The following is a 112643-nucleotide window of genomic DNA, read 5'->3' as shown; positions in this document are numbered from 1 at the left end:
CAGGGCGTCGATCAGCAGCAGGCGGCCGACCAGCGGCTCGCCGAAACCGACCAGCAACTTCAGCGCTTCCAGTGCCTGCAGGCTGCCGACCAGCCCCACCAGCGGACCGATCACACCGGCCTCGCTGCAGGTCAGCTCGGCCTCGCTGCCATGGCCATACAGGCAGTGGTAGCAGGGGCTGGTATCGCGGCGGGTGTCGAACACCGACAACTGGCCCTCGAGGCGGATCGCCGCGCCGCTGACCAACGGCTTGCCCGCAGCCACACAGGCGGCATTGACCGCCTCGCGGGTGCCGAAGTTGTCGGAGCAGTCGAGCACTACATCGACCGCCGCCACCGCGGCGGCCAGCGAATCCTCGTCCAGCGCCCGGCGATGGGCGACCAGGCTGATTTCCGGGTTGATCGCCCGCAGACGCTTGATGGCCGAATCGACCTTGCTCATGCCGACGCTGTCGCTGTCGTGGATCACCTGGCGTTGCAGGTTGGTCAGGTCGACGGTGTCGAAATCGGCCAGGTGCAGCTCACCGACACCCGCCGCGGCGAGGTACAGCGCCACCGGCGAGCCCAGCCCGCCCAGGCCTATCACCAGGGCCTTGCCGTGTTTCAGGCGCAACTGGCCGTCGATATCCACCTGCGACAGGAGGATCTGCCGGCTGTAGCGCAACAGCTCCTGGTCGCTCAGCATGGCAGGCGCCCCAGGCTGATGCGTTCGTGGCCGCCCAGGTCGACGCGGCTGGCGACGTCGATGAAGCCGGCCGCCGCCAGCAGGTCGCGTACGGCGGGCGCCTGGTCATAGCCGTGCTCGAGCAGCAGCCAACCTCCGGGCAGCAGGTGCGCCGGGGCCTGGGCGACGATCACCCGCAGGTCGTCCAGCCCGTCTTCGCCGGCCACCAGGGCACTGCTGGGTTCGAAGCGCACGTCACCGGCCACCAGGTGCGGATCAGCGGCGCGAATATAGGGCGGGTTGCTGAGGATCAGGTCAAATCGGTCACCCGAGAGAGCGTCGAACCAATGGCTGGCGCGCACCTGGACATTGCCCAGGCCCAGGCGCTGGCGGTTGCGCTCGGCCAAGGCCACGGCCTCGTCGATACGGTCCACCGCCGTGACCTGCCACCCCGGACGCTCACTGGCCAGGGCCATGGCGATAGCCCCGGTGCCGGTGCCCAGATCGAGTACTCGGGCAGGCATGGGTGGCACGAGCTCAAGGGCGGTTTCCACCAGCAGCTCGGTGTCCGGACGCGGAATCAGCGTGTGTGGCGCAACTTCCAGGTCCAGCTTCCAGAACCCCTGTTGGCCGAGGATATAGGCCACCGGCTCACCGGCGCGACGCCGTTCGAGGTAGCTGGCGAACACCTGCGCCGCCTCGCTGCTGACGATGCGCTCGGGCCAGGTGTGCAGGAAGCTGCGCGACTTGCCCAGGGCCGCGGCCAGGAGCAGCTCGGCGTCCAGCCGTTCGGTCGGCGAGTCCGGCAACTGCGCGTTGCGCAGCAGGCTGGCGATGATGGTCATTCAATCCCCCAGGGCGGCCAGCTGATCGGCCTGGTATTCGGCCAGCAACGGCTCGATCACCGCGTCCACACCGCCGGCGAGGATATCGTCGAGGGAGTAGAGGGTGAGGTTGATACGGTGGTCGGTGACCCGGCCCTGTGGATAGTTGTAGGTGCGGATGCGCTCGGAGCGATCGCCTGAACCCACCAGCAGTTTGCGCTCGCTGGCGATGGCGTTCTGCGCGGCGCTGGTCTGCATGTCGTTGAGCTTGGCCGACAGCCAGGACATGGCGCGGGCACGGTTCTTGTGCTGCGAGCGCTCTTCCTGGCACTCGACCACGATGCCGGTGGGCAAGTGGGTGATGCGGATCGCCGAGTCGGTCTTGTTGACGTGCTGGCCGCCGGCGCCGGAGGCGCGGTAGGTGTCCACGCGCAGGTCGGCCGGGTTGATCTCGATCGCCACCTGCTCGTCGGGCTCGGGCAATACCGCCACGGTGCAGGCCGAGGTGTGGATACGGCCTTGCGATTCGGTTTCCGGGACCCGCTGCACACGGTGCGCGCCGGACTCGAACTTCAGCTTGCCGTACACGCTGTCGCCTTCGACCCGGGCGATGATTTCCTTGTAGCCGCCGTGCTCGCCTTCGTTCTCGGAGAGGATCTCCAGGCGCCAGCCGCGTTTCTCGGCGTAGCGCGAGTACATGCGGAACAGGTCGCCGGAGAAGATCGCCGCCTCGTCACCGCCGGTGCCGGCGCGGATTTCCAGGAACACGTTGCGCCCGTCGTTGGGATCCTTGGGCAACAGCATGCGCTGCAGCTGCGACTCCAGGCCCACCAACTGCTCCTTGGCCTCGCGCACCTCCTCCACGGCCATCTCGCGCAGGTCGGGGTCGGCATCCTTGAGCAGCGCCTGGGCGCCCTCGAGATCGTCCTGGACCTTGCGCCAGTCTTTATAGGCGCCGATCACCGGCTCGACTTCGGCGTACTCGCGGGAGTAGGCGCGAAAGCGCGTCTGGTCGGAAATGACTTCGGCGTCACCAAGCAGCGCGGTGAGTTCCTCGAAGCGATCCTGGAGCGTGTCCAGTTTGTTCAGCAGCGACGCTTTCATTGCGGGGATTTGTCCGTCGAGCCCTCGTGGAGGGCGAAGAGTTCCTGGGCCATGGCCAGCGCATCGAGGCGGCCTTCGGCGGAGAGCTTTTTCAGCTGCACGCTGGGCGCGTGCAAGAGTTTGTTGGTCAGGCCCCGGGCCAGCTGCATGAGCACATCCTCGGGGTTGCCGCCGTTGCCGAGCAGGCGCAGGGCCTTTTGCAGTTCTTCGTCGCGCAGGCGCTCGCTCTGCTGGCGGTAGGCCTTGAGCACATCCACCGCCGCCAGTTCGCGCAGGCGCACCATGAAGTCGTCGGCGCCGGCCGAGACCAGCTCTTCGGCGGCCTGGGCCGCGCCCTGGCGGCTCTTGAGGTTTTCCGCGACCACGTCATGCAGGTCGTCGACGGTATAGAGGTAAACGTCGTCCAGCTCACCCACCTGCGGCTCGATGTCACGCGGCACGGCGATGTCGACCATGAAGATCGGCTTGTGCCGGCGCTGCTTCAGCGCGCTCTCCACCGCGCCCTTGCCGAGGATCGGCAGTTGGCTGGCGGTGGAGCTGATGACGATGTCGCTGTTGGCCAGTTCCTGCGGGATGTCCGAGAGCAGCACGGCATGGGCGCCGAACTGTTCGGCGAGGATGCTGGCACGCTCGAGGGTGCGGTTGGCCACGACGATGCGGCGCACGCCCTGCTCGTGCAGGTGGCGGGCGACCAGGGTGATGGTCTCGCCGGCACCGATCAGCAGCGCCTGGCTGCGGCCCAGGTCGGAGAAGATCTGCCTGGCCAGGCTGACCGCGGCAAACGCCACCGAGACCGGGTTCTCGCCGATGGCGGTGTCGGTGCGCACCTGCTTGGCGGCGCTGAAGGTGGCCTGGAACAGGCGCCCGAGCAGCGGCCCGACGGTGCCGGCCTCACGGGCCACGGCATAAGCTGACTTCATCTGGCCGAGGATCTGCGGCTCGCCGAGCACCAGCGAGTCGAGGCCGGAGGCCACGCGCATCATGTGCCGGACCGCGTCGTGTTCCTCGTGGACATAGGCGCTGGCGCGCAGTTCGTCGAGGCTCAGCTGGTGGTAGTCGGCCAGCCATTGCAGCACGGCGTCGGCGGCAAGGTGGTCCTGCTCTATATAAAGCTCGCTGCGGTTGCAGGTGGACAGGATCGCCGCCTCGCGGCTGGCGGTCAGTCGGCAGAGCTGCTGCAGGGCATCGACCAGCTGCTCGGGCGTAAACGCCACGCGCTCGCGTACGTCTACCGAGGCAGTCTTATGGTTGATACCAAGTGCAAGAAAGGCCATGCAAGGTCGCTGGTTGGGACGTGAAGCCGATAATTGTCCTACTTCGCAGGTTTTAGAACAACCACCGTTCGCTATTGTGGCGATGGTGCGTGCCTATCGCCCCGCACCATCACCTTCCCTTCCCTTCCCTTCCCTTCCCTTCCCTTCCCTTCCCTTCCCTTCCCTTCCCTTCCCTGCCGTTGCCGTTGCCGTTGCCGTTGCCGATCGAGAGTCTAGCGTCACACCCAGCTAGCGACAGCTGCGCCAGTCCAGGCGCCGCCCGTACCTTCGCGACTTCAGGAGGCCGAACGCAGGTCTTGCGAAGGGAGGTGACGGGCATGGATGCCCGTCAAGCGCTGGGGCCCAGGATGGGCCCTGCAGCGCGGTCCTCCCGGGAGCAAGGCCGGAGTGAGGGAACCCGGAGCGAAGCGGAGGGCCGGATGAATGGAGCGCAGCGTTTTTTGGTTACTTTTTGTCGCGTGTAGAGACCGGACACATGGTGGACACGTGTACGGAGACATGGTTGACACTTCCTGGCAGCCCCCTTTGCCAGGATTTTCGCCATGCCTTGGAACGTGAGAAACGCCATGAGCCTGAAAGAAGAGTTCGTATCCCTGGCGCGACAACCGGATGCCAATATTCGAGAGTTATGCCGACGCTTCAGCATCAGTCCTCAAACCGGATACAAGTGGCTGCGCCGTTTTGAACAAGGCGGTTCGGCCGCTCTACAAGAACGATCTCGGAGGCCGGCTAGTAGCCCTCGCTTGACCGAGGCTGCGTTGGAAGCAGAAGTCGTTGCACTTCGACAGGAGCACCCGGCCTGGGGCGGACGCACAATCAGCAGCCTGCTGAGCAAGCGTATTGCCCCCAGCACCGTCACCAACGTATTGCACCGCCATGAACTGATCCAGAGCCCTGAGAAGGCGCGAGAGGCGCGGCTTAGGTTTGAGCACGATGCACCCAACGATCTCTGGCAGATGGACTTCAAAGGGCACTTCGCCCTGCAGCAAGGCCGGTGTCATCCGCTGACCATTCTTGACGACCACTCCCGCTTCAATTTGGCTATTCACGCTTGCGATAACGAGCGAGGAACGACGGTCAAGGAGAAGATGACTGAGGTCTTCCAGCGCTACGGCCTACCGGTCCGAATCAACGTCGATAATGGTGCTCCCTGGGGCTCACCGCGTAATCCTGGAGAGGTTACAGAACTGAGTATCTGGTTGATTCGACTAGGGATACAGATAAGTTTCAGTCGCCCGTACCACCCTCAAACGAATGGCAAAATTGAGCGTTTCCACCGTTCCTTGAAGGCTGAAGTACTCGATGGGCGGCAGTTCTCGACCTTGGTGCAAGCCCAGACGGCGTTTGACCGATGGCGGGAAATTTACAACTTACAGCGCCCTCATCAGGCTTTGGGGTATCAAGTGCCGATGGCCAGATATCACCCCAGCCCGTGGGCCTACCCCAATCAGCTTGAGGAATTTGAATATGGGCCAGACGATACCCTGGCCAAGGTTTATCACAGTCGCTTCCGCTTCCAGAAACGCTATTTCAGCATCGCAAAAGGGTTGGTCGGGCAGACCATAGCGATACGCCCTGGGCGAGACGGTGGGGACATGTTCGATGTCTATTTCTGCCATCAACGCCTGCGCACCATCGACGTGAATAAACCTGATTACGGACCATAATGTGTCAACCATGTCTGCGCACATGTGTCAGCGATGTGTCCGGTCTCTACAGTCGCGTTTGACAAAAAGTGACTCGCCGTAAGGGCGAAAAGGTGACTATGCGTCGATATCGTAAATGAATGCGCTTGCACCTGCAGAAACCCACGCCGACCGATTTTGACTTTGACTTTGACTTTGACTTTCAGAGCGTGGGTTTTGAAAGTTATACGCTCATTCATTGGCGATGGCGACGCATAGTCACCTTTCCGCCCTTACGGCGGCCTACTTTTGTCTTGGCAAAAGTAGGCAAAACCGCCCCGCTCCGTTCATCCGGCCCCTACGCTTCGCTCCGGGGTCCCCTCACTCCGGTCTTGCTCCCGGGAGGACCGCGCTGAACGCCCCATCCTGGGGCGCAGCGCTTGACGGGCATCCATGCCCGTCACCTCCCTCCGCAAGACCTGCGTTCGGCCTCCTGAAGTCGCAATTGGTGTTGCCTGAACTACCGTGCGCTTAGAAGCAAAAGCAAAAACAACGGCAAGGGCAAGGGCAAGGGCAAGGGCAAGGGCAAGGGCAAGGGCAAGGGCAAGGGCAGGATGCCGTGAGTGGTTGCGAACCACCGCCCCGGCTCATTGTCCCTATACTCCGAAGCACCGCTTCACACCACGACCTTCGCAGGTGGGTTTGCCCTCACGCTTGTGTCATCATGCTCCGACCGCCGGTTTAGCCTCTTTAATAAGCCTCTATGAACAAATCCTACGCATTGCTACTTGCCCTCGCCCTGCTTCAAGGCTGCCAAAGCCTGGCCCCGAAGACGGACGCCCAGTCGCCCGCCGTCGACGCCGGCAAGAGCGCGGAAAAGCCCGTGGTGTACGGATCGTTCAAGCAGGACACCCTGTACAGCCTGCTGGTGGCGGAGCTGGCCGGCCAGCGCAACCGCTTTGACATCGCCCTGGCCAACTACGTCGACCAGGCCGAAAAGACCCAGGATCCGGCCGTCTCCGAGCGCGCCTATCGCATCGCCGAATACCTCGGCGCCGACGAGCCTGCCCTGGACACCGCGCTGATCTGGGCACGCAACGCCCCACAGAACCTCGACGCACAGCGCGCCGCGGCCATCCAGCTGGCCCGCGCCGGACGCTACGACGACTCCATGACCTATATGGAAAAGGTGCTGCAGGGCCAGGGCGACACCCACTTCGATTTCCTCGCCCTGGCGGCCGCCGAGACCGACCAGAGCACCCGTGACGGCCTGATGCAGAGCTTCGACCGCCTGCTGGTGAAATACCCCGACAACGGCCAGCTGGTGTTCGGCAAGGCCCTGCTGCTGAACCAGGACGACAAGCCGCAACAGGCCCTCGACCTGCTCGAGGCCCATCCGCCGAAGAACGGCGAAATCGCCCCGGTGCTGCTGCGCGCCCGTCTGCTGCAAGCCATGGACCGTGGCCCGGAGGCCCTGCCACTGCTGCGTGGGGCGATCCGCGACAACCCCGAGGACAAGCGCCTGCGCCTGACCTACGCCCGCACCCTGGTCGAGCAGGACCGCATCGACGACGCCAAGGCCGAGTTCGAAAGCCTGCTGCAGCAATACCCCGAAGACGACGAGATCCGCTACTCGCTGGCCCTGGTGTGCCTGGAAACCAAACACTGGGACGAAGCCGAAGGCTACCTGCAGGAGCTGGTCGAGCGTGACGCCAACGTCGACGCCGCCCACCTCAACCTGGGCCGCATCCGCGAGGAGCGCAGCCAGCCGGCCGCCGCCCTGCGCGAATACGCCCTGGTCGGCCCCGGCCCGGACTACCTGCCGGCGCAACTGCGCCAGGCCGATATCCTCATCGCCAACGGCCGCAGCGCCGAAGCCTCGCGGATACTCGCCGAAGCCCGCGAGGCGCAGCCGGACTACGCCATCCAGCTGTACCTGATCGAAGCCGAAAGCCTGGGCAACAACGGCAAGGAGGCCCAGGCCGGTCAGGTGCTGGCGCAGGCGATCAAGCGCTACCCGGACGACCTCAACCTGCTCTATACCCGCGCCATGCTCGCCGAGAAGCGCAACGACCTGACGCAGATGGAGAAAGACCTGCGCGCGATCCTTGCCCGCGAGCCGGAAAACGCCATGGCCCTCAACGCCCTGGGCTACACCCTGGCCGACCGCACCACCCGCTACAGCGAAGCCAAGACGTTGATCGACAAGGCCCACCAGCTCACTCCGGACGACCCGGCGGTGCTCGACAGCCTGGGCTGGGTGGCCTATCGCATGGGCAACCTCGAGGAAGCCGAGCGCCAGCTGCGCCTGGCCTTCGAACGCTTCCCCGACCATGAAGTCGCCGCCCACCTGGGCGAAGTCCTCTGGGCCAACGGCAAGCGCCGCGAAGCCCGCCAAGTCTGGGCCAAGGGCTTCGAAGCCCAGGCCGACAGCCCCATCCTGCGCAAGACCCTGCTGCGCCTGACCGGATCCGAGAGCCTGTAAACCATGTTCCTGCGTCATTGCATCACCTTCACCCTCATCGCCCTGCTCGCCGGCTGCGCCGGCTTCGGCAGCAAGGAAGCCGTACAAGGCCAAGGTAACCCGCAGCTGTGGCGCGAGCACAAACAGCAGCTGGGCAGCCTCGACGGCTGGCAGATCAACGGCAAGGTCGGCATCCGCGCCCCGCGCGACTCCGGCAGCGGCACCCTGTTCTGGCTGCAACGCCAGGACTACTACGACATCCGCCTGGCCGGTCCCCTGGGTCGTGGCGCGGCGCGCCTGACCGGACGCCCCGGCGGCGTGGTGCTGGAAGTGGCCAACCAGGGCCGCTACGAGGCCGCCAACCCCGAGGCACTGCTGGAAGAACAACTGGGCTGGCGCCTGCCGGTGTCGCACCTGGTCTGGTGGGTGCGCGGCCTGCCCGCCCCGGACAGCAAGAGCCAGCTGACCCTCGACGGCGACAGCCGCCTGGCCAGCCTTCACCAGGATGGCTGGCAGGTCGAGTACCTGAGCTACGTGGAGCAGAACGGCTACTGGCTGCCCGAGCGCCTCAAGCTGCACGGCGAGAACATCGACGTGACCCTGGTGGTCAAGGACTGGCAGCCACGCCAGCTGGGGCACTGAGACAATGCACAAGCTGACCCTGCCCGCCCCGGCCAAGCTCAACCTCTGGCTGCACATCACCGGCCGCCGCGCCGACGGCTACCACGAGCTGGAAACCGTGTTCCAGTTCCTCGAGCACGGCGACGAACTGAGCTTCGCCCTGCGCGAGGACGGCCAGATCCGCCTGCAGACCGAAATTGAAGGCGTGCCCCACGACAGCAACCTGATCGTCCGCGCCGCGCGCCTGCTGCAGGCACAATCCGCCACCCCGCTCGGCGCCGACATCTGGCTGCACAAGGTGCTGCCCATGGGCGGCGGCATCGGCGGCGGCAGCTCGGACGCGGCCACCACCCTGCTGGCGCTCGCTCACCTGTGGCAGCTGGACTGGGACCAAGACCGCCTGGCAAGCCTGGGCCTGTCGCTCGGCGCCGATGTGCCGGTGTTCGTCCGCGGCCACGCGGCCTTCGCCCAGGGTGTCGGCGAGCAGCTGACCCCGGTCGACCCCGAGGAACCCTGGTATGTCGTGCTGGTGCCGCAAGTGTCTGTCAGCACAGCGGAAATTTTTTCGCATCCGGAGTTGACACGTGATTCCCTCCCCCTTAAGATGCGCCCCGTTCCCGAGGGAAACAGTCGAAATGACTGCCAACCGGTAGTAGAGCAACGGTATCCTGAAGTTCGCAATGCGCTGATTTCACTGGGTAAATTCACCGAAGCCCGAATGACCGGAACTGGAAGTTGTGTGTTTGGGGCCTTCCCAAGCAAAGCCGAAGCTGATAGAGTTCTGGCCCTTCTTTCAGAGACCCAAACAGGGTTTGTGGCGAAAGGAAGCAATGTTTCGATGTTGCATCGCAAGCTGCAAGTTCTGATCAAGAAGTCGAGTTCATAAGAATTCGCAGCAACAGATACAGGGGCGTCGCCAAGCGGTAAGGCAGCAGGTTTTGATCCTGCCATGCGTTGGTTCGAATCCAGCCGCCCCTGCCATTTCTTATACTCATCCAGGTTACCCTCAGCCTTCAGGTACTGCGCGTGTCCAAGATGATGGTCTTCACGGGGAATGCCAACCCCGATCTGGCTCGGCGTGTCGTACGTCAGCTGCATATTCCACTGGGTGATGTTTCTGTCGGTAAATTCTCCGACGGCGAAATCAGTGCTGAAATCAATGAAAATGTCCGCGGTAAGGACGTCTTCATCATTCAGCCCACCTGTGCTCCAACCAACGACAATCTGATGGAACTGGTCGTGATGGCAGATGCCTTCCGCCGCTCCTCAGCGTCGCGAATCACCGCCGTGATTCCCTACTTCGGATACGCCCGCCAGGACCGCCGTCCGCGTTCGGCACGTGTAGCCATCAGCGCCAAAGTCGTCGCTGACATGCTCACTGTCGTGGGTATCGACCGTGTACTCACCGTCGACCTGCACGCTGACCAGATCCAGGGTTTCTTCGATATCCCCGTCGACAACATCTACGGCTCGCCCGTACTGGTCGACGACATCGAAGACCAGCGTTTCGAGAACCTGATGATCGTTTCCCCGGACATCGGTGGTGTGGTGCGTGCTCGCGCCGTTGCCAAGTCCCTGGGCGTCGATCTCGGGATCATCGACAAGCGCCGCGAAAAGGCTAACCACTCCGAGGTTATGCACATCATCGGCGACGTCGAAGGACGCACCTGCATCCTGGTAGACGACATGGTCGACACCGCCGGCACCCTGTGCCACGCGGCCAAGGCCCTGAAAGAACACGGTGCCGCCAAGGTCTACGCCTATTGCACGCACCCTGTGTTGTCGGGCCGTGCGATCGAGAACATCGAGAAGTCGGTACTGGACGAGTTGGTGGTGACCAACACCGTTCCGCTGTCCGCCGCTGCTCAGGCCTGTGACCGTATCCGCCAGCTGGATATCGCACCGGTTGTCGCTGAAGCGGTACGCCGCATCAGCAACGAAGAATCGATCAGCGCGATGTTCCGCTAAGCGGAACATGTGTTGATATGAAGCGCCCCGCCCCAGCATGTGTTGGGGCGGGGCTTTTTTGCCATCCCCGTCTGGCGCTGGTCGCAAACGCCCTCGGGGGGCTATTTTGGAGAAACAAAATGACTGATTTCATTCTGAACGCCCAAGCGCGTACTGACCTGGGGAAAGGTGCGAGCCGCCGCCTGCGTCACTCGCTGAACATCCCTGCCGTTGTCTACGGTGGCGATAAAGAAGCCCAATCCCTGACCATCGTGGCCAAGGAAATCGCCAAGCTGTTCGAAAACGAAGCTGCCTTCAGCCACGTGATCGAACTGAACGTCGACGGCGCCAAGCAGAACGTCGTGGTCAAGGCCATGCAGCGTCACCCGGCCAAAGGCTTCATCATGCACGCCGACTTCGTTCGCGTCGTTGCTGGCCAGAAGCTGACCGCCAAGGTTCCAGTTCACTTCGTCGGCGAAGAAGCCCCGATCAAGAAAGGCGGCGAGATCTCGCACGTCGTTTCCGAGATCGAAGTGTCCTGCGAAGCCAAGGACCTGCCTGAGTTCATCGAAGTCGACCTGGCCAAGGCCGAAGTCGGCACCATCATCCACCTGTCGGACCTGAAAGCTCCGAAAGGCGTAGAGTTCGTCGCTCTGGCCCACGGTGATGACAAAGCTGTTGCCAACGTCCACGCCCCGCGCGTTGCCGCTGAAGCTGCTGAAGGCGCTGCCGAGTAATCCACTCGCACGCCGGCGTTGATCGGGTTACAGTGCCGCGCGCACTGTAACCCACCAACTCCAAGGAAGAGCCCCTGACGTGACCGCCATCCAGTTGATCGTCGGCCTGGGTAACCCCGGCCCCGAATACGAACAGACCCGGCATAACGCAGGGGCTCTTTTCGTTGAACGCCTCGCCAGCGCCCAGCGCGTTTCGCTGTCCGCTGACAAAAAGTATTTCGGCCTGACGGCTAAATTCAGCCATCAGGGCAACGATGTTCGCCTGTTGATCCCCACCACCTACATGAACCGTAGCGGCCAGTCCGTGGCGGCTCTGGCCAATTTCTTCCGCATCAAGCCGGAAGCGATCCTGGTGGCCCACGACGAACTCGACCTGCCTCCCGGCGTCGCCAAGCTCAAGAGAGGCGGCGGCCACGGTGGGCACAACGGCCTGCGCGACATCATCGCGCAGCTCGGCAACCAGAACGACTTCCACCGCCTGCGGCTCGGCATCGGCCACCCGGGCGACGCCAAACTGGTCTCCAACTTCGTCCTGGGCCGGGCGCCACGCGCCGAGCAGGAGAAGCTCGACGCCAGCATCGATTTTGCCCTCGGCGTGATGCCCGACGTGCTGGCCGGCGACTTCGCCAAGGCCATGCGCGAACTGCACAGCCAGAAGGCCTGACACTTTACGAAAGGGGAATACCCATGGGTTTCAATTGCGGCATCGTCGGCCTGCCCAACGTCGGCAAGTCCACCCTGTTCAACGCCCTGACCAAGTCCGGCATCGCGGCGGAGAACTTCCCCTTCTGCACCATCGAGCCGAACAGCGGCATCGTGCCGATGCCCGATGCGCGCCTGGCGGCACTGGCCGAGATCGTCAAGCCGAACCGCATCCTGCCGACCACCATGGAATTCGTCGACATCGCCGGCCTGGTCGCCGGTGCTTCCAAGGGTGAAGGCCTGGGCAACAAGTTCCTCGCCAACATCCGCGAGACCGACGCCATCGCCCACGTGGTGCGCTGCTTCGAAGACGAGAACGTGATCCACGTTTCCAACAGCGTCGACCCCAAGCGCGACATCGAGATCATCGACCTCGAACTGATCTTCGCCGACCTCGACAGCTGTGAGAAGCAACTGCAGAAGGTCGCCCGCAACGCCAAGGGCGGTGACAAGGACGCCCTGGCACAGAAGGCCATCCTGGAAAAGCTGATCCCGCACTTCACCGAAGGCAAGCCGGCGCGCAGCCTGATGAAAAACATGGCTGACGACGAGAAGGCCGTGATTCGCGGCTTCCACCTGCTGACCAGCAAGCCGGTGATGTACATCGCCAACGTCGCCGAAGACGGCTTCGACAACAACCCGCACCTGGACGTGGTCAAGGCCATCGCCGAGGAAGAAGGCGCGGTGGTGGTACCGGTGTGCAACAAGATCGAAGCCGAGATCGCCGAGCTGGACGACGGCGAGGAGAAGGACATGTTCCTCGAGGCCCTGGGCCTGGAAGAGCCTGGCCTGAACCGCGTGATCCGTGCCGGTTACGAGCTGCTCAACCTGCAGACCTACTTCACCGCCGGCGTGCAGGAAGTGCGTGCCTGGACCGTGCGCGTGGGCGCCACCGCACCGCAAGCGGCCGGCGTGATCCACACCGACTTCGAGAAAGGCTTCATCCGCGCCGAAGTGGTGGCCTACGACGACTTCATCCAGTTCAAGGGTGAGGGCGGCGCCAAGGAAGCCGGCAAATGGCGCCTTGAAGGCAAAGACTACATCGTCAAGGACGGTGACGTGATGCACTTCCGCTTCAACGTCTGATGCACCGCTCCTGAAAAAACCCGCTTCGGCGGGTTTTTTTTCGCCCGCAGAAAAGCACTACAACCCGCGCCCGCACTGCGTGGGAACCTGCTTGCCCCGCGATCGCCGGCAAAGCCGATGCCAGAGCCCCACATCGCGGGGCAAGCCCGCAGGTGATGATGCCCTGCGCGACCTCCCAGCCCATAGAGTCCTGTTCAGCCTGAAAGAATCCAAGGCTTCATCGCCTGCGCACAACCGTCTACAATCCCTCCTGCTTGAACCGGGATAACCGAAGCACTGCCTCGAAACCCGATGGACCTGACCACTGCCGGTCAACCGTCGGGACAAATGGGTCCGGACCTTGGCCGGCCCGTTTATCGGAGGCAACACATGAGCCCGCGTATCTGGCTGCTGGCCCTGGCGACATTCGCCACGGGCATGGCGGAAAACATCACGGTCGGCATCCTGCCGGCCCTGGCCGATGGCCTGCAAGTCCCGCTCGGGATCGCCGGACAACTGACCACGGTCTTCTCCCTGAGCTTCGCCCTCGCCGCACCCTTCTCTCCCCTGCTGACCACCCGTTTCCCGTTGCGGCGACTGCTCTGCATCACCCTGGCCCTGTTCGCCATGTGCAACCTCGCCGCGGCCCTGGCGCCCGGCTACACCGCGCTGCTGCTCGCCCGCATCGGCATGGCCACGACCAGCGCCCTCACCTGCCTGACCTGCACCCTGATGGCCACGCGCCTGGTACCCGAGGCCCTGCGTGGCCGAGCCATCGGCGTGATATTCATGGGTATCTGCAGTTCACTCGTGCTGGGCGTGCCCGCCGGAATGCTGCTATGCGACGTGCTGGGCTGGCGCGGGGTGTTCACCGGCCTGAGCCTGCTGGCGATCGCAGTGCTGCTGATGGCCTGGCGCGGATTGCCGCAACTACAGAGCAGCGAACGCATCGCCCTGGGCAGCTACCTGCGGCATCTGCGTGACAGCCGCCTGGTGGCCGCCCAGGGCGTGTCGCTGTTGATGATCGCCGGGCACTTCACGGTGTTCGCCTACCTGGCGCCTTACGCCCGCCAAGTCGCCGACATCCCCGTGCAATGGCTGGCGGCCCTGTTCGCCGTCTTCGGTATCGCCGGCGTCTCGGGCGGCTATGTCGGCGGCTGGATGGCCGACCGGCTCGGTGCAGGTCGCTCCATCGCCCTGGCGCCACTGCTCTATCTCGCCAGCCTGCTGGTATTGCCCCTGAGCGTCGGCACGCCCTGGCTGTTCCTGCCGGCGATGATGCTCTGGGGCGGGCTGAGCTGGACCACCTCGCCGGTGGTGCAGAGCTACCTGGCGACCCGTGGCGCGGACACCTTCCCGGCCGGCATGAGCCTGAACATGTCGGCCATGCACCTGGGCGTCGGGCTCGGCTCGGCCATCGGCGGCGCGGTGATAACCGGGGCGACGCTGGCGGCCACCCCCTGGGCCGGCGCCGCGCTGACCGCGTTGGCGGCGGGCCTGGCGTTCTGGTCGGCGCGTCCACCTGCCGTGCCTGGCTTCAGCGAGCGCGAACCGGCGTAGCGGCCTGCTGCTCCTGCTCGAAGGCATCGGCCAGGTAGTCGATCAGCTTGCGCACCGCGGGCATCAACCCGCGACGGGAAGGGAACAGCGCCACCACCTCCCCTTCCCGGGGCGCCCAGTCGTCGAGGACATGCGCCAGCCGCCCGCTAGCCAGATCGTCGCGCACTGCCTCCTCGGGCAGCAGCACCACGCCCACGCTGGCCAGGGCGGCCTCGCGCAGCACCGCGAGGTCGTCCGACACCACACGGGGGCGATGGCGCACGGCAACCTCGGCGCCTGCGGGCCCGACCAGCATCCAGCTGGCGTCCTGCACATTGGCGCCCCAGTTCAGGCTCGGCAGGGCCTGAAGCCCTTCCGGCGACATGGGCCGCCCGTGTTCGGCCAACAGGCCCGGCGCGGCTACCAGGCACTGCCGGCTCGGGGCCAGGCGACGCATGATCAGCTCGCTGCTTTCCAGTGGCTGGTGCTGCACGCTCAGCACCAGGTCAAAACCCTCGCCGATCACATCCACCCGCCGGTTGTAGCTCTTGACCAGCAGCTCGACCACCGGGCATTGCGCCATGAAGCTCGCCAGCATCGGCGCCAGGCGCGAATCGAGCAGCGCGGTGCTGCTGGCCAGGCGCACGATGCCGCGAGGCTCGGCGCGGTTGCGCTCGACCGCATCCTCGGCGGCAACGGCCTGCTCGAGCATGCCCAGGCAATGGCGGTAATACTCCAGCCCCACCTCGGTCACCTGGAACTGCCGCGTGGAGCGCTGGATCAGGCGCACGCCCAAACGCTCTTCGAGCTTGGCCACGCGCCGGCTGAGGCGTGACTTGGGCAGGCCAAGGATACGCCCGGCGGGCGCGAAGCCGCCGTGCTCCACCACCTTGGCATAGAGATAAAGGTCGTTCAGGTCGAACATCGGCAACACTCGTCCACGGCTCACTGCTGCATCATCCGTCATTCTTCGAGGATCGTCACAGTGGCGGTGGTCCCGGCCCGCAAAGGAGGCGCCTCGGCAGCCTGGGGCTCCAGGCGCAGGCGTACCGGCACGCGCTGGGCCAGCTTGACCCAGGTGTAGTTCGGGTTGACGTTGGCCAGCAGACGGTTGCCCGGCTGGTTCTCACGGTCGGTGATGGCGTAGGCGATGCTCTCCACCGTGCCCTGCAACGCCTGGCCATTCATCAGCACGATGCGCGCCCGGCTGCCGACGGCGATGCGCGGCAGCTTGGTCTCTTCGAAGTAGCCACTGACATGGAACGAATCGCTGTCCACCAGCGCCAGCAACGCGGCACCCGGTTGCGCGAAGTCGCCTTGACGGGTCAGCAGGTTGGTGACATGACCATTGACCGGCGCCAGCACCTCGGTGCGCTGCAGGTCGAGCTGTGCCTGTTCCAGCGTGGCTTCGGCCAGTTGCACATTGGCTTGCGCCAGGCCGAGGCTGGACTGCTCGCGCAGCAGGTCGGCCTGGGCCACAGCCACATCAGTCTTGGACTTTTCCCACTCCTCGGCGGAAATGGCCGACAGTGACTGCAGCTTGCCGCGGCGCTGTTCCTCGCTACGCCGCTGCTTGAGCAACGCCTGGTTGGCAACGATGTTCGCCTGCGACTGCCCCAAGGCTGCCCGTGCCACCTCGACCGCGCGCCGGGCATGCAGCACGGCCAGTTCATAGCGCGCCGGGTCGATGCGCAACAGCAGGTCGCCCTTGTGCACGAACTGATTGTCCCGCACCGGCAGGGCGACGATCCGGCCGCTGACCTCCGCGGCCAGGGTGACCACATCGGCCCGCACTCGTGCGTCGCGGGTCCAGGGCGCCTGGGTATAGTGCGTCCAGGCCAACCAGCCCAGCACGATGGCAACGGCCAGCATGACCAGGGTCAGGCTGCGCGACAACAGTGGCTTGATCGACGACATCTACCTGCTCACTCCCATCCACAACAACAAGGCCGCGCAAATCGCGGTGTACAAGGCACCCTGGAACAGCGCCGGATGCCAGACGAATGCCAGCACGCCCACCCGGCGCAACAGGGCATCGACCAGCACAAACAACGGCAGCGCCAGCAGCAGCGCCTGGGCGATGGGCGGCAGGTAGACCCCGCCTACCTCGAAATCAATGGGCATTGGCCACCTCCGGCAACAGCCGCGATCGTTCAGCTTCCAGCACCTGGCGATAACGCGCCAGCAACTGCCCGGCCACCGCCAGTGCCACCCGCAGGATGAACAGTCGGCGCAAGGCGTCACGCCCCATCTGCCCTGGCGTGCCATGCAAGGCATCGAGCAACTGCGCCTGATCGTCCAGTTCCCGCAACAGCGGATCAAGGGCCACCGCGCCCTGGCCACCGACGAAGTCGGCGACGCCCTGCAGGCTTTCCCGCAAGCGTGTGCGGGTCGCCGACGGCAACGCCAGGTCACTGTTGCACAAGGCACGCGCCTGGCCCAGGGCGATGGCCAGCGCCGGGCATACCAGCGCGCACTCGACACGCTCGCGCGAGGTCATGTCCGCAGCGGCCGGCAACAGACCAATCAGCGCCGACAGGCGATCAAGCAGCAGGCTCTCGAAGGCGAACTGCCCGGCCAGCGAACCGCTCCCGAGCACCTGGCGGCGCACATCCTCACGGGTCTGGCGAAACAATCGGGCGATGCGTTTCTGCGCATTGAACGGAAAGACCAGCGCGAACACGGCCATCGCCAGCACCCCGGCCACCAGGTAGCCACCGGCGAACTCGAACCACTGGATATCGCTGTTGTGATAGGCCCCGACATTCTGCGGCCCGATCATCAGCAGGCTGATCAGACCGATGCCCATGCCGATCCCCGCGGTCATCGGGTTGGCCAGGCCGACCGCCGCCAGGTACAGCAACGGTGCCAGGCACAGGGCAAGCATCTCGAAGTCGGTGAACAGCGGCAGCAGGGCGAACTGATAAAGCGCGGACAAGCCCATGCCCACCAACAGCCCGCGGTTGTAGTTCTGGCTGGCCAGCAGCGGTCGGGGCAAGGTCGCCATCAGCGAACACATCACGCCCATCAGGATCACCGCCGAACGCGCGCCATCCCAGGCGCTCTCGATCCACAACCCGCCAATCAGCAACAGGGCCAGGCAGGCACGCACGGCGTTCATCGCCGCCAGCGGCCAGTCCAGGTGCAAGGCGCTGGCGCGCCCCTGCTGCTGGGGACAACTGGCCAGACGGCCCTGCTGGATCGCCTCGTTCAGCTCGATCAGCTCGTCCAGTTGCTGCAGCAGGCGCGCCTGCTCCCAGCGCAAGGCCCAGGCCAGGGCGCGCAGGTGCGGGGGCAGTGGCTCATTGAGAAACTCCGCACGGTCGGCGGCGTCATCGAAGCCCTTGTGCAGGGTGCGCAGGGCCTCGCGGTCCGCTGCCGAGAGCGCCATACCGTCACGTGCCAGCGCATCCAGGCTCGCCAGTTCGGCGTCGCGCAGCAGCTGGATATCCGCGGGCAGCGGCCCCTGCCAGTGCACCTTGATCAGTTCACGCTGCTGGCGCAGCACCAGCAGTCGCGAAACCAGCAGCACCAGCTGGTTGGCGAACAGTTGCACCAGTCCATCGCCGCTGCGCAGGTGCGGGGCATCGAAGTACAGGTGCCGACGCAACCCCTCCAGCGCGCTGACCTCGGCGATCAACCGGGCCTGACGCTGACCGAATGCGGCCTCGTCCTCTTCGGTGCGGATCACCTCGGCGGCATGCTGGGCGATCAGTTTCAGCAGGCTGTCGACTTTGGCGAAATAGCTGTTGGCCACCGCCTGCGGGCGGGCCGTCAGCAGGCTGACCACGGCCACGCAGGCCACCGCCAGCAAGGTCTCGGTAACCCGTGTAACGGCCAGCATGAAGGTGCCCTCGGGCTCGGGTACGGCCAGCATGGCCACCACCACCGCGGTAAAGCCGCTGAGCACGAAGGCATGGGAATCGGTATAGCGCAGCAAGGTGCCACCGGCGGTGCACAGCCCCAGCCACAGCGCCAGGCTGACCAGCAGGGTGTACGGCATCTGCGCGAACAACGCCATCAGCAGCACGGCCACCGCCGCGCCGACCACGGTGCCGAGCACCTGCGCGAGGCTGCGCTTGAGGGTCATGCCGGCCAGCGGCAGGCTGATGATGATCACTGTCATCAGCGCCCATTTCGGTTGTTCCAGGTCGAACAGGAACGCCAGGTAGAGACACAGCAGGCCCGCCACCACCGTGCGCAGCGCGAACAGCAGCACATCGCGTCCGGGGCGCAGGGCAAGCCTGAAATAGGCAATCAGTGGAGCCATCCATTACCTCGTAACCGACAAGGCGGGTCCGGGCCCCGGCACCGGGGCCCGGACACACCGTCACTTGGCCAGCTTGCTGTAGCTGGTCATCAGGTTACGGTAGTCGGGAATGTGGTTGGAGAACAACGTGCCCAAGCCTTCGATGTCGTTGCGCCAGTCACGGTGCAGCTCGCAGGCCACGCCGAACCAGGTCATCAGCTGCGCGCCGGCGGCCTCCATGCGACGCCAGGCCGAGTCGCGGGTCAGCTCGTTGAAGGTGCCGGAGGCGTCGGTCACCACGAACACATCGAAACCCTCCTCCAGCGCCGACAGCGCCGGGAAAGCCACGCACACCTCGGTGACCACGCCGGCGATGATCAGCTGCTTCTTGCCGGTGGCCTTCACCGCCTTGACGAAGTCCTCGTTGTCCCAGGCGTTGATGTTGCCGGGACGGGCGATGTAGGGCGCATCGGGGAACTGCTCCTTGAGCTCGGGCACCAGCGGGCCGTTGGGACCGGTCTCGAAGCTGGTGGTGAGGATGGTCGGCAGCTTGAAGTATTTGGCCAGGTCGGCCAGCGCCAGCACGTTGTTCTTGAACCGGTCCGGGTCGATATCGCGCACCAGCGACAGCAAACCGGTCTGGTGATCGACCAGCAGGACTGCGGCGTTGTTCTTGTCCAGACGCTTGTATTGGAATGCCATGGTGGATCTCCTTGCTTGGATAGGGAACAGCCAGGTTCAGTTGCGTTGCGAGTCTAGTTGCTCATGACCGGTGACGACGGCCTGGGCCTTGGTGTAGCTCTCGATCAGCAGTTGATAGTGCGGGAACACAGCGCTGTAGGCTTCGGCCCACTGGGCGGCGTCCGGACGGTTCCAGGTGCGTTGCACCTCGGAGCAGACGGCGGCGGTGTCCATCGGCACCACGCCGGCCTGGACCACCCGCGCCAGGGTCACTTCCTGGGCCATCTTGGAGTAGGTGCCTGACGCGTCGATGACAGCGAACACCTGGTAGCCAGCGGCCACCGCGCTGATGCTGGGAAAGGCCATGCACACGCTGGTGATGGTGCCGGCAATGATCAGTTGCTTGCGGCCGGTGGCCTTCACTGCGGCAACGAACTCGGGGTTGTCCCAGGCGTTGATCTCACCCTTGCGGGCCACGTATTGCGCATGTGGCGCGGCCTCGTGGATTTCCGGGATCAACGGGCCGTTGGGGCCCTGGGGTACCGAGGCGGTAGTGATGACCGGGATCTTCGCCAGGCTGGCGACCTTGGCCAGGGTGATGGCATTGGCCCGCAGCTCGGTCATGGGCATGTCCTTGACCGTCTGGAACAGGCCGCTCTGGTGGTCGATCAGCAACATGGTGGCGTTGTCGGGGTCGATGCGTGGCACCTGGCCTTCGAAGTTGGCGACTTGCGAGAAATTGCTCATCGTTCTCTCCTCTTGGTGTGAGAACAGGCCATCCTGGCCGCTGCGGTCGGGCCGCGCCCCACACATCCACAGTGGGGACTATGAGAGTAGGCAACACAGGCTGAACGAAGCGACCGTCAGTCGGCGGGCCGTGGGAGATGCCCGTGCGGCCTGGGGCCAGACGGGCGACAGGGCTAACGGTAGAGAGGAGAGACGCGGGCCGGTAGGCCCATGGGTGAACCCTCAGAGTTCTACCTGAAGAACAGTGAGGCGGGCGCCGCTATCGTGAGGTACGACGATATTGCTGCATCGGACTGCGCGGGGCTGCCGGATCGGTCATCTCGATCAGACCGGCCGCCAGCGCCGGTTTGAGGTAGTTCGCTCTGAAGGTATGCCGATGAGACAGCTCGAGGCGCTCCATCAGTTCATTGGCGCGCAGCGCGACACCCGGTTTCAGAACCTCCAGTAATCGTGCTACTTGGTCGGTTACTTGGTCGGTTACTTGGTCGGTCTCACTCGCCTCGGCCAATGCCTGCCGCAGTGCCTGGAGCATGAACTCGACAAAGGGCGTGGCCTCGCCAGCCTGATCCGCAGCCGCCAAGGCACCGTAGTACGCCTCCTGCTGGGCACAGATCACCGACTCCACCGGCAGGTAGGCGAGTACCGGGCGCCAGTGGCTCAGTATCAGCGTCTGCCACAGACGCCCCATCCGCCCGTTGCCATCGGCGAAAGGATGGATGAACTCGAATTCGTAATGAAAGACGCAGCTGCTGATCAACGGGTGCCAGTCACTGGCGCCCAGCCAACGCAGCAGGTCATGCATCAGCGGCTGCAAGCGACTGGCAGGCGGTGCCATGTGCAACAGGCGCTGGCCGCGATAGATGCCGACACCTCCTTGGCGAAACTGACCGGCGTCATCGATCAACCCCATCATCAGCAGCTTGTGGGCAGCCAGCAGATCAGACTGACGCTCGGGCAGCCAGCCGCTCATCGCTTCATAGGTGGCAAAGGCATTGCGCACCTCCTGGATTTCACGCGGCAGGCCGAGTACCCGCTTCCCTTCCAGAACCGCAGTGACCTGTTCGACGCTCAGTGTATTGTTTTCGATCGCCAGCGAGGCCTGGATGGTACGAATGCGGTTGCCCCGGCGCAGTTGCGGGGTAAGCGCCACTTCCCGATTAGCCGTAAGTGCACCCACCTGCTCGCTGATATCGACAACCAGCGCCAGCATGCGCGGTGTCACGGTTAGTGGCGGCAGATACTGGCTCATGGGGAATGTCCATCGGGTCTGAAAGCGTGGGAATGATCGTGAAGCTTGATGACGTCAAGGCTGTCGACACCTTAGCCAGTGGCAACACCCGGGTAAAGCACAGCACCCCATTGGTTCACGATTTCCTGAACTGATTATTTGCCCACAGCGATTTTTCCCCTCGCCCACCGCCACCAGAATCGCTTCACCAACAATCACAATAAACCGTGAGGCCACTCCCGTGGACCAGACACTCCAGGTACGGCAGGCCGCCGCCGACCTCGTCGCCGCCTTCGCCAGCAACGACAGCGCCCGCTACTTCGCCTGCTTCAGCGAAGACGCCACCTTTCTTTTCCACACCGTGCCGCAACCGCTGCTGTCACGCCGCGCCTATGAAGAACTCTGGGCCAGCTGGCAGGCAGACGGATTCGCCGTGCTCGGCTGTGAGTCCAGCAACGCGCAGGTGAGCCTGCAGGGCGACGTGGCGATCTTCATGCACGATGTAGCCACGCGCCTGCGCGTGGCCGGCGAAACCCTCGACCTGAACGAGCGCGAGACCATCGTCTTCCGCTTGCACGGGGAACGCTGGCTGGCCTGCCACGAGCACCTGTCGGTCATCTCGCCGGCCTGATTCCCTTAAGCGGCCCTGCCGCACTGCCATCGCACCCACAACAAGGCCGCCCGACGGCCGACAACATTCGCGCTGGAGCACCACCATGAGCCACTCGACCGGTATCGAGACCAATGGCGTCGAACAGATCCCCGACGATCAACGCGACGCCGCCCCGCTGGACCTGTTCCGCCTGATCTTCGGCGGCGCCAACACCTTCGCCACCGCCGTGCTGGGCAGCTTCCCGGTGCTGTTCGGGCTGTCATTCCAGGCCGGGGTCTGGGCGATTTTGCTCGGCGTCGGCGTGGGCGCGCTGATCCTCGCGCCGATGGGCCTGTTCGGCGCGCTCAACGGCACCAACAACGCGGTATCGTCCGGCGCGCACTTCGGCGTGCACGGGCGTATCGTCGGCTCGTTCCTGTCGTTGCTGACCGCCGTGGCGTTCTTCTCGCTGTCGGTGTGGAGCTCGGGCGATGCCCTGGTCGGCGGCGCCAAGCGCCTGGTCGGCCTGCCGGAAACCGACCTGACCCTGGGCCTGGCCTACGGCCTGTTCGCGGTGCTGGTGCTGGTGGTGTGCATCTTTGGTTTTCGCTTCATGCTGTGGGTCAACAAGATCGCGGTGTGGGCCTCGAGCCTGCTGTTCCTGCTGGGCATCTTCGCCTTCGCCGGGCCCTTTGACGCGGGCTACGCCGGCAGCGTCAACCTCGGCCAGGCCGGTTTCTGGGCGGCGTTCGTCGGCGCGGCGATCCTGGCCATGAGCAACCCGGTGTCGTTCGGCGCGTTCCTCGGCGACTGGTCGCGTTATATCCCGCGCGAAACCGCCAAGTCACGCATCATGCTGGCGGTGATCCTGGCCCAGGCCGCCACGCTGATCCCGTTCCTGTTCGGCCTGTGCACCGCCACCCTGGTGGCCAGCCAGGCGCCGGACTACATCGCCGCCAACAACTACGTCGGCGGCCTGCTGGCGATCTCGCCGGGCTGGTTCTTCCTGCCGGTGTGCCTGATCGCGGTGATCGGCGGCATGTCCACCGGCACCACGGCGCTGTATGGCACCGGCCTGGACATGTCCAGCGTGTTCCCGCGCCTGCTCAGCCGCGCCGCCGCCACCCTGCTGATCGGCGTGCTGGCCATCGGCTTCATCTTCGTCGGCCGCTTTACCTTCAACCTGGTGCAGAGCGTGTCGACCTTCGCCGTGCTGATCATCACCTGCACAAGCCCGTGGATGGTGATCATGATCCTCGGCCTGATCACCCGCCGCGGCTTCTACCACGCCGACGACCTGCAGGTGTTCACCCGTGGCCAGCAGGGCGGTCACTACTGGTTCGACCATGGCTGGAACTGGCGCGGCATGGGCGCGTGGGTCCCCAGCGCGGCCATCGGCCTGTGCTTCGTCAACCTGCCCGGGCAGTTCGTCGGCCCGCTGGGCGAACTGGCCGGCGGCATCGACCTGAGCCTGCCGGTGACCCTCGGCATCGCCGCCGTGCTGTACCTGATCCTGCTCAACCTGTTCCCTGAACCCGCTGGCGTGTACGGCCCCCGTGGCCCGCGCTGGGTGCGCTGCAAAAGTACGCCCGTAAAGCCCGTGACCACCGCCGAAATGGCCTGACTGGAATCCGACCATGACCACACCTCACTACATCGACGGCCGCTGGGTCGAAGGCCAGGGCAGCGACTGCATCGTTGTGCACAACCCGTCCGACGGTCAGCCGTTCGCCGAACTGATGGCCGCCAGCAGCGCCCAGGTCGACCAGGCCGTGGCCGCCGCGCGCCGTGCTCTGGCATCGTGGAAGACGGTCAGCGCCGCCGAGCGCGCCACCTACCTGCGCGGCTTCGCCGAACAGCTGGGTCAGCGCCGCGACGAACTGATCGCCCTGCAGATGCGCAACAACGGCAAGCCGCGCCATGAGGCCGAAATCGACCTGGACGACGCCATCGCCACCTTCGCCTATTACGCAGACCTCGCCGAGCAACTGCCGGCGAAGAACCGCGACGTGCCCCTGGCCGCGCCGGGCTTCACTGCCCGCACCCGTCTGGAACCGGTGGGCGTGGTCGGCCTGATCGTGCCGTGGAACTTCCCGCTGGTGACCAGTGCCTGGAAGCTCGCCCCGGCCCTGGCGGCCGGCTGCACCGTGGTGCTCAAACCTTCCGAGGTCACCCCGCTGATCGAGCAGGCCTACGGCCAGATCGCCGAGGTGCTGGGCCTGCCGGCCGGCGTGCTGAACATCGTGGGCGGCAAGGCCGAGACCGGCGCCGCCCTGAGTGGCCACAACGGCCTGGACAAGCTGTCGTTCACCGGCAGCAACGGCGTTGGCAGCCAGGTGATGCGCGCCGCCGCCGCCCAGTGCCGGCCGGTGACGCTGGAGCTGGGCGGCAAGTCGGCCATCGTGGTGTTCGACGATTGCGATGTCGACCAGGCGGTGGAGTGGATCGTCGCCGGCATCACCTGGAACGCCGGGCAGATGTGCTCGGCCACCTCGCGCCTGCTGGTGCAGGACGGCATCGCCGACGCCCTGCTGCCGCGCTTGCAGGCGGCGCTGGAAGCATTGCGCGTGGGCAACCCGCTGGCGGAAGAAGTGGACATGGGACCGCTGACCAGCCAGGCGCAGTGGCTCAAGGTCGCCGGCTATTTCGCCACCGCCCGCGAAGAGGGCCTGAAGTGCCTGGCCGGCGGCAAGGCGCTGGACCGCGACGGCTGGTTCGTCAGCCCGACGCTGTACGTGGATGTGCCCGAAAGCAGCCGTCTATGGAGTGAGGAAATCTTCGGCCCGGTGCTCTGCGCACGGCGCTTCAGCACCGAGGCCGAGGCCATCGCCCAGGCTAACGACAGCCGCTTCGGGCTAGTGGCCACCGTCTGCTCCGCCGACCTGGAACGCGCCGAGCGCGTCGCCGACGCGCTGGAGGTCGGGCATGTGTGGATCAACTCGGTGCAGGCGGTGTTCGTCGAGACCTCGTGGGGCGGGACCAAGGGCAGCGGCATTGGCCGAGAGCTTGGGCCTTGGGGGCTTTCGGGGTATCAGTCGGTGAAGCATGTGACGCGGTGTTTGGGGTGAGTAGCTGAGCCCTTTCACAGGGCGCGTGAGGCTGGCAGGTGTTCGACGGCAGCCTTGCAGCGCCTGCGAGATCGAGCGCCGCCCGCGCGGCGCATCGCGACGCAAGGCCGCTCCCACATTTGTTGCAACGTACCGAACCTGTCAGGCCATGGTTGCCCGCCTTGGTGCCTGTCTTGAGACAGGTGAGGCGCCAGTGGTGCCTACACTGAAACCGCGTCGTACCAACAAGGCGGACCCGGTAATGGCACAGGATTGACTGGCCCGAAACAGATGTAGGAGCGGCCTTGCGTCGCGATACGCCGCGCGGGCGGCGCTCGATCTCGTAAGCGCCTCAAAACAAACGTCGTACACCTGGGCGCCCGCACGCGACAGTCTTCAGTATCCTCGAAAGCCCAGCCCTCCATTCCCATCGAGGGTCAAGCCCGCTCCCACGACAACCCGCGCTACTTCTGCCCAGCCTCATTGATCCAGCGGGCAATGGCGCACTTGCGATCTGATCATTTGCATCACCTGCCACACTCAAATCCAACGCTTCGGCCTACTCATAAGGTTTTGAAGGCATTGGTTTTCCTTGAGCGGGTAATATTCGAGGTTGTCGATGAACGCTTCAAATGCCTCATCACCGACCACGAATGGCTGAGACTCCAATTCATCCACCTCCGAGACAGGATTGTTCGGCCTTTCGTCATACGCAAGATTCGTGTCTTTCAAAATCACCTCCTTGGAAGCAATGACCAGAACCACATCGCCAGGCCAATCATTCTGGCCAATCTCAGAGCGATAAAAACCCTGCCTGTGCAAATCAGCCTTGCCTGTCAGAGATTTCCGAACCTGAAACAAAGTGCTTCAAAGCAGAACAGCTTGGGAATTACCCTACGCACGCTGCCGACGCGTCTGAATTGTCGAGGACCATCAGCAGGACTAACTTCCCTAGGTCGTCTTACCGGCGACCAGGGGTGAGAGCCTGCCACCGTCGAAATGAAGTACGCAGCACTGCCATGGCGGCTGTGCGCGGGCAGGCCCAGGCCTGGCCGGCATTTGCTCATTTCGACCGGTCTCTCACCCCGCGTACGGCTGCCACCCTCATCCTGTGAGAGGGATCTGGAGGCGGCACCTTTCCAATCGAAATGAGTGCTTCCCATGAAAAAGATCGTTCCCGATCCACCCCCTGCCAAATCGCTCAACCGCCCCTTCTTCACCATCAACGACGATATGCCCACCACCGAGGCGCTGCTTCACGCCATCCAGCTGATGCGTGGTATCGAAGACACCATCGACGAGTACTGCTGCGCCCTGGCCGGCGAACCCGGACTGGGAATGCTGGTGAACGCCGCGCACAACATGCAGATGGGGCGGGCGTTGGCGGAACATGCGCTGAACCGCTGCTCTTGCGGCTGACGCCAGGAGACCTGCCCTGCGCGATCCCTGTAGGAGCGGCCTCGTGCCGCGAAAGGGGCGCGTAGCGGCCCCAGGGTCTGCGCCACGAGACAGATCGCCGGGGCCGCTTCGCAGCCCTTTCGTGGCACAAGGCCGCTCCTACACAGGCAGGTGTAAATCCCGAACACACGGCCCCGGCACCCCGTGACTTTTGCCCTGCCCTGCGAAGTCACACCTCCTGGTAGCCCCACAATCACAACACCAGGCCAGCCCACCCATGCATCCTCTTCGCACCGCCCTGCACAACGAACTGCACGCCCGCCCGTCGCTGTACTTCGACGACCCGGCGCATGTCTTCCACCTTGCCGTGCTCGGCGACGCCAGCGCCTGTCAGACCCTGTTGCAACGCTGCTGCCCCGAGGCCCCCGACACCCATGCGGCCCAGGGCATCACCCGGCTGGACGGCCACCCGTTCAAGTGGGAACGCCACACCGAATTCTTCACCCTGACCCTGGTGGTGCCCTGCACGACCCACGACAGCGACTGGCAATCCCTGCCCGCCGTGCTCGCCGAGGCCATCGCCCCGCAGGCGGCGCAGGTGATCAACGCCGTGCAGGTGCTGGTACGCGACGACCAGGACCTGGACCTCGCCCGCTATGGCTTCAAGGACCCCTGCGGTTCCAGCGTCGGCGGTGGCGATGCGGTGGTGTGGAGCGATTTCCGCCTGACCGGGGACGGCACCAACCGCTTCCTGTTCATCAACCGCCGGCTCAATGCCTATCGCCAGGGTCGCATGATCCGCCGCCTGCTGGAGATCGAGACCTACCGCATGATGGCCTCGCTGACCCTGGACACGGCCAAGGCCCTGAGCCAGGAACTGGACGATTTCGACGCCGTCCTGGTGAGCCTTTCCGAACGCGGCGCCAGCAGCGCGGCCCACGATTCCAAGGCCCTGCTCGAAGCCATCGCCCACCTGTCGCGCCAGGTGGTCGACCGCACGGTGCAGACCCGACACCGCTTCGGCGCCAGCCAGGCCTATGCGCAACTGGTGTTCGAACGCCTGGGCGAGCTGCGTGAGAGCCATGTCGCCGACTGCCAGCGCCTGGGGGTGTTCATCGAGCGGCGATTCAAGCCGACCCTGCGCTACTGCGTGGCCACCGAGCAGCGGCTGGAACAGCTGGCGAAGAACGTCGCCAACCTGGGCGACTTGTTGCAAGCCCGGGTACAGGTAGAGATGGAGGAGCAGAACGCCGAGATCCTGCGCAGCCTCAATGCCCGGGCCGACGCCCAGGTGAAGATCCAGCGGGCGGTGGAAGGCTTGTCGATCATTGCCATCACCTACTACCTGCTGAACCTGTTCAAGCTGCTGTATGGCGGGTTGAATGTGCTGGGGGCGGGATTGACGGCGCGGGAGGCGATGCTGGGGATGGCACCGGTGGCGGGGTTGGTGCTGCTGGTCATCCTGCTGCGGATTCGACGAGCCAAGCAGCATTGAAAACATCGCGAGGCCAACCCGCGTCATCAATTCTTGCACGATCCCTGTAGGAGCGGCCTTGCGCCGCGAAAGGGCCGCGTAGCGGCCCCAGATTTCAGTGTTGAGCAAAGATCGTCGGGGCCGCTTTGCGGCCCTTTCGCGGCACAAGGCCGCTCCTACAAGAGCCGAGATGGCCTCACGCCGGCTCGTCGGCCGGTCGCCCATTTTCCTGCACCAACACCATGCTCTGCGGCGACGACAGTGCAATGCCTTCGTCTCGCAAACGCCCGAGGATGGTGAACAGCAGGTCGCTGCGCGTGCCCGACACCTGCCGGGGCGACGCCACGTAACCGCTCACACCGATCACCATGCCGCTGCTGGTCAGGTCCTTGAAAGTCACCGACGTGGCCGGCGCATCAAGGATCGACTCATGCTCCTTGTACGCCGCCAGCAGCAGCTCGCGCACATGGTTGGCATCGGTTTCCAGCGGCAGTGTCAGGGTAACGCTGACCACCCCCAGGGCATTGGCCATGGTCACGTTGCGCACGTTCTGCGAGATGAACTGCGAGTTGGGCACGATCACCGTCGAGCGGTCGGACATCTGGATCTCGGTGGCGCGCACGTTGATCCGGCGAATGTCACCCTCGACACCGGCCAGGCTCACCCAGTCGCCCACCTTCACCGGGCGCTCGGTGAGCAGGATCAGGCCGGAGATGAAGTTCTGCACGATCTGCTGCAGGCCGAAACCGATACCCACCGACAGCGCACTGACCACCCAGGTCAGGCTGGTCAGGTTGATGTGCAGGGTGGACATCACCAGCATGGCCAGGAACAGGAAGCCCAGGTAGCCGACCAGGGTCACCAGCGAGGCGCGCATGCCGGCGTCCATGTCGGTTTCCGGCAGCAGGCGCTCGCTCAGCCAGCGCTTGACCACGCGGATGGCGAACCAGCCTCCGAGGAAGATCGCCACGGCCAGGAAGATGTCCTGGGGCACGATGTTCAGGTTGCCCAGCACCTTGCCGCCGGTGCCGTCCCAGTCCGCCAGGCTCAGCAGCAGCTCGCCCGGGCTGGTGCCCGAAGGCATGAACACCAGCAACGCGGCGGCGAACAGCAGCAGCGTGCGGCCGATGCCCGCCAGCACGGTGCTGGCCTGGGCCTGGTGGCGTTGCTGCAAGCCAAGCGCCGAGGCCAGCGCCAGGCCACCGGGCTGGCGAGGCGACAGCAAGGTCTCGCACAGGTCGCCGAACACCGTGACCAGCAGGTAGGCACAGACCACCACCACGCTGATCCACAGCAGCTTGGCGGTAAGGAAGTAGGCCAGCGTCAGGTAGCCGGCAAGCAGGGTCAGCAGGATCGCCAGCACCCACACCACGATCACGAACGGGATCAGCCCGGCCAGGCCCTTGGGCCGCTCCAGGTCATGCTGGCGGTGGGCACGGCGATAGCGCAGCAGGGCCACGACGAACAGCAACGACACCACCAGCGCGGTCAGGCCGTTGGTGGCCAGGGTCAGCGCCAGGCTGGTGCCGATCACGCTGTTGATGCGCTCCTGGGTCAGCAGCACCATCAGCGCCAGGGCCAGGACCTTGGGGAACCAGCCCAGGGCGCTGGCCACTTCGTCGGCGATCGGCGGCAGGCGCCAGGACGGGCGCTGCAGCATCAGCATGGCGCGGCCCAGGCCCGAAATGAAGGCACTGAAGATCACCAGGGCGAGGATATGGTTGGTCAGGCTGGCGAGGTCCGTGCCAAGGTCGGCGCTGCTCTCCAGGCCCCAGCGCAGCAGCGACACGGAGCCGGAGATGGTGCCCAGGGTCGCCAGGCTGACGCTCAGCGCCAGGGCGCTGCGGCGCAGGCGACCTTCGGGCAGCCAGCGGATCATGGCATCGGCCAGCAGGCGCTCCAGCACCCGGCGCACCAGGGTCCAGACCAGCACCGCCGCCACCAGCGCGGTGATGAACAGCCATCGGTGCTCGGCGCTAAAGGCGCTGGCCATGGCGTCCGACACCTCGCCACGCAGGTCGCGCAGGCGCGCCACGTCGTCGTCGGTGGGGCGGATCAGGCTCGACCAGAATGCCGGGCTCAGCGGGCTGGCGGCGCGGCTGGTGATCTGCGAGTTGAACAGGCTACGGCGCAGGTTGACGATCTGTGTCGACAGGTCACGGGCCGACTGGGTCAGCGTGGTGGCGTCCTTCTGCTCGGCGACCAGCTTGTTCTTTTCGTCGTTGAGCTGCTTGCGCTGGCGGGTCAGGCTCTCGGCCTCCTCCTCCAGCGGCGGGCCGAGCACGTTGAGCTGGTCGTCCAGGCGCTGCACGTCGGCGGTGCGCTGGGTGACCAGCACATCGGCCTGGCGCTGCACCTGCAAGGCCGACTGGCGCAACTGCGCGAGCAGGTCGTCGTTGGCGTTGCTGGTGACGCCCTGGCGGATCTGGTCGAGCCGTTCGCTCAACTCCTCCAGGCTGGCGTTCTCGTCCAGCACTTGCTGCTCGGCCACGGCCAGGCGCGATACCGGCGTGGCTGGCGCGGCCCAGGCCGGCACGGCCAGGCACAACAGCAGGGCGAAAATCCCCGCATAGAATCGGTCAAGGCTGACACGCCTCATCGAATGTTCCTCTACACAACTCGACAGGGCGTGAATTCTACGCGGTCTGGAGGCTCAGGAGAGTGCCGTCTCTCGGTCCAGCAACTGGCGCTTGCGTTCGATGCCCCAACGGTAGCCGCTGAGGTCGCCGTCGCGGCGCACCACCCGGTGGCAGGGAATGGCCACGGCGATCGCGTTGGCCGCGCAGGCCTGGGCCACTGCCCGCACGGCCTTGGGCGCGCCGATGCGCTCGGCGATATCGGTGTAGCTGACCGTGGTCCCGGCCGGCACCTCGCGCAGCGCCTGCCAGACCCGCTCCTGGAACGCCGTGCCCTGCACATCCAGGGGCAGCGCCAGGCCCAGGGCCGGGGCCTCGACGAAGCCGATCACCTCGGCCACCAGCCGCTCGAAGGCATCATCGCCGCCGATCAGCTGGGCCTTGGGGAACTTGTCCTGCAGGTCCTTGAGCAAGGGCTCAGGCTCGTCACCGAGCAGGATCGCGCAGATGCCCCGTTCGCTCTGGGCCACCAGGATCGCGCCGAGGGCGCATTGGGCCAGGGCAAAGCGGATGGTCGCGCCCTGGCCGCCGGCACGGTATTCCCTGGGGCGCATGCCCAGACGCTCGCCGGCGCTTTCGTAGAAGCGGCTGTTGGAGTTGTAGCCAGCGTCGAAGATGGCTTCGGTGACGCTGCCGGCGGCGTCCAGGCGCTCGCGCAGACGCTGGGCGCGGAAGGCCGAGGCGTAGGCCTTGGGGGTCAGGCCGGTCTCGGCCTTGAACAGGCGGTGCAGGTGAAACGGGCTGACGTTCAGTTCGCTGCCGAGCTGGTCGAGGTTGGGTGCGGTCTCGCTGGCCTCGATCAGGCGGCAGGCGCGGGCCACCAAGTCGGTGCGCCGGCTGCCCTGCCCGCCCTTGCAGCGCTTGCAGGGGCGGTAGCCGGCGGCCTCGGCCTGGGTGGCGTTGCCGAAGAACTCGACGTTCTCGCGCTTGGCCAGGCGCGACTTGCAGGCGGGCTGGCAATACACGCCGGTGGTGCGCACGGCGTAGACGAAATGGCCGGTGGCGGCGGTGTCGCGGGCCTGCACGGCGTGCCAGCGTTCGGCGTCGGTGGTGTAGGTGGTCGGGGCGGGCTTCATCAGGGGCCTCTCCTGGGATTCGATACCGTCAGCCTGGCAGGGTGGATGATGCGTGGAACTCCGATTCTTGCGGTGTTTTCACGGGCCCTATCGCGGGGCAAGCCCGCTCCCACGAGAGCGTGGTCCATCTTTGTGGGAGCGGGCTTGCCCCGCGATAGGGCCATGCAGGAAAGCTTCAAGCCCGCCACAGGTACCAGGCCGCCACAGTGCGATACGGGCTCCACGCCCCGCCCAATACCCGCATCTGCGCAGGCGTCGGCGCCTTGTCCAGCCCCTTCATGCGCCGATACCCCTCGCGCACGCCAAAATCATCCACCGGCAGGATATCCGATCGCTCCAGGCTGTAGATCAGCAGCATTTCCACGGTCCAGCGCCCCACCCCGCGCAACGCTACAAGACGCTCGACCAGTGCGGCATCCGACATATGCAGCGCCTCGTCCCGGCTGGGCACCACGCCCGCCACACGCGCCTGGGCGATCCCGTGAACCGTGGCGATCTTGCTCGCGGAAAGCCCACAGGCGCGCATCGCCTCCGGCGTCACCGTCAGCAACTGTTCGGGCGAGGGAAACGCTCCCTCCGGGAACAGCGCCAGCAATCGCCCGAGGATCGCCTCGGCCGCCCGCGCATGCAACTGCTGGTAGGCGATCGCCCGTACCAACGCCTCGTACGGCTCGCGTCCGGGCGTGGCACGGTGCAGGCAAGGCCCCACAGCGGCAATATGCCGCGCCCAGTCCGGGTCCTGCCCGGCCAGCCAGGCAGCGGCATCGTCAAAGGCCTGCGGGGAAAGGTCTGCAAGGATCATCAAGGGCATTCGCTCACGTCACGATCCTCCAGCCTAGCGCAACCGTTCATCGGTGAAACGCTCAATCTTGCTCATCGAATTACTGGCATACCATTGATCCGCCCGCAACGCCCCGCATAGAATTGAGAACTATTAACAATCACATTATCCGGGCAGGCTCTCCAGACGATGCAGATCGAAGACACGCTGAAACCGGCCGAGGTCGATCTGCTCTATCAGGCGCACCACCGCTGGCTGCGCGGCTGGCTCGGTGCCCGGGTCGGCTGCCGGGAGCACGCCGCGGACCTGGCCCAGGACACCTTCGTGCGCCTGCTCAAGGCGCGCCAGGTCTCGCCGCTCAAGGAGCCACGGGCCTACCTGAGCAGCATCGCCCGCGGCCTGATGATCGACCAGTTCCGCCGTCGTGCCCTGGAAAAAGCCTACCTCGAGAGCCTGGCCAGCTTGCCCGAGCTGGAAGCCCCCAGCGAGGAACAGCGCCTGCTGATCCTCGACACCCTCGAGCGTCTCGACCGCGCCCTGCAACGCCTCAAGCCACGAGTGCGCCAGGCGTTCCTGCTGGCCCAGCTCGACGGCCTCACCCTCACCCAGGTCGCGCAACGCCTGGACGTCTCCCGGGCCACGGTCGAGCGCGACCTGGCCAAGGCCCTGGGTGTCTGCTACCGGATCCGCTACGCCGATGCCTGACCAGAACCCGACCCAGGCCCAGGTCGACGAGGCCATCGAATGGCTGGTGAAACTGCGCTACGACAGCCCCGGCCCACGCAGCGAACAGCAGTTCCAGCGCTGGCTGGCCAGCCACCCGCAGCATGCCCAGGCCTGGCAGCGGGTCAGCAGCCTCGGTGACGAACTGGCCAGCCTGCCCGCCGAGTTGAGCCGCCAGACCCTGGCCGGCAGCGAACGCCGCCGAATGAGCCGGCGCGACCACCTCAAGCTGCTGTCGCTGCTGGCGCTCGGCGCCAGCGTCGGCTGGGCCGCGCGCGAGCCCCTGGGCCTGCCGGCGCTGATGGCCGACAGCCGCACCGCCACCGGCGAGCGCCGCGAGCTGCTGGGCAGTGACGGCAGCCTGATCCGCCTGAACACCGCCAGCGCCATCGACCTGCGCTACAGCGCCGAGCAGCGCCGGCTGACCCTGCTGCGCGGCGAGGTCAGCCTGGACGGCAACGCCAACGACAACCGCCCGTTCAGCATCGACACCCGCGTCGGCGCCCTGAGCACCCAGGGCGGCCAACTGCTGCTGCGGGAAAATGCCCAGGGCCTGCTGCTGGCCGTGCGCCGGGGCGAGGTGACGCTGTTCCCCGCCTCTGCCGCCGCGCATCGGGTCAAACCCGGCGAGGTGCTGCAGGTGTCCGCCCAGGGCGACTTCCAGCCCGCCACCCTGCACGGCGACCCCTGGGGCTGGACCGACGGCGTGCTCAGCGTGCAGCAGATGCCCCTGGGCGAGTTCATCGACGAACTGTCGCGCTACCGCCCCGGCCTGCTGCGCTGCGCGCCTGAAGTCGCCGGGCTCAAGGTTTCCGGCACCTTCCAGCTGGCCGACAGCGACCAGACCCTGCTGCTGGTAGCCCGTAGCCTGCCGGTGCGCGTCGACTACCGCACACGCTTCTGGGTGAGCATCGGCGCCGCCTGAAAACATAGCAAAAATAAATGAGGTGGAATCTCATTCTCGTCCGGCCTGAAGGAAACAAGCCCGAACAGTGGTCTGCCAACCTTCAGGAGCGCTTCATGATCCGCCCGTGTTCCCCCCGCAACGCCACCCTGCGCCATGCCATCCGCGCCGCCGCCCTGGGCCTGGGCGTGGCCTGTGCCGGCCTGCCGCCGACCCTCGCCCTTGCCGCGCCCGCCAGCCAGAGCCAGCAGCGCGACTGGAATATCCCGGCCGGCCCGCTGGCCGCCGCGCTGGACCAGCTGGCGCGCCAGGGCGGGCTGAACCTGTCGTTCGACGCCACCAGCCTGCGGGGCAAGACCACCCAGGGCGTGCAAGGCCGGCATGACAGTGCCCAGGCCCTGCAGATCCTGCTGCAAGGCAGCGACGTGCAGGTCCAGCAGGAAAGCGACAAGAGCTTCCTGCTGCTCCCGGCCCTGGACGTCGGCGACGCCCTGCAGCTGGGTGCCACCAGCATCTCCAGCAACCGCCTGGGCGAAACCACCGAGCATAGCGGCTCCTACACCACCGGGGCGGTGACCATCGGCAAGACCCCGCAAAGCATCCGCCACACCCCGCAGTCGGTGACCGTGGTTACCCGCCAACGGATCGACGACCAGAACATCACCAACCTCACCAACCTGCTCGAACAGACCCCCGGCGTGGTGGTCAACCTCACCGACAGCGAGCGGGTGCAGTACTACTCGCGCGGCTACCAGATCGACGCCATCCAGTACGACGGCGCCACCGTGGTGCAGAGCAGCGGCGGCGGCTCGTTCATCCAGAGCGACTCGGCGATCCTCGACCGCGCCGAGGTCCTGCGCGGCGCCACCGGCATGCTGCGCGGCGCCGGCAACCCCTCGGGCACCGTCAACCTGGTGCGCAAGCGCCCCACCTACGAGTTCCAGGGCGAAGGCAGCGTCACTCTCGGCACCTGGGACGCCCAGCGCTACGTCGCCGACCTCTCCGGGCCGCTGACCGAGACCGGCAACGTGCGTGGCCGGGTGATCGCGGTGCACGACGAGAAGGACCACTTCCAGCAATCGCGCCAGGAGCGCAAGGACGTGCTGTACGGGGTGATGGCCTTCGACCTCGACGACAGCACCACCCTGACCACCGGCCTGGAATGGACCCAGCTCGACGCCACCGGCGCCTGGGGCAACCTGCCAGCCGACTACGACGGCTCGCCGCTGCCGTTCGGTCGCAGCACCTACCTGGGCGCCGACTGGAACCGCTGGAACCGCAGCAACCTGCAGACCTTCGCCGAGCTCGAGCACCGTTTCGACAACGACTGGACGCTCAAGCTAATGGCCCAGCGCACCCACTTCGAGCTGGACGACAACGGCTTCAAGCAGACCTACTTCAGCCGCGCCACCGGCACCGCCAACCCGACCCGCAACCCTTACCTGATGAGCTACCAGGTGACCGAAGGCGATGGCGGCGAAAGTCTGCAGAACAACCTCAGCGCGACCCTCAATGGCCCGTTCGACCTGCTTGGCCGCACCCACGAGCTGATGCTGGGCGTCGAGCGCATCCGCAACGACTCCTACGCCTCGGCCACCAACAATGTGCAGTCGGGCGTGTTCGACATCCGCACCTGGGACCCGAAGACCAGCCTGGCCAATCCGCACATCGACATCACCGCCCACCCGGTGCGCACCCGCACTACCCAGGAAGGCGCCTACGCCACCTGGCGCATCTCCCTGGCCGAACCGCTGACCGCGATCATCGGCGCCCGCGCCAACTGGTACGACTACGAGCAGGAGAACAACACCAAGGCCAGCGGCAAGTTCAGCGTCGACAACGAGATCGTGCCGTACGCCGCGCTGATCTACGACCTCAACGAGAACTTCAGCACCTACGCCAGCTACACCGAGATCTTCAACCCGCAGACCAACACCGATGCCGCCGGCTCCGTGCTCGAGCCGGTCACCGGCGAAGCCTACGAGACGGGAATCAAGGGTGAGTTCTACGAGGGCCGGCTGAACACCTCGCTGGCGTTCTTCCGCATCTACCAGGTCGGCAATGCGCTGGACGATCTCAGCGGGCCGAACCCGTGCCTGCCCAACTACACCAGCGGCTACTGCAAGGTCGCCGCGGGCAAGAACCGCAGCCAGGGCTTCGAGCTGGAGATTTCCGGCGAAGTGCTGCCGGGCTGGAACGTGACCGGTGGCTACACCTACAACACCACCGAGTACCTCAAGGACACCACCGGCAACAACGGCAACCCGATCCGCACCACCGACCCCAAGCGCCTGCTGCGCCTGTTCACCAGCTATCGCCTGCCGGGCGAACTGCAGGCCTGGACCGTGGGCGGCGGCGTGCAGGCGCAGAGCGACATCTACAACCGCAGCGGCAGCGCCGAAGCCTCGCAGTCGGGGTATGCGGTGTACAACGCGATGGTCAACTACCGCTTCAATGACAACTATTCGCTGCAGTTGAACGCCAACAACCTGTTCGACAAGAAGTACTACCGCCAGGTGGCGCCGACGCCGACCGGTTACTACTGGGGCGATCCGCGCAATGTCTCGGTGACCCTGCGCGGCACCTTCTGAAGCGCATTGGCTGCCGCATCGGGAGCCAGCGCGGGTTTCAGACTGCGGCGCGCAACGCCCGCGCCGCCGCCACCATGTTCACCAGCGCCGCCTCGGTCTCCGGCCAGGCGCGGGTCTTCAGGCCGCAGTCCGGGTTGACCCACAGGCGCTCGGCCGGAATCCGCCGGGCCGCCTTGCGCAGCAGGTTGACCATCTCCTCCTTGCTCGGCACCCGCGGCGAGTGGATGTCGTACACCCCCGGGCCGATCTCGTTCGGGTAGTCGAAGCGCTCGAAGGCCTCCAGCAGTTCCATGTCCGAACGTGAGGTCTCGATGGTGATCACATCGGCATCCATCGCCGCGATCGACTCGATCACGTCGTTGAACTCGCTGTAGCACATGTGGGTGTGGATCTGCGTTTCGTCACGCACGCCCGAGGCGCACAGGCGGAAGGCCTCGGTGGCCCACTCCAGGTAGCGCGGCCAGGCACTGCGGCGCAGCGGCAGGCCTTCGCGGAAGGCGGCCTCGTCGATCTGCACGATCCTGATGCCGGCGGCTTCCAGGTCCACCACCTCGTCGCGGAGCGCCAGCGCCAGCTGGCGGGCCTGTACTTCGCGGCTCACATCCTCGCGCGGGAAGGACCACATCAGCATGGTCACAGGGCCCGTCAGCATGCCCTTCATCACCTTGCGGGTCAGGCCCTGGGCGTACTTGATCCAGTCCACGGTCATGGCCTTCGGGCGGCTCAAGTCGCCGAAGATCACCGCCGGTTTCACGCAACGCGAGCCATAGCTCTGCACCCAGCCGAAGCGGGTGAACACATAACCGTCCAGTTGCTCGGCGAAGTACTCGACCATGTCGTTGCGCTCGGCCTCGCCGTGGACCAGCACATCCAGGCCAAGGTTTTCCTGGATCTGCACCGCATGGCGGATCTCGCTGTGCATGGCCTCGACGTAGTCCGCCTCGGTCAGCTTGCCCTGCTTGAACGACTGGCGTGCCAGGCGGATCGCGGAGGTCTGCGGGAACGAACCGATGGTGGTGGTCGGGTAGGCTGGCAGGTTCAGCCCGGCACGCTGCTTGGCAATGCGCTGCTCAAAGGCGGTTGCACGCTGGCTGTCGGCGGGCTTGATCGCGGCGACGCGGGCCTGCACCGCCGGCTTGTGGATACGCGGCGAGGTGGCGCGGGCGTGCTGCACGGCGCGACTCTGCGCCAGTGCTTCGACGACATCGGCCGCCTCGGGCTGGTTGAGCGCCTTGGCCAGCAGCGCCACTTCCTGGCACTTCTGTACGGCGAAGGCCAGCCAACTCTTCAGCTCGTCATCGAGCTGGTCTTCACGCGCCAGGTCCACCGGGCTGTGCAGCAGCGAGCACGACGGCGCCACCCACAGGCGATCACCGAGGCGTTCGTGGGCATGGCGCAGCACGTCCAGTGCCTTGTCCAGGTCGCAGCGCCAGACGTTGCGGCCGTTGACCACGCCCAGCGACAGCACCTTGTAGGCCGGCAGGCGGTCGAGGATGGTCGGGTACTGGTCCGGGGCGCGCACCAGGTCGATGTGCAGGCCATCGACCGGCAGGTTGGCGGCCAGGCCCAGGTTGTCTTCCAGGCCGCCGAAGTAGGTGGCGATCAGCTTTTTCAGCGGTGCGCGCTGGAGGATGTTGTAGACGCGCTCGTAGGCGTTCTTCCAGTCCTGCGGCAGGTCGAGGGCGAGGATCGGCTCGTCGATCTGCACCCACTCCACACCCTGCACGGCCAGGCGGTTGAGGATCTGGTCATAGAGTGGCAGCAGGCGGTCGAGCAGCTCCAGCTTGTCGAAGTCGGCGCCCTTGGTCTTGCCCAGCCACAGGTAGGTCAGCGGGCCGATCAGCACCGGCTTGACGGCGTGGCCCAGGGCCTTGGCTTCCTCAACCTCTTCGAACAACTGCTCCCAGCTCAGGGCGAACTGCTGGTCGGCGGTGAATTCGGGGACCAGGTAGTGGTAGTTGGTGTCGAACCACTTGGTCATTTCCTGGGCGTGGGCGCCGCCGCAGCAGTTGTCGCTGCCCTTTGTTCCTACGGCACCACGGGCCATGGCGAACAGGGTCTGCAGGGTCGGCTTGGCACCGTCCTTGGCACGGAAGCGCTCGGGGATCACGCCGAAGGTCAGCGAGTGGGTGAGCACCTGGTCGTACCAGGCGAAGTCGCCCACCGGCAGCAGCTCGATGCCCGCGGCCTGCTGCACCTGCCAGTGCGCGGCGCGCAGGCCACGGCCCACGGCACGCAGGCCGGCTTCGTCCAGCTCGCCCTTCCAGAAGGCTTCCTGGGCTTTCTTCAGCTCGCGGTCGCGGCCAATGCGAGGAAACCCCAGGTTGTGTGCCAGTGCCATGTTGTCGTCCCTCGAGCCTTGAATGTGAATGAGGGGATTCTGGGCGCCGTAACAAGGTGAGACAAACTCATTAAATTTGAGATGAACTCAAGATTTGTTCATGATCGGTGATCTGCCTGTAGGAGCGGCCTTGTGCCGCGAAAGGGCCGCAACGCGGCCCCGGCGATCGTTGCATCAACACTGACATCCTGGGGCTGCTGCGCAGCCCTTTCGCGGCACAAGGCCGCTCCTACAGGGGGCTGGGTCGCCTAGGATGTCTCAATCAACACATTCCCCCGCGCAATCAGACATGCCCCACCCGCCAATCTGCCGCACACTGCCACCCTGCCCCAACCCGGTAGCCCGCACCCCATGAGCCTGCTGAAAACGACCCTGGACGCCAACGCCTTCGCCTGCATCCTGGAATTCGTCCCCAAGCCCGGCGCCGAGCGTTTCGCCACCCTCGAAACCCTCATGGCCCGCACCCGGCTGTGCGGCTGGCCCATGACCGTGGCCATCGGCGACCGCGTCGCCAGCGCCCTGGACATGTCGCCGCTGGACGCCTTCAGCAGTCTCTCGAACCCTGTCCCCGCCCTGCTGCACTTCTCCGGCAAGGACCGCGAACGCCGCGACCTGCTGGCCCAGCTGCAACGCATGGATGCCGCCGGCCTCGACCAGCTCCTGCTGCTGACCGGCGACCGCCTGCCCGGCCACAACCCGGGCGAACGGCCGGTACGCTACCTGGAATCCGTGGCCGCCTTGCAGATCGTCCGCCAGGCCCGCCCCCACTGGCTGCTGGCCGCCGCGCTCAACCCATTCAAGTACCAGGAGGCCGAAGGCGGCGCGCAGTACTGCAAGGCCGAAAAGAAACTCGCCGCCGGCGCCGACCTGTTCATCCTGCAGCTCGGTTTCGATATCGACAAACACCAGGAAGCCTTCGACTGGATGCAGCGCCAGCCCCGGCCCAAGCCACTGATGGCCTGCATCATGGCGCTGACCGAAGGCCGCGCCGGGATGCTCGATCACGTTGCCGGGGTAACCGTCACGCCGTCGATGCGCGCGCTGCTGGCCGCCGAAACGGCGGTGTCCAAGGCCTACGCCAGGGAACGCGCCAACCATCGCCTGGCCTTGCAGGTGATCGGCCTGAAACTGATGGGCTATGCCGGCGTGCACCTGTCCGGCATCCACGAGGTGGCTCAGTTCGAGGCCCTGGAGCAGGCCATCGACGCGCTGCAGCCGCAGTTCACCTCACTGCAGGACTGGGCCCCGGCCTGGGAAGCGGCCTGGCAGGCACCTGGCCTGGCGCCGGTCACCTTCCACCCACCCGGGCACGCCTGGTGCCTCGGGCAACGGCAGATCAATGCATCGAACAAGGAAAAGGCCCGCTATCACTTGCTCTCGGCGATGCACCATCAGCTGTTCAGCCGCACCACGGCCTTGAGCAAGGCCTTCGGCTGGGCCGTGACCCGGCCGCTGTGGGCCAACCCCACGGCGGCGCAGTGGCTGCATCAGCTGGAGCGGCATATCAAACGCCCGATGGTGGGGTGCGATACCTGCGGCAGCTGTCGGTTGGAGGACACGCTCTACATCTGCCCCGAGACCTGCCCCAAAGGGCTGGCGAACGGGCCGTGCGGAGGCACGAGCCTTGACCGTTGCGAGTTTGGCGACCGGGAGTGCGTGCACAGTGCCAAGTATCGGCTGGCGGTGAGCGTGGGCAGGACCGAGGTGTTGCGCGAGCGGTTGATTCACTGTGTGCAGGTGGAGAGCCGGCATCGCAGTTCGTGGCCGGTGTGGTTCGACACGAAGGCAGCCCCCTCACCCCAGGTAAACGCCACGCCCGAGTTCAACGAGTGAACGGGCACGGCCACGCTAGATCTTCAGGGACAACCACATGGCCGCTTCGAAGACACTCCTGTCGGGATGCTGGGTGTAATAGTCCACGGTGAATGCCTTGATCGCGGCAGGACCCGGCAGCACCTGCAACGGTATTTCAGGTCGAGGTTGCGTTGCATGCTGACGCCGCTCAGGCCATGGACAAGGTGACGGCCAGGCAGATGTTCCTTTTCATACTCGCTTCCAGTAATTCGTGCTCCGCGGATTCAGCGCTTGATGCACCGAGCCTGCGCGGGTTGCGCAGCATGCCGCGCCCGTAGCGCCAGGGCATCGAAATGACGGACTCGAAGGCACACGTTGGAATACAGGTACACAACGCGTATAACCCTATCCAACCTGGCTACGCGCCGTTTTTGTGAAGATAAGGAAGTCCGATGAAGAAGTTGCTCGCCGCTTCGATGCTGATGCTGCTGTCTGCCTGTGTCACCGTGCCTAAAGGTGACCCCATGGTGGATGCTCAGATGAAGCGCTTCGAGACCGTTCCAGGCATGACACGCGTCTACATCTATCGAAATGAAACGATGGGAGCCGCCATGAAGTACGACGTGCTGATCGACGGCCGCATGATCGGTGCAACAGCAGCCCACACCTACCTGGTGGCGGAAGTACCGCCTGGGCCGCACACCATTGCTTCCGATGGCGGCACCTTGAGGATGATCAAAGTCGAAGCCCAGCCAGGCAAGAACCTGTTCATATGGCAGGAGATGAAAATGGGCTTTGGCGCCGCCGATGCCAAGTTGCACGTGGTTTCCGAGGCCGTGGGCCGCAAAGGCGTGCTGGAGACGAAGTTGGTGGGCGGGCTTTGAGCATTGGTTGACATGCCCATCGGCAATCGCGTCGCCCCTCTTGCTCGATTGCCGGTCTTGCCTCACCGTACAGACAATTGTCATTACAAAGAGGCTGCAAGCATGGCGTCCATCAATGTGCGTATCGACGACGACCTCAAAGTGCGCGCCTACCGTGAGCTGGAAAAACTGGGTGTAACCCCTTCCGAGCTGATGCGCCAGGCACTGCAATACGTCGCTGAGCGTGGGCAACTGCCGTTCAAACCCGTGTTGCTGACCGAAGAGGATGAAGCATTGCTCGCCACGGTACGCGAACGCCTGGCCGCGCCGCAGAGGGTAAGGGTAACGCTGGATGACCTATAACCTCGACTTTAATGCGCGCGCGCTCAAGGAATGGCGAAAGCTCGGCGACACCATTCGCCAGCCGCTCAAGAAGAAGCGCTTTCTTTTGCCAGTATCAGCCTGAACTGCATCAATTCTTGATGGGCCTGCCCATAGCCTGCCTCCTGCACATGCGCCTGCAGGTCCTTGAGGCAGAGGATCAGACTGGAATAGCCCAGTACCGAGCAGGCACCGAGCAAGCGGTGGACACGATACAAGGCGGCCTCCTTGTCACGGTCCTGGATCGCCATATCCAGCGCGTCGGCATCCTCCCACAGCGACTGGGTGGCCGCTTCGAGGTTGCTGATCGACAACGAATCCTGCGCCGTCTCGATGATCGGCATGTTGGTCCAGAGCTGAAGCGTATCCCTGAGCTTGCCTAGCTGGATCGGCTTGCTCAGCACGCCGTTCATGCCGGCCTCGAAGCAGGCGATGGTGTGCTCAGGGCCGCTGCGCGCCGACACCGCCACGATGGGCGTCGGTGCAATGCCTCTCGCCACCTCGGTGTGTCGCCAGCAGCGAGCCACCTCGAATCCGGTGGTATCCGGCAGGTGCCAGTCGAGCAGGACGATGTCGTAGCGATGCTGTTCCAGCGCCCGCAGGGCATCAGCGCCGGTTTCCACCGCTGTCACCTGACAACCCAGGACCTCCAGTTGGGCCTGCAACACAATCCGACTCGCGGCCGTATCCTCGACCAGCAGAACCCCACAGGTCTGTTCAAGCGCACGCACCTGGAACGCACCCGGGCCTGGCACAGCCTCTGCTGAGCGCTCGGCATGCGGCCCCCGCACCTCACACGGAATCGACACAGTGGCCACGGTGCCTTTGCCCAGTTCGCTGTCCAGCGCGATCTCACCCCCCATCAGTTCGCACAGTTGTCGACAGATCAACAACCCCAGCCCCGAGCCGCCATTGCGCTGGGTATTTTCACCAGCCTGCCCATACGGTTTGAACAATTTCTCGAGGCTCTTCGGGTCAATGCCGATGCCGCTATCGATGACCTGGATCCGCAGCAGACCGACGCCCGATGCCGAGGCGTCTTCGTTCAGCCCGACACTCACCTTGACCCCACCGACCGCCGTGAACTTGATCGCATTGGTGATCAGGTTTTGCAGGATCTGCTCCATGCGCGCCTTGTCCAACATCAGCAACGACTCGACAGCAGACTCCGGCAGAAGCTCAAGCGTCAGCCCTTGTTCTTGAGCCTTGGCAGCGAACAGGTCGACCACCGAGACGACCAGTTGCGTGATATCCGTCGGCGCATAGTCGAGCTGCAACGCGCCTGCTTCCAGCTTGGACACATCCAGCACATCGTTGAGCAGGTACAGCAAGTTCTCGGAGCCGCTTCTGGCCAGGTCGAGCAGTCGACGCGACTCACCCGACAATTCGTTGCTGCGCCCCAACAACTCGATGGACGCGATGATCGCGTTCATGGGGGTACGTATTTCATGGCTCAGCACGGCGATGAACATCTGTTTCTCGTGCTCGCTGCGAACGGCCAGACGCCGTTCCTTTCGGGCATGCAAGGCAAAAAAGAGGATGAGCAGCACGCTGATCAGGGCCAGCCCGATAACCGCCCCGTAATGATCGAGCAACACCCTCAGGGTCGGTGCGCCATAGGTCGCGGAGCCGAAACTGCGCTCTTCGATTTCAAAGAAGCGATCAGCACTGATCGAGGCGAGCGCCTTGTCGATGATGCCATGCAAAATCAGCTGGTCACGTCGCACGCCCATGGTCAGTTCCACCGACAGGCTCGCGATACCCCCCGACATCTGCAGCAGTCCGTCATACTTTCGGCGCAGGTAAGGCAGCATCGTCTTCCCGACCCCCATCGCCACATCCGCCCGCCCTTCGACGACCGCGACCAGCGCGTCCTCGGAGGTCCTGGTTCGCAGGATGTTGAGCGTGGGATAAAGCGCCCGCACCTTGCTTTCGTACTCTCCCCAGCCCTTGATGGCGACCACCTTGCCTTCCAATTGCTTGATATCGAAGATCATCGAGTGGTCTTGATGCGCAAAAATGAAGGTGTTGGCGATGGAATAAGTGCGTGTCTCATAAACGAGATTTGCAAAAGCTGGCGGTGCAAAGCCACTCACCAGGGACGACACCATGTCCACTTCGTGCCGCTCGAGCATGCCGGCCACCGATGTCCAGCCAGTACCCGGCACCGGCTCGAAACGCAACCCGGTACTCTGCTCCACGATCGCCAGATATTCGGCAGCAAGCCCCTTCAGACTGCCGTTCTCCAGGTACTCGATCGGTGTCCAATCGGGCTCGACCGCGACCCTGACCACCGGATTCGCCTGGATCCAGGCGCGCTCTTCGTCGCTGAGCATGATCTGCTGGGCCAGTGCTGGCTGAAACGACGCCACCAGGGCTAGCAGACCAAGCAGTCGTAGCGCCATCAATAGACCCCAAAGTGATGCTTGAGCTTGAAAAACTCGGCATCAGAGGTGACGCCCAGCTTGCGGAAGGCCGCCCACTTCTGGGTGCTGATCGTCTTATCGCTGCGAGCGAATTTCCGGGCGATCTCACTGACCGTGAGGCCGGCGAGGAAACAACGGATGACCTCGCTTTCCTTGACCGACAGCCGCACGCCTTCGACCCTCAACGCATCGCACTCGGCCAAAGGCATCAATGTGGGGCGCAAGGTCGGGTTGACGTCGATCTCCACCAGGCGATAGGCCATGTCGGGATCGATAAAGACCTTGCCGCTGTTGACCTTGCGAATCGACGTGGCGACCAGGGCCAAGTCCTGGCTCTTGCCGACAAACCCACGTGCGCCCACCCGCAAGGCCAAACTGACGATCGCCGGATCGTAATGCGCTGAGAAGATCAGGATCCTGGAGGCGGGAAACTTGGCCACGAGCGCACGAATCAACGACACCCCGTCGACTTCGTCCGGGCTCAGGAAGTAATCGACCAACAGCACATCCGCCGGGGCATCGCGCAAGCCGACAATCATTTCGCGACTGGACCCGTAGCTACCCACCACCTGGATATCCGGCTCCGCACCAATGCAAGCCGCCACGCCAAAGCGCACCACGGCGTGATCGTCCAGCATCGCAACACGTATGACTCCAGATGGCTTACCCATGTTGCCTCCATCGAGATCCAGCGTTGTAGAACTCTCGATCAACTGGAAGACGGACTGCAATAGCCATCCGGCAGAGCGACGCTCTTAAGGACAGCTATTGAAGGCCGGCCGCCATCACCGCGTTCCCTTTCAGCGCAAAGCCAATTGGATAGGCTCAGCCCTGAACACGAGCCTAGAGGAGTGCAAACAGATATCAAGGTGTTCGATTAAACGAGCCGAACCGCATCACCACTGATAGCCGACACCGAGCGCAACCCCCATATCGCTGCGGGTGTTGGCCGTGCCCATGAAGTTCGATGACCAGCGACCGCTGTCCGAAACATACGAGACACCGACCGCCAGCGCGGACTCGCCGCGGTAGTTACCCACGCCCACCGAAGTCATGCTGCTGCCGGCGACTATCGAACGCGGAAGGTTGGCCATTGCCATGGCACCGGCGATACCCGCGCTAAGGGTGTTGTCCTGCTCTTTGAGCTCATGGTGAAGCTGCGTGAAGCGCCGATCGGTGTATGCGTTCGACCGCTCGACGGCAACCGTTGCCGTGTGTGCCAGCTGCGACACATTGACAGCATCGGTCCCCCGGGACCCAGCGGCGACGTGGGTGATCTGCCGCTCTGCGCCAGCACGCCCTACCGAAACCGAATCCTTGCGCTCGGCCACCGACTGGGCGCCCACGGCGACGCTGTTGTCGGCGAGTGCCTTGGCGTCGCTACCCACGGCACTGCTGTTGCTGCCCTCGGCGCGAGCCCGGGTGCCAACCGCCAGGCTGTTTTGCCCAACCGCCTGGGCACCACTGCCACCGGCCACAGCATCATTGCCAGAGGCCTGGGGCTGGGGCTGGCTGCTGCGGGCATTGACCTGGAAGGCACCGCCAGTACCCTTTTGCAGGCTGGCCACATCGGCCGCAACCTGGGTGGCCTTGTGTGCGGCCTGCGTCGCAACGCCCTCCACCGCCTTGACCGACTGGCTTACGGTGACAATGTTGGTATCGGTGTAGGCCTTGGCTTGCTCTATATCACTGGCGATGCCCGTGGCGGCTTCGCCGAGCAGCGTGCCCAAGTGGTCGACACGCGCGTTCGTGGACGACAGCTGGCTGCCATTGACCGCATCGGTGCTGGTGGCGGTCAGGGCGCCCGACTGGACATTGGTCAGACGAGCGGATTGGCCACCGGGGTTGAGGGTCAGTTGAGCCTTGTTGTTGACGTCGTCGTACTTGACTGCCGCCTGGGACGCCTGGACGGCCTCACCGACTTTTTTCGCCCCATCGAATAATACGGGCGTACTAGTTTTGAGTGTCTTAGCCAGTGCATCCATGGCAAACACAGAAGCTTCTGCCGCTTCACGCCTGGTGATTAAAGTATCATTACCCGGATCATTCAATCCGGCTTTAAAAGTTTCCAACAGCGTATCCGCAAACCCACTCGGCAATGAAAACAGTGGCAATGAAGTCTGTGGATTGGGGAAATTACCAAGCCCCTCCATGTTTCTTACAAGACTTTCGAAAACAGCAGTGAAACGGGCATTGTCCGCAGCCGTAGGGGCCGGCCCCTTGATCGCCTCTGCAGCCAGCGCCGTGTGCGAGCTGACGGCAGTCAACAGGAATGAGGCCAACACACCACTTACCCAACGCGTCCCTACAGGCGCGAAGTTAATATCAAATTTCGAAATCACGACCGAACACCACTCTATTGAACTCAATATTCAATGCAAGACCTGGAATGTCGATTCATTCGCACCCTCGCAAACAGACTCCACGGCGAAGACACGGACTGTCCGTCCGGAAACGTCAGTACCCGGGTTAATCAACGTAGTTTGTTTGCAGGCAAGCGAGGAGATGTCGAGATGCCGCTCAGTGAGTAGATATAGGTCGACAGGAGACTTTACAGTCTTCGCTGAAGAGGCACGTCCTTGTGCGTTTTCATATCCCTTCCTTTTCTACCCCCGCGGACTTCCATCACGCACCAGATAACTCTTGGTCTTGCGATTCGCTGCACATCGAGCCTGCCAGGTAGGCAGGCTTGCCAGGCATTCGCTCCAACACCCGTTGCGTTTGAGCGTGGGGCCATGGTCCAAGAATCCATCAGGTGAAAATATCGGATATCCCCTAAAAATCAGAAAACGCCTGTGGGTAAACGTGAGCGGAGTAAGATTTACCGCAAAGCGGCCAAGTGATTTCAGGCTGACTCAGCGACATCCAGAGACACGAACATTTCGCGCCCTTGCCATTCGCCCGCCAGCCCGGAAACGACCACCAGCCGATTGCCGGCCCCTGAAGCCGCCACGACACACCGCCCCTGCTCGTCCCAGAACGCGCTGCGCCCTGCCGCCGCCCAGCCGCCCGTGGTGCCGCCATGGTTGGCCATGAGCACGGCCATTGCATGCCGCTGTGCATGACCTTGCAGCAACGCGCTATCCGCCGGATACCCGCCCTCACCGATCAGCACACCCGTCGCGTATACCTGCGCGCCGCGCTGCGCCGCCTGGGCGGCATGCTCCGGATGGCTGAAATCGGCACACACCGACAAGGCCACGGACAGCCCGGCGACGGACAACAACTCGCCGCCGCTCCCGGCACTGAAGAATACGTCTTCACCGGTATGCAGATGCTGCTTGGTATAGACCGCAATCGAGCCATCCGGGTGGAGGATGCAGGCCGCAATCCGCGGCTTGTCCTGGCCCGGCACCTTGAGCGGCATCCCGACCACCGTGGTCATCCCCGCTTCCTGGGCCAACTGGCGCAGTGGCGCCAGCAGCGGCGTGTCCAGGCCCTGCGCCAGGGCACTGGACACGGCGGGCGCGTAGCCCGTGAGGGACAGTTCGGGGAAGAGCAACAGGTCCACGCCATGCTCATGGGCCTGGCGCATGAACGCCAGGTGCAAGGCCAGGTTGGCGGGGATATCGCCATCACCAATGGCGCATTGGGCGGCGGCGAACACGGCTGAGGGCATGGGCGTCTCCTGACAAGGTAGGTGGACTCTGCTCGGCTACTGTCCAGTAGACAACCTTTGCATCAGCCATGGAGGCAGCGTGGGAGCGGGCTTGCCCCGCGATGGCTCTCCCACTAGCCCCACAGCTTGGCTCCAGCCCTTGTGCAGAAAGACTATGATGCTCTCCTGCACGCAATCAGCCTGACAGGGGCCCATCATGAGTCTGAGTGTTCTCTACGCGTTGGTTGCAGCCGCACTGTTCGGCGCAAGCACACCGCTCGCCAAACTGCTGGGTGTCGATACCCCGCCCATCCTACTGGCCGGTCTGCTCTACCTGGGCAGCGGCGTCGGCCTGACCCTCGTCCGCCTGGTGCGCGATCGCGGCTGGCAGCGGCCCGGGCTGCCTGCCGGAGAATGGCCCTGGTTGCTGGGTGCGATCTTCTTCGGCGGCGTACTTGCACCTGTGGCGCTGATGTTCGGACTCACTCGCACAGCGGGGGCCACTGCATCGCTGATGCTCAACCTCGAGTCGGTCCTGACGGCGGTGCTGGCGTGGGTGGTGTTCAAGGAAAATGCCGACCGCCGGATCGTGATCGGCATGGTGGCCATCGTCCTGGGCGGTATCGTGCTGTCATGGCCACAAGAGACCGCAACCGCCCATGACTGGACCGGCCCGCTGGCGGTGGCGTTCGCCTGCCTTTGCTGGGCGATCGACAACAACCTGACCCGCAAGGTCTCCGCCTCGGACGCGATGTTCATCGCCGGCAGCAAAGGCCTGGCGGCGGGCGTGGTCAATGGCAGCCTGGCCTTGGCCATCGGCTCGCAACTGCCGGCCCTGGGCACACTGGGGTCGATCATGCTGGTTGGGTTTCTTGGGTATGGCGTCAGCCTGGTGCTGTTCGTCCTGGCCCTTCGCGGGCTGGGGAGTGCGCGCACCGGGGCATACTTTTCCACGGCACCGTTCCTGGGAGCTGCGGTCGCGGTCCTGATGCTGGGTGAGTCGGTGTCCGTGATGTTCCTGCTCGCTGCGGCGTTGATGGCCTTGGGTGTGTGGATTCACCTGATGGAGAACCATGTTCACGAGCATCAGCACGAGGCCCTCGATCATAGCCACCGGCATACGCACGATGAGCACCATCGGCATGAGCATGACTTCGAGTGGGACGGTACCGAGCCGCACAGCCACCCGCATGTGCATGCGCCGCTTCGACATAGCCATGCACATTTTCCGGATGTTCATCATCGGCATAGGCACTGAGCCAGTCAGGGTAAGGGGATAGATTTTTCTCATCCATCAGCGTTGGAGAAATTCGTCCCCTTTACCGTTCGATGATTTGTCATCTGTTAACCATATTTTTGATTTGTTAACCACTTAGGTTTACAGTGCAAAAAATGGCTTAAAACGGCACACTCTCGACATGGCTAACCCACACAAGGAAACCCAGCGCTACCTTGAGTCCGTCCTCGGTGTACCCACTCACCTGAAACCGGTATCTCCCAAGCTCCCCTACCATCTACTGGACACCTACACCTGCTTCGAACTCACCCTCCAGTTCAAGCCGTCGCCGCTGGTGGTGTTGCTGCTCTTCCCCTGCAATCCAATCTACCCAGGCGCAGTTACCCTTACCAAACACTTGGCTCAGATAAGCCAAGCTACCCCTGCCACACCCGTTTACGTCTGCCCTGCTTTGTCCGCTGCCGACCGCCGCAGCCTGATCAGCCACCAGCTCAATTTCATCCAGCCTGGCTATCAACTATTCATCCCCGAACTGGCCATGGACCTGCGCGAACGTGTCCGCCAACGCCGCGTGCAGACAGCCATCACCGCACTGCTCCCCGCCGCCCAGGCCATATTGCTGGCCCGCCTCTATCAAGGCGTGATCAACGAAACGCCATTCCCGGCCAGCGCACTCCTGGGTGACCTGAACTACAGCCGTGTGACCCTCTCGAAGGTCGTGGAGCAACTGCTTCATACCGGCCTGCTGATCGCCAGCCAATCCAAAGGTGCGGTGCAGGCCTATGCCTTCAGCACCAGCGTGCCCGAGCTGTTCAAACAGGCTCGGCCTTACCTGCGCTCCCCGGTGAAACGCAAAGTCGCAATTTCCGCCGAACCAGCTCTCGGCCATGGTGTTTTCCTGGCTGGTGAAACCGCCATGGCCAGCCAAACGCTCTTGGCCGCACCCGCGCAGCCCGTCTACGGCATGACCAAGCGGCGTTTTGATGCGCTGCTTGCCGATGGCTCGTTGCGCCTCAGCCAATCGGTGGACGACACCCGGGCGTGGGTGGAAATCTGGGCCTACGACACCCTCGATACATCCGGCAACCGTGCCGATGCAGCTTCCCTGTTCCTGAGCCTGGACAATGCCCAGGATGAGCGCGTCCAGATGGCGCTCGATGAACTGAGGGAGCGGGTGGAATGGTTGGGGTCAGGGGACTAACACTTTTCGGGCAGCACTTCAGTCGCTATCGCGATCAGTACGTGCTGATTGGCGGGGTGGCTTCATCACTTGTGATGGACGAGGCCGGCATCTCATTCAGGACTACCAAGGACCTCGATATCGTTCTGATCATCGAAGCGCTGGACAGCCAGTTCGTCGCGGCGTTCTGGGCATTCGTCCACAGCGGTGGCTACCAGATCCGCCAAGCCAGCACCGCACACCCAGTGTTCTATCGGTTCCAGAACCCCACGGACGAAAACTACCCTGCGCAGCTCGAACTGTTCTCGCGAACGCCCGACGAGCTCGACCACCCCGAGCACGCCACACTGACTCCAATCCCCACCGACGAATCCGTCTCAAGCCTCTTGGCAATCCTGCTCGATGAAGGCTATTACGCCTTTCTGCTCGAAGGTCGCCGGCAGAACGACACGCTCTCGTACATCGGCGCAGACCGCCTGATTCCTTTCAAGGCCAAGGCTTGGCTGGACCTCTCGGCGCGTAAGTCTGCGGGGGAGCAGGTCGACTCACGAAACATTCGTAAGCACCGCAATGACATCATGATGCTGACAGGCTTGCTGACAGGTGAATGGGGAAGTCTGCCGTCGGGGATTGCCAACGACATGGCACTGTTTCTGGAGCATTTGGCTGAAGAAGAGATGGATCTGAAAGCCATGGGTTTGAGAGGCACTCGGGAATCGATAATTGAGCGCCTGGCTAGGGTGTTTTGTATCAATCCTCCCGCCCAACACCGCCAGTGACACCCTGCCCACCACATTCAGCATCCCGCCCCAACTCGAACCCTGCGTTTTACCCAAGGTATACTCCCGCCCCGTCGCGCCCAGAGTGGCGCGTAGCCTTCATGCGCAGGATGCCCTATGTCAGTTCAGCAACACGTTGCCGCCGCCGATACCACCTTCACTGCCGCGCTCGAGCCGCTCAACCATGCCCTTGAGCAGGTACGCCAGGCTGAAATCCGGCTGCTGCAGCGCAGACGCCAGGTCACCCTGGCATTCATGTGCGTCCAGGCCGCCTACTGCGGCTACCTGATGCTCAAGTGGATCTGGCAGGGCCATTACATCGGCGGGCCGATCTATGCCGTGTTGCTCTGGTGCCTGTTGTGGCTGCTGTATTACCCGGTGTCGGTGCTGTGGTACCCGCGCCAGCGCGCACTGGACAAGGCATATCGCGCGCTCGATGCTGCACGGATGGAAGAAGGCAAGGCGTTCCTGGCCAGCAAGGCCTTGGGCGCGTATCGCTGGGTCTGCCGCGGTGGGCGCATGCTGGCGGTGTTCCCCGACAGCCGTATGCTGTATGTGCTGGCCCCGGAGGTTGGCGAGCGCCACGCACTGATGGATGCGCCACGGGTGGTCAAGCAAGTGCGCGTGGACGAGCAAGCTGTCACCCGCAGCACCACCCAGACCACCACCAAGCACGGCTGGCGCAACGTCTACGCGTTCAACAATCAGTTCGGCATGATCGGCGGCGGCAAGTCCCGCTCCACCTCGACCACCACCCACGACACCGTGCGCACCTTCACCCTGCACGTGCAGTTGCAGAGCGCCGGCCAGCATCCCTACTGGATTCAACTGCCCTTTGCCGCCGACTGGCAAGAGGCGCGCAACTGGCAGTTGCTCATCGAGCAAGCGACCGGGCGCTGAGCAGCGAGCAACACGGCCTGATCGAGCCTGGTTTCGAATGGACCCTCAACGCCTGGGCCAACGTGAACCAGGCCGGCCACAGCAACGCACTGCATGGCCACCCCGGGGCGTTCTGGTCCGGCGCTTACTGGGTGGACGCCGGTGGCCGAGAGGACGACCCCGCCGTTGGCGGCGACCTCGAGTTCATCGACCCACGCGGCATGGTCGCCTCCACCTACAACCCGGCGCTGCGCATGCGCGTCGGTGGGGTCTGGCGTGGTGAGCGTAGGGAAAAACGCCAAAACTCTTGACATGATTAGCAAGTCAGAGGCTAAAGTGTCCACGAATCATGGAATGTGGACGGCCCGGACTTTTACTCGAATGAAGAGTCAAGATATTTTGCTCCTGTTCAAGATGGCGAGCCTCTATGCCCAGGAGGAGAACTTGCTGATAGACAACGAGCAGCTCGACCGCGCGGTTGAGAGCGCCATGCAGGCGCCTGACTGGGAATACAACCGAACGGGAAGGTTTTTGAGGCCAAGCGGCTCTGAATATCCCGACACTGATTCGGCGCCAGCTCTTTCCTATTCAAATGTCGCCAAGGAAGCGCGTTTGATCCTCATGGGGGGCGAAAGCTGGGAGGGCTGGACCGATCCCGTTGAACCTGTTGACGCAGCGCGCTCGTCCTGGAGTGATCGCTACTCAGTCAGGGCGCTTTCGGCATCGCTGGGCCTGAGCAAGAGCGAAGTGTCAAATGCCATGGGCAGGTGCCGCGAATCAGGCCTGCTGATCAACGACCATGCTACCGGGCTGCCGAAGGTCAATCGCCGTGAGCTTCTCAAGCTTGCCGAGCACGCGCTCAAGTACTTCTTTCCCGTACGACCAGGCGCTTTGGTTCGCGGGATACCGACCTGTTTCGCCGCTCCCGCATTGAACCGCAGCATCCGCAGTGCTGGAGAGACCCTCTACGTCTGGCCCGACCCACTGGGGGTCGAGCGCGGCCAGCTGATAGAACCTCTCTACAAGACGGTCCCCCATGCGGTGAAGCAGGACCGTACGCTGTACCACTATCTGGCTCTGGTTGACGCAATACGTATAGGCGGCCCTCGCGAAACAAGTGTCGCGGTAGGCATTCTCAAAGCTGGATTGGGGGTGAAGTAAATGCCCTTCAGCGCTGACCACAACTACGAGCTCCTTGAGTTGGTCGCTCACGGGCTTGGTGAAGACTTGCTGGATGAAGTCGCATTCGTGGGCGGCTGCACAACGGCCATGTTGGTTACCGATCCGGTAATCATCGATGACATACGTTACACAGAGGACGTCGATCTGGTTATCGAGTTGGCCGGTATCGTTCAATGGACCCGCCTCACGGAACGGCTCGCCGCAAAAAACATAAAAATAACCGGCGAGGATGACGTCAATTGCCGGTTTCGTTTCAACGACGTGATCGTAGATATCATGCCCACAGCCGCAGAAGTCCTGGGCTACACCAACAGATGGTTTGTCGAAGGTTTGGCTCATTCCGCTACACAACCACTTCCAAGTGGCTTGGAGATAAAAATATTCAGGGCCCCGTACTTCCTGGCTACCAAACTGGAAGCGTTCAAAGGCCGAGGGAAAAACGACCCTTATCACAAGGATGTAGAAGACATCCTGATCGTGATCGATGGGCGCCCCGAACTGATGCAGGAACTCAAGACGGCCGAAAACGAGCTCAGGCAGTACGTTGCCGCCGGGATCACCGAACTGTTGAGACTCGACGGGATTGACTATGCGGTTCAGAGCAGCAACTCCGTAAGGTCCACCCCAGGCCGGGAAAGCCTGATCTTTCAACGCTTGCATGAACTGGCCGCCTTGAAATGAGGTGCTCGACGAGGTCGCTCAAGGGAGCGTCGCCTGACAGGCACATGCCGCTATCTGTCGGGGTGATATCGAACGGCTACCTGAGCGTCGCGTATGAATAGTATTGCTGTAGGCTTGTCACGGCAGGGGCTGGGATCGAATGGCTTACGCCACCACACTGCAATCGTGTGATCGCCCGCTGATTCATCTACGTCTCAAAAGAATGTATAAAGCGTCAGCGCCCTGCGACCCGACGTCCGCACAAGGAACCCCTCTCCATGCTTCGGCTCACCATGCCGGCCCTTCTCCTGGCTGTAGCCGGCTGCGCCACCAAGCCCCCGGCCAATCCCGACAACCTCTGCGAGATCTTCCGCGAGAAGCCGAAATGGCACGAGGCGGCGCTGAAGATGCAGGCGCGCTGGGGTGCGCCGGTGCAGGTGCCGATGGCGATGATGTACCAGGAGTCCTCGTTCAAGCACGACGCCCTGCCGCCGCGCTACTACTTCCTCGGCTTCATCCCCTGGGGCCGGGTCAGCAGCGCCTACGGCTACGCCCAGGCCAAGGACGAGACCTGGGCCGACTACAAGCGCGATGCCGGCGGCTGGGGCGCCGCCCGCGACGACTTCGCCGACGCGATCGACTTCATGGGCTGGTACATGCAGAAGAGCCAGCAGGTCAACGGCGTGTCCAAGTGGGACGCCTATGGCCAGTACCTGAATTACCACGAAGGCTGGGGCGGCTACCGCAACCGCAGCTATGACGCCAAGCCGTGGTTGAAGAACGTCTCGCAGAAGGTCCAGACCCGCGCTTCGGTGTTCGGGGCGCAGTATCGGAGTTGCGAGCAGGAGCTCGCGCGGGGTGGGTGGTTCTGGTAGACCCGCCTGGCGATACGTTGCCGATCGCTACCGTCAAACCAGAAACGAAAAAGCCCGCTGTCTGGCGGGTTTTTCGTTTCCAGCGGTGATCGCCTGTTCCTGGCATCCACTTGCGGGCTTGGGTGGGCTCACTTCAAATGCACTTTCAGCGCCTCGCCAGCCTGCAGCATTGCAGAACGTACCGCCGGCACCTGGCTGACCACGTTCAGCAAGCCATAGTCATGGATCATCCCGTTGTAACGCACCGCCGTGACCGGCACACCGGCTTGGTCCAGCTTGCGAGCATAGGCTTCCCCTTCATCACGCAGCACATCGGCACTCGCGGTCTGCACCAGCGCTGGCGGCAGGCCTTTCAACTGCTCGGTGGTCGCGCGCAGCGGCGAGGCGTAGATCTCGGCACGTTGCTTGGGGTCGGTGGTGTAGTTGTCCCAGAACCACTTCATCATGTTACGGGTGAGGAAGTGCCCCTCGGCGTACTGGTTGTACGACGCCGTCTCGAAGTTGGCGTCGGTCACGGGCCACAACAGCACCTGGTACTTGATGGCCGGGGTGCCTTTGTCCTTGGCCATCAGGCTGACCACCGCTGCCATGTTGCCGCCGACGCTGTTGCCCGCGACCGCCAGGCGCTTGCCGTCGACATTGATGTCCTGGCCGTGCTCGGCCACCCATCGGGTTGCCCCGTAGGCCTGGTTGATCGCCGTCGGGTAGTGCGCCTCAGGGGACGGGGTGTAGTTGACGAACACCGCCACCGCCCCAGACCCGACGACCAAGTCGCGCACCAGGCGCTCATGGGTCGGGAAGTCGCCGAGCACCCAGCCGCCGCCGTGGAAGTACATGAACACCGGCAAGGTCCCCTTCACACCCGCCGGGCGCACGATGGTCAAGCGGATGGCCTGGCCATCGACGGTGATGGTCTTCTCGCTGACATCCGCCTTGGGCAGCGTCAGTTTCACCCCGGACTGAGCGCCGGCCAGCACCGCGCGGGCATCCTGCGGCGAAAGCTGCTCGATGGGTTTGCCACCGCCCGCGTTCAAGGTATCGAGGAATGCCTGGGTGTTGTGCTCGACGCCAGCGTCGGCGAATGCGTTACCGATCGACAAGGCAAGCAGCGAGCCCGCGAGGGTCTTGGTCAAAACGTTCATTTCAAATCCCCTGTTTCTGCTGAGGCAGTAGGTCAGACGGTGACGTGCAGACGGACATCGACGTTGCCACGGGTGGCATTGGAGTACGGGCACACCTGGTGGGCCGCCTCCACCAACGCTTGTGCATCAGCGTGCTCCAGGCCTGGCAGGTTGATGTGCAGGTCGATATCCAGGCCAAAGCCGCCAAGGATCTGGCCAATGCCGACCTGCGCAGTGATCGAGGCGTCGGCTGGAATGCTGCGTTTGCGCTGGCCGGCGACGAACTTCAGCGCGCCGGTGAAGCAGGCCGAGTAACCCGCGGCGAACAGTTGCTCAGGGTTGGTGGCATCACCACCGGCACCGCCCAGTTCCTTCGGCGTGGCCAGTTTCACATCGAGGTGCTTGTCGCTGGAGATGGCTCGGCCATCGCGACCACCGGTTGCGGTGGCGACTGCGGTGTAGAGAACGTTCATGGCTTTCCTCACTTTTAATGTATTCGGGGCATGCTGTTGGCGACTTCAATGTTTGTACGCCAACAACTCGCAATCAGTTATTGCGCAATAATTTAGTGCGCAATGTTTTTAGAAATAATCTGCCGCTGTAACAAATTGGTTTTCAAGGGGGTTACACCTCAGGCAATGGCTTGTTGCTGCCAAGCCTTTGGTGTCATGCCTTCAGCCTTCACGAAGGTGCGGCAGAAGTGAGACTGATCGCAGAAGCCGCATTCCAGTGCGATCTCTGTGAGCAACATCGTGGAAGTCTTCAATAGCTCCCTGCTCTTCAACACCCGCTGTTCACGCAGCCATTGTTGCGGCGACATCCGGGTACTTTGCTTGAACATGCGTGAGAAGTGACTGCGCGACAATGCGCATGCTTCGGCGATTTCAGTCACTGATAGGCAGGTATCCAGCCTGTCCAGCATCAGCTGTGTGGCCGTTCTCAACTGCCAGGATTTGAGCTGCCCTGTCGAAGCCAGTGTCAGCGTCGCCAGCACGGTAGAGTTGTCCTTGTTCATACACACCCATCAATCCAGGTAGCAGGATGCGAGCGCCTGACCCGAGCAGCGCTGGGCGCTGGAAACCCCAGAGGTTCCAGGCCAGGCTCGTTGATTCGGATCAGCCCACCGCGCACCCTTCGCACGTCAGTGAACAGCCCCCAGGACAGGAGCTGGCGATGGCTCAGACAGCAGCGACAGGCGCCAGGGTGGGGCCATGCTGAACGCGCTCAGGCGCCTTGTGCACCATGGTGTAGGCGTAGTCGACGCCCATGCCATAGGCACCGGAATGTTCCTTGACCAGCTCCATCACAGCGTCGTAGGTGTCGCGGTTCTTCCAGTCCCGCTGCCATTCCAGCAGCACCTGCTGCCAGGTCACCGGTACCACGCCGGCCTGGATCATGCGCTGCATGGCGTAATCGTGGGCTTCCTTGGTGGTGCCGCCGGAGGCGTCGGCGACCATGTAGATTTCATAGCCGGCATCGTTCATTGCCGACAGGGCGAAGGTGGCGTTGCAGACCTCGGTCCACAAGCCGGAGACGATGATCTTGTTGCGGCCATTGCGCTTGAGGGCGTCGCGCACCTTCTGGTCATCCCAGGAGTTCATCGAGGTGCGCTCCAGCAGCGGGGCGTCGGGGAACACAGCTAGCAGCTCGGGGTAGGTGTGGCCCGAGAAGCTTTGTGTCTCGACCGTGGTGAAGGTGGTGGGAATATTGAAAATCTTCGCGGCCTTGGCCAGGCCAACGGTGTTGTTCTTCAGTGTTTGCCGATCGATGCTCTGAACACCGAAGGCCATCTGTGGCTGCTGATCGATGAAGATCAGTTGGCTGTTGAACGGGGTCAGGACTTCAGTCTTAGGATTGCTCATTGTTGTTTCCTTTCAATTTGATGAAGTTCGATCGCACCCGTTTCGGGGCCCGCACGTTGCAGGCATCACCGTAGCCACGAGTGCTCGCCTCAGCGTCGTTGCTTGAGGACGAGCAAAAGATAACGAAACAAATCGCCTGTCGGTGGCGCACTTTTGCGCCTCTGCCGGCTCATTTTTGCGCCATTGCATACGCAGCCGCGCTGCTAGCATTCGCCGTTCCATTCGGATCAAGCCGGTCCGTCATGTGCAGGAGAATGCAATGGCAGCTTCACAACCGTTCAACAAGCAGACCGCCTACTGGGGCGTTTCCTGGGAGGAGGCGTATGGCTATCCGCAGGCACGGCGGGTAGGCAACGAGATCTACGTATCAGGCCAGTTCAACCATGACGAGGCCGGTAATCTGCTGGCCCCGGCGCCGCTGAACGCCGACGGCAAGCCCAGCGATTTCTCATCGATGGGCGAGCAGATGCAGGTCGCCTACGACAACATCTCAAAGCTGCTCGCCTTGTATGGCGCGACGCTGCAAGACGTTGTCGAGGAAACGCTTTATGTACTGGACATGGACGCCGCGTTCGCGGTGGTCGGCAAAGTGCGCAAGGCGGCCTATGGCACTGAGCGGCCTCAGTGCGCGAGCAATATCATTGGGGTGTCGCGGCTTGCCCAGCGCCCGCAACTGATCGAGATCGCCTGCAAGGCCGTGATTGGCGCCCGGGAAATCTAAGCTGCACTCCCGGTTGCGATCAGCTGACCGGGAGTACCGACTGCCCCTCGACCAAGGGCTTTTGACTGGCCACGGCAGCGGCGCAGAAAGTCATGAATGCTTTGACGCGCCACGACTTGCGAATGTCCTGGTGCGTCAGCAGCCACAATTCGTCCTGAAGCTCTGGCACCACTGGGCCTGCGCGTACCAACCCCGGGGTGATGTCGCCCAGCATGCAGGGCAGGAACCCATACCCCAGGCCCGCCGCGATGGCGACGCTTGCGGCTGCAACAGAGTCGGTGCGGTAGGCAATGCGCTCCGCGGCGACCCGGCTTTCGACATAGCTGGTCGCCCTCAAACCGCAGAGCGCCGCCGAGTAGGACACCCATGCCTGCCCCTCTGCGAACAGGGGCTCGGCAGTCATCTGCTTGGCGCTGCAGTACGGTGCCCAGGCAATGTTCGCCAGCTTACGGCCCACCAGGCTCTCTGCAGGTTTTCTTGTCGCGCGGATGGCGATATCCGATTCATCCCGGGCGAGGCTGAGGGTTTCATTGCCCACCAGCACCTCGATGCTGATCCCCTCGTTCAGGGCCTTGAAGTCCGCGATGATGGGGGTGAAGAAGTACAGCAGCAGCGAGTCGCTGGTGGTAATGCGAAGCTTCCCCAGCGGGCCTTGGCCTGAACGTGAAACACGCCGCGTGACGCTGACGATATCCAGCTCCACGCGCTCGGCGAGTGCTCGCAACTCCGCGCCCTCGGCGGTGAGCAGATAGCCTGATTTGCGGTGGTCGAACAGCGCGATGCCGAGCGTTCGCTCGACCTGGGCAACCCGGCGCGAAACGGTGGAGACATTGATGCCAAGCTTCTTGGCCGTCGCCGCACGGTTGCCGTAGTCACTGAGCGTCTTGATGATGCGCAAGTCGTCCCACGAGAGCTGATTGACAGCCTCGGCGACGTCCCACTTCGGCCCATCAGCGGCAGTTGGCGCTTTTCCAGTTGGCGATTTCACACAGTTCGTTCCGAATGCGAAGGCGCTGATGATACGAGATGGGGGTGGGTGAAGCAGCCATATTGTTCTTGCGAGTGGTTGAAATCCGGGCGGTGCAAGTGGCGGTCGATCAGGGCACGCCACGCAATAGGGCCGCAACGCGGCCCCGATGATGCGTGGCATCAGTCTCTGGAAACACACTCTTCTTTCATCGCCTCCAGCTTGCCGAACTGCTCGCTGGCCAACCGGCTGATGATCCGGATCGCCTGGTGGATGCCCGCTGTGTTGCGGAAGCTCAGTTGCGGGTTGTGCTCGCACTCCAGCACCTCGTCATGCTGCACCAGCGCCTCGCCGAGCAGTTCGAGGGTCCAGACGTAGCTCTGGAGGGTGGACAGGCGTTCATGGTCAGGCATGGGGTACCTCCCGGTTGGCGCGGGTGGCTAGGGAGTGGCTGTCGATTGGGTAGAAGGTTGGGGATGGGGTGGCCGCGGGGGTTGGGCGGCGGAGAGCGGATGCGAGGATCCTGTACAGACGTGTGATGGTCATGCATGAGACTCCAAGTTAGGTTGGAACCACCACGCACTGTCGCCAAACAATGGGTGGCAGCTGTACGCAGGTTGGCGAACCGGGAACTTGGAACCCGGCAGACCCGAAGGTCTCCCGCGCACAGCCGCCATGGCACGAGGCTGCGGACGCAAAAAAAGCGCCTGCAATCGTGTGGGGCGCTGCTGCGCCAAGTTTATCCGGGTCGCCAAACCCGGTCGCGGAATTTGCCGCGACTGGTAGGGAATTTATTCCTTGGGGGCTTCTAGTGCAAGGTTCTTGGGGCTAGGAAATGGCAATGGGAAACGTAGGAAATGGCTTGCACGGAGGGACTGGAAGGCAACAGTACGTGGGTTGGCCGACCGGGACGAAAGGGACCTGCACACCTGAGGTGTCCCACATACTGTCGCCATGGTGAAAACGCACTCGATATAGATTGCGTTCGGAGTGGTGAGGGTGGCAGCTGTACGCAGATTGGCGAACCGAGGAAAAAGATAACCCGGCAGACCAGATGGTCTTCTGCGTACAGCAGCCATGTCATAGCAGACGCGTGCAGGTTACCTACATCTGGTCATTGATGAGGTCTGCTGAGATAGCTAGAAACAAAACGCTCGCATTGCAAGGACGGCGGCGACTTCTGGGTGCTGGTGCGGCACCAGACGAACGGTTTCTTGCTGTGAGGGCAGAGGATTCGCGGGGCTGGAATTTGGTGGATTTTGGGACGTGCCTCGTTACGTAGCTATAAATAAATCAGCACTTTATGGCTATTTGTGGAATCGAATCGGCGTGCAACGGCCTTGTCCTTCGTCGGTTTGTGCCCATAAGCCACTTGTCTGCTGCCCAGAATTACGCCACTGTAAAGACAATTGTAAATACAGTTAGCAAGCCATCATGGCACCTATCAATGTTTGTATCGACGACGATCTTAAAACCCGAGCCTATCGTGAGCTTGAACGCTTGGGTGTTACGCCCTCCGAGTTCATGCGCCAAGCCTTGCAGTACGTCGCCGAGCGCGGGCAGTTGCCTTTTAAACCTGTGCTCATGACCGAAGAGGATGAGGCGCTGCTAGCGACCGTTCGCGAGTGGCTTGCCGACCGTCAGCGAGTGTAGGTTTCGCTGGACGACCTATAGCCTTGAGTTCGATATCGCATCTGGGGGCGGTCGACGGTCCTGATATGGAGCGTAAGCATGGTCGGCAGGATTGGAGCCAAGGGACGTCGATCCGGGCCGAAAGGCGCTACGCGATGTCCGCTTCCAAAACGCTCACTCCAGTGCAGCGGATCAAAGAGCTTGAGTAGCAGCTTGAGTTGATGGCTCAGTTCTTCGAGACCGTTGTTGATACCCTGAAAAATGACTACGGCGTATCGGTCATAAAAAAGCGATCCGGTAAGTTCTCGCACAAGATCAAGCCGCAGGACTGAGCATTACCGGGGCTTATCAGTTTCTGGGCATCGAGGCCCGTCGAGAACAAACGGACTGATTCCGCTGCCAAGGATGGCAACCACCTTCGCAATAGACTCGCTAGGTGTGAGTGGAGTAGTGTCTGACGCGGACTCGATCATGAGTCTGGTCAGGTAGCTTGGTCTTGCCGCCCAGGGTGTATAACTCCCCGAAACGGTCATCCTGTCTGCGAAACCCGCAATGTAAAAGGAGCACGAAAATGACAAGGAGTGTTGCCCATCCGTCCAGTCAGGGGGCTTATTCACCATCTGATGTCTATGTTAAGAAACTCATGTGGTGTGATACTTTTAATGCGTGCTAATCGCGCAATTCAATTATAGGTTTGTAAATGCCAAGAATTAAATGCAAGTGTTGCGGTTACGAAGAAGAAGCGAATAAAGAGTTTTTCTTCAAAGTTTTAGGCGGAGGTATGGTGGGATTTGGAGGGTACGCTTGGATTGCTTACCTTTTTGCGGGTACTGGATTTGCCTTAGTTATCTGCGTGGCAATCGTTGCGGGCGGTGTGGCGATGCTGGCATTCTCCGATGAGATAACAAAATTCGTGTCGGAAAGATTCGACTGCCCCGATTGCGGTCGGAATGAATGGAACTTAATTAAATAGATCAATCCATTGAATATTCCAGTTGATTTGGTATAGGTTGCCCCGCTCGAGTGTGCGTTTAACCCGTGGCATGACAAACAAATGCATGGAGCGCGTTGCAAGCTGTACGGAAAGGTGACAGATTTATTTAATTGCGCATTAACTAGTGCCAAAAATAAATCTGTCACCTTTCCTTCTGGTTATTTAGCGGAAGTTGTGGCGCTGAATATATTGGTGGGAGCGCAACTCATGGAGAATAAAAATGGCTGATCCTGTTGAGTGGTGCACTGTGATCTGGTCTATGGCCGATCCGTCGATCAAAGCATCAACTTCTAGCTTGATTACTATTGGTGCCGCGTCTTTGGCTGCTGTGCTTGCGGGCTTTTTCAGTTTGGCGGGGATATGGTTCGGACAGAGGGGGACCGCGAGATCTGAGCAGCGTAGTGTTCGCGCAGCCTTAATTGCGGAAGTTGCTGCACTTGTTGAGATTGAAGCAACACGAGGCTACATCGCCGAGATGAAGCACTACTCGGCTGATCTCCAAAGTTTAGATGGAGATGACATGAGAAGCATGGGGCTAGTGCATCGCTTCCCGATTGCCATCGCAGACACGTTCAATCAGATCTACCAAGCCAATCTCAATCGCCTTGGATTGTTATCGGTGGTGGAGGCAATGGAAATAGTTCGTTTCCATCAGCTCGTCGGTAGCTGGGTTGTGGATGTCTCCCCTGGAGGGGTGCTGTATGAAGGCACAAACGACTGGGCGCACTTCGACGAGGCGGTTTATCTACTCCAGGAGGCGATGAAGATCGCTAACTCACTGATGGGCCGCTAAACAAGTCGATGCTGGAACGAACGGTGTGTGGACACAATGTGGACGTTTGAAATGAGCCTACGCTGTAGAACCTAACACCTGAAAAGACGAAAGCCCCGCAATGCGGCGCTTCTAAGGTGGCGGCACCAGACGAACGGTTTCTTGCTGTGAGGGCATGGGATTCGCGGGGCTGGAATTTGGTGGATTTTGTGGCGTACCTCAAAGGGTCGCTACAAAAAATCAGCTAGTTACGGCGTTTGGTGGAATCAAATCGGGAAGTTTTTGGGTGTCGTAGCTTATGAGAAAATTTCAGATATCACACCGAGCGCCTCCAGATTAGTGGCAGGTCCCAGTTCGACAAAAGAAGATACCACCCGTCCCGCCCTTGGTGAGACCGTCCGCAAGCAGCCGCATCCGATCATGAACAGGTTCTCGATGTCTTCTACGATTCTAGAGACAATTAATACATTTCGATTGTTAGCCTTTACGATCCAGCGGTACTCTTTTAACTCTCCACGTATCCGTTCGACGATGTTGCGCTGCAAATAGCTAGGTCGACCCTGCAGTCGGCCCAAGGCAGAATTGGGTTGCGCTTGATTCACGATGAATAATGGTGGAAATTAGCTCGTCCCGATGCTTATCTCAGTGTCTACCGGCGTTGCAATAATATTCGCGATTTCTGTGTATAGATCCACGTCCTCACCATCAGAGGATATAGAAATAATCAGGCTATAACGGGTTTTAGTATTGCATTTTCCCAGATGGGGCCGATATCGCCACCAGCCGGAAACCGGATAAATAGCAATTTTATCCCTTGAGGCCAAGTCAATCGCTGGACCGATCCAGACGTCACTGTGTACTGAGCCTGCGGAAATGCTTTTGGGACCGAATACCCACCTATTATCTGGCTCTGGTTGTGGAGGCTTTTCCGCCATCGACTCAAGCTTGTTGATTCGATGCCGGAATGCTGCTTCGGTCTCGGATTTTTTCTTGAGGTCAAATCGAAGCCCAAAGGATTGATACCTAGCTGGGATCACTTGAGCCATTTCTCCTGGGCTAGGCTCGATGAAGTACGAAAGAGTGATCTTCAGTTGGACGGTCCGGTTTTCGAGGCGTTCTAGCTCTGCTTTCGGCCATGGCAGATTGTAGTAATGCACCTCTTTAAAGTGCGGGTCTCCTACCTCTCGACTCTTTGCGTTGAGGTCTCTCGCAAATGGTTGAATGCTAGTCTCAGCAATCAGGGCTAAGTCGTTTTCTGCAGATGCCAAGGCGCGTGATAGCTGTGGAACGCCATAACCAATGTGGCGGGCGAGAGCGATTCGCTGCCCTTTGCTCTTGCATTTCCTGAATCGTTCCATCATGACGGGCGTCCACTGCGCGCTATGAATAATCAGTGCGCGCACCGTTTCTGGCCACATCTGTGGATGCACAGCCATGATTGTCGCAGCCAATCCCGCTGCTTGTGCGGTAGCAGAGCTGGTGGCCCAGAACTCCTCAATAGGCCGCTGATTGACATCTTTTCCGGTTGTTAAGAGTGACAATGCAGGAATACCGGAAATGATCTCTGCCCCGTCAGGACTGATCGCCTTGTTGCCCGCCTCGAAAACCACTTCTGGCTTAATTGGGGTTCTGGAGTGCTCCCAGTCGATTGATGCTCGGCTATAGGGGCTATGATCGCCGGCCCGCGCCACTGCGGACCACCCCTCATAGCCTGGTTGATCGTGAAGGTCGACTTTGTCAGTGAATCCACCGACCGCCAACGCGTTCCATGATTGAGCAGGGTCTTCAATCGGGAAGTCATAGGGGTCAGCCAAATCTTCAGGGCTGTTGGAGTCAGGGATGTTACCCGCTGAAATTATGAAGAGTCGACGCGGACCATATTCTCCGTTCTCCCCGAAGTCCCCCACCATCGAGCCACTACAGACCTGATCAATAGCGGAGCTCCATGTTGTGGGTCGCTCGCCTGATACGTCTTGGTTCGAGACCGCCATGCAGAAAACGCGATTTCGCAGGGGCTCCTTCGTTTCTGCCAAGCTCACTGCTGACTGGGTAATGAACCCGTAGCTCGAAGGGTCATTTCTCTCCCAGCCAGCGGGCGGTAGGAATTTTACCGATTCCAGTTTTGCAGTTAGTTCAATAAAACTTTCATCTGCCAGCGCGTAGCTAAGGTCCCCATATAGCGCTGCACCAGCCATATTGGTTCCATGGCCATGGTGGTCGTGCACTCCCCACTCTGACCTAACTGCTTGGCAATCGTCAGCTGCAAGCGCGGGCTGAATAAGGGGGTGAGCGTGGTTAACGCCATGATCTAAAACGCAAATCGCGGGGCTTTCGCTATCAGGTGGAATCAGCCTGTCTGCTAGATTAGACGTCCATTCTGACTTTTCCCGGGATGTTTGCCGGGTAAAGAAATAGGGGTTGTCGGTGGCTTTCCTGAGCTCTTCTAGTCCGTCCGCATTCGCTGCAAGAATTGACATTTCAAGGGTATTTGCATAGACGAGTAATACTTCTGTATCCGGAAATATTAGCGAGTTCTCGCTGACGCGAATTTTTAGATTGTCAGCGACACGTCGGACGTGATCCGCCTTCCATGCTGCACACCAGCACTCCCACCAAAGTGTGGAAGATAAGGAGCTTGGGAACGGTCTGGAGTCTGTCCATAAGGTCTCTATGTCCCCGATGGAAAGGTTTTCAACGGATGAGAATTTAGTCTCATTTTTTGGCTTTCCAGACTTGGTCTCTTCTTCTGCATATTCCTGCAGCTTTAACTCAAGAAAGTCCATGGCATCGTGAGGAACGTATAGCGCTCCGAGTGTTGAACCGTCCTCGAGGACTCGGAGGGCTGAAAGCCGTATATTTTGTTTTTTCCAGTTTAGGTCTGGAATGGGCGATCCCGCTTCAAGCTCAACTTCTAAGTACAACGCTTGGGGGGAGTCGCTGATATTGTCTGCAAAGAAGGCGTTCTGACCGCTTCGTGCGGCAGTAAACGCAAGAGATAACCTTTCGCGGAGGCGGCTGCCATGGCCTTCCTCTCGTGTTTTACCCGCGTTGCTCAGGTCCTTATCTCGGCGCTGGTAAGGGCGATCCACCCTGAATTGCTCAACTCTGAAATGCGGAAGCTCGTAAGACGACGCCATTCTGGATATTTCCCTAATCCAAAGTTATGCATGCTGAACACCTAGCCGGGGCTTAGTCCTGACATGGTTTCTTTCAGGGTGTGGCGCTCTTTTAACGCCCTGACTATTGCTTCAGTTGTCGCGTGCTTATCACCTTGGAGGATGACGTCTTTGATAATCTCAGAGGCCGCTCTAGTGATTTCTGCTTGGCTGAGACCCTTGGCAGCGGCTATGAGTTTCGCCCAAGACACTCTCTTCGGCAAATAGACATGCATTCGCATCTCAAGTACTTCCTTAATGCCATTCGGATCAGGCAGAGAGTACTCGATGATGTCATCGAACCGCCTGAAGAGAGCGCGATCAAGAAGCTCGGGATGGTTCGTTGTGGCTAGCACGAGGCTGTCTGTACTGTTTGTTTCCTCAAGGAACTGAAGGAACGAATTGAGTACACGACGCATTTCACCTACGTCGTTATCAGCGTTCCGTCGCCCACCAATAGAATCAAACTCGTCAAACAAGTAAACCGCGCGAACAGATGCAATCTGATCGAATATCAACCGTAGCTTGGATGCCGTCTCGCCCATGAAGCGTGTGATCAGGGCATCGAGGCGTATGGTGAAAAGCGGCAGCTGTAACTCACCGGCCAAGATCGATGCTGTTAGGGTTTTCCCGGAGCCTGGCGGACCTACAAGCAGGAGTTTTGAGCTCGGGGCCAAACCATGGCTACGTAGCTTGTCTCGCTGACGCTGTTGATGAATGAGGCGGGTAAGGCGGTCCCGCTTGAGGTCATTAAGAATCAGGTCTTGCAGCTGAGACCTTGGATAGCTGACAGATAGCAGGGACTCCAATTCGCCTCGCGGCTTGGAGATTGGAATCGCAACATGCTGATTCGGCCGAGAAGCATGTCCTTTGAATGGAGACTCGCGTTTACGAGCGCTCTCAACAAGTGCTTTGAGCTCATCAGCAACATCAAGTCTGCCACGGCGTGCTTCAGCAGCGGCCACTTGCAAAGCGATGGAGAGAAATTGCTCCTCATCTCCTTGGTTATGGCTGCTCAGCAGAGCAATGATTTGTTGGGCCGTAGCCATCGCCTTCCCTATCCTTCAATGGGCTGCCGGGTTAGCGACCCAGTTTAGTCGATCGGCTATTGGGAGCCTAGCTACGGTCATCTGAATTCTCTAAAACCGGCCGAGCCGCTACGGCTCAACCACTGGGTGGCTGCTCAGGTCAAGGCTGAAATCTCCCCCCGCTCAACCTGTCCACGAACGTACGCGTGTGCCTGTAGCGGGGATGTTGAGCAGGCTCAGGGAGACAAAAAGAGACAGACAGACACAACAAAGCCCGCACTAGGCGGGCTCTGCTGGGCGTTTCGTAGACAGTCATAGACTTCTGGAAACTGGTCTCTGGTGCCGGAGACAGGAATCGAACCTGCGACCTTCGCGTTACGAGTGCGCTGCTCTACCGACTGAGCTACACCGGCGTGTTGCGCAACGTACCATTGCCGTGTCCGTTACGCAAACCTCTGTTTCACCTCACTTTCACGGCGCCTTGCAGCCATTCGGCGCGAGGTCTTCCTCCACCGTGGTCACACAGCTCCACCCGGCTTGGGTGCGGGCCAGGGTCACGGTCTTGCCCAGCACATTGGCCGGTGCGTCGGCCAGGGTGCAGGCGATGCTGGCGGTGCCGTCGGCCGCCGTGCCGCTGGCGGTGATCGCGCAATGGGCGGTGGCGGGCTGGCCGCCGAGGCTGGCGACGTCGGGCACGTCCTTGCCTTCGTTCAGGCGGATGTCCATCGGCGTTTTCAGCGCGGAGATTTCCAGCAGCGCCGCGGCGGCTTTGGCCCGGGCCTGGTGGTTGGTGTACATGGGGATGGCGATGGTCGCCAGGATGCCGATGATCGCGACGACGATCATCAGTTCGATCAGGGTAATACCTCGTTGCCCTTTCATGAACGGTCTTCCTTCGTAATACATGGAGGCGCGGTCGGCGCATTTCATCTTTTCGGCGCCCCGGCTGACAGGCGCGCAGTAGGCCTGAACCGACACCTTTTGTCACCCCTGCACGGCAGGGCGTCATCTTCGCTGAACTACTCTAGTGAGCGTCATGGAAACGCGCCCGCCCTCGAGCCCGGCAAGCTGTTACGGGGCTTGTCGCCGCACTGCAAAGGACCTTCGCATGCCACCGTCTACCCGCCTCTACGCCTGGGAGGGCATCGATGCCTCCGGCACTCGTCAACACGGCCAGCAACCGGGGCGCAGCCCGGCATTCGTGCAGGCCTGGCTGCAACGCCAGGGCATTCGGGCCACGCGGGTGAGGTTGGCGGGTGGGTTGCAGTGGCGTTGGCCGCAGCGGGCGGGCAAGGCGGATGCGGCGGGGTTCAGCCGGCAGCTGGCGACCTTGCTGACGGCGGGGGTGCCGTTGCTGCAGGCGTTCGAGGTGATGGCGCGTAGCACGGTGGACAGCGGCATGGCGGCGTTGCTGGCGCGGTTGAAACAGGATGTGGCGGCGGGGCTTGGGCTGGCGGAGGCGTTGCAGCGGCATCCGGCGTGGTTCGATGCGCTGTACTGCAACCTGGTGCGGGTGGGCGAGCAGTCGGGCACGCTGGACCGGCAACTGGAGCAGATGGCGGGGATGCTGGAGAAGCGCCAGGCGCTGCGGCAAAAGGTGCGCAAGGCGATGCTGTATCCGGCGCTGTTGCTACTGACCGGGTTCGGGGTGGCGGCGTTGTTGCTGCTGGAGGTGGTGCCGCGCTTTCAGGGGCTGTTCGCCAGTTTCGACAAGGCGCTGCCGGCGTTCACCCAGTGGGTGATCGATTTATCCACAGGGCTGGGCAATCACGTGGGGTGGCTGGTGCTGTTGATAACGGTGTTGGGGGTTGGCGGGCGGGAGGTTTATCGGCGGTATCTGCCGGCGCGGCTGTGGATGGTGCGCTGGGGGTTGCGGGTGCCGGTGGTCGGCACCTTGCTCGGGCAGGCGGCGTTGGCGCGGTTTGCGCGCAGCCTGGCGACTTCTTATACAGCTGGCGTGGCGTTGCTGGATGCGCTGGCAACGGTGGCACCGGTCAGTGGCAACTGCCTGCATGAGCGGGCGATCCTGGCGTTGCGCCAGGGCGTGGCCAATGGGGCGAGCCTGCAACAGGCGATGGAGGCGGACGGGCTGTTCCCGCCGCTGCTGCGCCAGCTGGTGGCGGTCGGCGAGGCCAGCGGCACCCTCGACACCATGCTGGACAAGGCCGCGCTACATTACGAAGAGCAGGTGAGCCAGGCGCTGGAGCAGTTGACCACGCTGCTGGAGCCGGCCATCGTGCTGATCCTCGGGCTGCTGGTGGGGGGCCTTGTCGTGGCGATGTACTTGCCGATCTTCCAGTTGGGTAGCCTGATCTGAACATGAATGCCTGGGCCGTCGTCGTCGATCATCCACCGTTCTTCTATGCCCTGGCCTCGGTGCTGGGGTTGCTGGTGGGCAGTTTTCTCAATGTGCTGGCGTACCGGCTGCCGCTGATGCTCGAGCGCCAGTGGCAGCGCGAGGCGCAGGAGGTGCTGGGGCTGCCGCAGGCCGAGCACGAGCGCTTCGACCTGTGCTTGCCGGCGTCGCGTTGCCCGCATTGCCAGCGCCCGATCCGGGCGTGGGAAAACATTCCGGTGTTGAGTTATGTGGCCTTGCGCGGGCGTTGCTCGGGGTGCAAGGCGCGGATCAGTGCGCGTTATCCACTGGTGGAGCTGGCCACTGCCCTGCTGTCGCTACTGGTGGCCTGGCATTTCGGGCCGGGCGTGGACGCGCTGGCGGTGATGCTGCTGACCTGGGGCCTGATCGGCTTGAGTCTGATCGATGCCGAGCACCAGTTGCTGCCGGATGTGCTGGTGTTGCCGCTGTTGTGGCTGGGGTTGGTGGTCAACGCCTTCGGGCTGCTGGTGCCACTGGCCGATGCGGTGTGGGGCGCGGTGGCGGGTTATCTGAGCCTGTGGACGGTGTACTGGGTGTTCAAGCTGGTGACCGGCAAGGAGGGCATGGGCTTTGGCGACTTCAAGCTGCTGGCCATGCTCGGGGCCTGGGGCGGTTGGCAGATTTTGCCGCTGACCTTGATGCTGGCCTCGCTGGTGGGGGCGCTGATCGGGCTGACGCTGGTGCGTCTGAAGCGCACGCAGATGGGCGCTGCGCTACCTTTCGGGCCTTATCTGGCCATTGCGGGGTGGATCGCATTGCTCTGGGGTGATGAAATAGTCGCCTCTTACCTGCAACTGCTTGGAACCTGATGAGCACAGCGCCTTTCACCCCCTGGATTCTCGGCCTGACCGGCGGCATCGGCAGCGGCAAGAGCGCCGCCGCCGAGCGTTTCGTCGAGCTGGGCGTGCACCTGGTCGATGCCGACCAGGCCGCGCGCTGGGTTGTCGAGCCTGGGCGCCCTGCCCTGGCCAGCATCGTCGAGCGCTTTGGCCCCGGCGTGCTGCTGGAGGACGGCCAGCTCGACCGTGGCGCCCTGCGCCAGCAGATTTTCGCCGACCCTGCGCAACGGCAATGGCTGGAGCAGCTGCTGCACCCGCTGATTGGCCAGGAGATCTTCAGCTACCTGGCCAAGGCCGAGACGCCCTATGCGGTGTATGTGTCGCCGCTGTTGATCGAGTCGGGGCAGTTCAGCAAGACCCAGCGCATATTGGTGATCGATGCACCGACCGAGTTGCAGGTGCAGCGCACCCTGCAACGGGACAACACCAATCCTGAGCAGGTGCAGGCGATTCTCAAGGCCCAGCTGGCCCGGGAAGAGCGCCTGCGCCATGCCGATGACGTGGTGGTCAATGATCGTGATCTGCAATCGCTGCACGACGAGATCGACCGCCTGCACCACTTTTACCTGACTTTGCGAGGAGGCCAGCCATGAGCCAGCCGATGACCGTTGATTGCCCAACCTGTGGGGCGCCCGTGGAATGGGGGGAGAAGAGCCCGTTCCGGCCGTTCTGCTCGGACCGCTGCAAGTTGATCGACCTGGGGGCCTGGGCGGCCGAGGAGCATAAGATCGCGGGGGCGGAAGAGTCGGAGGATGAGCTGTATTCGGGGGATCTGGAGCCGCGGCATTGAGGTAGGCGTTTTTAGAACGCTGATTGGTTCGACGTTGTTGGGGCCGCTTTGCGGCCCTTTCGCGGCACAAGGCCGCTCCTACAGGCGGTCGCATTCCCCTGTAGGAGCGGCCTTGTGCCGCGAAAGGGCTGCACAGCAGCCCCAGAAAGCATCACTGTTCTTCATCCTTCCACGGCGCCTGCAAATAACGAGTGCGGTTGAACGTTTCCAGCCACTCGGGGCAGAACACCACCAGGGCACTGATCACGGTGCCATTGATAAACGCCTCGGGGAACATCATCAGCCACAGGTAGCCAACAAAGTCGCTCAGCCACTCGGGCATGGCGAAACGCTCGTCCATCCACAACACCCCCAGCCCAGCCGCCAGGCACACCAGCACGGTCAGCGCGGCGGGGAAGAACCCGCAACAGAAGATATACACGAACAGGTTACGCGGCTGTGCACGCTCGACCAGGATCGCGCACACCTCGGTGACCAGCACCGGCAAGCCGACGATCAGCAGGCCGTTGACGCCGATGGCGGCGAGGTCCTGGCGGCCGAGCAGTAACAGGCCGAGCTGGGCGAGGAAGCCGCCGAGCACCGCCAGCGGCCAATCCAGCAGCAGGGTGACGGCAGTCATGCCGATAAAGTGATACGACACGCCGGTATCGAAATCCCGCCGCACCAGCCACAGCACGAACAGGCAGAACACCGTGCCAAACAGCAGGTGCTGGCGGCGGGTGTCAGCGAACAACTCCACCCAGCGCGTGCGGCTGGCAGCCCAGATCAGCAGGGGCACGTAACCGAGCCAGCCAAGGGTGAGGCTGGTGCTGGACAAGACCTGTGCGCTGATCACCTGAACAATATCCCTGTCGGCCATGTGGACAAGCCTGAGTCTACACCCATTCTCCCTTTCGTCCGGTTGCTATAGGCTGACACCTCCTCTCGCTGCAGGACGCATCCCCGATGACCGAAGGCATCAACCTACCCTTGCTGCTGGGCGCGCTGTTCAGCGCCATCGCGGGGGTACTGCACCTGATGGTCATCGCCGTGGGCCCGCGCTGGTACCGTCTGTTCGGCGCAGGCGAGCGCATGGCCCGGGCCGCCGAGCAAGGGCGCGCCTACCCTGCCCTGGTCACCCTGGTGATCGCATCGGTACTGCTGGTCTGGGCCGCCTACGCGCTATCGGCAGCCGGTGTGATCGCGCCCTTGCCATTGCTGATGCCGATCATCTGCCTGATCACCCTGGTGTACCTGGCCCGTGGCCTGCTGGGGCCGCTGTTGCTGGCCGGAACCGGGCGCAGCCGGCGTTTCATTGCGGTCAGTTCGGCGATCTGCGTGGGCGGTGGGCTGCTGCACTTGTTCGGAGTCGTGCAGCAGTGGCTGACGCTGGGCTGATTCCCACGCACAAACAGCATCTTACCGTCATCAATTAGCGACTAAGCTTGTCCCCATGGATGACTCAGACTACCTGCGCCTGCTTACCATCCAGGCCGAACAAGCCAATGCGTTCCTGTCCAATGCCCGCAAATGGGAACGCGAGCGTTGGGTCTGCCAGCGCCTGCTGCAAGGGCTGAACATTCCCTACCGCAGCGAGGACTTCACCCCGGCCGGGCAGGAGCCGCCGGACGTACTGTTCCGCGACGCGGCGTTCGAGGTGTTCTTCGTGCTCGACGAGGGCCGGCGGCTCAACGATGAATGGCGCGAGGAGCTGCAACGGCGGCGCAGCGCGTTTTCCCTGGCCCAGCTGGTGCGCCGCGAGCAGCGGCCCCGGCGGATCAGCGCCCAGGAACTGCTGGCGCGCCTGGCGCCCACCTTGCGCAAGAAATCGCACAACTACCGCGAACGCGGGCTGGACCTGGGCGAGCTGGACATCATCGCCTTCTCCAGCCTCAAGCGCGAAGTGCTCGACCTCAACAGCCATTTCCCGCCGCCCACCGAATACCTGCGCCAGGGCTGGCGCTCGCTGTCGCTGGTGGGGCCGACCTTCGCAAGGGTGTTGTTCGCCCACCCGGACGCGCCGGATTTCCTGCGCGGCAACCTGGGGCGCAGCATCGTGTTCGACGTAGGTATCAGTCTTTGATCCAGTGCCGGGTGTGTTTGCGATCACGTACACTCGGCGCCAGGGATAGAAAGCATTATCATTCGACCTATGCGTTTGCGTGAACGCTGTGGCGTACACGCAGTCACAAACGTCTATCTGACGAGGCCCACCATGACCAGCCGCCTGAATCCCGAAGATCAGCGTCGCGTCGATGAGTATCTGAGCGCGCCCCAGCATCAAGTCGAGCGCAGGCCCTTCCGGCCGTTGCTGCTCCTGTTGTTGGTGGTGGCCGTGACCATCGGTCTGGGCCTGTTGAGCCGCCTGCTGAGTGGACTGGTGCTATGAGCTGCCTTGCGCTCGCCCGCCCCTCATGCCGGACGCGGCCGGACCTTGTGTCCACGAATTCCGTAAAACTTGTGAGATATCCCCATGACTCATCGCATCGTGATTGTCGGCGGCGGCGCCGGCGGCCTGGAACTGGCGACCCGCCTGGGTAAAAGCCTGGGCAAGCGCAAACAGGCCGAGATCACCCTGGTTGATGCCAACCTGACGCACATCTGGAAGCCACTGCTGCACGAAGTGGCGGCCGGCTCGCTGAACTCCTCGGAAGACGAACTGAACTACGTGGCCCAGGCCAAGTGGAACCACTTCAACTTCCAGATGGGGCGCATGAGCGGCCTGGACCGTGAAAGCAAGCTGATCCAGCTGGCCGCGACCCTCGACGACGAGGGCCGCGAGCTGCTGCCTGCGCGCACCATCGGCTACGACAGCCTGGTGATCGCCGTGGGCAGCAACACCAATGACTTCGGCACCCTGGGTGCGGCGCAGCACTGCCTGTTCCTCGACAGCCGCAAGCAGGCCGAGCGCTTCCACCAGCAGCTGCTCAACCATTACCTGCGTGCCCACGCGGGTGATGTGGCCAGCGAGAAGATCAGCGTGGCCATCGTCGGTGCTGGCGCCACGGGTGTCGAGCTGGCGGCCGAGCTGCACAACGCCGCCCACGAGCTGGCGGCCTATGGCCTGGACAAGATCCAGCCGAAGGACATGCACATCACCCTTATCGAGGCCGGCCCACGGGTGCTGCCAGCACTGCCGGAGCGCATCAGCGTGCCGGTGCACAAGACCCTGGAAAAACTCGGGGTGACGGTGATGACCAACGCCGCGGTCAGCGAAGTGACCGAGGATGGCCTGAAGACGGCGGCCGGCGAAGTGATCCAGGCCAGCCTGAAGGTATGGGCGGCGGGCATTCGCGCGCCGGGCTTCCTCAAGGACATCGACGGCCTGGAAACCAACCGCATCAACCAGCTGGTGGTGCGCCCGACCCTGCAGACCACCCGCGACGACAATATCTTCGCCTTCGGCGACTGCGCCGCCTGCCCGCAGCCGGGCAGCGACCGCAACGTGCCGCCACGGGCCCAGGCCGCGCACCAGCAGGCTTCGCTGCTGGCCAAGAGCCTGAAGGCGCGCCTGGAGAACAAGGCGCTGCCGACCTACGAGTACAAGGACTACGGTTCGCTGGTGTCGCTGTCGCGGTTCTCGGCGGTGGGCAACCTGATGGGTAACCTGATGGGCAGCGTGAAGCTGGAGGGCTGGCTGGCGCGGATGTTCTATGTGTCGCTGTACCGGATGCACCAGATGGCGTTGTATGGGTTCTTCCGCACGGCGATGATGATGCTGGGTAGCAAGATTGGGCGTGGGACTGAGCCGCGACTCAAACTGCACTGAGGCTTTGAGATTTTGGGGCTGCTGCGCAGCCCTTTCGCGGCGCAAGGCCGCTCCTACAGGGGGACGCGATCGCCTGTAGGAGCGGCCTTGTGCCGCGAAAGGGCCGCACAGCGGCCCCTGCGATTCACCTGACCACGCGATACGTGCTCTGCACAAACCCACTCTCGTAACTGGTCGTCTTCATGTGCTGCAACAGCACATCCTTCGCCAAATCCCCGAACAACGGTATCCCCTGCCCCAGCAGCACGGGAATTCGGGTGATGGTCATCTCGTCCACCAGCCCCTCGCGCAGGAACCCCTGAATCAGCTTGCCGCCATCCAGGTACAGGCTTTTTGCGCCCGTCGCCTGCAGGTGCTCCAGCAACGCCGGGATCGGCCCGGGGTGCAGCTCGACCTGCCCCGATACGCCCTTGGGCAAGGCCTCGAGGGTGCTGCTGACCACCACAACACGCGTATCCGGATACGGCCACTCACCAAAGGTCATGACCTTGTCGAAGGTCCCGCGCCCCATCACCAGCGTATCGACGCCCGCCATGAACCCGGCGTAGCCATGATCGTCGGTGGATTGGGTGGCGCCCATCAGCCAATCGAGGCCGCCGTCTTCACGGGCGATGTAGCCATCCAGGCTGGTGGCGATGAAAACACGGGCTTTGAGGGACATGCGTGGCGCTCCTGCGGGCAAAGGCCACAGGGTAGCAAGGGTGGGAATATAAATCGCGGACAAAAGAAAAAGGGCATCTCATTCGAGATGCCCTTTTTACATGGTGGGTCGTGTAGGATTCGAACCTACGACCAATTGGTTAAAAGCCAACTGCTCTACCAACTGAGCTAACGACCCGGAAAATGGTCGGGGTGAGGGGATTCGAACTCCTGACATCCTGCTCCCAAAGCAGGCGCGCTACCGGACTGCGCTACACCCCGAGATTGGCTCCGCGACCTGGACTCGAACCAGGGACCCAATGATTAACAGTCATTTGCTCTACCGACTGAGCTATCGCGGAACTGAACTTCGGTACATCTTTACTGCTTCGAAGCCTGTGTTAGCTTCGAACTCTTTAGCTGCTTCGCTTTCGCGTTGTCGCTGCTGAGGCCGGCTATTCTACATTCTTCGTTTTGCTTGTCAACCACTTTTTTTCGTTCAACTTACTGATTTGTAAGTTGTTTTGCGATCCCCGATGTTGCTGGTGATTCGCTCAGTGCCTGACAGCGGGGCGAATATTAGGGGCACTCTGGATTTTGTGCAAGCATTTTTTTCAAAATTTTCAGCAAGTTAGGTAGGAAGCCGGAAAATCAGGGGTTTGCGGCGCCTGCACTGGCCTTATCGCGGGGCAAGCCCGCTCCCACGCTGATCGCTCCCACGCATAGGGTACCTGGTGGCACCGATCTGCGTGGGAGCGGGCTTGCCCCGCGATGGCGTCGGGATGACCCACATAAAAAAGCCCCGCTTTCGCGGGGCTCTTCATGACGGCAGTGATCAGGCGAAGACGATTTCTTCGCCCTGCACCTTCGCGGTGATCGCCGCACCCGGCAGGAACTCGCCAGACAAGATCAGCTGCGCCAGCGGGTTCTCGATCCAGCGCTGGATCGCACGCTTGAGCGGCCGTGCGCCATACACCGGGTCGTAACCGACGGCGATCAGCTTGTCCAACGCCTCCGGGCTCAGGCTCAGGCTCAACTCGCGCTCGGCCAGGCGACCGCGCAGGCGACCAAGCTGGATCTCGGTGATGCCGGCGATCTGCTCGCGGCCCAGGGGCTCGAACACCACCACTTCGTCGATGCGGTTGATGAACTCCGGACGGAAGTGCGAACCCACCGCGTCCATCACCGCCGCGCGCTGTGCCTCGCGGTCACCGGCCAGTTCCTGGATCTGCGCCGAGCCCAGGTTGGAGGTCATCACGATCACCGTGTTGCGGAAGTCCACGGTACGGCCGTGGCTGTCGGTCAGGCGGCCGTCTTCCAGCACCTGCAGCAACACGTTGAACACATCCGGGTGGGCCTTCTCCACCTCGTCGAGCAGCACCACCGAGTACGGCTTGCGGCGCACGGCCTCGGTCAGGTAGCCGCCCTCTTCATAGCCCACGTAGCCTGGTGGAGCGCCGATCAGGCGAGCCACGGAGTGTTTCTCCATGAACTCGGACATGTCGATGCGCACCATGGCCTCTTCGGTGTCGAACAGGAACTCGGCCAGCGCCTTGCACAGCTCGGTCTTGCCCACGCCGGTGGGCCCAAGGAACAGGAACGAGCCGCTGGGGCGGTTCGGGTCGGACAGCCCGGCGCGGGAACGGCGCACGGCGTTGGCCACGGCGGTCACCGCCTCGTCCTGGCCGATCACCCGCTCATGCAGCAGGCTTTCCATCTTCAGCAGCTTCTCGCGCTCACCCTCGAGCATCTTGGCCACCGGGATGCCGGTCCACTTGGACACCACTTCGGCAATCTCTTCCTCGGTGACCTTGTTGCGCAGCAGCTGGTTGTCGGTCTTGCCGTGCTGGTCGACCATCTGCAGGCTGCGCTCCAGGTCCGGGATCACCCCGTACTGCAGCTCGGCCATGCGGCTGAGGTCGCCCTTGCGGCGGGCGGCTTCCAGCTCCTGGCGCGCCTGCTCGATCTTCTGCTGGATCTGCGCCGAGCCCTGTACCTCGGCTTTTTCCGAGGCCCAGATCTCTTCGAGGTCGGCATACTCGCGCTCCAGGCGGTCGATTTCCTCGGTCAGTTTCTCCAGGCGTTTCTTCGCCGCTTCGTCTTCTTCTTTCTTCAGCGCCTGGGATTCCACCTTCAGCTGGATCAGGCGACGGTCGAGGCGGTCGAGCACTTCCGGCTTGGAGTCGATCTCCATGCGGATACGGCTGGCCGCTTCGTCGATCAGGTCGATGGCCTTGTCCGGCAGCTGGCGGTCGGTGATGTAGCGGTGGCTGAGCTTGGCCGCTGCGATGATCGCGCCGTCGGTGATGGCCACCTTGTGGTGCACTTCATAGCGTTCTTTCAGGCCGCGCAGGATGGCGATGGTGTCTTCCTCGCTCGGCTCTTCGACCAGCACCTTCTGGAAGCGGCGCTCAAGGGCGGCGTCCTTCTCGATGAACTGGCGGTATTCGTTGAGCGTGGTGGCGCCAACGCAATGCAGCTCGCCACGGGCCAGGGCCGGCTTGAGCATGTTGCCGGCGTCCATGGCGCCCTCGCCCTTGCCGGCGCCGACCATGGTGTGCAGTTCGTCGATGAACAGGATGATCTGGCCTTCCTGCTTGCTCAGTTCGTTGAGCAGGCCTTTGAGGCGCTCCTCGAACTCGCCGCGGTACTTGGCGCCAGCAATCAGCGCGCCCATGTCCAGGGCCAGCAGGCGCTTGCCTTTCAGGCCGTCGGGCACCTCGCCGTTGATGATGCGCTGGGCCAGGCCCTCGGCGATGGCAGTCTTGCCCACGCCGGGCTCGCCGATCAGCACCGGGTTGTTCTTGGTCCGGCGTTGCAGCACCTGGATGGTGCGGCGGATCTCGTCGTCACGGCCGATCACCGGGTCCAGCTTGCCTTCTTCGGCGCGCTTGGTCAGGTCGACGGTGTACTTGTCCAGGGCCTGGCGCGATTCCTCGGCGTTGGCGTCGTTCACCGCCGCGCCGCCGCGCAGGTTGTTGATGGCGTTTTCCAGGGCTTTCTTGCTCACGCCCTGGCCGAGCAGCAGCTTGCCGACCTTGCTGTTCTCGTCCATGGCGGCGAGCAGCACCAGTTCGCTGGAGATGAACTGGTCGCCCTTCTGCTGGGCCAGGCGGTCGGCCTGGTTGAGCAGGCGCGCCAGGTCCTGGGACATGTTCACATCGCCCGTGGGGTTCTGGATTTTCGGCAGCTGGTCGAGCTCCTTGGTCAACGCCTTGCGCAGGCTGTTGATGTCGAAGCCGACCTGCATCAGCAGCGGCTTGATCGAGCCGCCCTGCTGGTCGATCAGCGCCTGCAGCAGGTGCAGGGGCTCGATGGCCGGATGGTCCATGCCCACGGCCAGGGATTGGGAGTCGGATAACGCGAGTTGCAGCTTGCTGGTCAGTCGGTCTATTCGCATGGGGGATACCTTCCTTTAAAGGGCAGGCGGAGCGATGGACAGCACCTGTAATGAAGAACCTGCCTGAGATGACCAATAGATAAGGGTGATTCTGGAAGATTCAAGCGTAGCGGGGTTGACAGAGGTCAGCTGCCGGGGAGATGGCCGGGGGCGCTTTGCGCCCCTTTCGCGGCACAAGGCCGCTCCTACAGAGGACTCCACTCCCCCTGTAGGAGCGGCCTTGTGCCGCGAAAGGGCTGCAAAGCAGCCCCGGCGTTCTTAAGGCTGCAACCAGACCAACGAAGCAAAACGCCCACCCTGCGGGGTGCGGCGATAAGAGAAGAAGCGTGGATCGCTGACCGTGCAGAACCCGCCACCATAAACGGCGGTAACGCCACGCGCCGCCAGGCGGATCCGCGCCAACTGATAGATATCGGCCATCAGCTTGCCCGGGCGCTCGCCCTCGACAAACGCCTCAGCCGCCTCGGGATGCACGGCAGTAAAGGCATCGCGCACTTCCATGCCCACCTCGAACGCCTGCGGCCCGATGGCCGGGCCCAGCCACACCATGACCTCTTCAGGCGCCAGCGCCAGCCGGTCAAGTGTGGCCTCCAGCACGCCACCGGCCAGCCCGCGCCAGCCGGCATGGGCAGCTGCCACACGGGTACCGGCACGGTCGCAGAACAACGCAGGCAGGCAATCGGCGGTCATCACGGTGCAAGCGATGCCCGGCTGGTCTGTCCAGCTGGCATCGGCTTCGGCGACCACGGTGGGATCGGCATCCGCCACCACCAGCCCATGCACTTGCTTGAGCCAGGCGGGCTGGATGGCGAATTCTTCGCTCAGGCGACGACGGTTCTCGGCGACCGCCTGCGGGTCATCGCCCACATGGTCGCCAAGATTGAAGGATTCATAGGGCGGCAGGCTGACGCCGCCCTCGCGGGTGGTGACACAGGCGCGAACCGAGGCCGGGGCCGGCCAGTCGGGGAGGATCAGCGACTGCGCCAGGCCACTCATCCGATGAAGCTCTCGCGGTCCTGGTCGAGCAGCGACAGCAGCCACTGGAAGTCGTCCGGCAACTCCGACTTCCATTCCATGCGCTCACCCGTGGTCGGGTGGTCCAGCGCCAGGAAACGCGCGTGCAGGGCCTGACGCGGGAAGTGCTTGACCGCCTCGACCATGGCCACGCTGGCGGCCGGCGGGATGCGGAAGCGTGCACCGTAGGTCTGGTCGCCGACCAGCGGATAGCCGACATGCGCCATGTGCACACGGATCTGGTGGGTGCGCCCGGTTTCCAGCTTGACCCGCACATGGGTGTGCGAACGGAAGCGCTTGAGCACGCGGTAGTGGCTGACGGCCGGCTTGCCGCCCTCGGTCACCGCCATGCGCTGGCGCTCGCCGCCGTGACGGCCGATCGGCGCGTCGATCTTGCCGCCGGCGATCACCACGCCAACCACGATGCACTCGTAGATACGGCTGACCGAACGTTTTTGCAGCTGGTCGACCAGGTTGGTCTGCGCCTGCAGGGTCTTGGCCACCACCATCAGGCCGGTGGTGTCCTTGTCCAGGCGGTGCACGATGCCGGCACGCGGCACGTTGACGATGTCCGGGACATGGTGCAGCAGGGCGTTGAGCAAGGTGCCATCGGGGTGACCGGCCGCCGGGTGGACCACCAGCCCGGCGGGCTTGTTGATCACCAGGATCTGGTCGTCCTCATAGACGATGTCCAGCTCGATGTCCTGAGCCACCCATTCGCCCTGGGCCTCCTGCTCGGCTTCGAGGGCTAGGATGGAGCCGGTGTGGACGGTGTCGCGCGGTCGCAGCACCGCGCCATCGACGGTCAGGCGGCCATCTTTGATCCACGAGGACAGGCGCGAACGCGAGTACTCGCCGAACAATTGGGCGGCGACCTGGTCGAGGCGTTGGCCGCCCAGTTCGGACGGGACCTCTGCGCTAAGTTGAATGATCTCGGACATGCTCGAATCGACGGGCGTTCAGCCTTTGGTTTCGGCTGCGCGCTTGTGGTTAAATACGGCTTCTTTTGCCCCGGGGTTTGGCCGGGGGCGCTCATCATAACAGGACGGCACCGCCCAAGACAGCGGCCGTCAAAGGGACGCAAGCCGCCATGCAAGTGAAACACCTGCTGCTGATCGCCATCCTCGGGCTCACCGCTGCCTGTTCCTCGAACAAGGAAGTCATTGACGAGAACCTCAGCGAGGCCGAGCTGTACCAGCAGGCGCAGGCCGACCTGGACAACTCCAGCTACACCAGCGCCGTGAACAAGCTCAAGGCCCTGGAATCGCGCTACCCGTTCGGCCGCTACGCCGACCAGGCCCAGCTCGAGCTGATCTACGCCAACTATAAAAACTCCGAGCCCGAGGCCGCCAAGTCCGCCGCCGAGCGCTTCATCCGCCTGCACCCGCAGCACCCGAACGTCGACTACGCCTACTACCTCAAGGGCCTGACCTCGTTCGACCAGGACCGTGGCCTGCTGGCGCGCTTCCTGCCGCTGGACATGACCAAGCGTGACCCGGGCGCCGCCCGCGACTCGTACAACGAGTTCGCCCAGCTGACCAGCCGCTTCCCCAACAGCCGCTACGCCCCGGACGCCAAGCAGCGCATGATCTACCTGCGCAACCTGCTGGCTTCCTACGAGATCCACGTGGCCAACTACTACCTGAGCCGCGAGGCCTATGTGGCCGCCGCCAACCGTGGCCGCTACGTGGTCGAGAACTTCCAGGAAACCCCGTCGGTGGGTGATGGCCTGGCGGTGATGGTCGAGTCGTACCAGCGCATGCACCTGGACGAGCTGGCGGCCACCAGCCTCGAGACCCTCAAGCTCAACTACCCGAACCACCCGAGCCTGGTCGATGGCCAGTTCGTCGCCAAAGTGGATGAAAACGGCAACCGCTCGTGGCTGTCCAAGGCCACCCTGGGCCTGATCGACACCCAGGCGCCGCTGCCACCGGGCGAGACCCGCGCCAACCAGGACGTGGTCAAGCAGTTCCAGGATGCCCGCTCCGAGATTCCGCAGGAGCTGCTGCCCAAGGACGAGAACGGCGACCCGATCCTGCCGGAAGGTCCGAAGGAAGCCGAGAAGGACCGCTCGTGGTTCAGCTACATGACCTTCGGTCTGTTCGACTGATACCACGCACGCAAAGAAAGGGAGGCCCGAGGCCTCCCTTTTTTCATGCCTGCGTCCTAGACTGTCGGCTTCATTTCTCGACAAGCTGGACACCATGGTTCGCCTACTCTTCTGGATCGCCCTGATCGCCGCCGCGTTCTGGCTGTGGCGCAAGTTCAAGACCAGTCAGCAATCACCTGCCGAGCCGCGCCTGCAGGACCCGCTGAAGATGGTGCGCTGCGCCCATTGCGGCGTGCACCTGCCCAATGACCGGGCGTTGCAGCGTGGCCAGGAGTGGTACTGCAGCCAGCAGCATCTGGAGCAGGGGCCAGGCCAGCAGCGCTGACAGCCTACGCGCCCTCTCTCTGTAGGAGCGGCCTTGTGCCGCGAAAGGGCTGCGTAGCGGCCCCAGGATTTGAGCGTTGACGCAAAGATCGCCGGGGCCGCTTTGCGACCCTTTCGCGGCACAAGGCCGCTCCTACAGTGACGATGCGCTCAGCCCAGACGCCCCGCAGGCGCATACGGCGCCGGATCGATGATCGGCTCGCGCCCCAGCAGCAAATCACCGAACAGCTGGCACGACGCCGGCGCCAGCACCAGCCCGTTGCGGTAATGCCCGCAGTTCAGCCATAGCCCTTCATGCCCCGGCACCACGCCGATATACGGGATACCTTCCGGCGAGCCAGGACGCAGGCCAGCCCAATGCCCGACCACCTCGGCATCCGCCAGCGCCGGCAGCAACTCCACCGCCGAGGCCTTCAGGCTCTCCAACGCATCCCCGGTCGGGGTCTTGTCGTAGCCGGCATGCTCCAGCGTACTGCCCACCAGGATATGCCCGTCGCGGCGCGGGATCGCATAGCGCCCCTTGGCCAGGACCATGCTCGGCAAGAAGTCCTCGGCGCACTTGAACAGGATCATCTGCCCCTTCACCGGCTCCACCGGCAGCGTCAGCCCGAGGGTCTGCAGCAGGTCGCCGCTCCAGGCTCCGGCACTGAGCACCACATCGTCGGCGGCGATCACTCCGTCCTCGGTCTGCACACCGGTAACGCGGCCACCTTCATGGACGAACCCGCTGATCTGGCAATGCTCGCGCAGGGTCACGTTCGGCAACGCCTGCAACGCGGCCTTCAGCGACTTCACCAGGCGCGGGTTGCGCACGTTGGCCACGCCCGCCATGTAGATGGCATGGCGGTAGCCCGGGCCAAGCACCGGCACGGCGTCGTAGGCGGCCGAGATATCCACGGCGCTGAGTGGGCGATGCTCACGCGCCGCCCAGGCCAGGGCCTCGTCCTCGTCGTCCAGATCCAACCAGTACAGCCCGGTGGTATGCACCTCGGGATCGACCCCGGTGCTGGCGAACAGGCGCTCGCCCAGCTGTGGATAAAAATCCTGCGACCAGTGCGCCAAGGCGGTCACCGCCGGGCTGTAGCGCCACGGGTACAGCGGCGAAACGATCCCGCCACCGGCCCAGGACGACTCCCGCCCCACCTCGCCCTGGTCGCACACCACCACCCGATCGACATCCGCCGCCAGGTTGAACGCGGTCAGCAGGCCGATGACACCGCCGCCAACAATCACTACTTGCTTGCTCATGGTTCGATCCAACACCTGAAGTAATTCCACGGTGCCTGGGCACCTCATGATCTTCAGCTTCCCCAGCACGCCTGGTCGCCCGCGCCCGTGTTATCGCGCACGCCCGCCTGGTCGAGCAGGAAGTCGCCGCAACGGTCATCCGCCATGAAGGCCTCGGGCACACGGCTGGCGCGCAGGCTGAACCGGTCAGTGTCGCGCCAGGCCTGCAGGCGGTAGTAGCGAGTGCCCGCGGGCAACACGGTGGTCAGCTGCTCGTTGTCGGCATAACCGCCCACGCGTGCGCGGTGCTGCTCCAGGCGCAATGCCGAGTCCTGCAGCAGGCCGACCGCTTCGCTTCGCGCGGCGCGCCGCAACTGGTCGCTGTAGCTGGGGTAGGCAATGGCTGCCAGCATGCCGATCAGCGCCACGACAATCAATAATTCGATCAGACCAAGGCCGCGCTGCATCTCAGCCCTCCCCCAGGCGCTGGCGCCAGCTGATCCGCTTCACCGCGCCGTCATCGTCGATGGCATAGACCGCCTCCAGCAGTTGCCGCGCGCGGGTTTGAAGGCCCACCGCCGTCACCCGGACCAGCGTCAGCCTGTCCCCGACGGGCTGGCCCGCGACACGCAGGCTGTCTCCCAGGGTTTGCAGGTAAACGAAGCCACTTTGGGTCGCCAGCCAGGGTGGGGAAGGCTGCGTATCAGGTGGACTTGGCGGCGGACAGGCCTGACATGGGACCGGGATGCCGCCTGCCAGCAGTTCCACACCTTCGAGCAAGGCTGCCTCCGCCTGCTCGAAGGCTCGTGCGCCGGCCAGTTGATCGCCTGCCTGGCGTTGCTGCAACAGTGCCTCGCGCAGCGCCAGGGTTGCCAGCAGGCCGAACAGCAGGCTCAGGATCAACGCCAGCACCAGCACGATGCCACGCTGCCCCGTCACGACTCGGCTCCCGGGTTGCGCAGGGCCACGCTCAGCGAATGCTGCTGCTCGAGCCCATGCTGCCGGTCATCCAGGGTCAGGCGGATATCCAGGCGCTCGCCCGCGCCCGCCTCGACACGGTTGACCTCCAGCGCCCGCACCTGGTCGATGAGACTGGCATGCTGCGCATTGCTGGTGAGCATCAGGCTGCCGTTGCGCACCCGATAGGTCACCCGGCGCACCGGCAGCGCCAGCAACTCGCCGTCCCCGACGTGCTGCCCGGGCTGCACCCGCGCCCAACTGCGGCAGTCGCTGAGCACGGTCCAGTCCGGGCTGCCGAGCAACCCGGGCAACTCAGCGCCGACCAGGGTCAGGCTGTCGCCCATGATCTCAATGGGCGAGGCGAAAGCCTGGGCCGCGCCAGGATCGGCAAAGTCCTCGGCTTCAAGACGCAAGCAACCGAACATCCCCGCCTGGCGGATATCCTCGGCCATTCGCTGCAAGGCCAGGCGGGCGTCATCCTGCAGGCGCGCCGCCGCACCTTGCAGTTGCAAGGCCTGATACGCCGAGACGAATACCTGGCCGGCGGCCACCAGCAGCATCAGGCCCAGCACCAGGGCCAGCAGTGCCTCGACCATACCCAAACCCGCCTGCCGGCGCCTCATGGCAGCACCCTGCCCTGCACGCTCAGCGACTGCCGGCCCTCGCCCAGGCCCGGCCAATCGACGTCCAGCACCAGCACGCCCCCGGCCAGGTTCATGCGCCCTTGCGCCGCACTACCGAGCACCAGGGTCAGGCGCGACTGCCAGGCCGCTTCCTCGCCCGCCTCGAGCGCCCCGGCAGCCCTGACCCGCTCCAACATGCTCTGGGCCAATTGCAGCACCTGCGCTTCCCGCCGAGCCCCCTCGACCGCCTGTAGGCCACGCAGTTGCAAGGCCGCCGATGCGAACAACCCCAGCGTCAGCACCGTGCCAGCCAGCAGCACCTCCAGCAGCGTCATGCCCCCTTCCCTCGCCCCCATAACCCCCTCCTGGGATCTTTCCTAGGCCGCAACCCGAACCGGCCGACTGGCGCCTTTGTTGGGCGTCCTGGAAGCTACAGAGAAGCACTTCCAGGGAGGAATGCAGCGTGGGGCAACAAGGCGTAACACTGATACAAATGATGTTCGCATTGGGCGTGCTGAGCCTTCTGACACACCAGGGTATATCGGCCTACAGCAAGTTCAGCGATGAGCTTTACCTCGGTGCCGTGGCCAGGGAGTTGGCACAGGCCCTGCGCGGCGCCCGTAATCAGGCGGCGCTAAGGCACCAGGCCGTGCTGGTCAGGCCGCTGGAGGAGAATTGGGGCAAGGGCTGGCGGGTGGTGCTGGAACAGGATGGCGAACTGTTGCAGGCGCATCGACTGCACAGGCCGCTGAGGATTGCCACGACCTCGGACCGGGTCGTGAGGTTCAGCGCCCGGGGGGCGCCGCTGGGGGTGGGCTTCGTCGGCATCACGCTGGACATCTGCCCGCGCACCACCCTCGACAGCCGTCATCAGGTGGTGCTCAGCCCCAGTGGCCGGGTCAGCCTGCGCAGCGACGAGGGCCGCCGCTGTGCACCGGACTGACTCAGATCGAGCGGACCCGCAGCTCCTTGGGCATGGAGAAGGTGATGTTCTCCTCGCGCCCGTCGAGCTCTTCGGCGCCGGTCGCGCCCCAGGCCTTGAGCTGGTCGATCACACCACGCACCAGCACCTCCGGTGCCGAGGCCCCGGCGGTGATGCCGATGCGCTCGGCCCCGTCGAACCAGCTGCGTTGCAGGTCCTCGGCGCCGTCGATCAGGTAGGCCGGGGTGCTCATGCGCTCGGCCAGCTCGCGCAGGCGGTTGGAGTTGGAGCTGTTGGGGCTGCCGACCACCAGTACCACGTCGCACTCGTCGGCCAGTTGCTTGACGGCATCCTGGCGGTTCTGGGTGGCGTAGCAGATGTCGTCCTTGCGCGGGCCGCCGATGTTCGGGAAGCGTTCGCGCAGGGCGTCGATCACCCGGCTGGTGTCGTCCATCGACAGGGTGGTCTGGGTGACGAAGGCCAGGTGGTCAGGGTTGCGCACCTGCAGCCTGGCGACATCATCCTCGTCCTCGACGAGGTAGATGGCACCGCCGTTGCTGGCGTCGTACTGACCCATGGTGCCTTCGACTTCCGGGTGCCCCTCGTGGCCGATGAGAATGGTCTCACGGCCGTCGCGGCTGTACTTGGCAACCTCGATATGCACCTTGGTCACCAGCGGGCAGGTGGCGTCGAACACCTTCAGGCCACGGCCGGCGGCTTCCTGGCGCACGGCCTGGGAAACGCCATGGGCGCTGAAGATGACGATGACGTCGTCCGGCACCTGGTCCAGCTCTTCGACGAAGATCGCGCCACGGTTGCGCAGGTCCTCGACCACGAACTTGTTGTGCACCACTTCGTGGCGCACATAGATCGGCGGGCCGAAGACTTCCAGGGCGCGGTTGACGATCTCGATCGCCCGGTCGACCCCCGCGCAGAAGCCGCGCGGGTTGGCGAGTTTGATTTGCATGCTCGGCTCCAGGCTCACACGGCCTTCACGTCGAGGATCTGCACCTCGAAGTTCAGGGTCTTGCCAGCCAGTGGATGGTTGAAATCGATGGTCACCTGGTTGTCGTCGAACGCCTTGACCACGCCCGGAAGCTCGGTGTTGGCGGCGTCGTTGAAGATCACCAGCAGCCCTTCGGACAGCTCCATGCCTTCGAACTGCGAGCGCGGCATCACCTGCACGTTCTGCGGGTTGTGCTGGCCGAAGGCGTTCTCCGGGGCGATGCTCAGCTTGCGCTGGTCACCAGCCTTGAAGCCGAACAGGGCGTTCTCGAAGCCCGGCAGCAGGTTGCCGTCGCCGACCTTGAACGTGGCCGGGGCCTTGTCGAAGGTGCTGTCGACGGTGTCGCCGTTTTCCAGGTGCAGCGCGAAGTGCAGGGTGACTTCGGTGTTCTGGCCAATGCGGGTCTCAGTCATGGACGGCTTCCTCGGACTTCTTGCTCTTGAACATGTCCAGCGCCAGCATCACCGCGCCCACGGTGATCGCGCTGTCGGCCAGGTTGAAGGCCGGGAAGTAGTAGCGGTTCTGCCAGTGCACCAGGATGAAGTCGACCACATGGCCCAGCACGACGCGGTCGTACAGGTTGCCCAGCGCGCCGCCCAGCACCAGGGCCAGGGCCACGGCCAGCCAGGTCTCGTTGCGCCCCAGGCGCTTGAGCCAGACTACCAGCACGGCGCTGACCACCACGGCGATCAGCGCGAACAGCCAGCGCTGCCAGCCGGAGCTGTCGGCCAGGAAGCTGAATGCCGCGCCGGTGTTGTAGGCCAGGGTCCAGCTGAAGTAGTCGGGGATGACCACGATCTGCTGGTACATGGTCAGCGCGCTGTCGAAGTACAGCTTGGTGGCCTGGTCGAGGACCAGGACCACCAGGCTCAGCCAGAGCCAGGCAAGGCGCCCGAAGCGCCCCGCGGAAGCGTTAGGCATAGTGGCGCACCTCACCGGAGCCGCTCAGGTTGTCGACGCAACGGCTGCAGATCTCCGGATGCTCCGGGTGGCTGCCGACGTCGGCGCGGAAGTGCCAGCAGCGACCGCACTTGGCGTGACCGGACTTGACGACTTTCAGCTTGAGGCCTTCAACTTCGGTTGTCACCGCGTCGGCCGGCGCCTGGACGAACGGCACGACACTGGCGGCCGAAGTGATCAGCACGAAGCGCAACTCGTCGCCCAGCTTGTTCAAGTCGGCGCTCAGGGCGTCGTCGGCGAACAGGGTGACTTCGGCCTGCAGGTTGCCACCGATGGCCTTGGCCGCGCGCTGGTTCTCCAGTTCCTTGTTGACCGCGGTCTTGGCGGCCATGATGCGTTCCCAGTACTCGCGACCCAGCTCGAAACCTTCCGGCAGTTCGCTCAGGCCTTCGTACCAGGTGTTGAGCATCACCGACTCGTTACGCTCGCCCGGCAGGTATTGCCACAGCTCGTCGGCGGTGAACGCCAGGATCGGCGCGATCCAGCGCACCAGTGCCTCGCTGATGTGGAACAACGCGGTCTGGCAGGAGCGGCGGGCGACACTGTTGGCGCCAGTGGTGTACTGGCGGTCCTTGATGATGTCGAGGTAGAAGCCACCCAGCTCCTGCACGCAGAAGTTGTGGATCTTCGAGTAGACGTTCCAGAAACGGTACTCGCCATAGTGCTCTTCCAGCTCGCGCTGCAGCAGCAGGGTGCGGTCGACCGCCCAGCGGTCCAGGGCCAGCATGTCTTCGGCCGGCAGCAGGTCGCGGGCCGGGTCGAAGCCGGACAGGTTGGAGAGCAGGAAGCGCGCGGTGTTGCGGATGCGGCGGTAGGCGTCGGCGCTACGCTGCAGGATCTGATCGGAAACCGCCATCTCGCCGGAGTAGTCGGTGGCCGAGACCCACAGGCGCATGATGTCGGCACCCAGGGTGTCGTTGACCTTCTGCGGCTCGATGGTGTTGCCCAGCGACTTGGACATCTTGCGGCCGTTCTCGTCCACGGTGAAGCCGTGGGTCAGCAGCTCGCGGTACGGCGCGTGGCCGTCGATGGCGCAACCGGTCAGCAAGGATGAGTGGAACCAGCCGCGGTGCTGGTCGGAGCCTTCCAGGTACAGGTCGGCGCGCGGGCCGGTGGCGTGGCCGATGTCGTGGGAGCCGCGCAGCACGTGCCAGTGGGTGGTGCCGGAGTCGAACCACACGTCGAGGGTGTCGGTGATCTTGTCGTACTGGCCGGCTTCGTCACCGAGCAGCTCGGCGGCGTCCAGCTTGAACCAGGCCTCGATGCCTTCTTTCTCGACGCGCTGGGCCACGGCCTCCATCAGTTCGACGGTGCGCGGGTGCAGCTCGCCGGTCTGCTTGTCGAGGAAGAACGGGATCGGCACGCCCCAGTTGCGCTGACGCGAGATGCACCAGTCCGGACGGTTGACGATCATCGAATGCAGGCGCGCCTGGCCCCAGGCCGGAACGAACTTGGTCTCTTCGATGGCCTTGAGCGCACGCTCGCGCAGCGGCTCGCCGGTGGTCGGCTGCTTGTCCATGCCGACGAACCACTGCGCGGTGGCGCGGTAGATCAGCGGGGTCTTGTGGCGCCAGCAGTGCATGTAGCTGTGGCTGATGGTCTCGGTGTGCATCAGCGCGCCGACTTCGCTGAGCTTGTCGACGATGGCCGGGTTGGCCTTCCAGATGAACTGGCCGCCGAAGAACGGCAGCGACTCGACGTACACGCCGTTGCTCTGCACCGGGGTGAGGATGTCGTCGTTGACCATGCCGTAGCGCTTGCAGGTGACGAAGTCGTCTTCACCGTAGGCCGGCGAGGAGTGCACCACGCCGGTACCGGCGCCCAGCTCGACGTAGTCGGCCAGGTAGATCGGCGACAGACGGTCGTAGAACGGGTGGCGGAAGTTGATCAGCTCCAGGGCCGAGCCCGGGGCGGTGGCGATGACCGAGCCTTCCAGCGCATAACGCTTCAGGCACGACTCGACCAGCTCTTCGGCCAGCACCAGCAGGCGCTCGCCGGTATCGACCAGGGCGTACTTGAAGTCCGGGTGGATGTTCAGCGCCTGGTTGGCCGGGATGGTCCACGGGGTGGTGGTCCAGATCACGATGGCGGCGGGCTTGGCCAGCGCGCCCAGGCCGAAGGCGGCGGCCAGCTTGTCGGCATCGGCGACCGGGAAGGCGACGTCGATGGTCTGGGATTTCTTGTCGGCGTACTCGACCTCGGCTTCAGCCAGGGCCGAGCCGCAATCGAAGCACCAGTTCACGGGCTTGAGGCCCTTGAACACGAAGCCTTGCTTGACCATCTCGGCCAGGGCGCGGATCTCGCCGGCCTCGTTGGCGAAGTTCATGGTCTTGTAGGGGTTGTCCCAGTCACCCAGCACGCCCAGGCGGATGAACTCGGTCTTCTGCCCTTCGATCTGCTCGGCGGCGTACTCGCGGCACAGCTCGCGGGTGCGGTCGGCGGTCAGGTGCTTGCCGTGGGTGACCTCGACCTTGTGCTCGATCGGCAGGCCGTGGCAGTCCCAGCCCGGCACGTACGGCGCGTCGAAGCCGGACAGGGTCTTGGAGCGGACAATCATGTCCTTGAGAATCTTGTTCAGCGCATGACCGATGTGGATCTTGCCGTTGGCATAGGGCGGGCCGTCGTGCAGGACGAACTTCGGACGATCCTTGCCAATCTCGCGCAACTTACCGTACAGGCCAATACTGTCCCAGCGCTGCAGGATCTGCGGTTCGCGCTGAGGCAGGCCGGCCTTCATGGGGAAGGCGGTGTCCGGAAGGTTAAGCGTGGCTTTGTAGTCGGTCATTTCAGGCTCTTCGTTAGCGGTTGAGCGTGCCAGTGGGCACGTGCGGCGGCGATGTCCGCGTCGATCGCCGACTTCAGCGCCTCCAGGGAGGCGAAACGCTGCTCTTCACGCAGCTTGTGGTGGAATTCCACCGTCAGGCGCCGGCCATACAGGTCGCCGGCGTAGTCCAGGAGATGAATCTCCAGGTGAGGACGCCCGTCACCGGCGACGGTGGGGCGCACTCCGATATTGCCGACACCCGGCCAGGCCTTGCCGTCGATCTCGATGCTGGCCAGGTAGACCCCGGACAGCGGCACGCGACGGCGCTTGAGCTGGATGTTGGCGGTGGGGGTGCCGAGCTGGCGGGCCAGCTTCTGGCCATGCAGCACGCGCCCGGTGATACGGTACGGACGCCCCAGCAGGTGCTCGGCCAGCTCGAAGTCGCCTTCGGCCAGGGCCTTGCGCACTTCGGTGCTGCTGACCCGCAGGCCGCCCTGAACCACGGTGTTGGCCGCCTCGACGCTGAAGCCGTGGCGCTTGCCGGCTTCGGAGAGGAAGACGAAGTCGCCGGCGCGGTCGCAGCCGAAGCGGAAATCGTCGCCCACTTCGAGGTGGCGCACGCCCAGGCCATCGACCAGCACCGCCTTGACGAACTGCTCGGCGCTGAGCTGGCTCAGGCGCTGGTTGAACGACAGGCACAGCACCCGGTCGATGCCCTCACCGGCCAGCAGCTCGACCTTGTCGCGCAGCCGGGCCAGGCGCGCCGGGGCGCTCTGTGGGGCGAAGTACTCGCGCGGCTGCGGCTCGAAGATCACCACGCAGGTGGGCAGGCCCAGTTCCTGGCCGCGTTCGCGCAGGCGCGCGAGGATCGCCTGGTGGCCGCGGTGGACCCCGTCGAAGTTGCCAATGGTGGCGACACAGCCCCGGTGCTCGGGGCGCAGGTTGTGAAGACCTCGAACCAGCTGCATAACGCGCTTCTTGCTCATAAAGTGGCCGATTATAACCACACCCGGGCGCTGGTGACAGGCAGCAGCGCCCCCATGGGGCGTGGAATGCGAAAAACCGACGCCTGACCCCTCTCGCGCCTCAATGCAACGCCTTGCGGGCGAAATGCCGAGGGCGGAAACCACACAGGAACAGACAGCCGAAGTAAGTCACCACGCCCGCCGCGATCAGCGCCCCGAGGCGCAGGAAGCGCGCGAGCATGTTGCCCTGCTCCCAGGCTGGCAGGTAGTGCATGCCCAGCAGCAGCACAGCCGACATCAAGGTCACCGCCAGCACCAGCTTGAGCAGGAACGGCGTCCAGCCCGGCTGCGGCTGGAACAGCTGCTGGCTGCGCAGCTTCCAGTACAGCAGGCCGGCGTTCAGGCACGCGCCCAGGCTGATGGCCAGGGCCAGCCCGGCATGGGCCAGCGGGCCGACCAGGGCCAGGTTGAACAGCTGGGTGCAGACCAGGGTGAAGACCGCGATCTTCACCGGCGTGCGGATATTCTGCTGCGCATAGAAGCCAGGTGCCAGTACCTTGACCAGGATGATCGCCAGCAGGCCCACCGAATAGGCGATCAGGGCGCGCTGGGTCATCGCGGCGTCGAAGGCGGTGAACTTGCCGTACTGGAACAGCGCCACGGTCAGCGGTTCGGCGAGAATGGCCAGGGCCAGGGTGCAGGGCAGCACCAGCAGGAAGCACAGGCGCAGGCCCCAGTCGAGGATCCGCGAATACTCCTCGCGGTCCTTGTTGGCGTAGGTCTTGGCCAGGGTCGGCAGCAGGATGGTGCCCAGGGCAACGCCCAGCACGCCGGAGGGCAGCTCCATCAGGCGATCGGCGTAGTACATCCACGACACCGAACCTGCCACCAGGAACGAGGCGAAGATGGTGTTGATGATCAGCGAGATCTGGCTTACCGACACCCCGAGGATGGCCGGCAGCATCTGCTTGAGCACGCGCCACACCCCGGTGTCGCGCAGGTTCAGGCGCGGCAGCACGAGCATGCCGATCTTCTTCAGCGCCGGCAGCTGGTACAACAGTTGCGCCAGGCCACCGGCCAGCACGCCCCAGCCCAGGGCCATGATCGGCGGGTCGAAGTACGGCGTCAGCAGCACGGCGAAGGCGATCATCGCCACGTTGAGCAGCGTGGGGGTGAACGCCGGCACGCTGAAGCGGTTCCAGGTATTGAGGATCGCGCCGACCAGCGACGATAGCGAGATCAGCAATATATAAGGAAAGGTCACCCGCAGCAGCGAGGTGGTCAGCTCGTATTTTTCCGCGTTGTCGACGAAGCCCGGCGCGGTGGCCCAGACCACCCAAGGCGCGGCGAGGATGCCGATGACCGTGACCAGCGCCAGGACCAGGGTCAGCAGGCCGCTGACATAGGCGATGAAGGTCCGGGTGGCCTCCTCGCCCTGCTGGGTCTTGTACTCGGCCAGGATCGGCACGAAGGCCTGGGAGAACGCCCCCTCGGCGAAGATCCGCCGCAGCAGGTTGGGCAGCTTGAAGGCGATGAAGAAGGCGTCGGTGGCGATGCCGGCGCCGAACACCCGCGCCAGGATGGTATCGCGCACGAAGCCGAGCACCCGGGAAATCATGGTGATTGAACTGACGGCGGCCAGGGATTTGAGCAGGTTCATCGAAAAGTTTCACGCCAGGGGCAGAGGACGCTGCCAGACAGCGTCCGAATGTGCGATACTCCCGCGCCTTCGCAGGGGAGCCAAAAATTCCCGAGTTTACAGGTCGTGCGACAGAAAGGAATATTTCCCTCCTGTTGGCTCACCACTCGGCGGAACCCTGCAAGTGGCCTTGACATCCGATCGACTCATCGGCATGATTCGCGGCCTATTTTGTTTGCTATTTACCTAAAGTCTTTCGAGGAGCTCGACGGTGGCCAACTCACCTTCCGCCAAGAAACGTGCAAAACAGGCTGAGAAGCGTCGCAGCCACAACGCCAGCCTGCGTTCCATGGTCCGCACCTACATCAAGAATGTAGTAAAAGCCATCGACGCAAAAGACGCCGAAAAAGCGCAAGCCGCTTACGTTCTGGCTGTACCTGTAATCGACCGTATGGCCGACAAGGGTATCATCCACAAGAACAAAGCTGCTCGCCACAAAGGCCGTCTGAATGGCCACATCAAGGCGCTGAAAGAAGCTGCAGCTGCCTAAGCGACGTTCTTGTCGAAAAAACCGACCCTAGGGTCGGTTTTTTTATGCCTGCAATAAAGTGTGGGTTGCCTATATAAAGAAGGCCCATGGCGTAATGCCTGTCAGTTAGCGCTTCATCGCTCTTGGTTGGGGCTGCTTTGCAGCCCTTCGCGGGTAAACCCGCTCCCACAGGATCGCGCAAACGCTGAATCGAGCGCTGTACTTGTGGGAGCAACTGTCTTGCTCAATTTCTAGAATCTGGCGCGATCCGTGTGGGAGCGGGCAAAGCCCACCAGCACCACGCCTGCCAACCAGCGGACCGCCCGGCCGCTCAGTCCACCGCTGCCTGCAGCCTGCCCGCCCGACGGTACGCCTGCCGTGCGAAACACACGAACAACCCCGCCATCAGCGCCAACGCCATGGGCAAGCCATGGGGCGCCACGTCCATCGCCGCGCCGCTGACCAGCGGCCCGACCAGGCTGCCGACACCCCACAGCAGGCCGACACTGGCGTTGGCGGTCACCAGGTCCTGCCCCCTGAAACGCTGTCCGATCAACACCAGCGCCAGGGTGTAGATGCCCCCGGCCACCGCCCCGAGCACCACCAGCAGCGGCCACAGCAGCCAGGTCATCTGCAGCAGCCAGGGCAAGGCGATACCGATACTCATCGCCACCAGTCCGCACACCAGGTGCAGCCCGGTGCGCTCGACCCGGTCGGCGAGCCAGCCCAGCGGCAGCTGGAAGATCATGTCGCCGGCGAACACCACGGTCACCATCAGCGCCGCCACGCCTACGGCAAAACCGTGGCTGCTGGCGTACACCGGCAGCAATGACAGCACCACCGCATCGAAGAACGAGAAAAACAGCACCGCCACGCACAGCGCCGGGGCCACGCGGAAGAAGCCGGCCAGGCCGAAGCTCTTCTCGCCTTCGTCGCCATGCTCGACATGGTCGTTGGGCACGGTGAACAGGATGCACAGCAGCGCCAGGCCGTAGCAGACGGTGACCACGCCGGTCAGCCATGGGCTGTCGGCGCCGAGCAGCGCCAGCAGTGCCGGGCCGAGCACCTGGAAGCCGGTGAAGCTGGTGGCGTACAGGGCCATGATCTTGCCGCGGTTGTGCTCCGGACACAGCTCGTTGACCCACGATTCGCCGAGGATGATCGCGATGCCCATGCCGATGCCGAGCCCTAGGCGCAGCAGCGCCAGCCACAGCATCGAGTCGAAGGCCCATTCCAGCAGGGCGATGCTCAGGGTGCACAGGCTGAAGCTGAGCAGGTAGATGACGCGCCGGGTCAGGTGCCGGCAGCAGGTGTCGACCATAAAGGCCGAGAGCATCATGCCCGCGGCCGGGATCGCCGAGATGATGCCGATCTCCAGTGTCCCCGCCCCCGCCTCGTGCAAACGCAACGACACCAGTGGCAGGCTCGCCCCGAGGCTGAAACCGACCACCGACACGGCGAACAACAGGCCCACCAGCAAACGCATGTTCATGTACCACTCCTTGCAAGCCGGTGAGCAGGGGCTCTGGCCCTGGCCGACTGGAAAATCCGCTGAAAGATATTCGAACGCAGGCGCCCGCAGTCACGCCGCAATGGCGCGGGAGGCAGGGGCGCGGATCAGTTCAGGGCAAGGTGTGGCGAGAAGGTGAAGGCGAACAGCACGCTGCGTCGACGCTTGAGCACCGTGTCGCTCGGCCACGCGCGGCGCGCTGTCGGGGCGACAGGCTGGCGGTGCGGGCGGGTCACATCGGTACGGCGCATCACGTGAACTACGCAGGGATTGAGGAGGCGGCACTCTAGGCCATGCGGATCCAAATCGTCAATCGTCGACCTTGATGCACTTCCCTGTAGGAGCGGCCTTGTGCCGCGAAAGGGCTGCGAAGCAGCCCCTGGATTGTCGCGTTTAACCAAAGATTGCCGGGGCCGCTTCGCAGCCCTTTCCGGCCGGTCCGACGCCTCGGCAAGGCCGCTCCTACAAAGAGTGCGCATGGCCGACTTTCAACGTTTTCCAGTGGACGGCAGGAACACCGCCAGCAACCCAAACAACGGCAGGAACGAGCAAACCCCATACACATACTCGATCCCACGCAGATCAGCCACATACCCCAGCAGCGCCGCGCCGATGCCACCGAAGCCGAACATCAGCCCGAAGAAGATCCCGGCGATCATCCCGACATTGCCCGGCACCAGTTCCTGGGCATACACCACGATGGCCGAGAACGCCGACGCCAGGACGAAGCCGATCACCACGCTGAGCACGGTGGTCCAGAACAGGTCGGCATACGGCAGCGCCAGGGTGAACGGCGCCACCCCGAGGATCGAGAACCAGATCACCGCCTTGCGCCCGATGCGGTCACCGATCGGCCCGCCGAAGAAGGTGCCCGCCGCCACCGCGCCGAGGAACAGGAACAGGTGCAATTGGGAGCTGGCCACCGACAGCTGGAACTTCTCGATCAGGTAGAAGGTGAAGTAGCTGGTGAAGCTGGACATATAGAAGTACTTGGAGAACACCAACAGGCCCAGCACCACCAGCGCCAGGATCACCCGCTGGCGCGAGATGCCGTGGGTGGCCTGCACCGCCTTGCGCGCCTTGGCCTGGTTGAGGTGCTCCTTGTACCAGCGGCGCAGCATCAGGGTCACGGCGAAGAAGAACAGCCCGGCCACGCCGAACCAGGCGACATGGGTCTGGCCGAAGGGAATCACGATCGCCGCCGCCAGCAGCGGGCCGAGGGCGGAGCCGGCGTTGCCGCCAACCTGGAAGCTCGACTGCGCCAGGCCGAAGCGCCCACCGGAAGCCAGCCGGGCGATGCGCGAGGTCTCGGGGTGGAAGGTCGACGAGCCGATGCCCACCAGCGCCGAGGCCAGCAGGATCATCGGGAAGCTGCCGACGAAAGCCAGCATCACGATGCCCACCAGGGTGCACACCGTGCCCAGCGGCAGCAGGTTCGGCGTGGGCCGCTTGTCGGTGAAAAAGCCCACCCACGGCTGCAGCAGCGAGGCGGTGATCTGGAAGGTCAGGGTGATCAGGCCGATCTGGGCGAAGCTCAGGTTGTAGTTGGCCTTGAGCATCGGGTAGATCGCCGGCAGCACCGACTGGATCAGGTCGTTGATCAGGTGCGCCAGGGCACAGAAACCGATGATGCGCATCACCAGCGGCGAGGCCTGGTTTGCCGGGCTGCTGGCGCTTGAAGTCGTGGTACTGCTGATGGCCATGGGCTGGATGTCCGTCCGCGGATTGGGATCCGATTATCGTGAAACAAATAGATACGAAGCTACCTTTTTATTTTGCCGGGCCTTCCATCCGACACGTACTTGTAAATAATTCTCAATATAATTAGCATCCTTCTCCTCTTCCCTGTAAACGCTGGGCAAAACCGCCCTCCTCCTGCGAGCAGACCGATCCCATGAGCCCGATGCCCGCCTTGCAGCCCACGCCCGACCCCGAGCAGGAAGCCCTGGAGTGGTTCTCGCGCCTGCGCCAACCCGGCTGCGACGAGGCCCTGCGCCAGGCATTCGCCAGCTGGTGCCAGGACCCGCTCAATGCAAGGGCCTATGCCCAGCTCGAAGCCTACTGGCAGCAATTGCAGGTGCCGGCGGCACGCCCGCGACCACGCATCGCCAAGGTTCGTCGCAGCCGGGCCGGGCTGTGCCTGGGGCTGCTGTTCCTGCTGCTGGTGGGCGCCCTGGCCTGGCTCTACTGGCCCGTGATGCAGCGCCTGGGCAGCGAACTGCATACCAACAGCGGCGAGCGCCGCAGCGTGCGCCTGGCCGATGGCTCGACCCTGCACCTGGACAGCGCCAGCGCGATGAATGTCGACCTGCGTGGGCGCACCCGCCAGCTGCAGCTGGTGCAGGGCCAGGTCTACCTGGAGGTGATGCTCGATGGCCGGGCCATGGAGGTGCAGGTCGATGACACCCGGATCCAGGTGTTCGGCACCCGCCTGCAGATCGCCCGCCATGCCGACCACGACGAACTGGTGGTGTTCGGCGGCAAGGCTGCGGTGTTGCAGGGTGGCGACCAACGCCTGGTCAATGCCGGCGAACGGGTGACGTTCAGCGAAAGCCGCATCAACTCGGTCGAGAAGATCGATGCCAAATTGGCCGATGCCTGGCGCAGCGGCCAATTGAAGGCCAGGAACCTGCCGTTGAGCGAGGTGCTGGAGCGCCTGGCCGATTACCGTGGCCAGCGCGTCTGGCTGCTGAACGAGCAGGCCGCCTACCAGCGGGTCAGCGGTGATTTCGACCTCGACCACCCGGCGCAGAGCCTCGAGCGCCTGGCCGCCGACCAGCAACTGCGCCTGCACAACCTGCTCGGCCACTGGTTGATCGTGCGCTGATGCGCCCTTCCCGGCTAAGTTTTTGAAAGGTTGGCAATTTTTTTTAAAAACGTTGTTGACAGGATCGCGATTCGAGCTAATAATGCGCGCCAAGTTGGCTACATAGCTCAGTTGGTTAGAGCATAGCATTCATAATGCTGGGGTCCGGGGTTCAAGTCCCTGTGTAGCCACCACCTTTTAAAAGGGCTTATCGAAAGATAAGCCCTTTTTCTTTGCCTGCGAAAAAGCTACTTCACGCCTGCCACCACCACGGCCAGCCCCAGGCTGATCAACGCCACGCCGATGACCCGGTCGACCACCACCTGCCGCTCGATCATCGCCCGACGCAGCAAGTGGTTGGAAAAGAACACCGCCACCAGGCTGAACCACACCCAATGGGCGAACGACATGAACGCGCCATAGGCGAAGTCCAGCGCCAGCGGGCTGCCGGGCTGCACCACCTGGGTGTAGGCACTGACCACGAAGAGCATGGTCTTGGGGTTGAGCGCGTTGGTCAGAAAGCCCGTGCGCAAGGCGCTCGCCACATTTGTCTCGCTGTGCGCCAGGCCGTCGAGGCTTATACGCGTGGTATTGGTCAGCGACTTGTAGCCCAGGTACACCAGGTAGCCCGCCCCCACCACCTTCATGGCCAGGAACAGGGTCGGGCTCTGGCTGATGATCACGGCGATGCCGAGCACGGTGTACAGCACATGCACCTGCACGCCCAGCGCGATGCCCACCGCTGCCGCGAGACCGGCCTTGCGGCCCTGTGCATAACTGCTGCGGGTGACCATGGCGAAGTCGGCGCCGGGGCTGATGACGGCCAGGAGGGTGAAGAGGGCGACGGCGATGAGTTCGTTCACGAACAGGTATCCTCGATAGGCGATGAAAATTCACTTGTGCCGTGATTATCGAGGCAGCATCAATTGCTAAAAATCGATTTATAGTGAGGCAAATACGCTAGTTAATTTCACAGATATTCTGAGGCTGTACTGGCCTCTTCGCGGGTAAACCCCGCTCCCACAGGCTCGGCATGAAGGTCAAGATCGGTGATAAACCTGTGGGAGCGGGTTTACCCGCGAAATGGCCGGCAAGGACAACAACGTCATGAAACTGCCCCCCCTCACCGCCTTTCGCTACTTCGACATCGCCGCCCGCACCGAAAGCTTCGTGCGCGCTGCCGAGCACCTGCACGTCACCCACGGCGCCGTCAGCCGCCAGGTGCGCCTGCTCGAGGAAAGCCTCGGCGTGGAACTGTTCGAACGGCGCAACCGGGCCATCTTCCTCACCCGCGCCGGACGCGACCTGCAGGCCACCACCCAGGCGATCTTCGAGCAACTGGAGGGCGCCGTACAGCGTCTGCACCAGCAAGCCCACGACAACGTGCTGGTGGTGTCCTGCGAGCCAACCATCGCCATGCGCTGGCTGATTCCGCGCCTGCCGCGCTTCCATGCCCGGCACCCCGACCTGCAACTGCACTTGGTGGCGGCCGGCGGGCCGGTGGATTTCGCCCGCGGCGGCATCGACCTGGCCCTGCGCCGCGATGACTTCCACTGGGACCGCCAGCTGCACAGCCTGAAGATCTGCGATGAATGGATCGGCCCGGTCGCCACGCCGGGCTTCAAGGGCCAGCGCCTGCTGCACAGCGCCACCCGCCCCGACGCCTGGGCCACCTGGCTGCGCCTGAGCGGCCAGGACTTCCGGCAAACGGCGCGCAGCGACTTCGAGCACTTCTACCTGTCGATCCAGGCCGCCAGCGCGGGCATGGGAATGGCCATCGCCTCGGCGCTGATGGTCCGTGACGAACTGGACAACGCTCAGCTACAGGCGCCGTACGGCTTCCTGCGCGATGGCTCCGGCTACCACCTGCTCAGCCCGCAGCCACTGGATGACGGCAGCAAGCGCCAGTGTTTCGCGCAGTGGGTCGGCGACGAGTGCCGGGCCTGCCTGGCTCACCTGGGCTTGCTGCAGAACGACGAACCGGCCCTGCCGTCACCGCCCCAGGTGCGATAGCCGGCCGTGTCGATATGGATGCGCCCCGAAGGGTAACGGCCCAGCCCCATGTTCCAGGCCTGGCCGTGCTGCTGCCAGAAGCGGCACAGCGGGCTCGGGTCGACCCCACGCGGCAGCAGCAAGTCGACGGCGAAGGCGCGCATGTGCGCACTGCTCGGCGCGCCGCCGGCACAGGCATTGAGCCGGGGATCGCGGTAGGCCGACACCACTTCGAACTGACGCAGGAAGCCCTGCCGGTCGAGGGTCTGGATCAAGGCCAGCGTCGAACGCACCGCCGGCCAATGGCTCGCTGGCGCCACCGCGAAGGGCGAGGCCTTGCACTGGCGCCAGTCCGAGGCCGAGCGCAGCAACTGATGGATCGGCACCACGCCATACAGCCGGGCGTCCACCAGCATTTCACGAAACCTGCGGTTCTCGTGATCCCCGGCCCATTGGGCGAACATCCACACATCACGCTCATCGGCCTGGACTGCACCGAGCCCGATCAACGCGCTAGCCAATAGCCATGTCCTGGCGCTTTTCATTCCCCCACCTCTTCGTCCACCATGGGCGCGCCCGCCGTCCTGGCGGCCACTGACAAGGAGTTAAGCATGCACAAGATTGCTGTATCGGGCCTGGCCGCCCTCGCCTTCAGCGGCCTGGCCATGGCCGACGCGCAGATCGACCTGGGCGACGCCCAACGGGTCACCCGGTTGTTCGCCTACCCCAACAACTGCAACGTGATCTGCTACCGCGACTGGACACTCGAGAAGACTGTCGAGCACTACCTCACCCAGAGCGTGCAGCGCGATGGCTACGCCAACGCCAAGGTCACGGTGAACCGCGACAACGACAAGTTGCACGCCAGCATCACCGGCGTGCCGGCCAGCTATACCGAACCCTTGCGCAAGCTGCTCGACAGCGGCGAACTGGCCTACCAGGGCGCCACCCGCCTCAACCAGAAAGGCGGCTGGGACTACAGCTGGTACCTGTTCCTGCCCCTGGGAATGGCCCTGGAGAACCGCCGCAGCGTCGAGCTGCTGCACTTCCCGCCGGACTACTCGCTGACCCGCTATCAAGACTACCTGAAGTCCAACACCACCGACCGCTGGGCAGAGCTTCTGACCTTCAACGGCGTCGAGGCCGCCCAGACCCCGGCCTACCAGACCATCGTCGATATCGCCCCGATCGCCGCGCCGGCCAGCGCGGGCAAGGACCTGGAAGGGGTGTACAGCTACTTCAACGATTACCAGGTGCGGATGGTCAAGGAAGTGGCCCTCACCCACGACGGCAAGACCGCCTTGCCGATGGTCGCCTTCGGCGCGCCGGTGCGGGCGTGGATCCAGCAGCAGTACGGGCCGAAGGTCAACGTGCTGGGGCTGGTCAGCATCGCGCCGGAGCCGGACAGCGCCAAGGTGCCCGTGCTCGGCGCCAACCATCCGAGCGCGATCTGGTACGCCGCCGACCCGAAAAGCTACGACGGCGACCAGGACAAGGCCGACGCCGCGGGCCTGAAGATGATGGGCCAGGACCTCTCCGCCGCCTGCTGGCAGGCCGGCATGGGCCGCAACCCGCAGGCCGATGCCAAGCTCACCCTGCAGGCCTGCACCAGCAAGTGGCAGGTGACCCAGAAGAAGCAGACCTGCGAGCTGTTCTACCGCACCATCCGCGACATGACGCCGGAACAGGCGGCGGCCAAGTGCAATACCGGGGCGGTGACGCGGAGCCTGCGCGATCTGCGCAAGCCCTTGGAGACCAACGAGACCGACCGGGCGCTTTGAGCCGCCCAGTCGATCGCTCCAGGTAGCCTGGGCCAAAGGGGCGACTGCGCCCCTTTGGCGTCAAACGCGGTTAGAAGCGCTCGTCGCGCAACGCCGGCAGGGTGATGTCACGCACGTAGCTGGAAGATGACAGGCTCAGCATCATCCGGCACACCTGCACCACATCGTGCACAGGGATCAGCGCGCCCTCCCCGCGTCGCTCGGCCTGGGCCAGCGGCACATCCAGGCCGTCCTCGGTGTTCAGGTAGCCGAGGTTCAGGCAACTCACGCCCAGGCCCTGGTCGCGGAAGCCTTCGCGCAGCGCCTCGGCAATGCCGCGCAGGCCGAACTTGCTGGCGCCAAAAGTCACCTCTGGCCGCCCGCTACCAGGCAGGCCCGAGGTCGAACCGGTAAGAATGATCCGTGGCCGGGGGCTTTGCAGCAGTACCGGCAGCAGGCGCTTGATCAACAGCAGCGGCGCGGTGATGTTGGTGTCGACCATGCGCTCGATCTGCGCCTCGTCGTCGTCGAGGAAGCTGTAGCCCTCGTCAAAGGCCCCCGCCTCCCAGATCCCGACGTTGTAGACCAGCACATCCAGCCCGTCCCCGGACACCGCCTCGTGGATGATCGCGGCGGCCTGGCGCGGCTGGCCGAGGTCGGCCTCGATCCAGCGTACCGCGCCCGGCAACGCCGCCGGCCGGGTGCGCGATACACCGACCAGCGTATCGCCTACGCCACCCAGGCCCTGTACCAGCGCCCGTCCCAATCCCTTGCTCGCACCGACCACTAGAATTCGCATCGAATCACTCCCTATGGACTGCGCCAGATAGTACCCTGCCCAACCCAGCAAATCAGTCGGAAATGCCAGGACACCGTGGACAGAGATCAACTCGAACGCAACCAGATCCCCTTCTATTTTGTCGCCGTGGCGCTGGCCGCCGCCCTCGGCCTGCTGGCACCGGGCGCCGCCGCCCCACTGGCGGCGCTGGTGACCCCGGCCATCGCCGTGCTGATGTACGCGATGTTCCTGCAGATCCCTTTCCTCGACCTGCGCGCGGGCCTGGGCAAGCGGCGTTTCATGGGCGCGCTGCTGCTGGCCAACTTCGTGCTGGTGCCGCTGTTGGTGTGGGCCGGCACTCGTGGCCTGGTCGAGCACCCCGCCGTGCTGGTCGGCGCCTTGCTGGTGCTGCTGACGCCCTGCATCGACTACGTGGTGGTGTTCACCCATATCGGTAAAGGTGACTCGCGCCTGACCCTTGCCGCCACGCCGGTGCTGCTGCTGGTGCAACTGGCGCTGCTGCCCTTGTACCTGGCGCTGATGCTCGAAGGCGCCGGTAGCGTGGAAATCTCGCTGGTGCCCTTTATCGAGGCGTTCGTGCTGTTGATCGTTCTGCCGCTGTTGCTGGCTGTCGCCAGCAGCGCCGGGGCGCGGCGCTCGACCCTGGTCGCGAAGTGGAACGATGCCTGGGCCTGGCTGCCGGTGCCGGCCATGGCATTGGTACTGGTGGTGGTGATCGCTTCGCAGATCGGCGTGGTGGCCACCCGTCTCGACGACCTGCTGCCGGTGCTGCCGGTGTATGCCGGCTTCGCCCTGCTGGCACCGCTGCTCGGATTGCTCGCGGCGCGGCTGTTGCGGTTATCCACAGGCGAGGCCCGGGCGGTGACTTTCAGTGCCGCCACGCGCAATTCGCTGGTGGTGCTGCCGTTGGCGCTGGCGTTGCCGGAGCCGATCCGGGCGCTGGCGGCGGCGGCGGTGATTACCCAGACCTTGGTGGAGCTGGTCAGCGAGTTGATCTACATCCGCGCCGTACCGGCGTTGATTCGCCGTTAAGCCAGTTGCAAGCGCCACTGGCCGCAATGGCTGAAGCGCACCTCGGCCAGGGGCGGCACATCGATCCGCTGGAAGGACGCCAGGGGCGCAGCCAACGCATGCAGCATCGCCGCGCGGATGACAAAGGGATGGGTGATGGCGAGCCACTGGCCAGGCAACAGGGCGCTGTCCATCCAGATGGCGACGCGCTCGCACAAGGCGGCGATCGACTCACCGCCATGCGGCGTGGCATGCGGGTCGGACAGCCAGGCCTGGAGGGCGTCTTCGTCCAGCTGCTTGAGGGGCAGCCCCTTCCACTTGCCCAGATCGCAGTCGCGCAGTCCCTCATCGACAGTCGCGCTCAGGCCCTCGGCCGTCTGTCGGGCACGCAGCTCCGGCGCAGTGAGGCACTGGGCGGTTGTCGATAGAAGCGCCACAGGATCACGCAGCGGCTCGTCATCGAACGCGAAGCGGCCCACCCGCTGCGCCTCGGTGCGGGCGTGGCAGACCAGGGTGAGGTGGATGGGTTTCATGGCTGGCCTGCGCCCTCCCGCACAGCAGGGCCACCCAGGCAGGCGGCCCGGCATGCATCACTTGCCGATCTGGATCTTCGGTGCCCACTCCAGCCAGGCATCCTCGGCCTTGTCGAACAAGGCGAAGGTCTGCTGCGGCCGCGCCGGGTTGCCCATCTGCTCGCCATCCGGCGTGGCGAAGGCGATCCCACCCTCGATCAGGGTCTCCACCGACTCGGTGCGCACCGTGGCGCCCTTGAACAGGCCCCAGTCGAAGCCGAAGCCGCTGCTGTTCCAGAAGCGGCTGCCGCCGCGCACCAACCCGGCGTAACGCGGCTCGATCAGGATGTGGATAAGTACCCGGTCGGCGGTCTGGCCCAGCTCGAAGCCGGTGACCCTGCCGACCGTGACCTCGCGGTAGGTCACCGGCACGCCCGGCTTGATCGAGCCACGGCGCGCCGCGCTCAGGGTCAGCGGCAGGCCGACCTCCTCGCCTTTTACTTCCGGCGCATCGCTCAGGGCGATGAAGTCACGCTGCGGCCCCTTGTCCTTGAGCGCCGGCAGCACCTCCAGGTACTGGCCGCCGATCAGCGTGTCGAGGTTCTGGGTACGCACCAGGCCCAAGGCTGGCTTGACCACCCAGAACTGGGTGCCGGCACGGGCGATGCGCTCGGCCGCCTGGGTGATCCGTGCACGCAGCACCACGGCCTGCAGGTCGGCGGTCAGGTCGACACTCTCGACACTGCCCACATCCAGCCCACGGAAGCGGATTGGCGTGCCCGGTTTCAGGCCCTCGGCGCGCTCCACGCGGATGGTGACCAGGGTACCGGCACGGTTGGCCGCATCCTGGCTTTCATGCAGGCGGAAACGCGGAATGCGGCGCTTGAGCGGCACATCCGGTTTCGGCGTATCGAAGGCGATGCCACCGGCCATCAGCGTCTGCAACGACTCGCTCTTGACCTGGATCCCCGAGAGGCCGCCGGTCAGGGTGATGCCACTGGCATTCCAGAAGCGCGAGGAGCCGTTGACCAGGTTCTCGTATTCCTTCTCGATGTGCACCCCGATCAGGATGCGCTTGCTGTTGCGGGCGAACTGGTAGCTCTGCACGCTACCCACGCGCACCTGGCGATACATCACCGGGCTGCCCACTTCCAGCGAGCCCAGAGTATCGGCGAACAGCACCATGTGCCGGCCTGGCGCCTTGAGGTCCAGCGGCGGCGCCTTAGGGCGCGCCTCGAACTCGCGCAGCGGCTTGGCACCTGGCTCACCCGGGCGTACGGCAATGTAGTTGCCCTTCACCAACGCCTCGAGGCCGGTGATGCCGGCAAGCGAAATGGACGGCTTGACCACCCAGAACTGGGTGCCTTCGACCAGGTAGTCTTCGGCCAGCGGATCGAGGGTCAGCTCGGCCATGGCAGTGGAGAGGTCGCCTTCGACTTTCAGTTCCTTCAGCGTTCCCACCTGGATACCTTTGTACAGCACCGGCGTGCGGCCCTTCTGCAGCCCCTCGAAGTCACTGAGCTTGACCTTGACCCGGATGCCGGCCTGGGCGGCGTCGAAGTCTTCGTACAGGCGGAACGGCAGGCTCGGATCGGTGGGCGGGCTGTCCTTGCGGTTTTCCGGCGTGGCAAAGGCGATACCGCCGGCGACGATGCTCGACAGCGACTCGGTACGCACCTTGACCCCGGACAGGTCGGCGTCGATGCTGACCCCGCTGGCGTTCCAGAACCGCGTGTGCTTGCGCACCAGGCTGGCGTAGGCCGGGGCGATGAACACCTTGATCTCCACCGTGCCCTGGTCCTCGGAAAGGCGATAGCTCTTCACCCGGCCCACCTGGATCTGCTTGTAGAACACCGGGCTGTCACGATTGAGCGAGCCCAGGCGCTCGGCCTTGAGGACAAGATGCAAACCCGGCTCGCTATCGGACAGCGGCGGGGCCTCCTTGAGCGCGGTGAAACGCTTGGTCTGCTCGCCCTCCCCCGGATCGACGGCGATGTAGTTACCCGACACCAGCGTCTCCAGTCCCGTAATGCCCGCCAGGCTGACGCTTGGCTTCACCAGCCAGAATCGCGTGCCCTTGGTCAGGTGCGGCCCTGCCTCCTTGCGCATCTCGATGGTGGCGACCACCCCGCGGTTTTCCCCCTTGTCATCCAGCACCAGGGCGACGACCTTGCCCACCGACATGCCCTTGTAGATGACCTCGGTCTTGTTGGCGACGATGCCCTCGCCACTCTCGAAGCGCACCTGGATCTCGATACCGGCATCGCTGTAGGCCTTCCAGGCCAGCCAGCCGCCAATCGCCAAGGCAATCAACGGCAGGATCCAGATAGCCGACCAGTTCGAAGCGGGGCGGGTTTTAGCCGTAGGCAAATCACTCATGGTCGTCATCCGACTCCGTGTTGTCCCAGATCAGTCGGGGATCGAAAGTTAAAGCGGCGAGCATTGTCAGGATCACCACGGTGGCGAAGGCGACGGCGCCCAGATTGGCTTCGACACTGGCGATGCGGCCGAAATTCACCACCGCCACCAGGATGGCGATGACGAAGATGTCCAGCATCGACCAGCGGCCGATGAATTCGATGAAGCGGTACATCAGGATGCGCTGGCGCGCCGAGAGCGGCTGGTGGCGCTGCACCGAGTACAGCAGCAGGGCGATGCCGACCAGCTTGAAGGTCGGCACCAGGATGCTGGCGATGAACACCACCGCGGCGATCGGCAGCATGCCATGCTTCATCAAGGTGATGACGCCGGACATGATGGTGTCCGGACTGCCCTGGCCGAGCGCGCTGACAGTCATGATCGGCAGCACGTTGGCCGGGATGTAGAGCACCATCGCCGTGATCAGCAGCGCCCAGGTGCGCACGATGCTGTTCGGGCGCCGGGCATGCACCACCGCGCCGCAGCGGGTGCAGGTCTGCGAGGTGCTGTCCGGCTCCTGGCGATTGAGCTCGTGACATTCGTTGCAGACCAGGATGCCTGCATCAATCGCCCGCATGGACATCCTCCCCCGACAAGGCCACCCAGATCTGGTGCGGCGACATGACCACCTCGAGCCATACCTGCACCAGCAACAGGCTGATGAAGCAGAACAGGCCCAGGCCGATACTCAGTTCAGCCAGGTCGACCAGCTTGACGATGGCCACCAGCACGCCCATGAAGTAGACCTCGAGCATGCCCCACTCACGCAGGTGGTGATAGATACGATAGATCAGCAGGCCGTAGCTGCGGCCGATATCCAGGCGGATGCTCAGCAGCACCATCAGCTGGCAAAGCAGCTTGAGCAAGGGGATGGCCATGCTGCACAGGAACACCACCACGGCGATGCCGCGCATCTCTGAGTTGTACAGACCAAGCACACCGCTCCAGACGGTGTCGTCGGAGGTCTGGCCGAGCAGGTGCAACTGCATGATCGGCAGGAAGTTGGCCGGCACGTACAGCAGCAACGCGGTCAGGACCAGGGCCAGGCTGCGGTTGATCAGGTTGTGGCGATGGGCATACAGCTCGTAGCCGCAGCGCGGGCACTGGGCCTTCTCGTCATTTTGCAGCGTGGTCTTGCGCATCAGCAGGTCGCACTCGTGGCAGGCCACGAGTTCGTCCAGCGGCATCTGCGCGAGCGCTTCGGGATCGACAGGGTTGGGCATAAAGGCATTCTGAATGGATGCGTCGGCTCTATTCTAGTGTTCCGACTCGAATTGTGGGAGATGGCCATTATGAGGAACTGTATCGGTAGCCGGGTCACATTTTCCGCAAGCGAATCGCCCTCCCTGTAGGAGCGGCCTTGTGCCGCGAAAGGGCTGCGTAGCGGCCCCGGGGTTTGTGCATCACGCTGATATCGCCGGGGCCGCGTTGCGGCCCTTTCGCGGCGCAAGGCCGCTCCTACAGGGGGAGACTGTGTTTATTTGGGAACGCGGAAAAGACAAAACCCCTACCTGCTCGCGCAGATAGGGGTTTTGCGAAATGAATCTTGACGATGACCTACTCTCACATGGGGAAACCCCACACTACCATCGGCGATGCATCGTTTCACTGCTGAGTTCGGGATGGGATCAGGTGGTTCCAATGCTCTATAGTCGTCAAGAAATTCTGTTGCCAGAACATCCAGATGGATACTCCAGCCAATTCGGATATGCGATATTTGTGGTTTGTCGCGAACTTTCGGTTCTTTCGTCTTCACCACCACAATTTGGCCTCGGCGCAAATTGCTTGGGTGTTATATGGTCAAGCCTCACGGGCAATTAGTATTGGTTAGCTCAACGCCTCACAGCGCTTACACACCCAACCTATCAACGTCGTAGTCTTCGACGGCCCTTCAGGGAGCTCAAGGCTCCAGTGAGATCTCATCTTGAGGCAAGTTTCCCGCTTAGATGCTTTCAGCGGTTATCTCTTCCGAACATAGCTACCCGGCAATGCCACTGGCGTGACAACCGGAACACCAGAGGTTCGTCCACTCCGGTCCTCTCGTACTAGGAGCAGCCCCTCTCAAATCTCAAACGTCCACGGCAGATAGGGACCGAACTGTCTCACGACGTTCTAAACCCAGCTCGCGTACCACTTTAAATGGCGAACAGCCATACCCTTGGGACCGGCTTCAGCCCCAGGATGTGATGAGCCGACATCGAGGTGCCAAACACCGCCGTCGATATGAACTCTTGGGCGGTATCAGCCTGTTATCCCCGGAGTACCTTTTATCCGTTGAGCGATGGCCCTTCCATACAGAACCACCGGATCACTAAGACCTACTTTCGTACCTGCTCGACGTGTGTGTCTCGCAGTCAAGCGCGCTTTTGCCTTTATACTCTACGACCGATTTCCGACCGGTCTGAGCGCACCTTCGTACTCCTCCGTTACTCTTTGGGAGGAGACCGCCCCAGTCAAACTACCCACCATACACTGTCCTCGATCCGGATAACGGACCTGAGTTAGAACCTCAAGGTTGCCAGGGTGGTATTTCAAGGATGGCTCCATGAGAACTGGCGTCCCCACTTCAAAGCCTCCCACCTATCCTACACAAGCAAGCTCAAAGTCCAGTGCAAAGCTATAGTAAAGGTTCACGGGGTCTTTCCGTCTAGCCGCGGATACACTGCATCTTCACAGCGATTTCAATTTCACTGAGTCTCGGGTGGAGACAGCGCCGCCATCGTTACGCCATTCGTGCAGGTCGGAACTTACCCGACAAGGAATTTCGCTACCTTAGGACCGTTATAGTTACGGCCGCCGTTTACCGGGGCTTCGATCAAGAGCTTCGCTTGCGCTAACCCCATCAATTAACCTTCCGGCACCGGGCAGGCGTCACACCCTATACGTCCACTTTCGTGTTTGCAGAGTGCTGTGTTTTTAATAAACAGTCGCAGCGGCCTGGTATCTTCGACCGGCGTGGGCTTACGCAGCAAGTGCTTCACCCTCACCGGCGCACCTTCTCCCGAAGTTACGGTGCCATTTTGCCTAGTTCCTTCACCCGAGTTCTCTCAAGCGCCTTGGTATTCTCTACCTAACCACCTGTGTCGGTTTGGGGTACGGTTCCCAGTTATCTGAAGCTTAGGAGCTTTTCTTGGAAGCATGGCATCAACCACTTCGCGCTCTAAAGAGCACTCGTCATCAGCTCTCGGCCTTGAGATCCCGGATTTGCCTAAGATCTCAGCCTACCACCTTAAACTTGGACAACCAACGCCAAGCTGGCCTAGCCTTCTCCGTCCCTCCATCGCAATAACTGGAAGTACAGGAATATTAACCTGTTTTCCATCGACTACGCTTTTCAGCCTCGCCTTAGGGACCGACTAACCCTGCGTCGATTAACGTTGCGCAGGAAACCTTGGTCTTTCGGCGTGCGAGTTTTTCACTCGCATTGTCGTTACTCATGTCAGCATTCGCACTTCTGATACCTCCAGCAAGCTTCTCAACTCACCTTCACAGGCTTACAGAACGCTCCTCTACCGCATCATCATAAGATGATACCCGTAGCTTCGGTGCATGGTTTGAGCCCCGTTACATCTTCCGCGCAGGCCGACTCGACTAGTGAGCTATTACGCTTTCTTTAAAGGGTGGCTGCTTCTAAGCCAACCTCCTAGCTGTCTAAGCCTTCCCACATCGTTTCCCACTTAACCATGACTTTGGGACCTTAGCTGACGGTCTGGGTTGTTTCCCTTTTCACGACGGACGTTAGCACCCGCCGTGTGTCTCCCATGCTCGGCACTTGTAGGTATTCGGAGTTTGCATCGGTTTGGTAAGTCGGGATGACCCCCTAGCCGAAACAGTGCTCTACCCCCTACAGTGATACATGAGGCGCTACCTAAATAGCTTTCGAGGAGAACCAGCTATCTCCGAGCTTGATTAGCCTTTCACTCCGATCCACAGGTCATCCGCTAACTTTTCAACGGTAGTCGGTTCGGTCCTCCAGTCAGTGTTACCTAACCTTCAACCTGCCCATGGATAGATCGCCCGGTTTCGGGTCTATACCCAGCGACTAAAGCGCCCTATTAAGACTCGCTTTCGCTACGCCTCCCCTATTCGGTTAAGCTCGCCACTGAATATAAGTCGCTGACCCATTATACAAAAGGTACGCAGTCACCTAACAAAGTAGGCTCCCACTGCTTGTACGCATACGGTTTCAGGTTCTATTTCACTCCCCTCTCCGGGGTTCTTTTCGCCTTTCCCTCACGGTACTGGTTCACTATCGGTCAGTCAGTAGTATTTAGCCTTGGAGGATGGTCCCCCCATGTTCAGACAAAGTTTCTCGTGCTCCGTCCTACTCGATTTCACTGGCAAGAGATTTTCGTGTACGGGGCTATCACCCACTATGGCCGCACTTTCCAGAGCGTTCCACTAATCTCAAACCAGCTTAAGGGCTGGTCCCCGTTCGCTCGCCACTACTAAGGGAATCTCGGTTGATTTCTTTTCCTCAGGGTACTTAGATGTTTCAGTTCCCCTGGTTCGCCTCTTGCACCTATGTATTCAGTACAAGATAACCAGCTTATGCTGGCTGGGTTCCCCCATTCAGAGATCTCTGGATCACAGTCTGTTTGCCGACTCCCCAAAGCTTATCGCAGGCTACCACGTCTTTCATCGCCTCTGACTGCCAAGGCATCCACCGTATGCGCTTCTTCACTTGACCATATAACCCCAAGCAATCTGGTTATACTGTGAAGACGACATTCGCCGAAAATTCGCACGTCGCTCTTTCGAGCAGAACTCACAAATTTTACCTTAGCCTGATCCACCAGCAGTGAAACTGGTAATCAGTCTATTTCTATCACATATCCGAATTTTTAAAGAACGATCTGACAAAAGTCAGAAATCAACATTCATCAACGAATGTTCATTTCTAAGTTCTGAGCAGTGCGAAACCTGAAGAGTGGTGGAGCCAAGCGGGATCGAACCGCTGACCTCCTGCGTGCAAGGCAGGCGCTCTCCCAGCTGAGCTATGGCCCCATTTGACCAGCCGAACCAGGTAGTACCAATAAATGGTAGGTCTGGGCAGATTTGAACTGCCGACCTCACCCTTATCAGGGGTGCGCTCTAACCAACTGAGCTACAGACCTATATAACAGGTCGCATCGTCTTTACATCATGAATCAAGCAATTCGTGTGGGAGCTCATCAGCAGGCTGATGTCTTCGATTAAGGAGGTGATCCAGCCGCAGGTTCCCCTACGGCTACCTTGTTACGACTTCACCCCAGTCATGAATCACACCGTGGTAACCGTCCTCCCGAAGGTTAGACTAGCTACTTCTGGTGCAACCCACTCCCATGGTGTGACGGGCGGTGTGTACAAGGCCCGGGAACGTATTCACCGCAACATTCTGATTTGCGATTACTAGCGATTCCGACTTCACGCAGTCGAGTTGCAGACTGCGATCCGGACTACGATCGGTTTTGTGAGATTAGCTCCACCTCGCGGCTTGGCAACCCTCTGTACCGACCATTGTAGCACGTGTGTAGCCCAGGCCGTAAGGGCCATGATGACTTGACGTCATCCCCACCTTCCTCCGGTTTGTCACCGGCAGTCTCCTTAGAGTGCCCACCATTACGTGCTGGTAACTAAGGACAAGGGTTGCGCTCGTTACGGGACTTAACCCAACATCTCACGACACGAGCTGACGACAGCCATGCAGCACCTGTGTCAGAGTTCCCGAAGGCACCAATCCATCTCTGGAAAGTTCTCTGCATGTCAAGGCCTGGTAAGGTTCTTCGCGTTGCTTCGAATTAAACCACATGCTCCACCGCTTGTGCGGGCCCCCGTCAATTCATTTGAGTTTTAACCTTGCGGCCGTACTCCCCAGGCG

102 protein-coding genes, 8 tRNA genes, 3 rRNA genes and 3 pseudogenes (2 of these 116 running past the window's edge) are annotated in these 112643 nt (G+C 63.1%); 52 read left to right on the top strand and 64 right to left on the bottom strand.

Annotated elements, in window-relative coordinates; all coding sequences use genetic code 11:
- The 4 genes in view from PRtIB026_RS07435 to hemA are tightly spaced (each overlapping or abutting the next) and all read right to left on the bottom strand, a layout consistent with a single transcriptional unit that may run on beyond the window.
- On the bottom strand, positions 1 to 684 hold the 5' portion of the coding sequence (locus PRtIB026_RS07435; RefSeq protein ID WP_203647992.1) for a molybdopterin-synthase adenylyltransferase MoeB. Its footprint begins 72 nt before the window's first position; 684 of the gene's 756 nt are visible here — the first part of the coding sequence; it begins with the start codon at positions 682 to 684; its stop codon lies off the left edge, out of view.
- The gene (gene prmC, locus PRtIB026_RS07430; protein ID WP_203647993.1) at positions 678 to 1508 is read right to left on the bottom strand and encodes a peptide chain release factor N(5)-glutamine methyltransferase; all 831 of its coding nucleotides are present in this window, start codon (positions 1506 to 1508) and stop codon (positions 678 to 680) included. Before prmC ends, PRtIB026_RS07435 begins: the two co-directional genes overlap by 7 nt.
- Complete coding sequence (gene prfA / locus PRtIB026_RS07425; RefSeq protein WP_203647994.1) at positions 1509 to 2591, bottom strand: peptide chain release factor 1; 1083 nt, start codon at positions 2589 to 2591, stop codon at positions 1509 to 1511.
- The gene (gene hemA / locus PRtIB026_RS07420) at positions 2588 to 3865 is read right to left on the bottom strand and encodes a glutamyl-tRNA reductase (protein WP_203647995.1); all 1278 of its coding nucleotides are present in this window, start codon (positions 3863 to 3865) and stop codon (positions 2588 to 2590) included. The genes prfA and hemA overlap by 4 nt, the downstream gene beginning before the upstream one ends.
- A 542-nt stretch (positions 3866 to 4407) precedes the next feature.
- Between hemA and PRtIB026_RS07415 the strand changes: the two genes are divergently transcribed.
- From PRtIB026_RS07415 to PRtIB026_RS07370, 10 genes are all read left to right on the top strand, one after another.
- Positions 4408 to 5532 carry an IS481 family transposase gene (locus PRtIB026_RS07415; RefSeq protein WP_203647996.1) on the top strand — a complete coding sequence of 375 codons (1125 nt, stop codon included), beginning with the start codon at positions 4408 to 4410 and terminating at the stop codon, positions 5530 to 5532.
- Between the two features lie 721 nt (positions 5533 to 6253).
- Positions 6254 to 7975, top strand: coding sequence for a tetratricopeptide repeat protein (locus PRtIB026_RS07410; protein WP_203647997.1), 1722 nt, complete (start codon positions 6254 to 6256; stop codon positions 7973 to 7975).
- Between the two features lie 3 nt (positions 7976 to 7978).
- On the top strand, positions 7979 to 8596 hold the full coding sequence (gene lolB / locus PRtIB026_RS07405; RefSeq protein ID WP_028691147.1) for a lipoprotein insertase outer membrane protein LolB: 618 nt from the start codon (positions 7979 to 7981) through the stop codon (positions 8594 to 8596).
- Between the two features lie 4 nt (positions 8597 to 8600).
- Positions 8601 to 9461, top strand: a complete 861-nt coding sequence (gene ispE, locus PRtIB026_RS07400; RefSeq protein ID WP_203647998.1) for a 4-(cytidine 5'-diphospho)-2-C-methyl-D-erythritol kinase — start codon at positions 8601 to 8603, stop codon at positions 9459 to 9461.
- Between the two features lie 20 nt (positions 9462 to 9481).
- A tRNA-Gln gene (locus PRtIB026_RS07395) sits at positions 9482 to 9556 on the top strand.
- Positions 9557 to 9601: 45 nt separating this feature from the next.
- Positions 9602 to 10543, top strand: coding sequence for a ribose-phosphate pyrophosphokinase (locus PRtIB026_RS07390; protein WP_016391678.1), 942 nt, complete (start codon positions 9602 to 9604; stop codon positions 10541 to 10543).
- A 119-nt stretch (positions 10544 to 10662) separates the two neighbouring features.
- Positions 10663 to 11259 carry a 50S ribosomal protein L25/general stress protein Ctc gene (locus PRtIB026_RS07385; protein ID WP_203647999.1) on the top strand — a complete coding sequence of 199 codons (597 nt, stop codon included), beginning with the start codon at positions 10663 to 10665 and terminating at the stop codon, positions 11257 to 11259.
- 79 nt (positions 11260 to 11338) lie between these two features.
- Positions 11339 to 11923 (top strand): aminoacyl-tRNA hydrolase, encoded by a 585-nt coding sequence (gene pth, locus PRtIB026_RS07380; RefSeq protein ID WP_023629555.1) that lies wholly within the window; start codon positions 11339 to 11341, stop codon positions 11921 to 11923.
- A gap of 23 nt (positions 11924 to 11946) precedes the next feature.
- Complete coding sequence (gene ychF / locus PRtIB026_RS07375) at positions 11947 to 13047, top strand: redox-regulated ATPase YchF (protein WP_203648000.1); 1101 nt, start codon at positions 11947 to 11949, stop codon at positions 13045 to 13047.
- Between the two features lie 369 nt (positions 13048 to 13416).
- Complete coding sequence (locus PRtIB026_RS07370) at positions 13417 to 14586, top strand: MFS transporter (protein WP_203648001.1); 1170 nt, start codon at positions 13417 to 13419, stop codon at positions 14584 to 14586.
- Here the strand turns inward: PRtIB026_RS07370 and PRtIB026_RS07365 are convergent.
- The 7 genes from PRtIB026_RS07365 to PRtIB026_RS07335 form a co-directional block, all read right to left on the bottom strand.
- The gene (locus PRtIB026_RS07365; protein WP_267813901.1) at positions 14564 to 15490 is read right to left on the bottom strand and encodes a LysR substrate-binding domain-containing protein; all 927 of its coding nucleotides are present in this window, start codon (positions 15488 to 15490) and stop codon (positions 14564 to 14566) included. The two genes, PRtIB026_RS07370 and PRtIB026_RS07365, sit on opposite strands and share 23 nt — an antisense overlap.
- A gap of 38 nt (positions 15491 to 15528) precedes the next feature.
- A complete protein-coding gene (locus PRtIB026_RS07360) occupies positions 15529 to 16473 on the bottom strand; it encodes an HlyD family secretion protein (RefSeq protein WP_110735947.1) in 945 nt (314 codons plus the stop codon).
- Between the two features lie 9 nt (positions 16474 to 16482).
- Complete coding sequence (locus tag PRtIB026_RS07355) at positions 16483 to 16689, bottom strand: DUF1656 domain-containing protein (protein ID WP_110735900.1); 207 nt, start codon at positions 16687 to 16689, stop codon at positions 16483 to 16485.
- Positions 16679 to 18835: an FUSC family protein gene (locus tag PRtIB026_RS07350; protein WP_203648002.1), complete on the bottom strand. Its 2157-nt coding sequence runs from the start codon at positions 18833 to 18835 to the stop codon at positions 16679 to 16681. Before PRtIB026_RS07350 ends, PRtIB026_RS07355 begins: the two co-directional genes overlap by 11 nt.
- A 60-nt stretch (positions 18836 to 18895) precedes the next feature.
- Entirely contained in the window at positions 18896 to 19516 is a 621-nt protein-coding gene (ycaC, locus tag PRtIB026_RS07345; protein ID WP_110735902.1) for an isochorismate family cysteine hydrolase YcaC, read from the bottom strand.
- Between the two features lie 36 nt (positions 19517 to 19552).
- Positions 19553 to 20242 carry a hydrolase gene (locus PRtIB026_RS07340; protein ID WP_203648003.1) on the bottom strand — a complete coding sequence of 230 codons (690 nt, stop codon included), beginning with the start codon at positions 20240 to 20242 and terminating at the stop codon, positions 19553 to 19555.
- 259 nt (positions 20243 to 20501) lie between these two features.
- Positions 20502 to 21491, bottom strand: a complete 990-nt coding sequence (locus PRtIB026_RS07335; RefSeq protein ID WP_203648004.1) for a Fic family protein — start codon at positions 21489 to 21491, stop codon at positions 20502 to 20504.
- A gap of 220 nt (positions 21492 to 21711) precedes the next feature.
- Between PRtIB026_RS07335 and PRtIB026_RS07330 the strand changes: the two genes are divergently transcribed.
- The 3 genes from PRtIB026_RS07330 to PRtIB026_RS07320 all read left to right on the top strand — a co-directional run bounded on the left by PRtIB026_RS07330 (position 21712) and on the right by PRtIB026_RS07320 (position 25130).
- The gene (locus tag PRtIB026_RS07330) at positions 21712 to 22101 is read left to right on the top strand and encodes a YybH family protein (RefSeq protein ID WP_203648005.1); all 390 of its coding nucleotides are present in this window, start codon (positions 21712 to 21714) and stop codon (positions 22099 to 22101) included.
- 85 nt (positions 22102 to 22186) lie between these two features.
- Positions 22187 to 23686 carry a purine-cytosine permease family protein gene (locus tag PRtIB026_RS07325; protein ID WP_110735906.1) on the top strand — a complete coding sequence of 500 codons (1500 nt, stop codon included), beginning with the start codon at positions 22187 to 22189 and terminating at the stop codon, positions 23684 to 23686.
- 13 nt (positions 23687 to 23699) lie between these two features.
- Positions 23700 to 25130: an aldehyde dehydrogenase family protein gene (locus PRtIB026_RS07320; protein ID WP_203648007.1), complete on the top strand. Its 1431-nt coding sequence runs from the start codon at positions 23700 to 23702 to the stop codon at positions 25128 to 25130.
- A gap of 519 nt (positions 25131 to 25649) precedes the next feature.
- On the opposite strand, the gene PRtIB026_RS07315 is transcribed toward PRtIB026_RS07320, so the two are convergent.
- A complete protein-coding gene (locus PRtIB026_RS07315; RefSeq protein WP_181427794.1) occupies positions 25650 to 25841 on the bottom strand; it encodes a hypothetical protein in 192 nt (63 codons plus the stop codon).
- A gap of 429 nt (positions 25842 to 26270) precedes the next feature.
- On the opposite strand from PRtIB026_RS07315, the gene PRtIB026_RS07310 reads away from it, so the two are divergent.
- Positions 26271 to 26528 carry a hypothetical protein gene (locus tag PRtIB026_RS07310; RefSeq protein ID WP_203648008.1) on the top strand — a complete coding sequence of 86 codons (258 nt, stop codon included), beginning with the start codon at positions 26271 to 26273 and terminating at the stop codon, positions 26526 to 26528.
- 256 nt (positions 26529 to 26784) lie between these two features.
- Positions 26785 to 28002, top strand: coding sequence for a DUF3422 domain-containing protein (locus PRtIB026_RS07305; RefSeq protein ID WP_267813735.1), 1218 nt, complete (start codon positions 26785 to 26787; stop codon positions 28000 to 28002).
- Between the two features lie 175 nt (positions 28003 to 28177).
- On the opposite strand, the gene PRtIB026_RS07300 is transcribed toward PRtIB026_RS07305, so the two are convergent.
- The 3 genes from PRtIB026_RS07300 to PRtIB026_RS07290 form a co-directional block, all read right to left on the bottom strand.
- Positions 28178 to 30580, bottom strand: coding sequence for a DUF3772 domain-containing protein (locus tag PRtIB026_RS07300; RefSeq protein ID WP_203648009.1), 2403 nt, complete (start codon positions 30578 to 30580; stop codon positions 28178 to 28180).
- Positions 30581 to 30634: 54 nt separating this feature from the next.
- Positions 30635 to 31693 carry a bifunctional DNA-binding transcriptional regulator/O6-methylguanine-DNA methyltransferase Ada gene (ada, locus tag PRtIB026_RS07295; protein ID WP_203648010.1) on the bottom strand — a complete coding sequence of 353 codons (1059 nt, stop codon included), beginning with the start codon at positions 31691 to 31693 and terminating at the stop codon, positions 30635 to 30637.
- Between the two features lie 175 nt (positions 31694 to 31868).
- The gene (locus PRtIB026_RS07290; protein ID WP_203648011.1) at positions 31869 to 32495 is read right to left on the bottom strand and encodes a DNA-3-methyladenine glycosylase family protein; all 627 of its coding nucleotides are present in this window, start codon (positions 32493 to 32495) and stop codon (positions 31869 to 31871) included.
- Between the two features lie 168 nt (positions 32496 to 32663).
- On the opposite strand from PRtIB026_RS07290, the gene PRtIB026_RS07285 reads away from it, so the two are divergent.
- The 3 genes from PRtIB026_RS07285 to PRtIB026_RS07275 all read left to right on the top strand — a co-directional run bounded on the left by PRtIB026_RS07285 (position 32664) and on the right by PRtIB026_RS07275 (position 36692).
- Complete coding sequence (locus tag PRtIB026_RS07285) at positions 32664 to 33179, top strand: sigma-70 family RNA polymerase sigma factor (protein WP_186735844.1); 516 nt, start codon at positions 32664 to 32666, stop codon at positions 33177 to 33179.
- Positions 33172 to 34122: a FecR domain-containing protein gene (locus tag PRtIB026_RS07280; RefSeq protein WP_203648012.1), complete on the top strand. Its 951-nt coding sequence runs from the start codon at positions 33172 to 33174 to the stop codon at positions 34120 to 34122. The genes PRtIB026_RS07285 and PRtIB026_RS07280 overlap by 8 nt, the downstream gene beginning before the upstream one ends.
- Positions 34123 to 34217: 95 nt before the next feature.
- Positions 34218 to 36692, top strand: a complete 2475-nt coding sequence (locus tag PRtIB026_RS07275; protein WP_203648013.1) for a TonB-dependent siderophore receptor — start codon at positions 34218 to 34220, stop codon at positions 36690 to 36692.
- A gap of 37 nt (positions 36693 to 36729) precedes the next feature.
- Here the strand turns inward: PRtIB026_RS07275 and metE are convergent, their stop codons facing one another.
- A complete protein-coding gene (gene metE, locus PRtIB026_RS07270) occupies positions 36730 to 39033 on the bottom strand; it encodes a 5-methyltetrahydropteroyltriglutamate--homocysteine S-methyltransferase (protein ID WP_203648014.1) in 2304 nt (767 codons plus the stop codon).
- A gap of 351 nt (positions 39034 to 39384) precedes the next feature.
- On the opposite strand from metE, the gene PRtIB026_RS07265 reads away from it, so the two are divergent.
- From PRtIB026_RS07265 to PRtIB026_RS07250, 4 genes and pseudogenes are all read left to right on the top strand, one after another.
- Positions 39385 to 40866 (top strand): methylenetetrahydrofolate reductase C-terminal domain-containing protein, encoded by a 1482-nt coding sequence (locus tag PRtIB026_RS07265; protein ID WP_203648015.1) that lies wholly within the window; start codon positions 39385 to 39387, stop codon positions 40864 to 40866.
- Positions 40867 to 41279: 413 nt separating this feature from the next.
- Positions 41280 to 41711, top strand: a complete 432-nt coding sequence (locus PRtIB026_RS07260; RefSeq protein WP_244670929.1) for a DUF2846 domain-containing protein — start codon at positions 41280 to 41282, stop codon at positions 41709 to 41711.
- 102 nt (positions 41712 to 41813) lie between these two features.
- Entirely contained in the window at positions 41814 to 42053 is a 240-nt protein-coding gene (locus PRtIB026_RS07255; RefSeq protein ID WP_203648016.1) for a type II toxin-antitoxin system RelB/DinJ family antitoxin, read from the top strand.
- Positions 42043 to 42129: pseudogene (locus tag PRtIB026_RS07250) on the top strand (type II toxin-antitoxin system mRNA interferase toxin, RelE/StbE family); the annotation flags it as partial. The gene PRtIB026_RS07255 and the pseudogene PRtIB026_RS07250, both read left to right, overlap by 11 nt.
- Here PRtIB026_RS07250 and PRtIB026_RS07245 read toward each other — a convergent pair.
- From PRtIB026_RS07245 to PRtIB026_RS07230, 4 genes are all read right to left on the bottom strand, one after another.
- On the bottom strand, positions 42119 to 44407 hold the full coding sequence (locus tag PRtIB026_RS07245; RefSeq protein ID WP_244671026.1) for an ATP-binding protein: 2289 nt from the start codon (positions 44405 to 44407) through the stop codon (positions 42119 to 42121). The pseudogene PRtIB026_RS07250 and the gene PRtIB026_RS07245 sit on opposite strands and share 11 nt — an antisense overlap.
- A gap of 68 nt (positions 44408 to 44475) precedes the next feature.
- Positions 44476 to 45228, bottom strand: a complete 753-nt coding sequence (locus tag PRtIB026_RS07240; RefSeq protein WP_324256562.1) for a response regulator transcription factor — start codon at positions 45226 to 45228, stop codon at positions 44476 to 44478.
- A gap of 165 nt (positions 45229 to 45393) precedes the next feature.
- Positions 45394 to 46839 (bottom strand): YadA family autotransporter adhesin, encoded by a 1446-nt coding sequence (locus PRtIB026_RS07235; RefSeq protein WP_203648019.1) that lies wholly within the window; start codon positions 46837 to 46839, stop codon positions 45394 to 45396.
- 503 nt (positions 46840 to 47342) lie between these two features.
- Entirely contained in the window at positions 47343 to 48116 is a 774-nt protein-coding gene (locus PRtIB026_RS07230; protein WP_267813734.1) for a carbon-nitrogen hydrolase family protein, read from the bottom strand.
- Positions 48117 to 48312: 196 nt separating this feature from the next.
- On the opposite strand from PRtIB026_RS07230, the gene PRtIB026_RS07225 reads away from it, so the two are divergent.
- The 8 genes and pseudogenes from PRtIB026_RS07225 (at position 48313) to PRtIB026_RS07190 (ending at position 54887) form a co-directional block, all read left to right on the top strand.
- Positions 48313 to 49353 carry a DMT family transporter gene (locus PRtIB026_RS07225; protein WP_203648020.1) on the top strand — a complete coding sequence of 347 codons (1041 nt, stop codon included), beginning with the start codon at positions 48313 to 48315 and terminating at the stop codon, positions 49351 to 49353.
- A gap of 160 nt (positions 49354 to 49513) precedes the next feature.
- Complete coding sequence (locus PRtIB026_RS07220; RefSeq protein WP_203648021.1) at positions 49514 to 50533, top strand: hypothetical protein; 1020 nt, start codon at positions 49514 to 49516, stop codon at positions 50531 to 50533.
- Complete coding sequence (locus tag PRtIB026_RS07215; RefSeq protein ID WP_203648022.1) at positions 50512 to 51291, top strand: hypothetical protein; 780 nt, start codon at positions 50512 to 50514, stop codon at positions 51289 to 51291. The genes PRtIB026_RS07220 and PRtIB026_RS07215 overlap by 22 nt, the downstream gene beginning before the upstream one ends.
- A gap of 117 nt (positions 51292 to 51408) precedes the next feature.
- Positions 51409 to 52191: a hypothetical protein gene (locus PRtIB026_RS07210; protein ID WP_203648023.1), complete on the top strand. Its 783-nt coding sequence runs from the start codon at positions 51409 to 51411 to the stop codon at positions 52189 to 52191.
- A pseudogene (locus PRtIB026_RS07205) lies at positions 52185 to 52433 on the top strand (putative 2OG-Fe(II) oxygenase); the annotation flags it as partial. The gene PRtIB026_RS07210 and the pseudogene PRtIB026_RS07205, both read left to right, overlap by 7 nt.
- A 118-nt stretch (positions 52434 to 52551) precedes the next feature.
- On the top strand, positions 52552 to 53331 hold the full coding sequence (locus PRtIB026_RS07200) for a MarR family transcriptional regulator (RefSeq protein ID WP_232854760.1): 780 nt from the start codon (positions 52552 to 52554) through the stop codon (positions 53329 to 53331).
- Complete coding sequence (locus tag PRtIB026_RS07195) at positions 53332 to 54033, top strand: hypothetical protein (RefSeq protein ID WP_244670931.1); 702 nt, start codon at positions 53332 to 53334, stop codon at positions 54031 to 54033.
- Positions 54034 to 54290: 257 nt separating this feature from the next.
- The gene (locus PRtIB026_RS07190; protein ID WP_203648025.1) at positions 54291 to 54887 is read left to right on the top strand and encodes a hypothetical protein; all 597 of its coding nucleotides are present in this window, start codon (positions 54291 to 54293) and stop codon (positions 54885 to 54887) included.
- Positions 54888 to 55015: 128 nt separating this feature from the next.
- On the opposite strand, the gene PRtIB026_RS07185 is transcribed toward PRtIB026_RS07190, so the two are convergent.
- From PRtIB026_RS07185 to PRtIB026_RS07170, 4 genes are all read right to left on the bottom strand, one after another.
- Entirely contained in the window at positions 55016 to 56029 is a 1014-nt protein-coding gene (locus PRtIB026_RS07185) for an alpha/beta hydrolase (RefSeq protein ID WP_203648026.1), read from the bottom strand.
- A 32-nt stretch (positions 56030 to 56061) separates the two neighbouring features.
- The gene (locus PRtIB026_RS07180) at positions 56062 to 56481 is read right to left on the bottom strand and encodes an organic hydroperoxide resistance protein (protein ID WP_203648027.1); all 420 of its coding nucleotides are present in this window, start codon (positions 56479 to 56481) and stop codon (positions 56062 to 56064) included.
- Positions 56482 to 56639: 158 nt separating this feature from the next.
- Complete coding sequence (locus PRtIB026_RS07175) at positions 56640 to 57023, bottom strand: helix-turn-helix domain-containing protein (RefSeq protein WP_203648028.1); 384 nt, start codon at positions 57021 to 57023, stop codon at positions 56640 to 56642.
- Between the two features lie 163 nt (positions 57024 to 57186).
- Positions 57187 to 57870: a hydrolase gene (locus tag PRtIB026_RS07170; RefSeq protein WP_028689876.1), complete on the bottom strand. Its 684-nt coding sequence runs from the start codon at positions 57868 to 57870 to the stop codon at positions 57187 to 57189.
- 259 nt (positions 57871 to 58129) lie between these two features.
- Between PRtIB026_RS07170 and PRtIB026_RS07165 the strand changes: the two genes are divergently transcribed.
- On the top strand, positions 58130 to 58591 hold the full coding sequence (locus PRtIB026_RS07165; protein ID WP_062575164.1) for a RidA family protein: 462 nt from the start codon (positions 58130 to 58132) through the stop codon (positions 58589 to 58591).
- A gap of 19 nt (positions 58592 to 58610) precedes the next feature.
- On the opposite strand, the gene PRtIB026_RS07160 is transcribed toward PRtIB026_RS07165, so the two are convergent.
- Both PRtIB026_RS07160 and PRtIB026_RS07155 read right to left on the bottom strand, forming a co-directional pair.
- Positions 58611 to 59579, bottom strand: coding sequence for a LysR family transcriptional regulator (locus tag PRtIB026_RS07160; RefSeq protein ID WP_267813733.1), 969 nt, complete (start codon positions 59577 to 59579; stop codon positions 58611 to 58613).
- A gap of 161 nt (positions 59580 to 59740) precedes the next feature.
- Positions 59741 to 59971, bottom strand: a complete 231-nt coding sequence (locus PRtIB026_RS07155; protein WP_186594201.1) for a hypothetical protein — start codon at positions 59969 to 59971, stop codon at positions 59741 to 59743.
- A gap of 1021 nt (positions 59972 to 60992) precedes the next feature.
- Here PRtIB026_RS07155 and PRtIB026_RS07150 point away from each other — a divergent pair.
- The 4 genes and pseudogenes from PRtIB026_RS07150 (at position 60993) to PRtIB026_RS07135 (ending at position 62977) form a co-directional block, all read left to right on the top strand.
- The gene (locus PRtIB026_RS07150; protein ID WP_203648029.1) at positions 60993 to 61211 is read left to right on the top strand and encodes a type II toxin-antitoxin system RelB/DinJ family antitoxin; all 219 of its coding nucleotides are present in this window, start codon (positions 60993 to 60995) and stop codon (positions 61209 to 61211) included.
- A 27-nt stretch (positions 61212 to 61238) separates the two neighbouring features.
- Positions 61239 to 61554: pseudogene (locus tag PRtIB026_RS07145) on the top strand (IS3 family transposase); the annotation flags it as partial.
- Positions 61555 to 61890: 336 nt separating this feature from the next.
- Positions 61891 to 62163 (top strand): hypothetical protein, encoded by a 273-nt coding sequence (locus PRtIB026_RS07140; protein ID WP_203648030.1) that lies wholly within the window; start codon positions 61891 to 61893, stop codon positions 62161 to 62163.
- Positions 62164 to 62404: 241 nt separating this feature from the next.
- Positions 62405 to 62977: a hypothetical protein gene (locus PRtIB026_RS07135; RefSeq protein ID WP_203648031.1), complete on the top strand. Its 573-nt coding sequence runs from the start codon at positions 62405 to 62407 to the stop codon at positions 62975 to 62977.
- A 599-nt stretch (positions 62978 to 63576) separates the two neighbouring features.
- Here PRtIB026_RS07135 and PRtIB026_RS07130 read toward each other — a convergent pair.
- The 4 genes from PRtIB026_RS07130 to PRtIB026_RS07115 form a co-directional block, all read right to left on the bottom strand.
- Entirely contained in the window at positions 63577 to 66093 is a 2517-nt protein-coding gene (locus tag PRtIB026_RS07130) for a S8 family peptidase (protein ID WP_203648032.1), read from the bottom strand.
- A 41-nt stretch (positions 66094 to 66134) separates the two neighbouring features.
- Entirely contained in the window at positions 66135 to 67160 is a 1026-nt protein-coding gene (locus PRtIB026_RS07125) for an AAA family ATPase (RefSeq protein WP_203648033.1), read from the bottom strand.
- A 316-nt stretch (positions 67161 to 67476) separates the two neighbouring features.
- Positions 67477 to 67552 (bottom strand) — tRNA-Thr (locus PRtIB026_RS07120).
- 58 nt (positions 67553 to 67610) lie between these two features.
- The gene (locus PRtIB026_RS07115; protein WP_062575174.1) at positions 67611 to 68021 is read right to left on the bottom strand and encodes a pilin; all 411 of its coding nucleotides are present in this window, start codon (positions 68019 to 68021) and stop codon (positions 67611 to 67613) included.
- Positions 68022 to 68247: 226 nt separating this feature from the next.
- On the opposite strand from PRtIB026_RS07115, the gene PRtIB026_RS07110 reads away from it, so the two are divergent.
- Genes PRtIB026_RS07110 through yacG form a run of 4 tightly spaced genes read left to right on the top strand, consistent with a single transcriptional unit; the run spans position 68248 to position 71145 of the window.
- Positions 68248 to 69456 carry a type II secretion system F family protein gene (locus tag PRtIB026_RS07110; RefSeq protein WP_203648034.1) on the top strand — a complete coding sequence of 403 codons (1209 nt, stop codon included), beginning with the start codon at positions 68248 to 68250 and terminating at the stop codon, positions 69454 to 69456.
- A gap of 2 nt (positions 69457 to 69458) precedes the next feature.
- Positions 69459 to 70325 carry a prepilin peptidase gene (locus tag PRtIB026_RS07105; RefSeq protein WP_203648035.1) on the top strand — a complete coding sequence of 289 codons (867 nt, stop codon included), beginning with the start codon at positions 69459 to 69461 and terminating at the stop codon, positions 70323 to 70325.
- The gene (gene coaE / locus PRtIB026_RS07100; protein WP_028689885.1) at positions 70325 to 70948 is read left to right on the top strand and encodes a dephospho-CoA kinase; all 624 of its coding nucleotides are present in this window, start codon (positions 70325 to 70327) and stop codon (positions 70946 to 70948) included. Before PRtIB026_RS07105 ends, coaE begins: the two co-directional genes overlap by 1 nt.
- Positions 70945 to 71145, top strand: a complete 201-nt coding sequence (gene yacG / locus PRtIB026_RS07095; protein ID WP_011535705.1) for a DNA gyrase inhibitor YacG — start codon at positions 70945 to 70947, stop codon at positions 71143 to 71145. Before coaE ends, yacG begins: the two co-directional genes overlap by 4 nt.
- A gap of 151 nt (positions 71146 to 71296) precedes the next feature.
- On the opposite strand, the gene PRtIB026_RS07090 is transcribed toward yacG, so the two are convergent.
- Positions 71297 to 72004, bottom strand: coding sequence for an energy-coupling factor ABC transporter permease (locus PRtIB026_RS07090; protein WP_203648036.1), 708 nt, complete (start codon positions 72002 to 72004; stop codon positions 71297 to 71299).
- An 86-nt stretch (positions 72005 to 72090) separates the two neighbouring features.
- On the opposite strand from PRtIB026_RS07090, the gene PRtIB026_RS07085 reads away from it, so the two are divergent.
- The 4 genes from PRtIB026_RS07085 to PRtIB026_RS07070 all read left to right on the top strand — a co-directional run bounded on the left by PRtIB026_RS07085 (position 72091) and on the right by PRtIB026_RS07070 (position 74893).
- On the top strand, positions 72091 to 72522 hold the full coding sequence (locus PRtIB026_RS07085) for a hypothetical protein (RefSeq protein ID WP_203648037.1): 432 nt from the start codon (positions 72091 to 72093) through the stop codon (positions 72520 to 72522).
- Between the two features lie 55 nt (positions 72523 to 72577).
- Positions 72578 to 73207: a DUF1780 domain-containing protein gene (locus PRtIB026_RS07080; RefSeq protein WP_110739751.1), complete on the top strand. Its 630-nt coding sequence runs from the start codon at positions 72578 to 72580 to the stop codon at positions 73205 to 73207.
- A 132-nt stretch (positions 73208 to 73339) separates the two neighbouring features.
- Positions 73340 to 73513, top strand: coding sequence for a DUF3094 family protein (locus PRtIB026_RS07075; protein ID WP_050703672.1), 174 nt, complete (start codon positions 73340 to 73342; stop codon positions 73511 to 73513).
- Positions 73514 to 73597: 84 nt separating this feature from the next.
- On the top strand, positions 73598 to 74893 hold the full coding sequence (locus PRtIB026_RS07070; RefSeq protein ID WP_110739752.1) for an NAD(P)/FAD-dependent oxidoreductase: 1296 nt from the start codon (positions 73598 to 73600) through the stop codon (positions 74891 to 74893).
- A 124-nt stretch (positions 74894 to 75017) separates the two neighbouring features.
- Here PRtIB026_RS07070 and PRtIB026_RS07065 read toward each other — a convergent pair whose 3' ends face one another.
- The 7 genes from PRtIB026_RS07065 to rluD all read right to left on the bottom strand — a co-directional run bounded on the left by PRtIB026_RS07065 (position 75018) and on the right by rluD (position 80887).
- Complete coding sequence (locus tag PRtIB026_RS07065) at positions 75018 to 75554, bottom strand: dihydrofolate reductase family protein (protein ID WP_203648038.1); 537 nt, start codon at positions 75552 to 75554, stop codon at positions 75018 to 75020.
- Between the two features lie 101 nt (positions 75555 to 75655).
- Positions 75656 to 75731: transfer RNA gene (locus PRtIB026_RS07060), tRNA-Lys, on the bottom strand.
- 6 nt (positions 75732 to 75737) lie between these two features.
- A tRNA-Pro gene (locus PRtIB026_RS07055) sits at positions 75738 to 75814 on the bottom strand.
- Between the two features lie 4 nt (positions 75815 to 75818).
- Positions 75819 to 75894 (bottom strand) — tRNA-Asn (locus PRtIB026_RS07050).
- A 473-nt stretch (positions 75895 to 76367) separates the two neighbouring features.
- Positions 76368 to 78932, bottom strand: coding sequence for an ATP-dependent chaperone ClpB (gene clpB / locus PRtIB026_RS07045; RefSeq protein ID WP_186735358.1), 2565 nt, complete (start codon positions 78930 to 78932; stop codon positions 76368 to 76370).
- 258 nt (positions 78933 to 79190) lie between these two features.
- Positions 79191 to 79928, bottom strand: a complete 738-nt coding sequence (pgeF, locus tag PRtIB026_RS07040; protein ID WP_203648039.1) for a peptidoglycan editing factor PgeF — start codon at positions 79926 to 79928, stop codon at positions 79191 to 79193.
- Positions 79925 to 80887, bottom strand: coding sequence for a 23S rRNA pseudouridine(1911/1915/1917) synthase RluD (gene rluD, locus PRtIB026_RS07035; RefSeq protein WP_203648040.1), 963 nt, complete (start codon positions 80885 to 80887; stop codon positions 79925 to 79927). Before rluD ends, pgeF begins: the two co-directional genes overlap by 4 nt.
- A gap of 149 nt (positions 80888 to 81036) precedes the next feature.
- Here rluD and PRtIB026_RS07030 point away from each other — a divergent pair, with 149 nt between their 5' ends.
- Entirely contained in the window at positions 81037 to 82056 is a 1020-nt protein-coding gene (locus PRtIB026_RS07030; protein WP_050703667.1) for an outer membrane protein assembly factor BamD, read from the top strand.
- A 94-nt stretch (positions 82057 to 82150) separates the two neighbouring features.
- Complete coding sequence (locus PRtIB026_RS07025) at positions 82151 to 82381, top strand: PP0621 family protein (protein WP_050703666.1); 231 nt, start codon at positions 82151 to 82153, stop codon at positions 82379 to 82381.
- A 149-nt stretch (positions 82382 to 82530) separates the two neighbouring features.
- Here the strand turns inward: PRtIB026_RS07025 and thiO are convergent, their stop codons facing one another.
- From thiO to PRtIB026_RS26585, 5 genes are read right to left on the bottom strand one after another with little or no spacing between them, the layout of a single operon-like run.
- Positions 82531 to 83628 (bottom strand): glycine oxidase ThiO, encoded by a 1098-nt coding sequence (gene thiO / locus PRtIB026_RS07020; protein WP_203648041.1) that lies wholly within the window; start codon positions 83626 to 83628, stop codon positions 82531 to 82533.
- 53 nt (positions 83629 to 83681) lie between these two features.
- A complete protein-coding gene (locus PRtIB026_RS07015; RefSeq protein WP_203648042.1) occupies positions 83682 to 84074 on the bottom strand; it encodes a type IV pilin protein in 393 nt (130 codons plus the stop codon).
- Between the two features lies 1 nt (position 84075).
- Complete coding sequence (locus PRtIB026_RS07010) at positions 84076 to 84546, bottom strand: hypothetical protein (protein WP_203648043.1); 471 nt, start codon at positions 84544 to 84546, stop codon at positions 84076 to 84078.
- Positions 84543 to 85163, bottom strand: coding sequence for a PilW family protein (locus PRtIB026_RS07005; RefSeq protein WP_324256561.1), 621 nt, complete (start codon positions 85161 to 85163; stop codon positions 84543 to 84545). The genes PRtIB026_RS07010 and PRtIB026_RS07005 overlap by 4 nt, the downstream gene beginning before the upstream one ends.
- A 23-nt stretch (positions 85164 to 85186) precedes the next feature.
- Positions 85187 to 85525, bottom strand: a complete 339-nt coding sequence (locus PRtIB026_RS26585) for a hypothetical protein (RefSeq protein ID WP_420713629.1) — start codon at positions 85523 to 85525, stop codon at positions 85187 to 85189.
- A gap of 158 nt (positions 85526 to 85683) precedes the next feature.
- On the opposite strand from PRtIB026_RS26585, the gene PRtIB026_RS06995 reads away from it, so the two are divergent.
- The gene (locus PRtIB026_RS06995) at positions 85684 to 86133 is read left to right on the top strand and encodes a GspH/FimT family pseudopilin (protein WP_234561295.1); all 450 of its coding nucleotides are present in this window, start codon (positions 85684 to 85686) and stop codon (positions 86131 to 86133) included.
- 1 nt (position 86134) lies between these two features.
- On the opposite strand, the gene ispH is transcribed toward PRtIB026_RS06995, so the two are convergent.
- From ispH to murJ, 6 genes are all read right to left on the bottom strand, one after another.
- Positions 86135 to 87079 carry a 4-hydroxy-3-methylbut-2-enyl diphosphate reductase gene (gene ispH, locus PRtIB026_RS06990; RefSeq protein ID WP_028689902.1) on the bottom strand — a complete coding sequence of 315 codons (945 nt, stop codon included), beginning with the start codon at positions 87077 to 87079 and terminating at the stop codon, positions 86135 to 86137.
- A 14-nt stretch (positions 87080 to 87093) separates the two neighbouring features.
- The gene (locus tag PRtIB026_RS06985; protein ID WP_023629753.1) at positions 87094 to 87531 is read right to left on the bottom strand and encodes an FKBP-type peptidyl-prolyl cis-trans isomerase; all 438 of its coding nucleotides are present in this window, start codon (positions 87529 to 87531) and stop codon (positions 87094 to 87096) included.
- Positions 87524 to 88039, bottom strand: a complete 516-nt coding sequence (lspA, locus tag PRtIB026_RS06980) for a signal peptidase II (protein WP_203648045.1) — start codon at positions 88037 to 88039, stop codon at positions 87524 to 87526. Before lspA ends, PRtIB026_RS06985 begins: the two co-directional genes overlap by 8 nt.
- Complete coding sequence (ileS, locus tag PRtIB026_RS06975; protein WP_203648046.1) at positions 88032 to 90863, bottom strand: isoleucine--tRNA ligase; 2832 nt, start codon at positions 90861 to 90863, stop codon at positions 88032 to 88034. The genes lspA and ileS overlap by 8 nt, the downstream gene beginning before the upstream one ends.
- Complete coding sequence (ribF, locus tag PRtIB026_RS06970) at positions 90860 to 91810, bottom strand: bifunctional riboflavin kinase/FAD synthetase (protein WP_203648047.1); 951 nt, start codon at positions 91808 to 91810, stop codon at positions 90860 to 90862. Before ribF ends, ileS begins: the two co-directional genes overlap by 4 nt.
- Before the next feature lie 118 nt (positions 91811 to 91928).
- Complete coding sequence (murJ, locus tag PRtIB026_RS06965) at positions 91929 to 93467, bottom strand: murein biosynthesis integral membrane protein MurJ (protein ID WP_203648048.1); 1539 nt, start codon at positions 93465 to 93467, stop codon at positions 91929 to 91931.
- Between the two features lie 250 nt (positions 93468 to 93717).
- Between murJ and rpsT the strand changes: the two genes are divergently transcribed.
- Positions 93718 to 93996 carry a 30S ribosomal protein S20 gene (gene rpsT / locus PRtIB026_RS06960; RefSeq protein ID WP_023533220.1) on the top strand — a complete coding sequence of 93 codons (279 nt, stop codon included), beginning with the start codon at positions 93718 to 93720 and terminating at the stop codon, positions 93994 to 93996.
- Positions 93997 to 94306: 310 nt separating this feature from the next.
- On the opposite strand, the gene PRtIB026_RS06955 is transcribed toward rpsT, so the two are convergent.
- From PRtIB026_RS06955 to PRtIB026_RS06945, 3 genes are all read right to left on the bottom strand, one after another.
- Positions 94307 to 95467 carry an MFS transporter gene (locus PRtIB026_RS06955; protein WP_203648049.1) on the bottom strand — a complete coding sequence of 387 codons (1161 nt, stop codon included), beginning with the start codon at positions 95465 to 95467 and terminating at the stop codon, positions 94307 to 94309.
- A gap of 125 nt (positions 95468 to 95592) precedes the next feature.
- Complete coding sequence (locus PRtIB026_RS06950) at positions 95593 to 95736, bottom strand: hypothetical protein (RefSeq protein WP_186734725.1); 144 nt, start codon at positions 95734 to 95736, stop codon at positions 95593 to 95595.
- Positions 95737 to 95973: 237 nt separating this feature from the next.
- Positions 95974 to 97188 carry an MFS transporter gene (locus PRtIB026_RS06945; RefSeq protein ID WP_186734724.1) on the bottom strand — a complete coding sequence of 405 codons (1215 nt, stop codon included), beginning with the start codon at positions 97186 to 97188 and terminating at the stop codon, positions 95974 to 95976.
- Positions 97189 to 97379: 191 nt separating this feature from the next.
- Between PRtIB026_RS06945 and PRtIB026_RS06940 the strand changes: the two genes are divergently transcribed.
- Both PRtIB026_RS06940 and PRtIB026_RS06935 read left to right on the top strand, forming a co-directional pair.
- Positions 97380 to 98312, top strand: coding sequence for a FecR family protein (locus PRtIB026_RS06940; RefSeq protein ID WP_244670932.1), 933 nt, complete (start codon positions 97380 to 97382; stop codon positions 98310 to 98312).
- Between the two features lie 96 nt (positions 98313 to 98408).
- Positions 98409 to 98485, top strand: a tRNA-Met gene (locus tag PRtIB026_RS06935).
- Between the two features lie 54 nt (positions 98486 to 98539).
- Here the strand turns inward: PRtIB026_RS06935 and PRtIB026_RS06930 are convergent.
- On the bottom strand, positions 98540 to 99154 hold the full coding sequence (locus tag PRtIB026_RS06930) for a LysE family translocator (protein WP_203648050.1): 615 nt from the start codon (positions 99152 to 99154) through the stop codon (positions 98540 to 98542).
- 244 nt (positions 99155 to 99398) lie between these two features.
- On the opposite strand from PRtIB026_RS06930, the gene PRtIB026_RS06925 reads away from it, so the two are divergent.
- Positions 99399 to 100304 carry a LysR substrate-binding domain-containing protein gene (locus PRtIB026_RS06925; RefSeq protein ID WP_267813732.1) on the top strand — a complete coding sequence of 302 codons (906 nt, stop codon included), beginning with the start codon at positions 99399 to 99401 and terminating at the stop codon, positions 100302 to 100304.
- Here the strand turns inward: PRtIB026_RS06925 and PRtIB026_RS06920 are convergent.
- Positions 100244 to 100828 carry a YcbK family protein gene (locus tag PRtIB026_RS06920; protein WP_203648051.1) on the bottom strand — a complete coding sequence of 195 codons (585 nt, stop codon included), beginning with the start codon at positions 100826 to 100828 and terminating at the stop codon, positions 100244 to 100246. The genes PRtIB026_RS06925 and PRtIB026_RS06920 overlap by 61 nt on opposite strands.
- Before the next feature lie 66 nt (positions 100829 to 100894).
- Here PRtIB026_RS06920 and PRtIB026_RS06915 point away from each other — a divergent pair, with 66 nt between their 5' ends.
- On the top strand, positions 100895 to 102064 hold the full coding sequence (locus tag PRtIB026_RS06915) for a hypothetical protein (protein WP_203648052.1): 1170 nt from the start codon (positions 100895 to 100897) through the stop codon (positions 102062 to 102064).
- Positions 102065 to 102134: 70 nt separating this feature from the next.
- On the opposite strand, the gene PRtIB026_RS06910 is transcribed toward PRtIB026_RS06915, so the two are convergent.
- A complete protein-coding gene (locus PRtIB026_RS06910; protein ID WP_232857380.1) occupies positions 102135 to 102842 on the bottom strand; it encodes an SDR family NAD(P)-dependent oxidoreductase in 708 nt (235 codons plus the stop codon).
- Positions 102843 to 102917: 75 nt separating this feature from the next.
- On the opposite strand from PRtIB026_RS06910, the gene PRtIB026_RS06905 reads away from it, so the two are divergent.
- Entirely contained in the window at positions 102918 to 103874 is a 957-nt protein-coding gene (locus PRtIB026_RS06905; protein WP_203648053.1) for an arsenic resistance protein, read from the top strand.
- On the opposite strand, the gene PRtIB026_RS06900 is transcribed toward PRtIB026_RS06905, so the two are convergent.
- From PRtIB026_RS06900 to PRtIB026_RS06860, 9 genes are all read right to left on the bottom strand, one after another.
- The gene (locus PRtIB026_RS06900; RefSeq protein ID WP_203648054.1) at positions 103871 to 104386 is read right to left on the bottom strand and encodes a histidine phosphatase family protein; all 516 of its coding nucleotides are present in this window, start codon (positions 104384 to 104386) and stop codon (positions 103871 to 103873) included. The two genes, PRtIB026_RS06905 and PRtIB026_RS06900, sit on opposite strands and share 4 nt — an antisense overlap.
- 57 nt (positions 104387 to 104443) lie before the next feature.
- Positions 104444 to 106744, bottom strand: coding sequence for a PqiB family protein (locus PRtIB026_RS06895; protein WP_203648055.1), 2301 nt, complete (start codon positions 106742 to 106744; stop codon positions 104444 to 104446).
- Positions 106737 to 107360 (bottom strand): paraquat-inducible protein A, encoded by a 624-nt coding sequence (locus PRtIB026_RS06890; protein WP_186714227.1) that lies wholly within the window; start codon positions 107358 to 107360, stop codon positions 106737 to 106739. Before PRtIB026_RS06890 ends, PRtIB026_RS06895 begins: the two co-directional genes overlap by 8 nt.
- Positions 107347 to 108006, bottom strand: coding sequence for a paraquat-inducible protein A (locus PRtIB026_RS06885; RefSeq protein WP_203648056.1), 660 nt, complete (start codon positions 108004 to 108006; stop codon positions 107347 to 107349). The genes PRtIB026_RS06890 and PRtIB026_RS06885 overlap by 14 nt, the downstream gene beginning before the upstream one ends.
- Positions 108007 to 108327: 321 nt before the next feature.
- Positions 108328 to 108443: ribosomal RNA gene (rrf, locus tag PRtIB026_RS06880) — 5S ribosomal RNA — on the bottom strand.
- 136 nt (positions 108444 to 108579) lie between these two features.
- Positions 108580 to 111473: ribosomal RNA gene (locus tag PRtIB026_RS06875) — 23S ribosomal RNA — on the bottom strand.
- A 241-nt stretch (positions 111474 to 111714) separates the two neighbouring features.
- Positions 111715 to 111790, bottom strand: a tRNA-Ala gene (locus PRtIB026_RS06870).
- 33 nt (positions 111791 to 111823) lie between these two features.
- Positions 111824 to 111900 (bottom strand) — tRNA-Ile (locus PRtIB026_RS06865).
- Between the two features lie 79 nt (positions 111901 to 111979).
- A 16S ribosomal RNA gene (locus PRtIB026_RS06860) occupies positions 111980 to 112643 on the bottom strand; it runs 873 nt beyond the window's last position.
- Together the 16S, 23S and 5S rRNA genes with 2 tRNA genes alongside form the textbook arrangement of a ribosomal RNA operon.

Source organism: Pseudomonas sp. RtIB026, from assembly GCF_016861355.2.
GTDB classification, from domain to species: Bacteria; Pseudomonadota; Gammaproteobacteria; order Pseudomonadales; family Pseudomonadaceae; genus Aquipseudomonas; species Aquipseudomonas peradeniyensis.
The sequence above is the reverse complement of the archived record's forward strand: the minus strand, read 5'-3'. Positions and strand labels throughout refer to the sequence as shown.

Bases quoted from the DNA above. Each gene is read 5' to 3' on its own strand.
- prmC (WP_203647993.1), bottom strand. From the start codon at position 1,508: ATGACCATCATCGCCAGCCTGCTGCGCAACGCGCAGTTGCCGGACTCG.
- prfA (WP_203647994.1), bottom strand. From the start codon at position 2,591: ATGAAAGCGTCGCTGCTGAACAAACTGGACACGCTCCAGGATCGCTTC.
- hemA (WP_203647995.1), bottom strand. From the start codon at position 3,865: ATGGCCTTTCTTGCACTTGGTATCAACCATAAGACTGCCTCGGTAGAC.
- PRtIB026_RS07415 (WP_203647996.1), top strand. From the start codon at position 4,408: ATGCCTTGGAACGTGAGAAACGCCATGAGCCTGAAAGAAGAGTTCGTA.
- PRtIB026_RS07410 (WP_203647997.1), top strand. From the start codon at position 6,254: ATGAACAAATCCTACGCATTGCTACTTGCCCTCGCCCTGCTTCAAGGC.
- lolB (WP_028691147.1), top strand. From the start codon at position 7,979: ATGTTCCTGCGTCATTGCATCACCTTCACCCTCATCGCCCTGCTCGCC.
- ispE (WP_203647998.1), top strand. From the start codon at position 8,601: ATGCACAAGCTGACCCTGCCCGCCCCGGCCAAGCTCAACCTCTGGCTG.
- PRtIB026_RS07385 (WP_203647999.1), top strand. From the start codon at position 10,663: ATGACTGATTTCATTCTGAACGCCCAAGCGCGTACTGACCTGGGGAAA.
- ychF (WP_203648000.1), top strand. From the start codon at position 11,947: ATGGGTTTCAATTGCGGCATCGTCGGCCTGCCCAACGTCGGCAAGTCC.
- PRtIB026_RS07370 (WP_203648001.1), top strand. From the start codon at position 13,417: ATGAGCCCGCGTATCTGGCTGCTGGCCCTGGCGACATTCGCCACGGGC.
- PRtIB026_RS07365 (WP_267813901.1), bottom strand. From the start codon at position 15,490: ATGTTCGACCTGAACGACCTTTATCTCTATGCCAAGGTGGTGGAGCAC.
- PRtIB026_RS07355 (WP_110735900.1), bottom strand. From the start codon at position 16,689: ATGCCCATTGATTTCGAGGTAGGCGGGGTCTACCTGCCGCCCATCGCC.
- PRtIB026_RS07350 (WP_203648002.1), bottom strand. From the start codon at position 18,835: ATGGCTCCACTGATTGCCTATTTCAGGCTTGCCCTGCGCCCCGGACGC.
- ycaC (WP_110735902.1), bottom strand. From the start codon at position 19,516: ATGGCATTCCAATACAAGCGTCTGGACAAGAACAACGCCGCAGTCCTG.
- PRtIB026_RS07340 (WP_203648003.1), bottom strand. From the start codon at position 20,242: ATGAGCAATTTCTCGCAAGTCGCCAACTTCGAAGGCCAGGTGCCACGC.
- PRtIB026_RS07335 (WP_203648004.1), bottom strand. From the start codon at position 21,491: ATGAGCCAGTATCTGCCGCCACTAACCGTGACACCGCGCATGCTGGCG.
- PRtIB026_RS07325 (WP_110735906.1), top strand. From the start codon at position 22,187: ATGAGCCACTCGACCGGTATCGAGACCAATGGCGTCGAACAGATCCCC.
- PRtIB026_RS07320 (WP_203648007.1), top strand. From the start codon at position 23,700: ATGACCACACCTCACTACATCGACGGCCGCTGGGTCGAAGGCCAGGGC.
- PRtIB026_RS07310 (WP_203648008.1), top strand. From the start codon at position 26,271: ATGAAAAAGATCGTTCCCGATCCACCCCCTGCCAAATCGCTCAACCGC.
- PRtIB026_RS07305 (WP_267813735.1), top strand. From the start codon at position 26,785: ATGCATCCTCTTCGCACCGCCCTGCACAACGAACTGCACGCCCGCCCG.
- PRtIB026_RS07300 (WP_203648009.1), bottom strand. From the start codon at position 30,580: ATGAGGCGTGTCAGCCTTGACCGATTCTATGCGGGGATTTTCGCCCTG.
- ada (WP_203648010.1), bottom strand. From the start codon at position 31,693: ATGAAGCCCGCCCCGACCACCTACACCACCGACGCCGAACGCTGGCAC.
- PRtIB026_RS07290 (WP_203648011.1), bottom strand. From the start codon at position 32,495: ATGATCCTTGCAGACCTTTCCCCGCAGGCCTTTGACGATGCCGCTGCC.
- PRtIB026_RS07285 (WP_186735844.1), top strand. From the start codon at position 32,664: ATGCAGATCGAAGACACGCTGAAACCGGCCGAGGTCGATCTGCTCTAT.
- PRtIB026_RS07280 (WP_203648012.1), top strand. From the start codon at position 33,172: ATGCCTGACCAGAACCCGACCCAGGCCCAGGTCGACGAGGCCATCGAA.
- PRtIB026_RS07275 (WP_203648013.1), top strand. From the start codon at position 34,218: ATGATCCGCCCGTGTTCCCCCCGCAACGCCACCCTGCGCCATGCCATC.
- metE (WP_203648014.1), bottom strand. From the start codon at position 39,033: ATGGCACTGGCACACAACCTGGGGTTTCCTCGCATTGGCCGCGACCGC.
- PRtIB026_RS07265 (WP_203648015.1), top strand. From the start codon at position 39,385: ATGAGCCTGCTGAAAACGACCCTGGACGCCAACGCCTTCGCCTGCATC.
- PRtIB026_RS07260 (WP_244670929.1), top strand. From the start codon at position 41,280: ATGAAGAAGTTGCTCGCCGCTTCGATGCTGATGCTGCTGTCTGCCTGT.
- PRtIB026_RS07255 (WP_203648016.1), top strand. From the start codon at position 41,814: ATGGCGTCCATCAATGTGCGTATCGACGACGACCTCAAAGTGCGCGCC.
- PRtIB026_RS07245 (WP_244671026.1), bottom strand. From the start codon at position 44,407: ATGCTCAGCGACGAAGAGCGCGCCTGGATCCAGGCGAATCCGGTGGTC.
- PRtIB026_RS07230 (WP_267813734.1), bottom strand. From the start codon at position 48,116: ATGCCCTCAGCCGTGTTCGCCGCCGCCCAATGCGCCATTGGTGATGGC.
- PRtIB026_RS07225 (WP_203648020.1), top strand. From the start codon at position 48,313: ATGAGTCTGAGTGTTCTCTACGCGTTGGTTGCAGCCGCACTGTTCGGC.
- PRtIB026_RS07220 (WP_203648021.1), top strand. From the start codon at position 49,514: ATGGCTAACCCACACAAGGAAACCCAGCGCTACCTTGAGTCCGTCCTC.
- PRtIB026_RS07215 (WP_203648022.1), top strand. From the start codon at position 50,512: ATGGTTGGGGTCAGGGGACTAACACTTTTCGGGCAGCACTTCAGTCGC.
- PRtIB026_RS07210 (WP_203648023.1), top strand. From the start codon at position 51,409: ATGTCAGTTCAGCAACACGTTGCCGCCGCCGATACCACCTTCACTGCC.
- PRtIB026_RS07200 (WP_232854760.1), top strand. From the start codon at position 52,552: ATGAAGAGTCAAGATATTTTGCTCCTGTTCAAGATGGCGAGCCTCTAT.
- PRtIB026_RS07195 (WP_244670931.1), top strand. From the start codon at position 53,332: ATGCCCTTCAGCGCTGACCACAACTACGAGCTCCTTGAGTTGGTCGCT.
- PRtIB026_RS07190 (WP_203648025.1), top strand. From the start codon at position 54,291: ATGCTTCGGCTCACCATGCCGGCCCTTCTCCTGGCTGTAGCCGGCTGC.
- PRtIB026_RS07185 (WP_203648026.1), bottom strand. From the start codon at position 56,029: ATGAACGTTTTGACCAAGACCCTCGCGGGCTCGCTGCTTGCCTTGTCG.
- PRtIB026_RS07180 (WP_203648027.1), bottom strand. From the start codon at position 56,481: ATGAACGTTCTCTACACCGCAGTCGCCACCGCAACCGGTGGTCGCGAT.
- PRtIB026_RS07175 (WP_203648028.1), bottom strand. From the start codon at position 57,023: ATGAACAAGGACAACTCTACCGTGCTGGCGACGCTGACACTGGCTTCG.
- PRtIB026_RS07170 (WP_028689876.1), bottom strand. From the start codon at position 57,870: ATGAGCAATCCTAAGACTGAAGTCCTGACCCCGTTCAACAGCCAACTG.
- PRtIB026_RS07165 (WP_062575164.1), top strand. From the start codon at position 58,130: ATGGCAGCTTCACAACCGTTCAACAAGCAGACCGCCTACTGGGGCGTT.
- PRtIB026_RS07155 (WP_186594201.1), bottom strand. From the start codon at position 59,971: ATGCCTGACCATGAACGCCTGTCCACCCTCCAGAGCTACGTCTGGACC.
- PRtIB026_RS07150 (WP_203648029.1), top strand. From the start codon at position 60,993: ATGGCACCTATCAATGTTTGTATCGACGACGATCTTAAAACCCGAGCC.
- PRtIB026_RS07140 (WP_203648030.1), top strand. From the start codon at position 61,891: ATGCCAAGAATTAAATGCAAGTGTTGCGGTTACGAAGAAGAAGCGAAT.
- PRtIB026_RS07135 (WP_203648031.1), top strand. From the start codon at position 62,405: ATGGCTGATCCTGTTGAGTGGTGCACTGTGATCTGGTCTATGGCCGAT.
- PRtIB026_RS07130 (WP_203648032.1), bottom strand. From the start codon at position 66,093: ATGGCGTCGTCTTACGAGCTTCCGCATTTCAGAGTTGAGCAATTCAGG.
- PRtIB026_RS07125 (WP_203648033.1), bottom strand. From the start codon at position 67,160: ATGGCTACGGCCCAACAAATCATTGCTCTGCTGAGCAGCCATAACCAA.
- PRtIB026_RS07115 (WP_062575174.1), bottom strand. From the start codon at position 68,021: ATGAAAGGGCAACGAGGTATTACCCTGATCGAACTGATGATCGTCGTC.
- PRtIB026_RS07110 (WP_203648034.1), top strand. From the start codon at position 68,248: ATGCCACCGTCTACCCGCCTCTACGCCTGGGAGGGCATCGATGCCTCC.
- PRtIB026_RS07105 (WP_203648035.1), top strand. From the start codon at position 69,459: ATGAATGCCTGGGCCGTCGTCGTCGATCATCCACCGTTCTTCTATGCC.
- coaE (WP_028689885.1), top strand. From the start codon at position 70,325: ATGAGCACAGCGCCTTTCACCCCCTGGATTCTCGGCCTGACCGGCGGC.
- yacG (WP_011535705.1), top strand. From the start codon at position 70,945: ATGAGCCAGCCGATGACCGTTGATTGCCCAACCTGTGGGGCGCCCGTG.
- PRtIB026_RS07090 (WP_203648036.1), bottom strand. From the start codon at position 72,004: ATGGCCGACAGGGATATTGTTCAGGTGATCAGCGCACAGGTCTTGTCC.
- PRtIB026_RS07085 (WP_203648037.1), top strand. From the start codon at position 72,091: ATGACCGAAGGCATCAACCTACCCTTGCTGCTGGGCGCGCTGTTCAGC.
- PRtIB026_RS07080 (WP_110739751.1), top strand. From the start codon at position 72,578: ATGGATGACTCAGACTACCTGCGCCTGCTTACCATCCAGGCCGAACAA.
- PRtIB026_RS07075 (WP_050703672.1), top strand. From the start codon at position 73,340: ATGACCAGCCGCCTGAATCCCGAAGATCAGCGTCGCGTCGATGAGTAT.
- PRtIB026_RS07070 (WP_110739752.1), top strand. From the start codon at position 73,598: ATGACTCATCGCATCGTGATTGTCGGCGGCGGCGCCGGCGGCCTGGAA.
- PRtIB026_RS07065 (WP_203648038.1), bottom strand. From the start codon at position 75,554: ATGTCCCTCAAAGCCCGTGTTTTCATCGCCACCAGCCTGGATGGCTAC.
- clpB (WP_186735358.1), bottom strand. From the start codon at position 78,932: ATGCGAATAGACCGACTGACCAGCAAGCTGCAACTCGCGTTATCCGAC.
- pgeF (WP_203648039.1), bottom strand. From the start codon at position 79,928: ATGAGTGGCCTGGCGCAGTCGCTGATCCTCCCCGACTGGCCGGCCCCG.
- rluD (WP_203648040.1), bottom strand. From the start codon at position 80,887: ATGTCCGAGATCATTCAACTTAGCGCAGAGGTCCCGTCCGAACTGGGC.
- PRtIB026_RS07030 (WP_050703667.1), top strand. From the start codon at position 81,037: ATGCAAGTGAAACACCTGCTGCTGATCGCCATCCTCGGGCTCACCGCT.
- PRtIB026_RS07025 (WP_050703666.1), top strand. From the start codon at position 82,151: ATGGTTCGCCTACTCTTCTGGATCGCCCTGATCGCCGCCGCGTTCTGG.
- thiO (WP_203648041.1), bottom strand. From the start codon at position 83,628: ATGAGCAAGCAAGTAGTGATTGTTGGCGGCGGTGTCATCGGCCTGCTG.
- PRtIB026_RS07015 (WP_203648042.1), bottom strand. From the start codon at position 84,074: ATGCAGCGCGGCCTTGGTCTGATCGAATTATTGATTGTCGTGGCGCTG.
- PRtIB026_RS07005 (WP_324256561.1), bottom strand. From the start codon at position 85,163: ATGGTCGAGGCACTGCTGGCCCTGGTGCTGGGCCTGATGCTGCTGGTG.
- PRtIB026_RS26585 (WP_420713629.1), bottom strand. From the start codon at position 85,525: ATGACGCTGCTGGAGGTGCTGCTGGCTGGCACGGTGCTGACGCTGGGG.
- PRtIB026_RS06995 (WP_234561295.1), top strand. From the start codon at position 85,684: ATGATGTTCGCATTGGGCGTGCTGAGCCTTCTGACACACCAGGGTATA.
- ispH (WP_028689902.1), bottom strand. From the start codon at position 87,079: ATGCAAATCAAACTCGCCAACCCGCGCGGCTTCTGCGCGGGGGTCGAC.
- PRtIB026_RS06985 (WP_023629753.1), bottom strand. From the start codon at position 87,531: ATGACTGAGACCCGCATTGGCCAGAACACCGAAGTCACCCTGCACTTC.
- lspA (WP_203648045.1), bottom strand. From the start codon at position 88,039: ATGCCTAACGCTTCCGCGGGGCGCTTCGGGCGCCTTGCCTGGCTCTGG.
- ileS (WP_203648046.1), bottom strand. From the start codon at position 90,863: ATGACCGACTACAAAGCCACGCTTAACCTTCCGGACACCGCCTTCCCC.
- ribF (WP_203648047.1), bottom strand. From the start codon at position 91,810: ATGCAGCTGGTTCGAGGTCTTCACAACCTGCGCCCCGAGCACCGGGGC.
- murJ (WP_203648048.1), bottom strand. From the start codon at position 93,467: ATGAACCTGCTCAAATCCCTGGCCGCCGTCAGTTCAATCACCATGATT.
- PRtIB026_RS06955 (WP_203648049.1), bottom strand. From the start codon at position 95,467: ATGAACATGCGTTTGCTGGTGGGCCTGTTGTTCGCCGTGTCGGTGGTC.
- PRtIB026_RS06950 (WP_186734725.1), bottom strand. From the start codon at position 95,736: ATGCGCCGTACCGATGTGACCCGCCCGCACCGCCAGCCTGTCGCCCCG.
- PRtIB026_RS06945 (WP_186734724.1), bottom strand. From the start codon at position 97,188: ATGGCCATCAGCAGTACCACGACTTCAAGCGCCAGCAGCCCGGCAAAC.
- PRtIB026_RS06940 (WP_244670932.1), top strand. From the start codon at position 97,380: ATGAGCCCGATGCCCGCCTTGCAGCCCACGCCCGACCCCGAGCAGGAA.
- PRtIB026_RS06925 (WP_267813732.1), top strand. From the start codon at position 99,399: ATGAAACTGCCCCCCCTCACCGCCTTTCGCTACTTCGACATCGCCGCC.
- PRtIB026_RS06920 (WP_203648051.1), bottom strand. From the start codon at position 100,828: ATGAAAAGCGCCAGGACATGGCTATTGGCTAGCGCGTTGATCGGGCTC.
- PRtIB026_RS06915 (WP_203648052.1), top strand. From the start codon at position 100,895: ATGCACAAGATTGCTGTATCGGGCCTGGCCGCCCTCGCCTTCAGCGGC.
- PRtIB026_RS06910 (WP_232857380.1), bottom strand. From the start codon at position 102,842: ATGCGAATTCTAGTGGTCGGTGCGAGCAAGGGATTGGGACGGGCGCTG.
- PRtIB026_RS06900 (WP_203648054.1), bottom strand. From the start codon at position 104,386: ATGAAACCCATCCACCTCACCCTGGTCTGCCACGCCCGCACCGAGGCG.
- PRtIB026_RS06895 (WP_203648055.1), bottom strand. From the start codon at position 106,744: ATGAGTGATTTGCCTACGGCTAAAACCCGCCCCGCTTCGAACTGGTCG.
- PRtIB026_RS06890 (WP_186714227.1), bottom strand. From the start codon at position 107,360: ATGCGGGCGATTGATGCAGGCATCCTGGTCTGCAACGAATGTCACGAG.
- PRtIB026_RS06885 (WP_203648056.1), bottom strand. From the start codon at position 108,006: ATGCCCAACCCTGTCGATCCCGAAGCGCTCGCGCAGATGCCGCTGGAC.